A 95093-nucleotide genomic window follows, 5' to 3' on the forward strand; every position below is an offset into this window, starting at 1 on the left:
CTCGTAGGCCGAGCTGAGCTGGCGGATGGTCAGGATCTCGGCTTCCGGTGCGACACCGGAGAATCCGTCCTCCAGGCTGGGCTGAGCGGCGATGATCCCGGCCACGAAGGTGCCGTGACCGTCGCAGTCGACGGTGCCGTCGGTGGTGGAGACGTAGTCGCCGCCCGCCTGGAGCGCGGGCAGGCGCCAGTGCCTGTTCACGCCGGTATCGATGACGGCGACCTTCTGACCAGCGCCGCGGCTGAACTGCCACGCCTCGGCCAAATCGAGAATCCGCTGCGCCAGTGGGGGATCGCGGGGCACTCCGCCCTGGAGGGTTGGTTCGGCGCAGACCTTGGCCTGTTCGGTCTCGTCCGGTGGCCGAGCGCTGGCGGCCAGGCCGAGCACGGCGCCGAGCGCGCCGTCGTCGATCTGGGGCGGCGCGATTCCCATTGCGGGCGTGGGTGTTCCGGTGGCGAGCGCGAGCACCGCCAGCACCGTCACCGCCCGCAGCAGCCGCCGTAGGAGCGGTGCCATGTCAGATGTTCCGTGCGGCCGAGTAGATGTCCATGATCCACAGCACCAGCGGAATGATGGTGCAGATCAAGAGGTATTCGAAGATCTCACCGGTGCGGCGCATGGGCGGCGACATCTCGGTGTGCGGCCCGATCACACCGAAGGCCACCGCGGCCGTCGCGACGACGAGCAGCATGCCCGCGATCGGCAGCAGCCAGTTCTCCTCGCCGAGCGCGGCACCGATGCCGAGCGCGATCAACGCGAGCGTGCCACCGGCGATCAGCGTGCACGCCTGCACCAGGTCGGCGAAGGCGCGCCCGCGCAGGCACAGGATGATCGAGACCACCACGCCGAGGGTGATGCCCTGCCAGCGGGCCGCGCCGAGCGGATCCGCGGCGAGCACCACGCCGATCACGGCGGCGACGGTGCAGCCGATGATCATGCCTGTCTGGTATTCGTTGGCCGCGCGGGCTCGATGCTCGAGGCCGGCGGCCGAGGGTAGCGCGGTGGCTCCGATGGCGCCGATGTCCTTGACGGTGGGACGAGGTTCGTGGTCGGCGGGGTCGATGGCAGCGCCGGCGGTCGGCACCGGCGGCACCGGCAGCCGTGCGGCCGCCACGGCCAGGCGCGGCACAAGGGTGATCACGATGAGCGCACCGACAAGCACGCCCGCGGCGATCTTGGCCAGCGCGGGGTCCCAGATCATCCGCACCATCGCGGCAATGCCGCCGAACAGCGCGAGGGTGATGACCGTGGTGAACATGGTCGCCCCGACCCTGGCCAGGCTGTAGAGGACCGCGGCGGCGGTCAGCGTCGCGACGCAGGCGAACATCGCATGCGGACTGCCGAACGCGTTGGGCACGAACAGCGCGGTGCCGGCGAAGATCAGCAGCAGCGCGTACAGCGACAGCATGATCGCGGGCAAGGACGCTTCGGCCTGATACCGGCGGGCGACGAGCACGGCCGCGCCACCGGCGATCAGTCCGGTGCCGAGGCCGATGAAACCCACTGCGGCACCGGCGCCGTCGAGCTTGGCCACCGCGAGCAGGTAGATCCCGGCCAGCACCGCGATCAGGCCCATGGACAGACCGAGCCAGCGCGCCGACAGCGGCGACCAGTGCCGGAACGAGGTCGCGGTCAGCTTGGCGACGGCGTCGATCACGTCGTCGAAGAGCGCAGGCGGCTCCTTCGCGGTCACCGAGCGCAATACCAGCAACTCACCGTCGAAAACCTCGGCCTCGGTGAGCGATTGGTTTGCCGGGATGGGGTCGCGGCCGATCCTGGCCAGCGTCCAATGCTGCGTTTGCAGCGGTGCCCCGTCCTCGTGCTCGGTGAGATCGGGGTTGCGCGATTCGATCAGCTCCACCACATCGGTGATGAACGCCGCGATCGGAACTGTGGCAGGCAAACCCAAGTCCAGCTGGGTATTGCCGCCGATCACCGAGACTCGGCACAACTCCGGATCAACGGCAGCCACAGAGCTGCTAGACGGATCGGTCACAGCTCGGATGACTCCTTACCTAGAACACACTTCAACGCCGTGCAACGTACTCAACTTAACGGAGAAGTCCCTCCCTCGCAGTGCCCTTCCCACCCCGCCGACTCCGTCGGCTAGCCATCCCCCAGCGGCTATGCTTGGCGAAGAACAGCACATCCGCTCGTTTTTAGGGGCAAACCCACATGACCGGCAACCGCCAGGCACAACGCGCATTCGACGCTGGTGTCTTGTCCTTGGGCATTGTGATCGACGGACAGGAATCTGCCCGCGATCTGGAATACGCTCGGCTGGCCTTCCAGCGCGCCACCGAATGGGATCCCGGTATGTGCGACGCGTGGCTCGGGCGCGCGGCCGCGGGTGAGCACACCCGCGAGGTGATCTTCAACCTCTTCAAGACCAGCACCTCGACGCTGTTTCGCGAGCAGCGCAGGCTCGGCCTGCAACCGCGGGTGCTCGCCGGCCGCTTCACCGTGGGGCAGTACATCGATTACCCGCTGGCCAGCTATACCGAGATCTGGCTGGCGCAGGCCGCGCAACTGATCGCCGATGGCGACTACGACGAAGCCGAGAAGGTCCTCGACGAACTGGCGAAACACCGCTCCGCGCAGGTCTCCTCGGCGGATCGCGAGATCGACGACCGGATCTGCGCCTACGTCCGCGGCGTGCTGCACTTCACCACGCAGCGCTGGCCCGATGTAATGACCGTGCTTGCCGGTTCGGCGGAATGGGACGATCCCTACCTGGCCGCGGGCGCCCACGTCATGGTCGGCACCGCCTGTGCCCAGCTGGGTTTGTTCGGCGAGGCCATCCGCCGCATGGAAGCGGCTGAGCAGGGCCCGATTCCGGCCGCGGCCACCACCGCCCGCTTCTGCCGCGGACTCGCGCTGCGCGAGACCGGCGAGGAGGAGAAGGCGCAAGCGCTGTTCGAGAAGGTGTTCTCCGAAGCACCGGGTTTCGAGGCCAACACCATGGCCATGCGCGACCGCAAGTACCGGATCACGGTGACCACCAAGGAGGTCATCGACGCGCGCACCAACAAGTGGGATCCGGCCTCGGCGCCGACGCTGGAACAGATGGGCCAGGAGGAGCGCGACGACAAGGCCAAGCTGATCCTGGAGAAGGCGCGCGCCGAACTCGACGAGCAGATCGGTCTGGCCGGCGTCAAAATGCAGGTTGCGAAGTTGCAGGCAACCGCTCAGCTAGCGCGGATCCGTGCCGAAAAAGGAATGGCGAGCGGATCCCGTGGCCAACATCTGGCATTCACCGGACCGCCGGGTACCGGTAAGACCACCGTTGCCCGCGTGGTGGCAAAAATTTACTGTGGCTTAGGAATTCTCAAGACCGACAAGTTGATCGAAGCCAAACGTTCCGATTTCGTCGGCCAGCATTTGGGCAGTACCGCGATCAAGACCAACAAGTTGATCGATAGCGCGATGGACGGTGTGCTGTTCATCGACGAGGCCTACACGCTGATTCAAACCGGCCTGTCCGGCGGTGACGCATTTGGTCGCGAAGCCGTCGACACACTGCTCGCGCGAATGGAGAACGACCGCGATCGCCTGGTGGTGATCATCGCCGGATACGACGGCGAGATCGACCGTTTCCTGGCCTCGAACGACGGTCTGGCGTCCCGCTTCGCCAAGCGGGTGAAGTTCGATTCCTACTCGCCGGAGGAGCTCGGCGAGATCGGTCGTTTCATTGCGCGGAAACGGGATTCGGAACTGTCCGACGACGCACAGGCGCTGCTGGTCGCCGCCTGCGGTGACCTCTACCGCAAGGAAGCGACCGATCAGAGCGGTGAGATCCGGCGCGGCATCGACATGGCCGGCAACGGCCGGTTCATCCGCAACGTGATCGAGGCGGCCGAGGAGGAGCGCGAGTTCCGGCTGGCCAACGACATCAACCTGGATCTGAGCGCGGTGGACGAATCGGTGCTGATGCGGATCGAGGCGGACGATATGCGCAACGCGCTGGACAACGTGCTGGCCACGCTGCGCTGACATCCGGCCACAGCGGTACGGCCGCGAGTCGGCCGTACCGCTGTGCGGGGCAGGTCAGTTGGTTGTCGGCAGGATGTCGTAGCTGACGAGCGCTTCCTCGCGCGAGAGCGTCGGCCCCGGCACCAGCTGGCCGATGATCGGCCACGGCGCGGGCCGCGGCTTGTCGGCGAGGCCGAGCAGAGTGGCCGTCTCCTGATCCGGGATGCCGTAGCGAATCCCGTTGTCGGAGATGTAGAACAGGCTGCCCATGCGGACGCTGTCCGGCGACATGCCGGTCACCTGGAGGTACTCCCCCGAGTTCGGCGGGATGTAGGCATGGTCGATGCGGTCGCCGGTGCCGTCGCCGGTCGCCAGATCCACCACCTTGGCCGACTTCGGCAGCGGCAGTTCACGTCCGGCCAACAGCGTGATCGTGGCGACCGGATCGTAGGCCTTCTTGGCCCACTGCATGCAGCTGACCTTGTTCTCCTCGGGAGTGAGGATGGTCGGGACCGGCCCGGGAAACTTGTCCACCGGCAGTGGGCTCACCACTGGCACCCCGACCACCCGGTCCGGCGGCACCGAGATGATCTCGTTCATCTCCTGGGAGTTCGCGTTGCGGATCACCTCGGCGGCGAACGGCGTCAGCCGCTGCACGCCGTCGGCGAGCACCACGTACAGCTCTTCGGAGTCGACCCGCTGCACGCGGATCACGCCGCCGATCGGCACGCCCTGCAAGCGACCTGGGCCGGGGTCGCCGAGCCGATCGATCTTCGGCGGGACGATCGCGGGGACCTGGGTGGCGGAATTGAGCATGCCCGCGCTGACCGGACGCGGGTTGTACTCCCGCAGGCCGAGCGAGCGCGAGATCACCGAATCGTTCGGATCCACTTCGGCGCGTTTGCCGTCGAACATCAGGAACGTCTTGCCGCCGCGGGTCACCAGCAGCGCCTCGTCGTCGCGCAGCGGGCGCGCGGTGTTCGGCTCGCTCGAGTCGAGCGCGCCCGCGATGACCGTGGACTGGGCTCCGGGGGAGCGCGCGGCGCTGCCCGCCGCGGACAGTTCCACCGCATCGCACAGGCTCCAGATGGAGTCCGGCGAGGCCGCGCCGGGCAGGGTGGCCGGAACGCCGGGTATGCCCACCATCGGGCCGCGTGGCATGGTCAGCTTGGATTCCTTGACGGAGGTGGGTTTTTCGTTGCTCGCCGTGATCAGCCGGGCGGAAGCCAGGTTCAGTGCCGGATGCAGCGTGCCGTCCACGATCACGTAGAGCGCACCGGTCTCCTTGCCCATCACGATGGTCGCGTCGCCGATCGAGCCCACCGGGCGCAGGAACGCCAGGATCGCGGCGCCTGCGACCACCAGGATGCCGAGCACAGCGCCGACCACCAGCGAGCGGAACTGCGAGCGCATCGGATCGTGCAGCATCCGCACATCGCGCCGAATCAGCGCGTGCTCGTACCTTTTCAGCAGAAATCGGTAACCGTTGACTTGTGCCTTGGTAGTCAACTGTGCGGGCACGAAACGCCTCCGAACTGACCCGGGTACAACGGACCGGGCATTTCACCCGGCACGCTTACAGTACCCATCAACACCGCCTGCTGCCTTCCCGGTAGCGAAGCCGAACGAGTTCGGTCCATTATGTCCGCATGGGTTCCACCACAACCGACGGCGGAAATCGCGACACCGCGCCGCGGAGTTCCCCTGCCCCGTCGGCTGAATCTGCCCCGACTCCCCTGCACTCCTCGTACTTCTGGCTGTTCCGAATTCTGCCGCTGCGCTGGGTGATTCCGGTGGCGCTCGTCGCCGTCGCCGCCTCGCTGGTCGCGGTGATCTTCGATGCCTCGGTGTGGGTCGTGGCCGGCGTATGTGCCGGTGTGCTCGTGCTCGGGCTGACACCACTGCCGCGCCGCAAGTCGCCGGCGGCCTGGCTGGACGAGGAAATCACCTTCCGTTGGCGCGCGTTTCGCAATCGTTGGGCAACTGTCGATCAGGCGCCGTTCGACGTACCGCTCCCCGAGGGCGGCACCTATGGAATGCGCTGGGACGGCTCGCGATTGCTCGTCATGCTGCGCGTGGAGGCGCATCCGCGCACGGTGACGCTGCTGAGCCCGCAGTCGCTGATCTCCGACGACATGATGCCGCTGCCCGAGATCGCGCACTGCCTGGACCAGTTCGACATCGAGCTGGCCTCCATCGACGTGATCAGCACCGGAGCACGCACCGCGGGGCCCGGCCGCGTCTCGCAGCTCTACGAGCAGATTCTGGGCAGGCTGCCCGCGGTGGCGCACCGCACGGTGTGGGTGGTGCTGCGGCTGGACCCGCTGGCCAATGCCCCCGCGGTGGCGCGGCGCGGCGGCGGCGCCACCGGCACGCTGCGCACGGCCATCATCGCGACCCAGCGGGTGGCGAACCGACTTGCCGCCCAAGGCATCTCCACGGTCGTGCTGTCGGCGGCCGAGATCACCGCCGCGATCAACCAGCTCACCAGGCACACGCCACTGGAGGAGTTCACCGAGACACCGCACAGCGTGGAACGCGACGGCATTCACTACACCACCTACCGGATGGCGCCGGAAGCTCTCGGGCCGCAAGGCTTCGCCGCGGTGTGGTCGACGCCGACGCTGGCGACCACCGTCACCATCCGTCTGCAGCGGGCCGCGGCACAGTCACCGCGCGACCTTGCCGCCAAACCAGGTGCCGCGGGCATCGAGGTGACCGCGTTGGTGCGTTTCGACACCAGGGACAAACCCGCCGTGGTCAAGGCCGACGGCCTGGTTCCCTTGCCGGGCAGCCAGTTCCGCGCCCTGCTGTACACGCTGCCGATCGCCCGCCGCGGCCGCCAGTTCAGCCCGGAAACCTATCTGGGCAAGCCGGATTCGCTGCTCACACTGCCGATGCCGATCGCAGGGTGCGGGCAGCTGATCGGCGCCGACACCTCCGGACAAGGCGTGGCGCTGCCCCTGGTCGGACACCAGGTCCGGCGGGTGGAGGTGATCGGATCGCTGCTGGTCGCCCAGCAGATGATCCTGCGCGCCATCGCGCTCGGCGCCTCGGTCGTGGTGCACACCAACCGTCACGACGCGTGGCGGCAGATGGCCGCCGACGTGGGTGTGCCCCAGTCCCTGACCATCGCGGCCTGGTCCGCGGCCGGGCAGCAGGCCAGCGCGCACCGCTCCGCCACCGTGATCGTCTACGACGGCATTCCGCCGACGGGGCACCACTCCGACGCCACCACCGTGCTGCTCCGCAATGCCCCGGCGACAATGGACGACCACTTCGACCCCGACGTCACCCTCGCCGAGGACCCGGAGACCGCCAACCTCGTCACGGTGCGCACGGCAGGTGTGACCACGCGCGTGCACATGGTGGCGACACCGGACGAAATGCAGTACCTGCACACGGCTTTGGCCCTCGCCCGCTAGCCGAGCACACCGGAAAGCCCCGGCCATCCGCGAGGGTGACCGGGGCTTTCTCGTTGCGAACCCGGATCAGAAGGAGTTGTAGACCTTCTTGTCAGCGGCGAACGCGTTGTTGAACGCGCCGTCGATGGCGTTGCGCAGGGCCTGCATCTTGGTGTGGGTGTCGTTGAGCTCCTCGAGCAGGGAGTTGGCCTTCACGGTGAAGGACTCCAGCGCCTCGTTCTCTTCCCAAGCCCTGGAGACCAGCTTGTCCCTCGCGGCGACGAAGGCGTCCTTGTAGCCGTCGAGATCCGTGTAGTACTGGTCCATTTCGCTGATCAGCTGGTCGTGTACCTGCTTGGTGTACTTCATGGCGCTCTCCTTTCGAGCGGTGGTGTCAGATCAGGTTGGTGAGGGCGTCCACGTTCTCCGGATCGACGTTCCCGAGGGTCGTGTTGCCCTCGGAGATGGTCTGGTTCAGCTCGTCGATCTTGGTGTTGATGCGGGTGGTCTCCTCCTGCCAAGCCGTGGAGGCCTTCTGGCCGGCGACGGCGGCGTCACCCTCCCAGCCCGAGCGGGCCGCGTCGAAGGTTTCCTGCACGGCCGAGATGGTCTTCTTGATGCCCTCGACGGCCTGCATGTATTCATCGACGACCGCAGCAGCTTCGGCCTCGGTAAAACTTGTCTGTCCGGACATTGTTCACCTCATCATGTCGGTGTGATTTTTGTGTTCCGCTGCGCAGAGGCCGCGGTAGTTCGGTCGGTTCGTGAGTTCCGATGCGTTGACTAGGGCATCCACCTTCCTCCGGGCAGGGTTTCGATCAGCGCCGAGATCGCCTGGGCGATCCGGTGATCGGTTCCCGGGGTGAAGGTCGACCAGACCCGCAGGTCCGGCGCAGCGCCGGGACTGGCGGCGATCCGACCACGCGAGGTGTCGTACACCGCTACCGCTCCGGACGTTCTGGTGGTCACGCCGTCGTCGTAGGCATAGGCGACGATCTCGGCGTGCGCGTGGCAGCTGGACATTGCCAGCCCGAACTCGATGGCATCGCGTTCGGCCACACCGCGGGCGTAGAAGATATCGGAGTAATCGCTGGATCTCGTTGCTTCGTCGAGTCTTTCGCGCAGTTCCTCGACCGGCGCGCTGATGCTCGGGATGTCGGCGGCCGATGCGCGGCCGAGCGCTTCGAGCACCGGCCGGGCCAGCGCTTGGCCGCCGCCGTCGCACCAGATGGTGCGCACGTCGAAGGTGTCGCCGGTGCGGGTGGCCAGCGCGTGCTGAGCTCCCTTGCGCGCCACGCAGACCTGTCGGGTCCCCGACTCGGTGTAGATCCGGGCCGCGAGCTCGCGATCCGGGTTGGCAAGGACGAACAGCGCGTCGGTCAGGTCGGCGTCGACATCGTCGTAGGTGTCGACCAAGCCGGCCGCGCGCAGGTCGGCGATCGCCTGGTCGCGCGCCGCCTGCCAGGCATCGACCGAATCCTGCTGCGGTCCGACCCCGAGCACCAGCGGCAGGGTCTGCACGCCGAGCAGGTCGGACACCGCGAGCAGCCCATCGTTGGTCATCGTCGTCATGCCGCCCCCGATGCCGTTGCCCTCGGCGCGGGTTCGGCGGCGCCGCCGATCACCGCTGGGGCAGCGGCGAATCCGGCGTCGACCTCGAACGGCTTGTCCGGCTGCGCGGAAGCCGCGCCTGCCCGCAGCGTACGGTCGTCGTCCTGCATGGCCGCGGCGGGCGCCATCGCGGCCGGAACGCCCATGCGGCTCGTCGACGACGAATCGCCCGCCACCGGAGCCGTTTCCACGGGCAGCGGCGTCGGCTCGGCGGTGGCGGCCACGGCCTGCGTGGTGTACGCCGCCTTCGCCCGCGGCGGCGGTGTTGCCTTGGCGAACGCCGCGGCGAACGAGGCGGGCAAGGCGGTCGCGGGCACGGCCGTTGGACGCGCCTCGGCCACGGCCTGCTCGGCTTCCAGCGCGGCACTGTTGGCGATGACCGGTGGCGTGGTCTGCGTCCACGGCGTCTCCAGCGGCTTGGTCGCCTCTTCGTAGACGCGCATGACCCTGGCCGCGTTGACCTTGGCCAGATCCTGTTCGGCGTCGATATCGGCGGCCGCGCCGACCAGGGGCGCACCCAGCCCGGCGCCGATCGCCTCCACCGACTTCTTCGCCTCTTCCAGTGCGGCGATCTCGGCGACGTGCGGCATGGCCAGCCGGGCCACCTCGTAGGCCAGCGCTTGCGAGCCGGTCTTGGCGGCGTTCTGGGCCGCGGAACCGGCCGCCTCCAGCAGCCACTCCCGCAATTTGGTTATCCGGTCCAGGATCTCCGGGCTCGTCTCCGAACGCCAGGATTCGCCGATGGCCTTGACGATCTGATCGTATTCGGGCACCGCGGCGCCGAAACTCACGCCGAGACGGGTCCAGGCCTGGGCCGCTTCGGCCATCGGCACCGTGCCGGGACCGGTAGTCAGATCCTTGGCGAGTTTCTCCGTTGGCCTGGCCTCCCAGACCACGCCGGTGAAACCAGGGATCGGCGGTTCGACCATCTGTCCCCCGCTTCGCGTTAGGCCGACGCCCCGAGACCAGCGGCGTTCTCGGTATCCATCACCACGAGCGACTGCGACTGCGAGCGCAGCGCGGCGGCCAGTTTGCGTAGTTCGAGAACGCCGGCGGTCGCGGCTTCGTCGTAGGAGGCGGCAACACCGCGCAGCGTCTGCGCGGCACGCTGTGAAACTTCGTCCAGCCCAGCGGCTTCCACGGCCAGTGCCGGCGTGTTGGCCTTCAGATCGGCTTCCAGCCGGTCCGCGAGGGCGTCCAGCGCGGTGGCGGACTTGATAGCCCCGGCGCGATCGAATTCCATGACGTCCTCCTATCAGAGGGTGAGTGCCTGGTCCGGCGGTTCGTTGAGTCCATCTGCGTTGGCCGCGCCGACCACCGGCAGCGAGGCGCCTTCGATATCGCCGACCATCTCGTTGCCGTGCGAGGCGGACACCAGTTCGCCGCGCAAGCCGTTCGTGGCGTCCTCCGCGCCGCGGGCCATGCCTGCGGCCGCCATCGGCGACATCGGCATCATGCCGCCAGGCGAGCTCGCCGCCGTGGTGCTGCTGCGGGCCGCCGAACTGGCGCCCGCCTGCATCGCCGAGGCCGGATTGCCGACGCCGTTCGCGCCCGCCGCGCCCAGATTGCCCGCCGTGCGGCCGTCGACCCAGGGGCTGAGCTGGCGCGCCGCGGCGGCCACGGCGCCGCCGCCACCACCGAGACCGCCGATTCCGGCGCCGCCGCCGGACTTGGCATCGCTCTTGTTCAGCGCCGCATGCTCGGCCTTGTCCTTTTCCAGCGCCGGGTTGGTGGAGGCCGCCGGGTTCAACGTCTTGTGCAGCGAGACAGCCGATTCCACGCCGGACTTCACCGTGTTGGTCAGGGTGGGGATCATCTGCATCAGCATGCTCAGCATCTGCATCTGGTCCATGCCCTTGGGGGCATCGGTGACCGGCACCTTCTGGCCCGTTGCCATCATCTCCGCGCTGTGCACGGTCATCTCGGCGCGCGTCTTCGCCACCGTCGCCGTGGCCTCTGCCATCGTCTCGACGGTGGCGGCGACCAGGAAGGCCTGGCCGCCGGGGGTCGAGAGAAACGGCGCGGAGGCAGCGAGCTGCGCCATGTACTTGGCGATGATGGCCGCCATCGTCGCGCCGCCGATGAAGACCGAGGTCGCGGCGGAGGCGACACCCGCCGACTCCTGCGCGGCCTGGGTGGCGATCTTGGCGCCGTCCTTCTGCGCCTCTTTGCCCTTTTCCTCGGCGGCGGCCGCGGCCTGACTCTGCCACAGCTGCATCGCCATCGTGAGCGCCGTGCTGCCCAGCTGCACCACCGTCGAGACGACGCTGGAGACCTGATTCAGCACCTCGGTCGGATCGACGACGGGCGCGGCAGTCGCGGCGGCCTGCGCGGCCGGGTCACCGTCGGCAGCGGGTGCGACGGCCGGTGTGGGAGCGGGGAATTGGCCGGTGCCGAAGGTGGCGGCCAGATCGGTCAGCGGCTTGGCCAGCAGGGAGAGGTCGATCACCGGCAGCGGCGGCAGTCCGGGAATCGGTGGCAGCAGCGGGATTTCGGGCAGCTGGGGCAGGCCCATGTCCTTCAGGACATCGTTCACCGGCCGGTCCAACATCGGACCTACCGCGCTCTGGCGCAGCATGTCCAACACCGACTGATCGACCAGCTCCGCCATCAGGCTCGACCGACCGCGTCGATATCGGAGCCCGAGAGCCCGTCCGTCACTTGGTATTCGGTGGCGGCCTGCTGACAGGTCAGCGCCGTCATGCCGTGCACATAGGCCAGCTCGGCGACCGAGGTGAGATGGTTGGCCTGCGCCACCGCGAAGGAGGCGAGGAAGTCCTGGCCGATCAAACCGAACACCGGGATGGCCGCGGCCATGGTGGCCGCCTGGTTCACCGAACCGGCGCTCGCCACGCTGGCGGCCATCGCCGCGGCCGTGTCCGCGTAGGCCCGAATCGCGTCAGGTTCGGCGGCCACATGTGGCCAGGGATTGATGTCAAGACCGTTAGGCATCGGAAACACCCTCTGCGCGAAAATGATTGGAACGTCCAGGCCAAATGTACCGGATCACCGGAGGGGTCACGCAGTAAATATTCGGGTGGAACATCTTAAGGGAAAGTAAATCTTTGGTGCCGCACTAGGTTTGAGCTGCGGACTCTTCATTGAACTCGGTGATGAGGGCACCCATCCTCGCCATGGCTTCGGCCGCCGCGCGGTGGGCCGTGGAAACCACCACCTGCTCGAATTCGCCGGGTGACATTCGCGACACCGCACTGGTGAATCGCAAGTCCCGCAGAGCTCCACTGCCGTCGACCTCGACGGTGACCGCGCCGTCCTCCGACGACTCCCGCGCGCGCACCTTCGCCATCTCGTCACCGAGATCGCGCAACCGGTTCAGCGCCCGCTGCGCCCGCGCCTCGATCTCGTCCATCACCGGGTTACTCATCAAACTTCCCTCAACCAGCTCTGCGGCTCTTCGTCGTACTCTTCTTCCTCGACCCACTCCTGCGCCGCGACATCCTCCGGCTTGGGCAGCCCGGTCAGCGCGAGCTCTTGGTTGGTCAGCCCGGCCGCCTGCAACTCCTCCCGCCGCGCCAGCCCGGCCCGGTTCGCCGCCTGCTTGCACAATCGCATGATCTGATTCGCCAGCTCGTCCGGATTCCGCCGCAGCTCGTCCGCTTCCACCGAAATGGCAAGCGGCAAGCCCTGTTCGGTGGTCCGCACCGAAATGGTGCCACTGATGTTCGCCGCCGTGGACATCGCATCAACCCCTCGTCGCTTGCCGCTCAGTGTATGTCCGCACTCGGGATACCCCGAATCAGTTACGGAGCGAGAGTCTCTCGTCCTTGATGGTCTGGACGATCTTCGCGATCTCCTTGTTGATCATGATCGCGAACTTCTTCTCGTCGACGGGCTGCGCGACCGGCGGCAGATCCGGAGCGATCACATATCTGCCGTCATCGGGCAGATCCCGCCATTTGAGCTCGAGGGTGAGCCGTCCGCGCGGACCGTACACCGAATAACCCTGACTCACGCGCACCACCCCGCGCGACGCCGCGGACGTCTTTTCGAACCGTTCCCCGGACATCGAGGTGGAGCCGCCGTAGGGGTCGTCCCACAGGCCGGAGCTACTCGTATCGACCATCTCTTCGCTCTTGGGCACCGGCAATTCGATACTGCCCTGTTTTCCCGGTCCGACTTTCGGCAGTTCGGCCACCACCGCGTCGGCGAGCGCCAGCGGCTCGCATTCGGTGACGGTGAAGCCGGCGGCGTGCTCGAAGGTCTTGCCGGTCACCTGCTTCAGCACGTACCCGCGGTCGCCACGCCGGACCGCGAGCATCCGGATCCAGCCTTCCGCGCGCTCGTACTCCCGCTCGTCGAATCCGCGCACTTCCAAAGCGATATCCGGTTGCAACACGGCCTCGGAAATCTCGTCGAGCACCCGATCGTCCGTGCCCCGCCACCGATCCCGAACAAGGTACAACGCGCGTTCGTATTCATCGGTGGTCCGCATTTCACAGATGTAGGTGAACGGACGCGGGAGAATGGTGCCCTCGGACCGGGACCACAGGGCCATGAACTCGGTGTCGGTGAATTTCCAAGTGCGACTCACTGTTCGACCACCGGCCTGACCACCTTCGGCGCCTCACCGAGCAGCTCGTCCATATGCGAGTCGGACTCGAGGTAGGCGGGGCGCTTGTAGTTCTGCTGGCCTTGACCGGCGCCCTGTCCGGCCGCACCGGCGGGGCCGGGGGAACCGGGCATCGCCTGCGGGGCCGCCCCGGCTCGGCCGAGCGCGCCGAGACCCGTTCCCGCGGCGGTCACCGCCGTGGCGGCGCCCGCGCGAGGGAACAGCTTCGCGGCTTCGGTCAGACCCATTCCCTTTGCCATGGCGCCGGGGCCAGGCCCGGGGCCGCCGCCGAGTTTCGCCGCCAAGTCGCCCGGCTTCGGTATGCCGTTGGTCAACGCGTTCTGTGCGGCTTGCTGCGCCGCCGCCAGCGCCTCGCTCGCACCCTTCTGGCCACTCTGGAGTGCTTGCTGCGCAGCTTGCTGCGCGGCCTGCAACCCTTGCTGGGCGGCTTGCTGTGCGGCCGACGCGGCTTCCCGCGCAGCGGCTTGCGTCTGCTGCTGCTTCTGGTAGGCCGCTTGCTGCGCGGCCGCGTCCTTGGCGCGCTGCTCGGCCTCGGCCTGCCTGCGCTCGTTCTGGGCCCGCTGCGCCTGCTCGTAGGCCTCTTGTTCCCTCGCGCGCCGGGCCGCGTCTCTGCGCTGTTGCTCGGCGAACTCCGCGGCCTTCCGCTGCTCGTTCGCCGCGTTCGCCTGCGCCTTCTTCTGCTCCGCGCTCAGACCGGGACCGGGGCCGGGGCCCGCCTTGAGGTTGGCGGGACCGGGGCCTGGGCCGGGGCCCGGACCGGGACCTGCGGTCTGGCGCGGCAGCGCCTGCCTTTCTTCCTCGGAGAGTTTGCCGTCGTTGTTCGTGTCCCCCGGGATCTTTTCCTTGTCGTCGATCTTGCCGTCTTTGTTCTTGTCCCGGGGGTCGTAGATCGGCGGGACGCCCTCGAACGCTTGGGTCGGGTATACGAGTTTCGGAATGCTCCTGGCCGTGAACTCGACACCCCGCACGTAGGATTCGCCGAACATCTGCTGCCGGTCGGTCAGGTAGTACGTGGGGTCTTCCTCTTCCGTCGCGTAGGGCGGAGCCCAATAGTGGGTATCCACCAAAAACTGCGAGGTGTATTCGAGGAGCGCGTTGTGCTGCATGGCGGTCGTGGCCAGCGGCTCGAGGGAGAGCCGATAGTTGTCGAGGGCTTTTCTCATCGCCTCGGCGCCTTCGCCCTGCCAGACTGTCTCGTCCCCCGCGGCCGGGTTCAGGTATTGCGCAACCTTGTTGCCGAAGGCCGTACCCCACTCGGTGATTTTCTCGCCGATATGTTTCCAATTCGCGGCGTCATCGGCAACCATATCGGCGACGACGCCGCCCTCCAGGTAGTTCCGGTTCGCATGAAGGGTCGCCCACGATTTACCTTGGGTTTCCCCGATACCCGTGGTGATGGGCGTCGAGCCCTTCATGTCCGGCTGCTTCCGGTTGTCCTTGATATGAAAATCACTCGTGTAGTCGCTGGGCGCTTTTTCACCGTAACGACATTCACCATCGTGATGGCCCGTGCAACCTTTGCGATGTCCATGATCGCCCTCGCGCTGAGTCAGCGCCCCCGGCGCATTTCCATCGGCGTAGTGCGTTTCTTGGAGATCGGTATGGATCGCGTCCAGCTGACGGGTGAGGCTCTCGACGTTGTCGCCTTCGGCCTTGGCCATGTTCTTACCCGCCGCGACGACAGAATCGAGCATGTCGTCGAGGATCTTGTGGTGCGCGCCGAGGATGCGATACATCTCCTGGCCCTGCTTACCGAATTCCCTGGCGAGCGCCGGACCCGAGGATATGGCGGGCGTGGACAAGTCGACCATGGAGGAAAGCGAGGTGGCGTTGCCCCGCAGGGAGAAGAACTTCCACTGCAAATCCGAGATCGCCTGCCCCACCTCGAGCGCCGCCTGCGGATCGAACTTGATCCAACCCGCGTCGCCAGAACGGTTCTTGATGTCCGGCCAGGGGTTGTTGGGCAGCGGCAGCTCCGGGATCGCAGGCCCTGTGCTCCCGCCGTCGTCTTCCCTAGGTGGCATGCCTCGTACTCCTCGACTATCTCCGAAACTCCGGGACCGTCACGTGCGTCCGTGTGCCGTCTGGCATCCATCTTGTCACGGATACGCCGTCGAAACATCTCCGCACGACCGTAAGACCCAGTGACGCAAGGCGTCCGGATGTTCGCACATTATCGCTTGCCCGTTGTTATCCGAACATGGTGGCGGGCAAGGAAAGCCCTAAGGAACGGTTAGGAAATATGCGGGTAGTGGACGCGGTCGTCGTCGGACAACTCGGTGATGCGGAGTTCGCCCGCTCCCCCGCAGATCGGGCAGGCCCGTGAACCCTGGCAGGTGGGACAGCGATGGCGGCCGGTGGCGGTTGGCGCCTTGGTCCAGCCGGCGCCGTGGCAGGTGGGGCACAGGCCGTGGCCGTCGCATTCGTAGCAGAGGACGGCGCCTGCGCTGACGGTGTCCGGAGTAACAGCAGGGCCGGGTCGGGCCGGGGGTGGATCCGGTTGGTAGAGCTGGATATTGGGGGTTTCACCGAGCAGGACGATCCCGCCGTAGCCGTCCTCGATGCGGGCTTGCAGTCGGTAGCCCTCGCGATCGCCGCGGACGACGACGACGGTCGGGGCCTGCGGATCGCGCTGGATCTGGACGGCCCAGCCCGCGGTGTGCAGCACCTGGGCGGCGCGGTCGGCGCGGGAGGGATCCGGTGGGCCGGACAGGTTGGCGACGGCCTCGAATCGGTGGCGGGGCGGATCGGCCCAGTCCACCTGGCTCGGATGCTTCGGGATGACCACGTACGGCGCCGACCCGGGCAGGATCTGGGCGGCGAACCAGCGCATCTGACCGCGGAGGAACTCGGCGGAGCGGTCCAGCCACTCGCGCACGCCCTCGATCTCCGCCATTACCGTGCACCACCTTCGAAGTTCGCCGTTGCCGGACGGTAACCGGCGGGCCTGTACACGATCACCATACGGTCGGTCGGCTGCGGCGGCGAGTACTTGGCCATGGCGTCCGGGTTGAGCACGTTGCTTGCGCCGGTGTCGATGGTGAACAGGTATTCGTCGCTGCCGTCGCCCGCGAACTCGGTGTGCTCGGTCACCTCGAAGGCGGCCGCGAGCGAGGGCGGCAGCACGCGGCTGATGGCGAGCATGAGCTTGTCGCCCTGGATATGCCCGCGGTCGCCGGGTTCGCCACCCTCCACCAGTTCCGACTTCATGTCCCACTGGATTTCGATGTGCGCGCCGGGCACCAGGGTGTGCGGCAATTGCCGGGCGAGGGTGTCGTAGTCGGTGTCGCCGTAGTGGGCGCTGACGTTGTTGATGTAGTAGCGCGCCACGCCGCCGTTGCCACCGACATTGAGCACCGCGCCGTGCAGCAGGAAGTCGGCCCACACCATGAGCGAACCAGGGCGGGTCAGCGGACCGGCGTCCAGGATGCCGAGATTGCGGCGGCGCTGGCCCGCGTCGGCGTAATCCATGGGCAGTTCGGTTTGCAGGATGAGGCCGCGACCGGAGGTGTCCTGCGCGGGCGTCAGTTCGACCGCGAACCCACCGCGCCCGACACCCACGTCCACGGTATGGCCGCCCTCGACCGCCGCGGGCACCGACGGGCGCGGCACGAACCGCACCGGGTGGCTCTGCTGGGCGGGCAGTCGATATTGCGCGCGCGGACGCGAGAGCACGTCGACCGAGGACCTGCCGTTGGCCTCGTCGTGGATCACCACGACGTACTCGATGTCCAGCCCGGCCGCTTCGGCGCCGCGGTTGGCTCGGTCCATGGCGTGGAAGAAGTCGAGTATGGACATGGTCGCCCCGTTCGGGCTGGTGGCCAGGGTCGGGAACTGCACAAGCCCGGTCGTCCGATCGAGCACGCCGCCGACCCGGTCCGGCATCTGGGTGTAGGCGCGGGCCGCCTGCCGCATCCGCTCGAAATCGATGAACCGGTTGATCTGCTGCATGTGGCCCGGGGTGTTCTGCACATCGGTGATCGCGGCCTCCAGCGCCGACCGTCGCCACTCCGGGGGCATCGGATCGTTGAAAGCGCGCTTGAGCGGAGCCAGGGCGGCGACCAGGTCGTCGGCGCTGAACAGTTCGGCCGCTTCGAGCTGTTTGCGAATGGCGCTGACGTCGGGGTTGGCGAAGATCGGCTCGAAAAGGCGGCGGCAATACTCCTCGCGCATCCGGGCGTTGAGCGAAAGCCCCTCCGCCATCAGCACTTCGGAGGCATGCTCACCGGTAAGGAAGCGGGCGAGGCTGCCGAGGTGGGTGAGCGCGGCCTCGTGGAACGCCGGGTCGGTCAGTGTCTTCCCGAAGACGGGCCGGGAGGCGACGGCACCACCGTATTCCAGCCCGATCCGGCGTGAGAGCTCAGAATCGTGCGCGGCGAGCGCTTCCGCCGCCGGACCGACCGGGTCCACGTCCATGCCCAAATGTGCGATCAGGTCGTCGAAGTCGGCCCGGATCTCCGGGGTCAGCTTGCCGCGCGCGGGATCGAAGATCGACTGATCCAGCTGGGTGGCAAGCACTTTCAGTTCCGCGAAGCGCGGACCGGGGTGCTGGAATTCGGGGTCGGTCAGCTGCCGGATCCGGGTGAGCACGTTCGCGACGGCCCGTGGCACGTCCCTGGTGCGCAGCCCGTCGGACAGGATGATGTCGAACGCGGCGCCGCCGGGACGCAGCTGGAAACTGCCGGCCTCGTCGCCGATGGTGCTGTCGACCCGCACGTGGACGGTGCGGCCGTCGGGCAGCATGAAGTGGCCGTCGCGGTGCCAGCCGATCTCGGGGGGCACGATCGCGCGGAGCATGTTCTGCACCGCTTGGCGGGCCAGCTCGGTGGTCAGCGCGCCGTCGTCGGCGGTGCGGCCGTTGCCGTCGAAGTTGCCTACGCCCTCGATGATTTCGCCGAAGCCGTCCGGCAGGACGACGGTCTCCGGTTGCGACGGCTCCAGGTACTCCGGCCCGTCGTCATCGGGCTCGGAATCGAGGTACTCCGGCCCCTCGACCTCCCCGCCCGGCACGACCGCCTCCGGCAACGACGAATCCGCACCGAGATACTCCGGCCCCTCGACCTCCCCGCCCGGCACGACCGCCTCCGGCAACGACGAATCCGCACCGAGATACTCCGGCCCCCCGGCCTCCCCGCCGGGCACGACCGCCTCCGGCAACGACGAATCCGCACCGAGATACTCCGGCCCCTCGGTACTCGCCGCGCTGGGCAGGATCTGGGTCGGCGGCACCGGATTCGAGCCGCCGAAACTCGATTCGCTCGACTCGGTGGACGGGCCGGACACCTGCTGAGAGGAGGGTTCGGGCTCGACGGTGCCCGGCAGCTCGACACCGGGCATGGTCTGCGCCTGATCGCGCCGCTCGGCGGGTGCGACGCTGGTGTCGATCATTGTCGGTGGGTGTGGCACCGCCGGGGTGGCCGGGGAGGGAATCGCGGTGATCGTCTCGGCGCCCGCCATCAGCTCGGCGGCCGGGTCGATGCCGAGCTTGTGCGCGATCCTGGCCACATAGGTGGCCACGGTGTGCTCGGAAATTCCCAGCGCCTCGGCGATTTCGGCGTTCGACCGACCGGCGAGGCGCTGGGTGCGCACCTCGGTTTCCCGTTGGCTCAACCCGCCGTGCCCCTCGCCGGACGACGGCCGGAGGGCGACCTCGGCATCCATCGACAGGATGCCCGCCCGCAGCGCCGTCGCCACCATGCCGGCCCGGCTGTTGATGCCCAGGATGCGGCCGATCCGGACCAGGTGGTTCTTCACCACGGACTCGGTGGTGTCTATGGCAAGCCCGACCTCTTTGTTCGACCAGCCGTCGGCGACAAGCGCCAGCACCTCGAGCTGGATGGCATCAAGCGCGTCCGGCCCGAGCCCGCCTTCGATCTTCGCGGCGACATCCGGCTCGGAGAACGGCACCAGGCCTCGGCGCACGCCGATGGCCGCCAGCGCGGCCCGATCGCCGGTGCCGAGCTTGTTGGCGATGCCGGTCAGGTGGGTGTGCACGGTGGCGTCGGCCATCGCGAGCCGCTGCGCGATCTGCTTGTTGGTCAGACCCTCGGCCACCAGCACCAGCACTTCGGTTTCCCTGGCGGTGAGGTCGATGTGGGTGATCAGCTGATCCGGATGGGCCGCCGGGTCGGCGGCGTGCTCGGTGCTCGACAGCAGCGCTTTTCCATTGGCGCCGTATGCGATCGCGGCGAGCTTGCGGGAGCCGGGGGTCACGGTGCCCGGCACGTACTCGTGCCACGCGCCGTTGTCGATATTGGGATCGCTGACCATGACCTTGTCGTGGTCCAGCCGCATCATCGACAGGTGCGCGACCTTCATGCCGCCGATCGAGTACTCCTCGGCCAGCAGCATCGCGGTCGCCGGATCGTCGGGGTCGGTCAGCCGGGCAAAGGCCGCGTCCCTGGAATCGATCGGCCGCATCCGGCCGTGCGCGTAGTCCTCCTCCACCTCGAGCGCTGTCCAGCCGGACAGCTTCGACTCGGCGGGGACGGTGACATCGAGCCCGACCTCGGCGGCGGTGCGCATGGTCTGACGGACGCAATCCTCGGCAGGCGCTTCCGACTCCGGCTGTGGCGCCACCGGTTGCGGGCTGGCGAAGTCCGAGCCGCCGTCGATGCTGTGCGAGGCCGCGCGGGGCCCGCTCTGCGATGGCTGCGCCGACGGCGGCGTGCCGCGGCCGCTCGACTGCCGCCCGAGAACGTGATCGGTGAAGCGCTGTAGCAGACCCTTCTTCGGCCCGCCCGCGGATTCCGTTGCGCGACTTTCGGTCTCGGCCTGCGGCTCTGTTGCCGACCCGGGCTTTACCGCGGTGTCCCCGGCCGCAGCGGGCGCAGGAGTGCGCGCGGCGATCAGCGACGGCGAGACCAGCGGCGCGATCCGGGCCGACCCGTCCTGGAGCAAGCGGGCGAGATACTCGGTGAGCTGCAGCGGGCTGGTCCCGGCCATGCCCTGGAAATACTGGGACAGCACGTCCGCCGGATGACCGGAATGGGTCGGCGGCGCGACCCGCCAACCGCCCGCGCCATCGGCTTGCAGCCGGACCACGAAGTGCGCCGCCGGGATCGGCAGCACCTTCTCGACCACCTTGCCCGGGGGACGGGCGGATTCGCTGTGATCGCGGATCGGGAGCGGAATCCTGCGGGTGACCAACTGGTGGGTGACCGCGGCCGGATGCGGCTCGGTGATCGACGGATCCGCTTGCACCATGCGGAAACCCACGTGCTCGAAGCCGTATGCCAGCGTGCCGGTTCCGTCGTCACGGGCGGCGATGAAGGCCTCCGGCCCGAGCAACTCCAGCCACTGCTGGACACCGAGATCGAAGGTGAACGACGGATCCAGCTCGGCCCGCAGCCGGTAACGCAGATAGCGACTCAGCATCTGCGGCGCGACCTCGTCGTGCCCCGGCGCGCGGAACATGCCTTCGGCCTCGTGCGGCAGCGTCTCCGCCACCACGAGCTCGCCGTCGGGTCCGCGGGTGACCGACAGGTATTCGAGCTCGTGCGAGCCCCGCCACAGCACGCCATCCCAGTCCGGCTGCTCGAGCTCCAGGTCGCGCAGCAGGTCCACGTGCTCCCCTGGTTCGGCGAGGACGAGCAGACGTGCCTTGGCACTGCCCGGATGCGGCGGGAGCAGCGCCAGCCGGTCCGCGAGCGGACCCGCGTCCACCACCCTTCGCGCGCCGGGGTTTTCGGCCAGCACGCGAGCCATTTCCCGGCCGAACACCGCGGCGTCGATCGCGGGCGCCGCCGACTTCAGCTCGACGGCGATGGCCGCTTCGATCGCGGCATCCAGTGCGTCGAGCGTGAGGTGGGCGCCCGGAGTCTCCTCCGTATCCCACGGCAGGCGTCGGTTCAGGTCCGCACTGGCGAAGCGGGCCAGGTCGAGCGCGATCTGCGCATCGGCGAGACCGGCATCGGCCAGGTACCTCTTCATCGCCGCGAGTCGCGCCGCGGTGGTGTCCTCGGCGGCCAGATACGTCTGCTCGGCCGGACCGCGCGGTACGAACACGCCCGCGGCGCGCTGCCGCATCAGCTCTTCGACCGCCTCGACGAAGCGGGCGGCGCGCTTGTCCAGCTGGGCGTCCGTGAGCTCTGCGGCGGCCTCGGGCTCCGCGACAGACTGGGAAGCGGCCGCGACGGACGGAATACCGTGTGCGCGATCCCATTCCGCGCCGAAGAATTCCGCCAGATCGACGCCGTCGATCAACGGCCCGTCGGTGGCCAGCTGCTCGCGGATCGTGCGTGCCGCGAACCGGTAGGCCACCGCGTGCATCGCCGCCTTCGGCACCTGGCTGTCGTCGCGGAGATCCGGGTAGTCCGACTCCACCGTGTAGACGTTGCGCAGCACATTCTGGGCGCGGTCGTAGGCGGCGTGGAAGGCCCGAGCCAGCGGACCACTGCTGTAGAGGCCATACCCGCTCACCTCGCGCCGGTGCTGGAAACGGCGGGCTTCGGCTTCGGCGCGCAGATCCTGCATCGCCGCCACATAGCGGCCTCGGCTCTCGGTCAGCAGAACCAAGGGGTCACCGCCTGCCGAACGCGCCGCATCCGCCAGGTAGGCGGCGATGACCAACTGGTCACCGTTGGATATCGGACCGCCGCCGAACGGCAGGACGAGAGTATTGGTGGTGGCGTCGTATCCCGCTTCGCGCGCCAAATTCTCGCGGCCCATGGATGATTCGGTCGCCTCGAAACCGAACCGGATCCGGACATTCAGACGTTCCAGCGTCCGCATGGCCCACCGGCCGGTCTCCGTGGTCTGCAATTCGGCACGGACGGTGAGCATTTCGCTGTTCGCCGTCCGATCCAGCGATGGCAGCATCGACCGATCGGCGATCGCCAGGTCGTCCACCGGAACCTCCACCCGCTGGCCCGGGCGTCCGTTGATGGCGGCTATCCCGTTCTGAATCCCCGCGAAGCGCGCCCGCGCCCGCTGCCACAGCTCGGTGAGTTCGACAAGCGCACCGACCTGCTGCCGGGAATGCGTGGCCCACATGCGAATCTCGGCGCCGCGGAAGTGGTCGTACATGGCGTCGATCACGAAGCGCAACCGCGCCACTAGGTCGGTGGTGTCGGGCATTTCGTCGACGCGGGCGGGCGTCATCGCGTTCATCTGGCTCAGGACGCGATCCCATGCGGTCTCGAGAGCGTCGATCTCCCGCTGCACGGCCGCGCCTTCGCGCATCAGACGCTGCCTGGCCCGCACCTGCTCCACCGACAGGTCGAGGCCGCGGCTCATGCCCTGCCTGCTCTGCCACTGTTCCTCGAGGGTTTCGCGCAGATCCGTTGCCGCGAACTCCGCGCTCGCCAGCAGCGCGTCGACCCCGGCCGCCCGCCGCACCCGGCTCGCCAGCGCGTCGTCGGTGCCCGGCGCCACCGGAGCCGCCGCGCAGGCGGCGTGATACCGGGCGAACAGGCCCCGCCGGAACGCCAGATCGGCCGGATCGGCTCCGGGCAGGTCGGTCCGGGCGAAACCGGCTTCCTGGACCTGCGAATCGAATTCGGCCTGCCAGGCGATCGCCGTGGCTTCCGCGCGCAGCCACGGCCGCACGAACGCGTCCCGATCCATATTGCGGATCAGCATCGGCTCGGTCTCCACCGCGTCGGCGGCGACAGCCTGCATCCGCGCCGCGTGCGCGAGCACCTGCTCGGCCACGGCGATCAAACCGCGTCCGGTGGTGTCGATGGTGATCGCGCGGACCCGGCCGTGGAAATGATCCCGGTCGCCGAACTCCACGTGGGCCTCGGCGCTGTGCAGGACCGCCATGGCTTCCTGGCCGATGGCGGTGCGGAACAACAACTCCCAGACCGGGTGGGTGGTGCGGTCCGGCTCGCCTGCGACCGGCGGTCCCAGCAGCGGGTCCGGTGGTGCCGCCCGGAGCCGCACCCGCGTGGTCCGCGGCTCGTCCGCGAAGGGGTCGTCCGGATCCGGTTGCGCGGGCCCCTGATCCGACGGGCTCTTGCCGATGCGCAGGATCCCGTCGGGCAGCGGGGTGGTGCGGTCGCCGACATTCTGGACGACCTGGCCCTCGCGCCACACGACCGCCCGCGTGCTTGCGGTCTCCGCGCGGGAGCTACCGGTCAGCTCGGCCAGCGAAACCCGGTCGCCCCCGGCGGTCCGGAACCAGGCCAAGCCATCGGCGTCCGGGCGGCCCTCGTAGGTGACGCGCTGTCCGTCGACCTCGAAAACGTTGTCGCCCAGGTATTTCACCGTGTAGGCGTGCGCACCGATTCCGGTCCGCTTGTCGGCGGTGTGGCGCTGGTCGAGCACCCAGGCCATCGCCCCCTTGCCCGCCCGGTGGATGAGGCCCTCGATCAGGTTCGCGTGCGCTTCGTGCGCCCCCGCGGTATCGAACCCTTCCGGCCGAGCCCCCCGCAGCAGGTCTCGCACGTCCCGCCACTGCCGCCCGAACCGGCTCCGCGTCCGCGCATCCGGCAGGTCGGCCACATCTCCCTGGTCCGCGACGACCCGGCCCAGCGACCGATCGACACAATCGGCGAGCGGTAGCGCGTCGGTCGCCGTGTCCGACGGAACAGGCTGTGCGGCAACGACGTCCGGATCACCGAACACGTGCCCGCCGTCGGACAGCGGCTTCTCGGCCGAAACCGCCGCGCCATCGATCGGTTTCGCGGTCACCCGCGGATCGTGTGCGGCGCCATCCCAGCCGCGAAGTCCCTTGGCGACCTGCGCCATCCCCTCGCCCGTGAACGCCGCCGCCGCGGTGGCACCGACGACGCCGCCGGTCGCCGCGGCGGCCGCAGCCTTCCAGTCGACGGCACCGGCCATCCCGGAACCTGGGGCTCCGGCGGCACCCCGGTCGCCCTCGGCAGTGGGCCCCTGCCCCGGGAGATTCGCAGCCGTCGCGGCACCGGCAACCGCGCCAGCCCCAGCGGCAGCCGCAGCATCCCGATCGACCTCGGCGGTGGTCTGCTGACCCGGAAGATTCGAAACCATCGCGGCACCGGCAACCGCGCCAGCCCCAGCGGCAGCCGCGGCATCCCAGTCGACGCCAGCGGTGCGCGTGAGGTCCAACCGGATCGGCGGCACCTTGCCCGTGCCCTTCGCCAGGTCGTCGTCATAGTGGACAGGCTGGTCGGACAGCGCGTCGGTGGGCGTGTGCGCCGGTAGGGGCAGGTTCGACAGGACATCGGCCACGGCGCGCAGGGTCCGCGCCGACTCGGGGTGCGGCATCAGTTCGGCGAGGGCGCGCAGGCGTTCCGGCGCGACCAGGCCTGCGATTCGTCCGGTGTCGGCCGCCGCGTCGAATGGCGAACCGCAGGCTTGCCACAGGGTGTGCTCGTGCAGGGTCAGTTCCAGGGTGCCCGCGTGATCGCCCTCGTTGGGCACCCGGACCGGCAGCAGGATCTCCGCGTGTTCGCCCTGCGGCAGCATCAGCCGGAAGGCCTCCCACAGGGTCCGCAGGTTCGCGTCCGCCGCGAAGGCTTGCGGATTGGTCTGCGCCCAGTCGGTCAGCATGGTGGTGACGATCTGGTTGATGCCCGACGGCGGCGAAAGCTCGACAATGCCGTGTGCGTCGAAGCCGCGCGCCATGATCAGCCACTTGAGCGCGTAGGCGGCTTCGGCGTAGGCGGCGCGGGCCTTGGTCGGGTCGACAGCAGGCGCGGATTCGGGACCGACGGCCTCGGCGACAGGAGCTTCGGCCGGAACCAGCACCGCGGTGAGAATCGTGTTGCCGCGCACCGCGAATCGACCGTGCATCTCGGTCAGCGGCAGTCGGTCCTTGCCGGTGGCCTCGACCATCACCCGCACGTGGAAGGTGCCTGCCTCGATATCGAAGCTGACGAGCGAGTTCGTGAAAACGTGTCGCAGGCGCAGGCTTTGGTCCCCGGTCAGGGTGTACCAGGCCTTGAAGATGCTCTCCTTGGCGGAGAAGAGCACCTTGTCCCAGGCCACACCGGAATCCGGCAGGCAGTCCAATTGCTCTTGCACCCAGAGCAATTCCTCGACGCGGCCCGCCCTGAACATCGTCCCCCGGACCGATCGATTGTTCTCGGCGTCGATGCCCACCGACCGGAACCGCGCCGAATCGCCGACGACCGCGGCGTAATAGGTGTGCTTGGTGGCCGGGTCGATCGTCTTGTTGGTGAGGCTGCCCACCAGGCCGTCCGGGAACACCGGCTCGCCGAGCGGTCCGCGCCCCACCGGCACATCGTGGTGACCACGGTCGGCCATCGCGCGCCGGGCCGCGGTCCGCGTGTTGGCTTTCTCTCGCACCAAGAACGGCGGCGACTTCTCGTCGAGGAGGATGGCGGCTTCCTCCGGCAGCAAGGTCGCGGTCGGATCGTCGCCGACGATCTCGCTGGTGGACAGCTCCGGCAGCAACCCACCGATGAGCGAGCCCACGGATTCCCCGTCGACGAGCACGCCCGCGACGGGAACGGGCCCGGTCGCGTATGCGCGGTTCTTGCTTGCGTCGACGCCGAGGTCGGCGGCGTCGAAGATGTCCTTCGGCGTGAGGCCCGGCAGGATCTCGGTGACGCCGACGTGCAGGCCCATGCCGCGGTAGGCCGCGTCACCCGGGTGCTTCGGGTGCTCGATCAGGTCCAGCCCGTGCTCGGCGGTGTAGGCCGCGACCCTGGCCTCGATGTCGGCGAGGATGCCGGTCAGCGTTTCCTGATCGATGCCGATGACGACGGCGGACAGTTCGTCACCGCCGGTGCGCATCGGCACGACCGCGCCGCCCGCCGCGTCGAGGGCGTAACGGAACGCCTCGGCGATGCCGCGGAAGTGGACGTTGGCGGCCGCGGCCCGGTTGTTCATCGCCGCGTTGAGGCCGCTGAGGTTGGCGATATCGGCGGACAGGTAGAACGCGGGCGCCCCGGTTTCGGCGACGAACCGCTGTGCGCGCAGCACCTCGGCGGTCTTCACGCCGGAGAGCCGGGCGTCGTAGAAGTCGGTGACCTCGTCACGGGCGACCGGGCGATACATCGCCTCCGCCACGAGTTCGGGGGTCAACTCACCAAGCGCGTGCAAACCCTCCGCGAAGGCGAAGCGGCGCAGCTCGTCCGGCGACGGGTATCCGGCGAGCGCGGCGAGGTTGCGGTTCAGTCCGCCGAGGGCGAGTCCTCGCGGCGCCGCTTCAGGTCCGCTCGCAATTCCGCTTTGGCCGCCGCTCGCTTGTCCGCCAGTTCGCGTTCCAGCTCCCGGATCCGGCGCGCCCGCTGTTCCGGTGTCAGCCCGGTCAGCCCCAGTCGCTCGTCGCGGCTCTCCTGCGACATCGGTCCTCCCGTTCTTGCTGTCGTCGACGCCGAGGTCGGCCGCGTCGAAGATGTCCTTGGCGGTCAGGCCGGGCACGATCTCGGTGAACCCGACATGCAGGCCGACACCGCGATAGGCCGGGTCGCCCGGATGCTTCGGGTGCTCGATCTCGCTGAGCCCCTGCTGCCGAGCATAGGCAGTGACGCGCCGATTCACCTCGGCGACGATCTCGGTCAGTGTCCGCTCGTCGATGCCGAGCACGATCGCGCCGACCTCGTCACCGCCGGTGCGCATCGGGATCACCACGCCGCCGGAGTCCTCCAGCGCGGTGCGGAACGCGGTGGCGATGCCGCGGTAGTGCGCGTTCGCCGCCTCGGCCTGGTTGTTGCAGAACGCGTTGAGGCCGCTCAGGTTGGCCACGTCCGCCGAGACGAAGAACGCGGAAGCGCCGGTGTACGCGACGAAGTTCTGCGCCCGAAGCACCTCCGCCGTCTTCAGTCCCGACACCCGCGCGTCGTAGAACTCGGTGACCGCGTCCCGGCCGACCCGCTCGTACAGCGCCTCGGCCACCGCCTCCGGCGAGGAGAGGTCCGTTTCGCGAACCTTCTGTTCGAATTCGGCGCGGTGCACGTCGTCCGGGGAGGGGTAGGACTTGGCCATCCCCTCCGGGGACCGCATCGAATCCGTCTCGGCAGCAACGATATTCGTGGTCGCTTCACTATCGGAGTCGGCTACCGGATCGGTCCCGGGCTGCCAATCGAGCTGAAGTAGCCTCCGGTAGAGGACATTTTGCGCTGTGGTCGCCGCTACGGGGTCGAGCCGGACGGCGGCGTAAGCCTCGGCATAGGTTTCGTAAACGTCCAGGGAGCCGTCTGCCTGGAAGGAGTAGCCGGTGAGCTCGACTTGTAGCCACAGCTTGAAGAGCGTGGCGAAGGTCGGGCCCGCCACGTCATGCTGGACGCCCCAGCCCGCCAAGTGCTCGCGGAATGCCGCTTCCAAGTCGTCCTGCGCTTGCGCCCAGTCCGCGTCGAGAGCCGCCACGGAAGCGGTTCGCCCGCCCGCGGCATGCATCGCGTGCCCGAGCTCGTGGGTGGTCACGATCCGCACCGCCGAGTAATAGGCCGGACCGACCGAGAAACGATGGGCAGCGTTTCGCCGGATCCGCCGGTGGAGCAGTTCCGGGTTGATGGCGAAGCGCTCGTTCAACACGAGAACCACTGCGGAGGAACGCATCCCGGGGACCTGGCGGCCCACAGCATGCGTGTGGGCGAGCACCTGATCTCCGAGCGGAGCGATGTCGAGCGCGACGACGTCGAGCGCCGGGTGGGCGCGCAGTTCGTCACGAACGGTCTGCAAGTAGTCCCGGTAGGTGTAGAAGTCGACATCGGGGATGACCGCGCTCGGTGCGCAGATATTGGTTTCGGCCGTGAACGCTGCGGCCTCTGCGAGCACCGCCCGGCGCTGCTCGGCGGACGCGGGATCGACGGGCGCGGAGGCGTCGTACGGAGTGCGGCGGTGCCATGCGGCGGCCTCGCGCTGGAGCAGCTCGAACAGCGTGCGCTGGCCGTCGGTGGCCGGTGTGCCATCCTTCGCTTCGCGCTCGACGGCCTGGAACGAAACCGCCAGGGCGTCCGCCGGCTCCAGGGCACCGTCCCGCTGATCGAATAGTGCCCCTCCGAACTGCTCGTACAACCACTTCCCGAACGGTGCGGTGGCCCGATGGTCGGTGTCGTGCCGCTGCCGCAAGGTGGCCATCATGTGCGCTTCGGCTCGCCATCGCCCGGCGTACACCATCGCTTGACCGAAGGCACGAACGGTAGCCCAATATGTCTCGCTCGGCGAAAGTTCCGGGCCTTCGTGCTTCCGGTGCAAGGTGACCCGTCTCGTGAACACCTGCTGATCGAGCCCGGGTTCGACCGCGATGGGCGCTTCGCGGTCGCCGCCGTGCCATGAAATCGCGACCTCGCGCAGATCGATCTCCGGGTGCGCTGTGAGCATGTCGTGCACCGCATGCACGAACTCCCGCGCCCGGTCCAAGTCGTTGTCGACAACCGGGCTCAGGGACGGGAGGACCTTCACGTCGGGATGATGCTCCTGCAACGCCACCGCGAGGTCGATGAGACTGTTGGCCTTACTGATATCCCATCGCCGCGGGGCGCGGTTGTTCGCATCGGCGAAGTCGGGTGCCGAGTCGAAGTTCACCGGGGGCAGAGCGGCGCCGAATCCGCGGAGCCCACCCCCGAGAAGTCCAGAAGGGTTCAAAGCGGCCCCGAAAGCGGCCCCGATGGACCCCACAAGACCGCCGAAGCCGGACCCTGGCGCCTTCGGCTGGTTCCCAGGATCGTCCAGTGACTCCGGTCCCTCCACCATGGCGGAGGTTTCGGACAGCGTCGAGGTCGACGGATCGGTGGGGTCGACGGACTGGTCGCCGGTTGTGGGTTCGGGGGCGACCTCGTCGGTGTCGGTTTCCGGAGTGGCAGGCGTATCACCCTGTGGCGCAGTGGGATCGGTCGGTTCGGCCGGATCGGTGCCGGGATCGGGGTCGATGCCGGAATCCGGGTCGCTGTCGGCCATCGAGCGGATGAACCAGATCGACTTGCCGCGGCCGTTCGCGAGCGGCGCGTAGTCCCAGGCGTCGGTCTGAGTGTGCAGGATCTGGATGCCGCGACCGCGTTCGTCGTAGGCCGCGGCGTCCTGCTTCTCGGCTTCGGTCCGCTCGGGCGCCGCCGGTGCTTCGTTGTCGCCGGCTTCGGCGGCGGCCAGCGCGTCCAGATCGAGATTCGCGATGGCGTCCTCGTCGACACCATCCAGGAACGCGTCGAGGTCGTCGCCCCGCAAAAGCTCCGGCTTCGCGCCGCCATCCCCGGCCTCCAGCGCATCCAAATCCAGATTCGCGATGGCATCCTCGTCCACACCATCCAAGAACGCGTCGAGGTCATCACCCTGCAAAAGCTCCGGCTTCGCGCCGCCATCCCCGGCCTCCAGCGCATCCAAATCCAGATTCGCGATGGCATCCTCATCGACACCATCCAAGAACGCATCGAGATCGTCACCCTGCAACAGCTCCGCCTCGGCGGCCCGCTTCGCGGCCGCCTCCTCCGCCAGGCGGCGCTCCTCCGCCGCCGCCACCCGTTCCTCCATCAGGTTGGCGTTCTCGCGGATCGGGCCACTCGGCGGGTGGCTCGCGACATTGTCGATGCTTTGCACCACGAGTTGACCGGCACCGGGCAGTACGCGCAGCGTGACCCGCACGGGGCCGGTGCTGTGCTCCAGGGAGTTCGCGACCGCCTCGCTCGTCGCCACCCACACCATCTGGAGGTGCACGGGTGCGTCGGCGCTCCAACCGATGGCCGCGAGCTGATCCCGCAGCCAGCGCCTCGCGATTCCGGCAGGACGGACGCGCTCGCTCCTGGCGTGGTCGTGTTCGTAGAGATCGTCGGGACGTTCGGTATCCGTGACCTCCTCGCCCACGGTCGTTTCCGCGTAGTGCCCGGGGTGCCCCTCGAACACCGCACCGGACTGGGCGAGCCACGGCAGGATCACCGATTCGTGCATTTCGACGAACGCGTCGGCGAGCCGAATCGGATCCGAACCCGGTTGGAAGGCCGGGTCTTTGGTGTCGACACCGGCGTAACCAAGATCTAGGTCCCGGTACCGCATCGAGGTGCCGTCCGCGCTACGGGTGAATTCCAGGGTGACCCCGCCCGTTCCGCCGCGCGCGAGATCGAGCGCCAACGTCACCGACAGCGTGTCGACCGGCCCGTCGGCGGTCTCCAGATGCCGCATGTTCACGCTCTCGACCCGCGTCGCGAAATGCGTTCCGGAGCCGGCCAACTGGGCCGCCTGCCCGCCCTCGCCGTCGAGGAGGTCGCCGACCGAGATGGTCGGGGTGCCAGCTGCCGACTCCGGATCCATCTGGGCGATGAGCGCACCGGTCCGGGTCTCCGGATCGACGGGATGATCGGCGTTGGGCTGCAGCGGTTTTCCGTCGACGCCGTACCGGATCGCGGTCGTCGACACCACATCCGGGGTGAATTCGTTCCAGCGGTACGGGCGCCAAGCGCCGTTGTCGACGTTCGGGTCGCTCATCATGAGCCTGCCGCCTTCGCGGACCATGTTCCCGTTCTCGTCGACATTGGCCACGAGGACCATGTGGGCGACGTTGTCGTACCCGTAGGTCACGACGACCAGCGACGCGGTCATCGGATTCGCCGGGTCGGCCAGCTGGTGGGCGATCGTGTCCCGGTCCGGGTACACCCGCAGGCGGCCGCGCCCGTAGAACTCCGCCTCGTCGGCGCTGCGCCCGGCGAGTCCGGCGTTGTCGTCGGGCGGGTCGACATCCAGGCCCAGGTCGTCGTGGCCGGTGCGCAGCGCCACGTCGACACAGTTGCCGATATGCCCGTCGTACCAGGTGCCGCCCCACGGCTGGGCCGGTGACGGATCCAAGCGGTACAGCTCCTGCGGGTTCAGCTCATTCGAGATCAGCTCCGCGTTGCCGCGGCCCATGTCCTCCTCGAGCTCGATGATCCGGCCGCTCGCCGGATCCATCGGCATCCGCACGTTCGTGGAGTCCTGCGCCGTAGGATCCGACAGACCGGGCCGGTGCTCGTCGAAGGTGACCTCGTCGATCCGGCCCGCGGCGATCCGGCCGAAGTTGCGCAGCGCCTCGGTGGGATTCCCGGTGCGGGGGTCGTAGTCGAAGTAGCTGCTGAGCACCGCCGACTCGTGGAGACGGTATTCCTCGGCGGAGGAGATCTCCGCGGCCACCCGTTTGGCGCCGAAGGCCGCCGTCGCCGGATCCATGCCGGTGCCGTATCCGGTGTACCGGCCATTGGCGCCGGGAACGTCGGCGCCGAGCCAGGTCTCCTTGTCCCGGGAAGTTGCCGCGACATAGACATTTTCGGGATCGATGCCGGTTTCGGCGGCGTGCGTCAGCGGGAGGCCCGAGGAGCCTACGATCACCAGATCGGTGACCTGGTCATCCGCGCCAGGGAGCGTCGACCACGCGGTGGCGACGATGAGCGAGCCCGCGCCGTCCAGGGCGAAGACGTGCATGTCCGGTGCCGGCGTGCTGCCCTGCGCGCGAACGGCGTTGATCGCCGCGAGATCCCGGGCGAGCAGCTGTCCGTCGGCGGTCACCGAGTCGCCGTAGCCGCGCCAGGCGATGACCGCGTACTCGCGGTCGGCATCCGCGAGGACAGCGGAGTCGAACAGCTGCGTCGCGTGAATCAGATTGTCCGGCACCGTGGTAGCCGTCACGTGCACGGTGTCCGGAGCCGAGACCATGGTGGACACCGAATCGGCGGTCTCGAGGTCGCCGAAGGTGACGACGCTGCGCACCTGTCCGTCCAGCGACGGCGCGTACGTCCGCAGGTTCACCGTGGGCGAGCCGGGGATATCGGCGCTGTTCGCTTCCATCTCCCGCAGGTCGAAATGCAGCTCCGACAACGCCTTCCGCAGTTTGGCGGCGCCGGGCGACAGATTCTCGCCCAAGGCCAGCAGCACGCGTCGGTCGTTGTCCATCAGGTCCCGGTTGACCTGAGCCCGCACCGGGTCGGGAATGCCGTCGGCCTGGCCGATCTTGCGCGGCGCCAGTTCGATCAGCGCCGCCCGCTCGGAGGGGTCCAGTGCGTCCCACCACTGCCGATTACGGGTTGCGAGATCGCCGGATTCGCCGAGCAGATCGGTGTAGTGCTCGGCGTGCAGCAGGATGCTCGCATCGGCGTCGGCACCCAAGCGAGACAGCGCGTTTCGGACCAGCGCCTGCTGGTCGGGTGTGCCCTCGGGCGGTGTCCACAGGGTGGGCGGAGCGCGGTCACCGTTCGCGTCCGGGTCGGTCACGCCGATCGCGAACTCCGGGTGCGCGGCCGGGTCGGCCGGGAATTCGCTGATGGGGCGCAACGGATTTCCGGCGCGATCGAAGGCGATGCCCGACATCGCCACCACGTCCGCCCCGGCCTCACCCCGCACGAACGGCCGCCAAGCGCCGTTGTTGTCGTTCAGGTCCCGCACCATGATCTGGCCGCCCCGGTTGGCCATCACATAGGCGTGCGCGCCGACACCGTTCGCGTCGGCGGCGGCATAGTGATCGACCATGATCGCGATCGACAGCGGATCGTCCGGATCCGCCAGGCGCGCGGCCACCTCGTTCCGGCTGCCGAACGGCTGCAACCGTCCCTTCGCACGCGCTTCCAGCTGCGTACCGGTGCGCCCACCCAGCCCGGGCTCATCGGTGAACGATTGCGCGACAGCGCTGCCGGTTTCCGAGATCACCGTGTCGACAGCGTCATCCGCGCAGCGCTGCTGCGTTTCCGGTTCGGCGGACCGCTCCGGAACAATCTGCGGGGCACCACTTTCCGGATCCACGAAGCCATGCTCACCGTCGGTGACCGACGGGTCGGCCGCGCCGCGCGGCACTCCCATGGCCGTGGGCCGCGTCGCTTGTTCGCCTGCCACGACGGTGGACGGCGGCACGTTCAGGTCCGCGCGGCCGGCGGCGGAGCCCGGCACGGCACCCTCGATCCGCAACTCGGCGACGATGCTGCGCACCGTCCCGCGCTGCAGGATCTCCAGTTCCGCCTGGGACATTCCCATCTGGGTCGCGACCTGCACGATCCGCTTGCCGTCGAGATAGCGCAGCTGGGCGAAGGTCTGGCCGGGATCGCCGAGTCGGCCGATCGCCACCGTCAAGGCGTCGCGGTTGTTCCGCTGGGCCGCCCGCACGATGTCCAGCGCCGCGCCGGTGGGCAGGAACACCCCGGTCGACAGGATGTCGTGCAGGGCGAGTACGGCTTCGCGGCGTGCCTGGGCGAGCGGCCTCGGCCCCATTTCGGTGCGAAGCTCCTCGAAGGACGCACCCTCCAGATACCTGCGGGTGGCGAACGTCCCCGCACGCGTGGGCAACTGCTGGATTGCCCGTTCCAACATCGCGCGCTGGTGCCGGGCGTGCGCGGACAGGTAGGCGTCCAGCACCTCCGAATCGGGGTTCCCGGTCAGCAGCAACTCGCCCAGTAGCTTGATGATCGGCCCGAGCCGCCGCTCGACCTCGACGCCGGTGGCGCCGACCTCGGACCCGATCGCGTCGGTCGAAAGCGCACCCTCCAGCACGAGCAGCGTGATCTGCCGATCGACCGGACCCAGCGTGCTCGGACCGAGCACCAGCCGCGAAACCATGTCCGGCTGGTCATGGTAAACCTGCCGGACGAAGGACAGGTCGGTCGCCGCCTCGGCGATCCACTGCGCCAAGTCGGTGACGGCCGCGCTGTTGGTCCGCAACACGGAAGCGACGTCGACGCCGACGCGTTCGGCCACTTCCGCATACGGCGCCTGGTCGATCACCCGCAGGCGCACGATCTCCTGCTGCTCCGAATCCAGTCGCATGATCAGGACCTCGACCAAATCCGGCTCGGCACCAAGCGCGGCCTCGACGAGCGCGAGCGCGTCCGTGATGTCCACCGCTTCCTGGAGCGCCGAATTCGCCTCGGGCGCTGACGGCGCCTGGTCGGGAGCCGTCGTGTCCGGCGCGGGAACCGGGGTGGTGCCGTCCATGACCGCGGGCGCCGATGGCGCCGACTCGGTGACCGGCTGGGCCGCCGCCGCAGGATGCTGTGGTGGCGCGGGCGAGACCGGAGCCGAGGATTCCAGCTCGGCCAGCGCCGCGGTGCGGCGGTTGGTGTCGTCGGCGGCGTCAACCAACGCGTCGAGTTCCAAGAAGCGCTCGGCGACCTCGGCGCTGTCCGCGTCGGCCTGGTTCATCAGGAATCGCTCGACGCGGGTCGAATCCACCTGCCCGACAGCGATACCGAGCAGTTCGGCCAGAGTCGCGGCGGCTTCATCGCGCTCGGTGCGCAACTGCGTGAGTACCCGCGAGTCCGGGCCGAGCTCGGCGGGATCGACCTCCAGTGTCTCGGCCAGATCGTCTCGGTTGGCCCTGGTCCGCTCGAGCTCGGCGCGCGCCCGCTCCGGATCGCTGGGCAGCGCTCGCGCGGTGTCGACGGAAGCCGTTGGCGCCGACTCGGCTACCGGTGCCGCGACGACGTCGGCACCGGGAATCCCAGCGAGCAGCGTGTCGGTGTCGGTGGCCCAGGCGATATTCGACGCGGTCAGCCAGTCGGACATCTGCCGATGCAGCTGGTGCAGTGCGGCGCCGGTCCGCAGCGGTTCGGAACCGAGATCGACGTCGGTGAGGCGGGCTCCGGCCGGGGTGAGCGACACCGTAACCCGACCGGGTTCACCGCGCACCGGATGCAGGTGCAGCCGCACGTCCACCCCGCCGGCGGTGGTCGTGACATCGGCGACGTTCACCCAGAAGCCGTTGCCGTAACCGGCGAACAGCGATGTCGCGGTGGCCGCGTCGCCGACCAGCAACGCGTCGACGGTCGGCCCGTTCGCACCGGTCCAGACCGCGCCCTGGTTCTCCTGGTTGAAATCGACGCCGGACAGGTCGACGCCCAACCTCGTCAGCTCGTACCGCAGCTGCGCGGTGAACTTCGGATCGGCGTTGGCGTTGGAGAACGCCTGGGTGTACGGCTCGATGCTGATCACCCGGCCGTCGACGATATGCCAGATGCCGAAGCCCGCCGGTCCGGCGCCGGGATCGCCGAGGGTGCGGAACAGTTCGTAATGCGTGGCGGCGCTCGCGGTCCTGATCTCGCCTGGCGTGGCGCCGATGATGAACCGGTCACCGGTCGCGTGGCTGTTGTACAGCTGACCGGTCTCCGCGTCGATGAACCGCCCGTCCGCGTCGACCGCCAGCCGGGTGTACACCACGCTCGCGACCGACGGCAGAACCTCCTCGAAATCGGTGTTCAGTTCGGCGATCTCGTAGGTCGGGCGGCTGGGCGCGGTGGCGGCGAGGGTGGCGTCCACCTGTGCCGGGGGCGGCGCGGCATCGGACCGCGTGGTCTCGGCGTTCCCGAGCAGGCCGTTGTAGAGGTCGGCGGCTTCCAGGACCCCGGCGTGGGTCAGCCAGTCGGTGTACAGCTCGAGCGTCTCGGGGGCGGTGTCCGGGTCGCCGGACAGGTCCCGTTGCTCCAGAACGGTTTCCAGCTCGGAGACCGGGGTGTTCAGCGCCCGTGCGAGCGCGTCGGCGAGGCGAGCGCATTCGGTGCGCAGCTCGGCCAGTCGCCGCGAATCCGCGGTCAACTCAGCAGGATCGACCGACAGCATCTCAGCCATGTCGGACAGGTTTTCGCGGGCGGCCACCAGCTGGCCATCCCGGTCCGGTTCGGCTGCCGGGCTCGGCGGGAGCATCTCGGCACACAGGTCCACGAACGCGGCCAGCTCGGACGATCCGGTCGCCGCGGCGGCGCGTCGCAGCTCGACCACGGAATCGCCGGAACTCCGTGCCGAGAAGTCGACCAGCTCGGCGACCGCCAGCAGCTCCGCCAGTTCCTGCTGCAAATGGGTATTCGTGTCTTGCAGACGCTGTCCGACCGTCGGGTCGAGCACCCCGGTGCGGAGCCCCTCGACCTGGAGTTCCTGAGTCGCGTTGTCCCACTGCATCCGGAGGCCGATCCATCGCCGCAACTCCGGCAACCGCCCTGCGTCCACCGCCCGCTGCCACGCCGCCGCATCCATGGCTCGCAGTTGTTCCTGCACCACATCCACGGCCTGCCGCAACAGCCCGGGCCGCTGCATCAGCTCCGGTTCCACACCGAGCATTGCCGCCAATTCCGCGGTTGATGCTGCCGGTGCCGGATCCGCGTGCTGCTCGGACGCATTCGTGTTCAGTTGCTGCTGGCCATCCGTCGGCGCGACAGGTGGTGCGCCCTTCATGCCGTCCCAGTAGACGCCACCCAGGACAAGCTCACCGAGGTGCGGGTTGTCACCAGCGATGCGCACCAGTCGGCTCGGCGTCGGATAACCGCTGGCCGGACCCGCGAGGTCGCGCTGAAGTTGTCGCAGGAGCAGCTGATCACGCGCCGTAGCGGTTTCGAGCAGCACCTCGATGCGTGCGGTCAGGAGGCCAACGGCCTGTTGCAGCAGCAGCGGGTTCCACTCGTAGCCGACACGAGCCCAGAAGATTCCACCGTCCGGTTCGCTTGCCGTCACCAGGACGCGGTCGGCTTGGTTGTGCAGGTACGCGGCATCCACCGCCTCGACGAAGGCCCTACCGAACCCTCGCCCCTGATACACCTCATCGAGATGCAGGTCGACGTGGTGCACGGTCACGGAGCCGTCGGACTCGAATCTGTAGGCCTCGGTCAACCCGCCGATCTCGTTGCCGGACTCGTCCACGACAGTCGCATGCACTTGAATGCCGTCAGCCAGGCGCCGCACCTCGAGGTCGGCCAGACTGTACGGGCCGTACTGCCGGGCAAGGCCACTCAGCATGCCCGCCAGCTCCACAGCACTCGCACCGTCGGCGGCGGCATCGAGCACATCGCGTAGCGAGGGCAGTGTCGGCTCTTGCGGGCTCGGCCGCGGCCCATCGGCCTCGGTGCCGCCATCGTCCCAACGCACACCCCAGTGCGCGAGCCATGAGGTGAATCGTTGGTGGAAAGCGTTCAAGACCGCGCCGGTCCGCTCCGGCTCCTGGCCCAGTTGGACATCGGTGTACCGGCCGGTCATAGTGCCGCCGTCCGAGGTGACGGTCACCGTGATCCGCCCCGGCTCGCCGCGGACCGGGTGCAGGTCCAAGGTCATCTCGAACCCGCCGGGCACCGGTGACGCGGAATGTACCGACACCCAGAAGAAGTCGCCGTAGCCGCCGAACAGGCGACTCGGCTCGTGCTGGACCATATAGGTGACGTCGGCCAGGGATGGAATCGCGGCGCCATCCGCCCAGACCACGCCTTGGTTCTCCAGCACCGTGGAGCCGCCCGGGTAGTTCCAGAAGGGCACCGTCCGCAGATCCACACCCATTCGGTGCAGCTCGAATCGAAGCTGCGCCACGAATTTCGGATCGTAGTTCGACTCGTGGAACACCAAGCTGAACGGCACGATCGAGACGAGCCGTCCGTCGACGATCTCGGCGACGCCGTAACCGCCGACGCCCTGCCCGGGATCCTCGTACGAGTCGTACGCATCCGAGTGCGTACCGTCCGGTGTAGTGCGGAAATCGCCGGGAGCAGTGCCGATCACGAACGGATCGCCGCCCTCGCTGCGCGTGTTGTACAGCCGATTGTCCGGCCCACGGAACAGGCCGTCGGAGTCGACGGTGAGCGCCACGACCGTCGCATCGCCGATCGCGTCGTGTTCGCTCGGCAGCGCCCTCTCGTACTCGGGCTTGCTCGGCGCGTCGATATCGGAGCCTCGGACGGGCGGTTCCGACTGCCGGTCGTCGGCGAGCGAGTTCGGGGTACTCGCGTCCTCCGTCGAGTGTTCTCCGACAGTCGTTTCCGCACCGCCGCCGAGATGCCCTGTGAAGACGACGCCCGCCGCCGTCAGCCAGGGCAGTACCACCGATTCGTGCGCGTCGGCCAGCGCGGTGGCGGCCCGCATCTGCCCTGCGCCAGGGTTCGGGTCCAGTTCGCCGAGATCTATCTCCGAGTACCGTGCCGTGACCCTGTTGCCGTCCACCGCGAGCAGCAGCGTCACCGTGCCGCGCCGACCACCCTGCGTGGTGAGCGCCAGAGATATCGAAAGGCCCTCGTCGGTCGTGCTGATCGCGGCGGGTCGCATGGCGAAGCCGGCCCTGTCGGCACGCAAGGCCGTGAGCGCCGAGACGCCCGCCTGTTCCAGCACCGCCCGCGGTGTCTTCGCGCCGAAGTAGACGTCGTCGGCGGGCGGTGCGGCGTTCGGGTCCGCGAACCGCGGGGACAGCAGGATGGCCTGGCCGCCCTTGTACACCGTGGCCCAGAGTGCGACGGTTTGGTCGGTGCTGCCGCCGGTGAGGTGGGCCAGCGATACCTCGGTGGTGGTGGCGGCGCCGCCGCTGGTGAGCTGAGGGGTGCCGGTGGGGGCCGGTACATGGAACCATTCGCGGCCGTCGGGGTCGACCCGGTTCAGGATGACGGGTTTCCCGTTGAGTTCGAAAGTGTGTGTGCCGTCGGCGTTCTTACCGATGTAGGTGAGGGCGGCGACGTGGCCCATGGCGCCGTGGCGGTCGGCGGTGGCGCGCTGTTCGAAGAGTTTGGCGGTGGTGCCGGGGCCGGAGTCGAGCAGGCCGCGGATGAGGCGGGCGTGGGCGGTGGAGTCGGCGTCTGCGACGAAGCCCTGCACCGGTGCGCCGTTGAGCTCGGGGACGATATCGCTCCACAGCACACCCGCCAGCGACGGCTCGAGCAGATCGGCGTCGGTGACGGTGCTGCCCTGCGCCTGGTTGACGAACCGCGCGGCGACCCGCACGCAGTCGTTGTCGTGCTGGTCGAGGTAGTACCGGGTACGCGGGAAGGCGCCGTCGCCGTCGACTTCGACGGTGACCGACAGCACCTGCTCGCCTGCCCTGCCGGTGACGCGCGCCGAGACGTGCACGCCGCCGCGGGCCAGATCGTGGTCGTTGGTCGTGAAAGACCGGGTGGCGCGGTGGACGATGTCCTTCACCTCGGCCAGCGCCTGGTCGACCTTGGCCTCGGGCCAGCCGCCCATGATGGCGCGCAGCCTGCTGTCCACCCCGTCCAGGCCCTGCACGCCGTAGTAGAGCGGGAGCGAGAACTGGCGGGTGCGCGCCGGATCGTTGACGTTCGGGTCCAGCCCGGAGGTGAAGTCGAGCGGGTCGGCGCGGCGGCCGGTGAGGCGCTGCCAGAGCGTGCGCTTGCCGGGCAGATGCGGACGGTTGGCGTCCCAGTCGTATCCCGCCGCCTTGGCGGCCGCGTGCGCCTGATGCCCGGTCGCCTTCGGATTGCGCGCCAGGAACTCCGCTTCGAACAGCGCGCCCTCGAGGGCGATGATGTCCTCGCGCACCGGGTGTCCATCGATCAACCGGTTCCACATGCGGACGACGTCGGCGATCCGGTTGACCTCGGAATTGCGCAGCAGGTAGTCGCGCGCCCGGTTCAGGTTCCGCACCACCTCGTCGGGGGTGCGGGTGGTGCCCGCGTGATCACGCAGCCAGGTCGAGCCGTCGGACCGCTTGGGCATGTGCGTGCCCTTGGGGTCGCGCACCCACGCCTTGCCAGGACCGCGCACCCAGCGCTTGGGGTCGCCGCCGGAGTAGGCGTCGGGGTTCGAGAGCGCGTTGTCGGCGATCCGCGCGAGCAGGCTGTCGTGCTCGTGCACGCGATTGTGTTCGAAGTCCGCGTAGGCGGCGTCGGTCTCCTGCTGAATCCGCTGGCGCGCGAGGTCGTTTGCGCGCCAGTCGGCGGCCAGGCTTTCCGGGATGTCTACGCTCTCGCCGGTGAACGGATAGACCACCGTGCCGTCCAGCCGCCGCTGCTCGGAGTTCAGCGCGACCGGCGCCAGGTCGTCGCGGTGCAGCGACTGCGGGTCGGGCTGGCCGTCGTCGAACCAGGCGTAGGTGCGGGTGCCACGCACCACCGGGACCAGGTGGATCCACTTGCCGTCGCGCACGGCCGGAATCCATTGCGTCACACCGGCCATGGCCTGAGCGACATGCGGATGCCGGTTCACGAAGTCCACCGACAGCGGCAGTTGGATCGACTGTCCGTGCGCGGTGTCGGCGGGCAGCCACTGGGTGGTGCGCAGGATGGTCTGGCCGATCCACGGACGGTTCTGGATGAAGTTCTTCGCCCACGGATGGGTCGGAATCCGTTGGAGGATGCCGATGATCAGGATGCGGGCGTGGAACAGGTTGAGGCCGACATCCGAACTCCACGCGTTCACGCCCTCGGGGACGTTGTAGATCGTCGGTGAGAACGGCGGATTCTGCGGGAACAGGAACCCTGGAACCTCACCGGCCTCGAACTCGTGCAGCCCGGCCATGATCTTGTCGAAGGTCGGCACCATCGACACCTTGAACAGGAACGGCGGCTGCGGGTCGGTCCACTTCTCCTTCTCCCACTTACGCGGGTGCTTGGCCGGATCCCAGGAACCGGCACGCGCGGTGAGTTCGGCGTCGGTGGACGGCAAGGCCACCGACTGCTGGTAGGCGCCGTCGGCGTCGACTTCGATCCGACGGAACCGCACGTTCACCGGGATGACCGACGAATTCGCCATGCTCAGTCGCAGATTCAGGTCGGTCTGCGGCGGCAGCGCCGCGTGCAGGGCTTGGCGGTAGCTGTTGACATCGGTGTCGGTGCCGACGACAACCGTCTCGGTGTCGATCGCCGTCGGGCTGAGCGACGGCCGGACACCGACGCGCTCGGAGACCGGCAGCATCCCGAGGTCGTTCAGCGCGTCGAGCGCGGCCCGCCGCTCGGCGATCCGCTTGTCGAGGTATTCGGTGAGCTGGTTCTGTTCGGCTTCCAGCTGCCGGATCTGGTCGATCAGTGCGCGCAGCTGCTGGACCTGCTGGGCGCCCGGCTCCAGCGGACCCTGGTAGTCAGGGTTCAGCTGGTTGTCGTCGACGATCTGGAAGACCTCGGCCAGGGCGTTGCGCGACCTGGTGCCCGCCAGGATCTCCTGGGTGAGCGCGGCGCGCAGCTCGATCAGCGGACCCGGTGGGGTCTTCTCGTGCAGCACCGTCTGCGTGGCTTCCAGCTGCGCGAGCGCGTGCACCGCGTCCCGCAGTTTCAGCCGCAGCACGGCCAGATCGGCCTGCTTGGCGCGCGAAGATGCCCGGGTGTCGACAGGTTCCGCTTCCAGATCGCGGATGGCCTGCCGCAGCGTCCGCACCGCGGTCTGGCCGCGGGCGATCTGCTGATCGAGAGTGCGGTCGAGCTGCTGGGCGTGGTCGACCCGATCGCGGAGCTCGAACGCCGCGGTGAGGTTGTCGACCAGCTCCAGATCCCTACGGAACTGGGCACTTTCGGTCTCGCCGCCCAGTTCGCCGTCCAGCTGCGCCTGCAAGGCGGCGACCTGCGTCCCCAGCTCCGCGAGCCGCGCCCGCGTCTGCGCCTCGGTCTGGTTCAGCGCGTCCTCGTGCGCCCGCACCGCGGCGACGCGGGCCGCTTCGGCCTCCGCCTTGGCGAGTTCCGCTGTCTCGGTGAACTGTTCGGCTTGCGTCGACAGAACCTGCGCGTCCCCGGGACGACCAGCCTCGATCGCCTCCAGCGACTGCGCTACCAAGCGCATGGATTCCGCGCGCGCCGCGGTCTCGCGGGCCAGGGCGTCGGACATCTCGGCGCGCAACGCGGCGATCCGCGCGGGCGGCGGCGCGTGCGCGGGCGGTTGCCGGTGCGCGGGGACCGGCGAGTTCTGGTCCGGCGTCTGGCCGATTCGCAGCTCGGCGTCGGGCTGCGCGGCAGTGCGATCGCCGACGTTCTCGACGACTTCGCCCTCGTGCCAGACCACCGCCCAGGTGCTGCCGGTTTCCTCAGGCGTGCCATGGGTCAGGTCCAGCAGCGTGACGGTGTCACCAGCCCGAGTGGTGAACCAGGCAACGCCGTGATCGTCGGTGCGCTGGTAGGTGACCGGGACGCCGTCCACCTCGAAGTTGTTCTCGCCCAAATACTTCACCGTGTAGGAGTGCGCGCCCACGCCGTGGCGATCCTCGGTCGTGCGCTGATCGAGCACCCAGGCGATCGACCCGGGCCCGGCGCGATGCATCAGACCGTCGATCAGGTTGGCGTGCGCCGACATGCCGGGGTGATCGAAGCCCTCGGCCACGGCGCCGTGCAAGCTCGCCTGCGCATCGGACCACGAGGTGCCCGACAGGTTGTCGGGATCCAGGGCGGGCACGGTGACGACGTTCGGCCGCTCCGGCGTGTTCTGGTCGTCGGCCACCCGCGTCATCGAATCCACGAAGCAGGTGTTGATGCCGGTGTTGTACTCGCTGAGCGCCGGGTTCACGAGTACCCGCAGCGCGGGGTAGTCCCGGCCGAGCAGCGGCAGCAGGAAACCACCGAGGCGCATGGCGATATTGGAGCCCGAGCTGTGGCCCTTCGTCGGAATCTCGCGCTCGTCGAAGGACTGCTGGAGCTGTTCGATCGGTTCGACAGCCTGGCCGTCCGGCTTGATCCCGACGAAGCCGGGGCACACGCCGTTGCGGGTGTCGCGGCGAATCTCCATGGTTTCGCCGGTGATTCGCACCTTGGTGATCTTCTGGTTCGGGATGTCGAACTCGATGGCGAACTGCGGTGGGTTCCGCGGCGCGGTGAACTTGCCCAGAGTGCTGAAGGTGACACCGGCCATCACGCTGAACTGGCTGGTGAACTGGAACAAGGCGTGCTGAATGCTCGCCCACGACCAGCCCGCGATCACGTCCGCGTGCTCGGACAGACTCGTCAGGAACCCGCGCAACACCAGCGCGATGCTCTCCATGTTGGTCGCCGCGCTGAGCACCGTCTTGTCGCCCTGCGCGTTGTACACACCGACCGAATGCGCGGGCAGATCCAGCTCTTCGCGCCGATTCGGCGGGATCGCCTCCAGCAGCGGTTTGCGGTCGGCGGACCGTTCCTCCTTGATCGCGGCGAGCTCCGCCCACACCGGATCGGACATCAGCGGCCAGGTCGCGGTCAGATGCTCGACCGCGGCCTGCATGAACGCGTGCATTCCGGAATCGCGCGGGTAGCCGTCCTGGCCGACCATCACGTAGTCGTCGCGCAGGGTGGAGGCGTAGTAGTCCGGCTCGGTGGCCGTGTAGTCGCCACGCACCGCGACGGCGATTCGCTCCGGATGCGCCATCATCTGCTGCAACGCGGTCTGGGTCAGCTTGTATTGCAGCACACCGGAGGCGATCGACCGCTCCAGCGAATACCGCAGGTACGCGAGCTCTTGCGGTGGGAAGACGTCCCGGATGAGTCGCTGCGGCCCGTTCACCTTCTCCGGCGCGTTCGACACCAGGAACCGCTCGCCGATCTCGGCGATGATCTCCCGCGCCCGGCTCGGATCCGCCAGCACCGCCGACTGTCCCTCGACCATCAGCTCACGGATCACCGACACCGCGGTACGTGGCATCTCCGAGGACAGAATCCACCCCTCCGGTGGCGCCTGCCGCTCGGGTTCAGCCGGAGCCTCGTCGTTGTCCTGCGCGGTGTCGGACTGCTCCGTGTCCCGCGAATCACCGGCTCGGTCGGCCGGATTCGAGCCGATGTAGGCGTTGTCGCCGGGGCGTGGGGCGTTCACGTCGCCGGTGTCGAGGACGATCGCCTGCTTGTTCCGGTAGGCGGTGGCCCACAGGGCGACCGTGCCCTCGCGAGTGCCGCCCGCGAGATCGGCAAGAGAGACCTGCTGGGGCCTGCCGCTGGGCAGGGCCGTCGCCGGGGCGTCGAAGTATTCGCGGCCGTTCTCGACCCGGTTCAGCGTGACCCGCTCGCCGTTGAGTTCGAAGACGTGCCTGCCGTTTTCCTCGCCGACGTAGTGCAGCGACATGGCGTGGCCGATGGCGCCGTGCCGGTCCGGGGTGCCGCGCTGTTCGATGACGAAGGCGGTGGTGCCGGGGCCCGCGTCGATCAGGCCCTGAACCAGGCGGGCGTGGCCGCTGACCTGGGCGGTGGTGGCGAAACCCTGGAGCGGCGCGCCGTTGAGCGCCGGGACCAGGTCACCGAACCGCACACCGGCCAGCGTCGAGGGCGCAAGCAGATCCGCATCGGTGACGACACCGCCCTGAGCGGCGTTGACGTGCTCGCCCGCCAGCTGCACGCAGTTGTTGTCGTGCTCGTCGAGCAGGTAGCGCTGCGGGCCGAGGGTGCCGTCGCCGTCGGAGACGATCCTCACCTCGAGCACGCCGAGGCCGGGTTCGCCGATCACCCGCGCCGAAACGTGCACGCCGCCGCGGGCGATGCCGTGATCACCGTGGTGGGACTGCGTCGCAAGGGCGACGAGATCGGTCACCTCGTCCAGTGCCGTCTCGACCTTCGCGGCGGGCCAACCGGACATGATGGCGGCCAACTGATCTCGGATATGGCCGAGCCCCTGCACGCCGTAGTACAGCGTGCTGCCGAACCGGCGGGTGCGCGCCGGATCGTTGGCCATCGGGTCGATCTCGGAGGTGAACCCGAGCGGTGTCGGGCGCGCACCGGTCAGGCGTTGCCAGAGGGTGCGCTTGCGCGGGTGCCTCGGGCGCTGATCCCAGTCGTAGCCAGCGGCTTTCGCCGCCGCCGTCGCCTGCTGCACGGTGGCGCCGGGGTTTTGCGCGAGGAACTCGATCGAGGCGAGCGCGGCCTCGATCCCGACGATGTCCTCGCGCACCGCCTGGTTGGACAGCAACCGCTGCCACATGGCGGCGATGTCGTTGTTCTGCGGGATCTCGGTGTTGCGCAACAGGTAGTCGCGCACCTGGCGCAGCGTCTCGATGACGTCGTCGCGGGAACGCGGGTTGCCCGCATGGTCTTTGAGCCACGTCGAGCCGTCGCCGTGCTTCGGCATGGTCGAACCGTCGGGGTCGCGCACCCAGGCATTGCCCTTGCCGCGCACCCAGCGCTTCGGGTCGCCGCCGGAGTAACGATCCGGATCAGCGAGGGCGTGGTCGGCGATCCGCGCCAAGTTGCTGTCGGCCTCGAAGACCCGGTTGTGCTCGAATCCCTCGTAGGCGGCCTCGGTCCGTTCCCTGAGCTCGGCCCGCTCGGCTTCGTTGTCGGCCCAGCGCTGCCGCAGCGCCTCTGGAATCTCGACGCTCTCGCCGGTGTAGGGCAGCGCGTGCGAGCCATCGAGGCGCGCCTGCTCCGAATTTCGTTGCGGCGTGGCGAGTTCCGGGTTGGACAGCGGCTGCGGATCGGGCTGGCTGGTGTCCAGCCAACCGTAGGTGCGAGTGCCGCGCACCATCGGAACCAGCTGGATCCAACGACCGTCGCGCACCGCCGGAATCCATTGCGCCACATCGGCCATGGCCCAGGCCAACGCCGGATGCCGCTTGGCGAAGTCGGCCGAGAGCGGCAGTTCGATCGACTTGCCGTGCGCGGTGTTCGCGGGCAGCCACCGGGTTGCCGACAGGACGAACTTGCCGATCCATGGCCGGTTTTGGATGAGATTCTTCGTCCACGGATGGCCCGGAATCCGGTCCAGGACGCCCAGCGCGAGGATGCGCAGGTGGAACAGGTTGAGGCCGACGTCCGAGGTCCATGCGTTCACGCCCTCGGGCACGGCGTAGATCGTCTTCGAGAACGGCAAGGTCTGTGGGAACAGGAACGCCGGAACCTCACCCGGCTCGAACTCGTGCAACCCCGCCATGATCTTGTCGAAGGTCGGCACCATCGACACCTTGAACAAGAACGGCGGCTGCGGCTCGGTCCACTTCTCCTTCTCCCACTTACGCGGGTGCTTGCGCGGCTCCCAGGCGCCCGCGCGCTGGGTCAGCTCGGCATCGGTGGACGGCAGATCGACGGTGCTCGCGTAGTGGCCGTGCGCGTCGCGCTCTACCCGAGTGAACCGCACGGTCAGCGGCGTGGTGTCCGACTTCGCCATGCCAAGCAGCAGATTCAGATCGGTTCGCGCCGACAGTGTCGCTTGCAGCGCCTGCCGGTAGCCGTTGACGTCGGTGTCGGCGCCGACGACCACGATCTCGCTGTCCCCGAACAGTCCGGTGGGCTGCGCGGCGGGCCGCACGCCGACCCGCTCCGAGATCGGCAGCAGGCCGAGGTCGTTCATCGCGTCCAGCGCGGCGGGCCGCACGCCGACCCGCTCCGAGATCGGCAGCAGGCCGAGGTCGTTCATCGCGTCCAGCGCGGCCTGCCGCTCGGCGAGCTTGCTCCGTTGCGTCTCCGCGTCGGCGAGCTGCTTGGCGACCTCGCGCAACTGCTGCACGAGCTCGGCCCCGGGTTCCCGCGGTCCCGGGTACCGCGGGTTCAGGTGGTCGATATCGCTGATCTGGAAGACCTGGGCGAGCGCGGCCCGCGCGTTGGTCGCGGAGATGATCTCCGTGGTCAGGCCGGACTTCAGCAGGGTCAGATCGCCCGGCGGCAGCTTTTGCCGCAGCAGTTCCAGCGCACTCTCCACCTCGCTGAGCGCGTGTGTCGCCTGCCGCAGTTTCGCGCGGGCGGCGGCCAGATCCTGGTTCCTGGCCTGCTCCGCTTCCGGGGTGTCGACGGTGTCGGCCTCGAGCTGCGCGATACCGGCACGCAGCTTGTGCCGCAACGCTTTACCGCGTTCGATCTGCTCTTCCAGCGTCCGCTGGACCCGCTCGGCGGTCTCGATGCGGTCCCGCAGCTGGAACGCGGCCTCGAGGTTGTCCACGAGGTCGATATCGGAGCGGAATCGCGCGATCTCGGCGTCGCCGCCCAGCTGAGCGGCCAGCTGAGCCTCGAGTGCGTCGATCCGGGCTTGCAGGTCGCTGCCTTGCTGCGTGATCGAGCTCTGCCACACCTCGACCGCCGCGGCGCGCGCGGCCTCGGCCGCACCGGTTCGCGCGACGCGCTGCTCGATCTCGGCGGCCAAGCTACCAGCCAGCTCGCGATCCCCGGCGTTCTGCGCGGCCACGGCCTGCCGCCGCAGGTCCGCGATCTCGGCGCGCAGGTCGGCTTCGCCCGCCACCGCGGCGGCCATCTCGGCGCGCAACCGGGCCACCTCGGTCGCCGGGCTCGGCGGCGCGTTGGCCGGTGGCTGCCGATGCGCGGGCACCGGGGCGTTCGGGTCCGGCGTCTGGCCGATGGCGAGATCGGCGGCGGGTGGTGCGGCGGTGAGGTCGCCGAAGTTCGCCACCTGCCGCCCGGCCTTCCATGCCACGGCCCAGGTGGCTTTTGTCTCGTAGCGGCTACCGCCGGTGAGATCGGCCAGCGAGACCCGGGTGCCGTCCGGGGCGACGAACCATTCCAGGTTGCTGCGCTTGGAGCCGACCTCGTCATAGGTGACGCGGCGGCCGTCGATCTCGAACTGATTGCCGCCCAGGTACTTCACGGTGTAGGAGTGCGCGCCGACACCGTGCGCGTCGGGGGTCCAGCGCTCGTCCAGCACCCAGGCCATGGCGCCGGGGCCGCCCTGGTCGCGCAGCGCCTGGATCAGTTTGGCGTGGCCGCGGGCGTCGCTGTTGTCGAAACCGCCCGGCTGGGCGCCGCGCAGCAGCGGCTGCACGTCCCGCCAGTGGCGGCCGGACAGGTTGTTCGGCAACGGGATCGGGACATCGACGATGTCGCCCTGGTCCGCGAGGACACGGCTGAGCGAATCGGAGACACAGGTGTTGATTGCGGCGGGACCGGCGGGATCGATCTCGCTGGTGTAGTAGGTCACCAGTGCTGTCAGCGCGTCGATCTCGGCAGCGGTCCGGCGCACCTCGGCCCGCAGCCGCTGGTGCAGCGCGGTCAATGTGCCGGAATCGCGGACGAACAGGTCGGCGAACTTCTCGGTCTTGAACTTGCCGAAGGCCGCCTTGTACTGCGCGTCGGTGGTGTTGTAGATGTCGGCGCCGTGCAGCCGCACCCAATCCTGGTCCGGCACCGGCACTCCCGGCACGGCGGTGGGACCGGCCAGTCGCAGCTGCGCGAGCAGCAGATCGACGTCCGCGATGAGCGAGGCCAGGTGCGCGGGGGCGTCGGCCAGGTTGATCGGGGCGATGTCGTCGGCCACCCGCGGATCCCGGGTGAACAGTTCCTGGTCGGCTTCCAGCTTCGTCAGGAGCGCGTCGATCTCCTTGGCCAGCTTGGGTTTGGCGGTCTTCAGCGCCTCCAGTGTCGCCTTCGGGTCGGTCGCCAGGTCGGCTCGGCTGAGCTCCAGCTTGTTCAGTGCGGTGTCGAGCTGGTGGTAGGCGTCGAGGGCGTGCAGGGTGCTCGCGTACTCGACCAGTGCCTCGATCTGAGCGGCGCGCACCTCGTTGTCGAAACGCAGCCGCTCCAGGGTGGCGTCGATCTGGCTCGGAGTCAGATCGACGCGGCCGATCGGCAGGCGGCCGACCAATTCCGTGATGGCGGCCTCGATTTCGCCGCGCGACATTCGGGACATGTCCAGCGCCGGGCCGCTCGGCTCCGCCTGCGCCGGATCGGTGACCGTCTGCCAGGGGCCGCCCTGGTAGCGAACCATCGTGACGGTCAGGTTCCGGCCGTCGAAGTCTTCCGAGATATGCCGCACCGCAGGGGAATCCACCGCCGAGGTGGCGACCCGCCAGGTGCCGCCGACCTCGCGCGGCCACGCGACGCGGTACTCGACCTCGAGGGTGCCCGCGTTGATCAGCTCGACCAGTTCGGAATTCGCCGGGTCGGCGAGTGCCTTCGCCAGTGCCGCGTCGTGATTCATGGCGTTGTCGATGACGACCAACTTCATCGGCGACCCGACAAGCCCGATGCCAGGATGATCGGCCGGATCGATCAGGAAGCCGCCGCTGACTCGAATCCATTCGCTGCCCGCGATATCCGCCATCACCTCGGCGTGCTGGCCGAAATTGTCGTCGGCGTCGAGCACCTGCTCGGCCTGCCGATGGAACGCGGTGACCGCGTCCTGGAGGTCGGTGAGCCGGGTCCGCAACTCCGTCAGCACATTCGGGCTCTCGGGGTCGATGCCGAGAATGTGCGCGCGGTGGTGCAGCTCGGTGCGGATGTGGTGGCGGCGCAGGGCTTCCTCGAAGAACCTGCGGCCCGCGGGCGTGTCGCGGTGCGACAGGTCCCACCACTGACGGCCGCCTTGCATGTTGTTGTTGACGCCGGTCCAGCCCATGACGGTCGCGCGACCGTTACTGGCCGCATCGACCTCGCGCCCGTATCGCTCCAGCGGGCTCGGACGGTTGATGACCGCGGCGGGAAGCAGATGCGACAGGTCGATATCGGGCAGGAAGGGGATGTCCGCGTTCTCCGCGTCGTACCGGGCAAGCGCCGCCTCGAACGCCTTGGCCGAAACCGCTTCGCGGGTCAGCAGATATCGCGCCTGCGCTACGGCGGCACGCACCGACTCCGGGCTCAGGTCCGGCAGTTCGATGCCGAGCGGGCCCGCGAGCGCCAGCAGCGCCCGCGCCCGCGCGTCCAGCTCCTGCGCGGCCTGCTGGACCTCCCGACCCCATTCGGCGAGCTCGTCGTGAGCCAACGCCGAAGGATCGTGTTCGGCGTCGGCGGGTACCGGCAGCTCGAGCGATGCGTCGACGCCGGGCGCGGGCGGAGCCGCCGAAAGTGCCGGTGGCACAGCGGGTCCCGCGAGGAAGCGATCGGCGAGTCCGAGACGGCGGAGTTCGGCCTCGCTCTCGCGGATCTTCCGCGGGTCGGCGTCCTCGCGGGCGTAGTCGTAGACATCGCCGGTGCGCGAGACGGGCCCGTGCGATTCCGCGGAAGTGATCTGATTGAGCAGGAAGGCCTTGATCTTCGGCCAGTTGCGCTTGAGGTTGACCACCTCGCGGGCGGTGAACGCGGGGTTGGCCTCGAAGTTGCCCCAGAAGTCGCTGTCGGCCAGTTGGCCGAAATTCTGCACCGTGAACGACTGGCCGAGCGGCACGATCTCCGACGGCGGATGCTGCGGGTTGACCACACCCTGCCGGTCCCGCAGGGTCTGGAGCACACCAGGATCGGCCCCTGCGGCCTTGGCGATCGCGGCGGTGCGCACCTCCGGTGCGGGCAGGCGGGTGGCCGGTTCGACCCGCCAGCCGCCGGAACCGTCCGGTGTCAGCCGAACCGGGATTCGTTCGCCGCCGACCTCCAGGTCGATCCGCACCGGGCCGCCCGGTGTCCGGCCCGCTCGCAGCACCTGGGTGACATCGGCCAGATCCGCGACCGCCGTGGCGCGGGCCAGCGTTTCCGACCGCAGCCGCTCCAGGGTCTCTGTCAGGTTCGCAGGCGCCAGGCCGTTGTTCGGTATCGCGAGCAGGTCGGCCCAGACCTCGACGATCTTGCCGATCTCGGTCCGCTGGTCCGGGTCGAGCGCGAGGTCGCGTCGGCCCATGGCGGTGGCCAGTGCTTCGATCGCGCCCGCGCGCAACAGGATTCGATAGCGCTCCTGCGCGATGGTGCTCGCGAGATTCGCCGGATCGCGCTGCTGGGTCGTGAGATTCAGCTGGTCCGCGAGCGACTGCTGAGCCTGCGCCATGGTGAGCGGGCGCGGCGGGTCGGAGGGATCGGGCGGCGAGACCAGCGGGCCCGCGACGGCATCCGGGTTGGTGAGCGGAATCGGCGGCGCGGGCTGGGTTTCCGGCGGCTGCCCGATCGACCGCTGGAACGCCTCGGCCGCGTCGCGCTGGGCGAGGAACTCGGCATCGGACGGGTCGGACGGGTAGCGCCAGTAGTGCTCGCCGGGGAACTGCTCGTCCGCCGTGAGGGTGTCGAAGTTCGTCGGGAACAGCATGTGCTGGTCGGCAAGGCCGTCCGGCGAAGCGTCCAGGAAGCGCCGAGCCAGCGCCATCTGTGCCATGTCCTGAAGGGCGGACTGCGGATCCGGTAGTACACCGAGCGTTTCCGCGAGTCCGAGGCGTCCGGCGAGGTCTCGCGCGTAGGCCAGGTGCGCAGCGGAAGGCTCGGCCCCGGACTCCGGTTCCGTACGCAGGCTCGGTGTTTCGCCGAAGAACCTGGCCGCCTGATGGACCGGGTCCTCGGGCCGCCGCGGCGCGGGCGGATCCTGGCCGAAGCGCAGCTCGGCCTCCGGCATCGGCCCCTCGTCGCCGAGGCCGGGGACGTGCGCGTCGTTCTGGAAGATGCTCGCCCAAGTGGCGGCGGTCTCCGCCGGTGTGCCACCGGTCAATTCGGCCAGCGACAGCGGATCGGTGCCGCCATCGGGTCCGAGGTCGAACAGCTGTTCCTGGCCGTTGGCATCGATATCCGCAAGCAGAACCCGCCGGCCGTCCACGTCGAAGACGTCGCGGCCCAGGTAGGTCACGGTGTAGACGTGGCCGCCGACGCCGTAGTCGTCGACGGTGGTCCGCTGGTCGATCACCACCGCCGAGGCGCCCGGGCCCTGCGCACGCAAGGTGGTCAGCAGGCGGGCATGCGCGCCGCCCTCCTCCCCCGGCAGGAACGGCTCGGGCTGTGCGGCGCGGAAGTGGTCCGACAGATCGGCCCACGGCACACCGCCGATCCGGCCGGGGTCGACGGCGAACCCGCCGAGCACGTTCGGGTGCCGCACGGCAAGCTGATCGAAAGCCCTTGGTACACAGTGGTTGATCGGTGTTCCGCCGGTGGGCAGACGGTAGTACGTCTCGGCCAGCGCGGCCAGGGCGGCGAGATCGGTGGCGTCCCGGCGCACATCGGCCCGCAACTCCGCCAGCGCCTCGGCGATCTGCTCCGGCGTGCGCAGCGCGGCCGCGTCGAGCCTGCCCGCACGGAAGTTCTTGTAGATCGACTCCAGCTCGGCCGGGGTCGCGGTATCCAGATCGACGCCGAGCAGGTGCATCCAGTCGGCGTCCGGGTCCGGGATGCCGGGTACCTCGCCGGGCAGCGTCTGGCCGTGCCTGGCCAGCGCAAGGAAGTCCGCGAGATCGTCGACGAGCAATCCCACCTGGTCGTGGGTGCCGTGCCGCATCGGCAGGCCGCCGGGCCGCAGCCGATCTCGCGCGTCGTAGAGGTTCGGATCGAAATCGACCAGGTCGGGGTCCCGGCTCAGCAGCTTGGCCAGCGCGTCGAGCTTCGCCGCCCGTTCGGGATGCCGCTGCTTCAGCTCCTCGATCGCGTCGAGCGGGCGCCCGCGCAGCTCGGACCGGTTCACCCTGGCTTCGTGCAGCGCGCGCTCGAAGGCGTTGAAGCGGGCCACATCCGCGTGCAACCGGGCCAGATCGGCCATGGCCTCGATCCGCACCGCGCGCAGCCGGTTCGCGGCGCGCGCCGCGTCGAGGGTGTCCTCGACTCGGTCCGGGGCCAGATCGGCCAGCTGCACGCCCTGCCGGGCCGCCGCGTCCTCGACGCGGGCCACCAGCTCCGCGGTCGACAGCGTGGCGGGGTCGGGCACCGGAATTTCGTTGTCCGGCAGCGTGAGCGCGCTTTGGCCGGGGACGACGCGCCACGGGCTTTCGTCGTTGTCGCGGACCATGGTGAGCTCGAGCCCGAGACCGTCAACGGCGCCGGAGAAATGCCTGACCTGCGGCGCGTCCACCTCGGCCACATGGATGACACCGGTGCGGTCCGCCCAGGCGACCCGGTACTCGAGCTCCAGCTCGCCCTGGGTCAGCATCTGCGCGATATCGGTATTGCGCGGGTCGGCGAGCGCGTTGGCCAGCTGCTGGTCGTGATCGCCGCCGTCGTTGATCACCACCAGGCGCTGCGGATCGCCGTCCAACAGGCCGATACCCGGCGCATTGTCCGGATCGAGCAGGTCGCCGCCCTGATCGAGCAACCACCGGTGCCCCGCGGCGGCCGACATCTCCTCGGCGATCCTGGCGAACTCGGTGTCGGCATCGGTGTAGGCGGCCGCGAGTTGCGCGAATCGCGTTGCCTCTCGCGCCAATTCGGCGGCGCGATCGTGCAGCGCGGTCAGCGCGCGTGCGACATCGGCCGGGCTGTGCTTTGCCGGATCGACATCGAGCAGGTTGGCCCAGGTGCCCAGTTCGGCGCGCACTTGTTCGCGCTGCATCGCCTCCCGGAAAGCCTCGCGGGCCTCCGCGCTCGGGTTGCCCTCCGGATCCCACCAGAGCTTCAGCCGCGTCGGATTGTTGTTGACGCCACTGGCTTCGGAGTCCGCACCGGGCAGACCGGCCGCACGGGACTGCTCGCGCATATAGCGCTCGAGCGGATCGGGGCGCGTGTCGTTGGTCGGCAGATAGCGCAGGCGCTCGTTCTCGTTGTGGAACCGCGTGGCCGCCTGCGCGTACGCGGCGGCCGCCGCGGCCTGCCGCATCGCGCGGTAGTTCGCCTCGCCGACCGCGGCGCGGACCGCATCGGGGCTGAGGTCGGTCAGCGACAGCGACAGCGCGTCCGCGCCCTCGTAGAGCGCGATACCGGCGGCATTGCGGGCGGCGATGACGTCGCCGAGTTCCGCGCCTCGGCGAGCCAGATCCGGATCGGGCGCCGGGCCTTGCGGTTCCGCGTCCGGAACCGGCGGCACCACGTCCGCATCGATACCGGCGCGCTGGTCGGGCGCGACCGGATCCGCCGCCCGCGGAGCACCGATCCGGGGACTGGCCGAGTAGTTGCCGGTGATCAGGGCCCAGAAGGCCTCGCGGCCCTTCCACAGCTTCGACGCCTGCAACGCGAAGAACGCCGGATCCCAGTTGAATCCGCTGACTTCGGCCGCCGCGTCGCCGGACAGCAACTCGATCTCCGCGCCGAACGCGTTGTAGAGATCGCTGTTGTTCTCCGAACCGAGCGCGTACTGGATCGGCCTGCCGGTGCCGTGGCTGCCGAGGTGGGTGCGCAGGAACTTCATCGCCCGCTTCCACCGGGTCTGCGGTTGCGCAGTGGGATCGCTCGACGAGTCCGGCTCCGGCACCGGCGGCGGCGCAAGCGGCTCGGCGGGCCGCACCCGCCATCCGCCGGAACCGTCCGCGGTCAGCAGCACCGGCACCCGCTGACCGTCCACCACCACCGTGTACCTGCGGGTCTCGCCCTCGGCCACCTGGGTGGCCCGGCCCTTGACCGCGTGCACCTCCTGGGCGACATCGGCCAGATCGTTCAGTGCGACGGCACGGGCGAGCACGTTGTCGCGCAGCCGCTCCAGCGTCGTGTCGACCTGCCCCTCAGCCAGGTCGCTTTCCGAGAGCTGGAGCAGATTCGCCCACTGGTCGACGATCTTGGTGAGATCCGCCCGCTGGTTCGGGTCTACGGCGGCATCCAGCCGGGCCTTGGCGTACGCGAGCGACTCGACAGCGCCCGCCAGCAACATCGTCCGATACCGCTGTTCCGCAATGGTTTCCGCGAGATTCGCCCGGGTCACCTGATCGGCGTTCATGCCGAGCTGACGCAGCAGCTGCGCCTGCGCCGACTCCGGCGCGAGCGGATGCGGGGCCCGGGAATCTGGCCGGGCGGGCGCGGGCCCCAGCGCGGGTGCGATCGCGTCCGGCACCGCGATCGGCATGGTGGGAGCCGGGGTGGCGGGATCGACAACCGGCAGGGCGTGGGCTTCGTCGCGCTGCGCGGCGAAATTCGGGTCGCTCGGATCCGGCGAGTAGTTCCAGTACCGCTCGCCCAGATGCTGCTCATCGATGCTCAAAGGAGCGAAATCGGCCGAGCCCATGAGCTCGTTCATGCGTCCCGTCACCGGGGTCGGGTCGAGGAATCCACGCGCCCAAGCCATTTGAGCCAGATCCGCGAGAATCCGGCGCGCGTCCGCGAAGCCCGACAGCGAGTCGCCGAGGCCGAGTGCCTGCGAGAGGCGGGTCAGGCGGTCGCGGTCGGCGTCGGTCAGCGGGGGCAGGTTGCCGGTGGGCGCCGGGCTGGTCGCGCGGGCCGGGACGGTCTGCGGATCGGGCGCCGGTTCGGAGGTCTGCTGCGCCTCGGGGTCGGGCTGCGAATCCGGGTCGGGCGTTTGCCGCGCCTCGGAATCAGGCTGCGCGCCTGGATCCGGAGCCTGCTGCGCGTTCGGATCGGGCTGTGCACCCGGGTCCGGGGTCTGCTGCGAATCCGGCTCCGGCGCGGGCTGGTTGGCGGCGCTCTCTTCGTCGCGCCTACGCTGCTCCTCCTGCTGGCGCTGTTCGTCCAGGAAGCGCCGGAGGTCGCGCATCGGATCCCGGCGACCCTGCCCATCGCCGACCCGCGGCAGGTTCCGATCGTCGTCGTCATGGTCCTGGGTGGCGGCACCCAACGCGAGCGGGCGCACCACCAGCGGGCGCACGGAGTCGCCGTTCGCGTCGTAGACCATGACCCAGGTCTTCTTCGCGTCCGGCAGACTGTCGGGGTCGAACTCGACCGGACCGTCCGGATGCTTGTACGGGTCGTCGACCATGATCTTGCCGGTCTCGGCGTCGTAGTACATGACGTACGCGTGCGCCCCGACACCGTGCTCATCGACCGTGTGGTTCTGGTCGATGACGATGGCCGTCGCCTTGCCCTTCATGAAGCCGAGCGCCTCGGCGATCGCCTTGTGCGGCGACTTGCGCTTGCCGACCTTGACCTCGGTCACCTGGGAATCGGCGTGCTCTTCGAGCCGGCGCATGGACACACCGTCCAAGCCGACGTCGGTCAGCACGGTGATGTCCGGGTTACCGGTACGCTGGCGCGCCCCGTACAGCGCCTGCTCGGAGCACCCGTTCTTGCGCGGCGGGGGCCGATCGGTGTCCAGGAACGACTCGTTGTCGGGCGCTTGGAATTCGGTGCTGCCCGCGGCGATGTTCTCCAGCCGGTACATGCGGTCGACCGGCACGCCGTTGTTCGGCGGCTTCGGACCGTCCGGGGCGTCGAACTGGCGGAACAGGCCGGTGGCGCGATCCTGGATGTGCACTCGAACGTCGTCGCCGAAGTGCTTCTTCCTGATCATCGGATCGTCTGCTTGGCCGGAGAAGCCGATGAGCACGACGTCGTCGACCAAACGCGCCAAACGCCCCTTGTGGCCGGACGATTCGACGACGTCGACGCCGTAGCCGCGCGCGATGATCTTGTTCGAGACCGCGATCTCGGGTTGCCCCTGCGCCACCCGCCCTTCGTTGAGGGCTGCACGCGTCGCGCTGAAGGCGGCCAGATCCTGGGCGAGCAGCTTGCCACCCTGGCGGGCATGCCAGGTGGTCATGGACTGGGCCTTGTTCGGCGTGCCATAACCGACCCACGCGATCGATGCCGCCGACTCGCCGGGGCTCAGTCGACCGGCGGTCGCCCGGTACTGGGCGGCCATCTCGTTCACGGTGCCGCCGATGTTGGCCAGCGACGCGTCACGGCCGGGGACGTGCCAGGACAACAGGGTCGCGGTGTCGACGTCGCCCATGGCGATGGCCGCCCGGCCGCTGCCGTTGAACGCGGTGGAGTCGAAGGCCATGACGTAGACCGGCGTATTCGGCGCGACGGTTCGGGCCACCGCCTGCGCCGTCGCGATCGCCTCTCGGGTGCGCAGCAGGTTGACCAGCTGCGTGTGCGAGGCGGAGTCCAGTTTGCTCTGCCGAATCAGGCTGTCGAGCTCGTTCTGGACGCGTTTGACAGTCTTCGCGGCCTCGGTGCGCGCCTGGTCGATCCGCTGTCTGGCTTCGGCCCGTTCTCGCGCGGCCTGACGGCGTGCCGCCGCCCTCTCCGCCCAGCGGCTGTCCGGATCCACCTGGGTACGGGCCCTCGGCTGCTCGGCTTTCGCCTTCGCCAAGGCAGCCGCGGCCTGCTCTTGCTCGGCGAGCAGACTCGCCAACCGCGCCTGTTGGGTTTCGGTCAACCCGCTGCGGGCGATCAGATCCTGCGTCTCCCGGACGATCCGTATCCGGTTGGCGATGTCGACATCCGGGGCGGGAATGCCCGGCACATTGTTGCCGAAGCCGGCCGGATGCACCCGGAGCAGGACGAGCTGCTGCTCCGGCGTGATCGAGTTCCACCGCTCGGAGTTCTTGCGCGCCAACGCATCCGCCTCGGCACGGGTGGCCTTGGGGTCGAGCTGGAAATCGGCGGGCTTCGGCTTGCCCGGCATGCTGTCGAGGATGTCGGCGGCCTGCTGCTTCTCCGCGTCGGTCGCTGGGCTGGCGTCGGGCACCCGGCGCGGGCGAGCGTTCTCGTCGGTGTCGGGGTTCGGATCGGACGAATCGTCCGGCTGGTTCTGGGTTTCCGGGTCGGTATCGGTGTCGGTGTCGGGGTCCGTGCTGGTGTTCGGATCGGTGCTGGGGCGTGCCGGAGCCGGGGCCGCAGGGGTGGGCGGCGGAGGCGGTAGAACCAGCGCGGAATCCTCGTCGACATCCGGGCGTGCCGCCGGATCGTCGTCGCTCTCCGGACGCGCGGGCGCATCCTCGTCGGTGTCGTCCTGTGTCGCAGCGTCCTCGTCGCTGTCCGGCTGCACCGCCGGGTCTTGATCGCTCTCGGGACGCGCGGGCGCGTCCTCGTCGGCGTCGTTTTGTGTCGTCGGATCCAGGGTGCTGTCGGTCCGCGCCTGGACCTGCGGGTCGCTCTCCGGTGCGACCTGCACCTGGCTGTCGACGTCGCCGTCCGAGTCTGCAGTGGTGTTTCGTTGCGGCGCTTCGGTATCCGAGATCTGCGTCTGCACCGGACTGGCCGGGGCGGCGCCGGGGGTCGCGGCCTGAGCGGCCGAGCCCGCCCGCGCCGCGGGCGTCGACTGGGCGTCGGTGGTCGGGGCGACGGTGGACGTGCCGTCGTTGAAACCGGCAACGGAGGTGTCTCCGGCGCGCGGCACACCCGGCAGGTTGGGCGTCGACGGCCGCCCGGCGCCCTGCTGGCCGGTGGCGGTGCTCGACTGACCCGCTGTCGGAGACGTGGAGGTGGACCCCGGCGCGGACGACGAACTGCCCGGCGCCGCGCTGGACGCACCCGCGCTCGCGGACGCTCCCGGAGCCGACGTGCTCGCACCCGGCGCCGCCGATCCCGGCGCGGCCGCACCCGGCGCCGTCGTTCCTGCCCCGTTGGTGGCGCCGTTCGACGCGGTGTTCAGGCTGGAGTTGGAATCGCCCGAAATGCCTGCGCCGGCACCGAAAGAGTCGCCCACCGGCGAACCGGTGAGGTTGTCGACCGCGCCGGGATCGGTGACCGGGCTGACCTGCGCGGCCCCAGCACCGGGATCACCCGCACCCGCACCCGGGTCCGAAGCGCCCGATCCAGCACCGGGATCCGACGCCACCGAGTTGGGATTGTCTGCCGCCGAGCTCGAGTCACCCGCCTGCGGAGCCGCACTGCTCTGGCTCCCACCGGAATTCGACGAGTTGCCCTCGCCCGCACCGGCTCCCGAGCTCTGCTGCCCCGTTTGCTGACCCGTCTGCGGAGCGGCGCCGTTCTGCTGTTGGTTGCCGGCACCCGAGTCGGCGGCCCCGGCCTGCGGCGCGTTCGCGCCTTGCCCGACCTGCGGTGCGGAGGTATTGCCCGCACTGGCCGCGTTCGTGCCCGGACTGTTGTTCCCGGCCCCGTTCTGGTTCCCGGCACCATTCTGATTTCCGCTGCCGTTCTGGTTTCCCGCGCTCGAATTGTCGCCGGTGGCAGTTGGATTGGTCGGATCGGTCCCATTGGTCGGCTCCCCCGGCGGCGCGGTACCGTCCGGCGGGGTCACGTTGAAGTTCCCGCCGCCGACGTTGGGCGCACCCAAATACTGACGGTTGCCGCGGAAACTCGACGCGGCGGACGGGATCGCACCGGAAAGGCCGCCACCGACGAACGCGTGCGGAGTGAACTCACCGGTCAGCGCCCATGCGGTGCCCGCGCCGGCGAGACCAGCGCCGATACCGACCAGCCCACCGCCCATGGCGCGGGTCCACCGGTTGTCGCTCGACATCATCCGGTTGAGCGCCGGAACATGGCCCAGGCCATAACCGGCGCCGCCGCCCGCCGCGCCCGCCGCGAACGAGACACCCACGTTCTTCAGGTAGCCGCCCCAGTCGAAGGGCTGCGACTTCAGGCCCTCTGCCTTGAGGATGTTGTGGATAGCGGCTTCCTCGATGGTGGTCTGGACAACCTCGACCAAGCCCTCCTGAATCATCTCGTAGACGACTTTGGCGATGACGGTCCGCGCCGCCTCGGAGAGGAAGCGCTGACCGATGATTCGGGCGATCGCGCTCTCCAGAATCCGGCCGATCACCCCGAAGGCGGCACGGGTGGCCGCGATCGCACCGGCCTGGAGGCCGGGCGCGGCCGGGCCCGCGGCCAGCGACCAGGCCAGCTCTATGACCAGCCAGCCGAGCGCGAAGATCGCGCTCAAATGGTTGGCGTGGACCTCACCGGTGAAGTCGTCGACCGCGGTGGCCAGCTGGTCGAAGGACTCGCCCATCAGCTCGATGGAGCCGTGCTTCGGGTCCTGGCCGTGGATTACGCTCTGAAGCGAATCGAAGATCTTCTCGCCGCCGCTGCCGAGCGGGTAGGACACGCGGACGGATTGGCTTGCGGTATCGGCCTCGGCGATGGCCTGCTCGAGGATCTCCCGACCGACCTCGCGCAGCACATCCGAGATCCCGTCCAGATCATTGGGATCGATGTGGGTGATCTCCGCACCCGCCACCCACCCGACCCAAGCTAGCTCGTCGGGAATATGCCAGTAACCCATCTAAACCGCGCGCACGTCACCAAACCGAGTCGGTGACGCCCTTTCCGGTTTCGGGCTTGTCCTCGAGGGTCTCCACATCGGTGAACACCAGCTCCGCGTCCGCGCGCTCGGCGGCGCCCGGCGGCGCGACGGAAACCGGTGGCTCCATAGGGATCTCGCTCTGGAAGTCGGGCATACCCGGGATCACGTCGGAGAGCTTGGGCAGCCGCGCCCGCTCCTCCGCCACGGGCGCCATGACCTGCTTACTCTGATCGAACACGTCCTGGGCAGCCTGCTGGGCCAGCCGCGTGACGGCTTTGGCGATGTCCTCGTAGCTGTATTCGTCGATGCCACTGCCGAATTTGGTTTGGATGACCACCCCGTTGGCGTTCACCGTCACCGAGATCTGCCGGTCCCTTGTGCTCGCGGTGGCGGTGAGCTTGACCCGCCGCTGCTGCATCTCGGCGATCTCGCGGATACGGCTGCGGAATTCGTCCATCACATCGGCGATCTCGGCATCGCGTCTGGCCATCTAGTTCTCACCAACTCCACAAACTCTCACGGCGGTCCGTGTGGACCGCCCGCCAACCATCAGCAACCGTTCCGGCTCAGATGTTCTCGAACTGCTCTCGACGCTTCTGCTCCTCGCGTTCGGCATTCGTCGCGTTCTGGAACTGGCCGTCGGAGAGCTTGCCCCAGGACTTGGCCATGGTCCGTGTGCCCTCGACAGCGCCCTCGAGCTGGTACTTGAGGCCCTTCGGGTCATCCATGAACTTCTTGCCGAAGACCGGGTCGGAGCTGACGATCGAGATCAGCGAATCCAACTGTGCCTGCACGCGATCGGCGAGGGCGTCCATGCGGTCGCGCACCTTGCCGGTGTCGGTGCCCGCGATGCGCTGCTTTTCCACAAAACTCTCGACGTCCACGGGGCACCTCTCTTCTCACAAGGCCCGTACCAGCCACAAAGCGGCTGGTACGCAGATCTTTCCGACCATTCTGGCACCTCGGCCGACACGGCGGGCCGATTCACCGGGGTGAGAAGCTAAAGAACCCGTTAGGAATTCGCCATCGATCCGTTCCCTGTTGTTAACCCGCAACGGGCAGGCAACAGGTCAGGCGTCGACCATCCCGTTGCGCTCCTGGAAGCGCTGCTCGAACTCCGCGATGTAGCGCGAGGGTGCGATCGAGGACGAGGACTGCTCCAGCACACCGTCATCGGCGATGTAGAACAGCGCACGGCCGATGGCGATCTCACCCGGCGCGGTCGGCACGTAGACCATCCAGCCGCAGCTGATGCGGTCGGCGCGCAGCTGGTCCAGCGGATAGCCGGTGGTGTCGAGATCGCGCTCGAGAATGTAGCGGCGGACCTGATCGATGGCCTCGTCCTCGGGCATCGGATCCGGCAGCGTGGTGGCCACGCCCGCCATGGTGAGCTGGTAGAAGGCGCTGTCGATATCGAAGTCGCCCTCGTCACCGAAGACGCTGATCAGCGTATCCCTCGTCACCACACCGGCTTCCGCGGCCGAGACCAGCGTGGCGACGGCGGCGACCTGGCCGTCGGTGGGTTCGGCGGCGACCAGGCCCGCGATCACGTTGGTCACCGTCTGCGCGGTCCAGATACCGGGCACGGCCTCGGCGAGCTGATCGGCCGTCGGCGACTCGCCGCGGTACCAGCGACCGCCCTCCCACCAGTAGCAGAACGACAGCAAACCGCTGGCGGCCCGAGGATTCAGTACGGGGTTCGCCACCCAGGACGGAGCACCGGCGTAGTACGCGGGCAGCTGCGCGCCCTGGTTGTACGCCGCGTCCAAGGCGGGCGCGTTCCAGACACCACCGGAGAGCACGGCCCGGCCACCGGGCAGCATGTACAGCGTCGAGCCGCCCCGCTTGGCGCCCTCGAACCAGCCGAGCGCGGGCAGAATACGCGGCCCCCACTCGGAACCGACGGCGACGAACGCGGCCGCCAGCACCGCCCAGCGGGCCCACAGCGTGGGCAGCGCCGGGAAATCGCGCTCCGAGATCGTCCCGCGCACACCGGCTTCCCGATCCGTGCGCGCCAAGGCGGCGGCCTGCGCCGGGGTACGGGACTGGCGGTCGCCGTGACTCACGTACGCGGCCAGCCACACCGGCAGCCGCTCCCGCGGATTGGCTTCCAAGTCGGCCTGATACACCGCGGCCGGGAACAGGTGATCGTCCGGGAAAGGCTCGTCACCGTAGTCGTAGTCGATATCCAGCCGGCCCGCGGGCGTCAGCTGCAACAGCAGCCGCCACCACGGGCCGTCGCCCATGGCGGCGGAAACCTCGCGGTGCCTGCGCACCAGCTCCAGCACCGCCTCCGACGGCTGGATACGAACCGAACGCTCCTGATCGTCGCTGAACACGATCTGCGCGACCTCGGCGACCGCGGTGAAAGCGAACACCGCGTCCAGCTTGGACCAGCCCTGCGGGGCGTCGGTGGCCAGTTCGCGGGCCAGATTGTGGCCGATCTCGCGGGCCTGCTCGGCCGGGTCCACGGTTTCGGGCTCCGGCTCCGGCGCGGGATCACCCAGCGAGAACTCCACATCGGGTTCGTCGCTGCTCTCCTCGAACGCCCGCTGGAACTCCTGGCCGAACTCCGCGTCGGCGCGCTGCTCGGGTGTGCGATTCGGCTGCTGATCGCCGGGGACCTGGTTGTCGCCGACCTCGTCGTTCGGGCCTTCTTGGCTGGTCACGGTGCAGCTATCTCCTCATCCACGCACCCGTAACCGGAATCTCGACGAGCGTCCGGTCACAGGCTAGAGCCGAATTGCTGTCCTTCATCCTGGCACAGGATGTCGAAGGGCGACCCGGCAAGCCGAAACCCTCACCCCTCGACAGGATTCGCGGACCCGCCGTGGCGGACCTCGGCCGACCCTCGTAGGGCAGGACGAGGCCGCGGAGCTGCCTGCGGACCGGGGTGCCGGTCATCGGTTCCTTCGAAGGAAGCAGCTGGGAATGAATTTTCGCGCACCCGGCGGTCGTTCGTCTCGCTCATGAGCGGTGACTTCCCTAAGAATCTGTCAAGGTCTCGGGTGTGCCGGTCCCCCGCACCCGATACCCCTGCGGACGGAACCTCCGATTTGCGAGGATCTGGACGTGAGACTTGCGATAGTCGAAGACGACCCCGGAGTCGGCGACGCCCTCGTCGCGGCGCTGCGTGCCAAGGACTATCAGGCCGATCACCTCCGGCGCGGCGCCGATCTCCTGCTCACCCACGACCGCTACGACGCCGTCATCCTCGATCTCGGCCTCCCCGACATGGACGGCCTGGAGGTGTTGCGCAAACTCCGCGAGGTCAGCTCGGTGCCGGTGCTGATCCTCACCGCGCGCAGCGGCGAACGCGCCGTCATCCGTGGTCTGCGCGCCGGAGCCGACGACTACCTGACGAAGCCGCCGCGGGTCGGCGAGCTGGTGGCGCGCCTGGAAACCGTCACCCGCCGCGCCGGTACCCCCGCCGCCCCCGCCCCGCTGGTGGTGGTGACCGGCGACGTCCGCGTCGACTTGCAAGCACGCACCGTCGAGGTCGCGGGCGCCCCGATCACGCTCACCCACAAGGAATTCGAACTGGTGCGCGTTCTCTTGGAGCGTCCGGGGTCCGCCGTCAGCCGGCAGCAACTCATGGACCGCATCTGGGGCGACGCCTTCGCCGCCATCTCCCGCGCCCTCGACGTCCACATGGCCGCGCTGCGCGCCAAACTCCAGCGCCCCCACCTCATCACCACCATTCGCGGCTACGGGTACCGATGGGAAACGGAACCCCCTGATCCCTGACGGCTTGTTCTTCGCGGAACGTGCGGGTCAGGCGGCGAAGATGCGGGAGCGCCGGTCCGGATCGCAGAGGACATCCCGGATCAGCAGCCCGAAGTCGAGGTCAGGAACGACCGCGCGATAGTGCACGTCGCAGGCGACGACACCGGAGTCGACGAGGACGAAGCGGTTCGTCCGGTCGTCGACCTGCTGCCAGTAGACGCCGATCGGCTGGGCGTCCACATCGATCACGCGGTCACCGGCCCGCAGCAGTAGCCGACCGGCTTCCCGGTAGAAGACCACCGACAGGTCACCGACGAAGCCGTACAGTCCGGACACCGAACCGCCGCCCGACCCCCCACCGCGCAGCGCGCCGGTCCGCGGATCGAAGTCCGCGAACTCACCGACACCCGCATGCGAGCGCACCACAAGACCGGTCGCCGCGCGCTGACCACTCTCGGCAGGGCCGCTGCCGAAACCGGCTCGCGGAAACGCCCGCGAGGACCATGACCGGCCCGCCGACGCGGGCGGAACCGCAGGCGGCAGCATCGGCGCCGCAGGCGAATACCCGCTCGCCCCACCCGAGAGCCCATTCCCGCCCGCCAGCGGTTCCCCGACCGATCGTGGATCGGGCAACGTCGACGCACCGAGTTCGCCAGGCCGCGGCACCCAGCCCGGCGATGGATCCGGCAATGTCGGCATACCGGGCACCGACGGATCGTTAGGTGACGACACCCCACCCTGCGACGGATCAGGCAACGTCGGCATACCCGGCAGGCCAGTACCACCAGGCGGCCGCATCCAACCCTGCGACGGATCGGGCGATGTCGGAATACCCGGCCCCGGCGGATCACCGGGCCTGGTCGGCGTCGCGGGCAACGCCGGATCACCCGGCGACGTCGGCCAACCCGACGCAGGCGGGAACTCCGGAGCTGTCGGCGAAACCGGCAGCTCCGGCCGGTCCGGAAGCCTTGGCGGTTGCGGCGACACCGGAGACTCCGGCGGCTGCGGCGGCACAGGCGGTACCGACGGCGTGCCCGGTACCGGCGGACCACCGGGCCTGGTAGGCGGCTCAGGCGACCCCGGATCACCCAGCGGCGTCGGCCAACCCGACGCAGGCGAGAACTCCGGAGCTGTCGGCAAATCCGGCAACTCCGGCCGGTCCGGAAGCCTCGGCGGTTGCGGCGACACCGGAGACTGCGGAGGTGCCGGCCGATCCGGCAACTCCGGCGGGTCCGGAAGCCTTGGCGGTTGCGGAGACTCCGGCGGAACCGGCGTTTGCGGCGACACCGGAGGCTCCGGGTGAACCGGCACCTGCGGCGGCACAGGCGACTGTGGCGGACCCGGCGGCTGCGGCGGCGCAGACGGCATGCCCGGCACCGACGGATCGGCGGGCATGGTCGGCGGCGCGGGCAACGCCGGATCACCCGGCGACGTCGGCCAACCCGGCGCAGGCGGGAACTCCGGAGGCCTCGGCGAACTCGGGGCAGGCGGAAGTTGCGGCTGGTTCGGCGGCTGAGGCGAAACCGGAGACTCCGGCGGCACGGGCGGAACCGTCGGCATGCCCGGTGCCGGCGGATCGACGGGCTTGGTCGGCGGCGCGGGCAACGCCGGATCACCCGGCGACGTCGGCCAACCCGACGCAGGCGGGAATTGCGGAGGTACCGGCAAATCCGGCAACTCCGGCGGGTCCGGAAGCCTTGGCGGTTGTAGCTGAACCGGAGGCTCCGGCGGAACTGGCGCCTGCGGCGGTACCGACGGCATGCCCGGCAGCGACGGACCACCGGGCCCGGTCGGCGGCGCGGGCAACCCCGGACCACCCGGCGGCGTCGGCCAACCCGGCGCAGGCGGGAACTCCGGAGGCCTCGGCCAATCCGGCGCAGGCGGAAGTTGCGGAGGCTTTGGCGGTTGCGGCCAAGCCGGAGGCTCCGGCGGAACGGGCGGCTTCGGCAACACAGGAGGCACCGGTGGCCGCGGCGATACAGGCGGTACCGGTGGCTGCGGCGGCACAGGAGGTACCGGTGGCTGCGGCACAGGCGGATCACCGGGCCTGGTCGGCGGCTCGGGCAACGCCGGATCACCCGGCGGCGTCGGCCAACCCGGCGCAGGCGGGAACTCGGGAGGCCTCGGCCAATCCGGCGCAGGCGGAAGTTGCGGAGGCTTTGGCGGTTGCGGCGAAGCCGGAGGCTCCGGCGGAGCCGGTGGGACCGGAGGCTTCGGCGCAGGAGGCACCGGTGGCCGCGGCGGCACCGGTGGCTGCGGCCGAGCAGGCGGCTCTGGCGGCTTCGGCGGAACCGATGGCTGGGGCGGCACAGGAGGTGCCGGCGGCTTCGGCGGCACCGGTGGTTGCGGCGGCACAGGAGGCACCGGAGGCTGCGGCGCCGGTGGTTGCGGCAACGGCGGTACGGGTGGGAACGGCGCTACGGGCGTTGGCATCCGGGGGTCGCGCTCCTCCTCCGCGCCACTTCCTGCCGCGAGACCGGCTGCCGCACCACCGTCGAGCCGCGGACGCCGCTCGTCTTCCTCCGAACGCCGCTCCCCCTCGACCGGCCGACCTTCGCCGCTCTCCGAACGAACGTCGCCCGGAGCCTGCGCCCCGCCCTCGGACCGCGACGGCTCCCCGCCGCCTTCCGAATCGACCCGCTCCTCGCGCCGCGACTGGACTTCGCTACTCCCCGATCGCTCGCCACCTTCGGCCTGCGCCACACCCGCCGACCGCGACTGTCCGCTCTCGCTTTTCGGCCGAGCCGAACCCTCGGGCCGCGACAGGTCTTCACCGGCGTCCGCCTCGGCCCTGGCCTCCGGCTGCGCTGGGCCCTCGCTGCCCTCCGGCCGCGCCAAGCCATCGCCGCCCTCGGGCCGAGCGCTCCGCTCACCATCCATAGATTGCGGCACACCTGCATCCGCCGAACCGCCTTCAAGTGCTGTAGGCGGCTGTCCGCCAACGCCGTTGCGATCGGGCACATCCGAATGCGCCTGGCCCTCACCGGCTTCCGAGTCGGACCGACTCTCAGGTCGCGACTTTGCCCGTGGATCGGTCGGCCCGACCTCCGACGACGCAACATCTTTCGGCATCGACCCGCCGCCGCCCTGATCGGACTCCGGCGCGCGACCACCGGGCCAATGCGCCGTCCGCGGATCAACCGGTCGGACCTCCGACGCTTCCGGTGACCGCTCGTCGACAACCACGTCCGCGTTCGTATCCGGCCCGCCCGGCCAGTGGACGGTCCGGGGATCGACAGCGCCACGGGAGTTTTCGCCGTCGCCTTGCGAACGCGTAGTTCCGGGATCGACCGGCCCAGAACTTGGCGACGCTTCCGGTGAATGCTCGCCTGTGCCGAGTTCGGAACCCGACGCCGACTCCGGTGCGCCGGGCCAGTGCACAGTTCGCGGGTCGACGGCGTGCGGCTGCTCTCCACCGGGCTGGTTCGACGGTGCGGCTTCGTTCGGCCGGGCGGGCGCGGAGTCGCCGCCGTCGGTGCGGCGCGGCGGGAGGGCGTACCGGGAGTGTTCCGGCTCGCGGGAGGGCGGAGCGTACTTGGCGCCTTTCGCCCACTCGGTGAACGGTGGACGGTTCGAGTTCCAGTCGAAGCCGATGCGGACGGCGTGTTCGTTGGCCAGGTTCCAGAACGCGGTCGGGTTTCGAATCAGGAAGTTCGATTCCGCCAGCGCGTCCTGCAACATCAGGATGTCGGCGTCGTTCGGGTCGCCGTCGATCAGGCGCTGCCACGCCAGCGCCACGTCGACGACCGCGTCGAGCCGCTGTCGCACGACCACGCCGGTGCGCCAATCGGTGCGCAGGTACTCGGCGTTCATCAGGTGGTGCTTGATCTGCGCGATCTCCGCACGCGTGAACGCGGGCGCCGAATCGTCAAGGCGGTCGGCGACCTTGCCCGCCAGCTCCTTTCGGTCCACATCGGTGCCGCGTGTCAGCTCTTCGTAGACGAAATGCACCAGTCGCTCTGCGTCACCGGTCTTTTCGTCGCGAAGGTGCCCGGTGATCTCGTCGACCGCCGCGCTGAGGTCCGGCCCTGGGTCACCCGGACGACGCGTGGTCGGCAGGCCCTCGATGTGGTCCTCGATGAGTCCGTCGACCAGCGCGACGAGTTCGGCCGCCCGCACCGCGCGCCCGGCCCCTTCGACGGCGGGGTTGCGCGCGAGCCGGTCGGTGATCCTGTCGATATCGCTGTGGTCGCCGCGGAACCGCTCGTATTCCAGTTCGGCGCGTCGCTGCACCAGCGCCCACGCCCGCTGCTCGGCCGTCTGGCTCGCCTGATACCAGCGCTCGTTCTCCGGCAGCGCGAACAGGTCCCGGACGTTCCACTCCCGCGCCATCGGCTGCACTTCGGCGGACTTCTTCCGGAAGAACGGGTGTCCCTTGAAGCCCGGGCGGATCCGACCCGGGTTGTTCTTGTCGGCGTACCAGGTGAATCCGGACAGCTTCGCCGTCTCCAGGATCAACCGCATCGTGTGATAGAAGAGGCCGGAGAACGGCACCTCGTACGTCGGCCCGGTCTCGATCGGCTGGCCACCGGGAATCGCGGGCAGCAGGTCCTTGTTGACGCCGGGTCCGTTGTCGGTGAACGGGTCTTCCAGCGCCGCCTGGAACGGATTCACCGCCCAACCGCTGACCCCCTCGGGGAGGTCGCGCGGGTGGAAGGTCTTGGGCACGGTGCCACCGTCGCGGTTGGTCCGCCAGGTCGGACGGTCGGGGCGCACCTCGTGCGGCCTGCCCGCGGCGTCGAACCAGCGGACCAGCAGCACACCGGCGTCGAGCGGCCGAGGCCCGGTGATCTCGAGGAACTCGCGTCGCGGTCCGGCCATGCGCCGATACCGGACCGGTTCGCCACGGTCGGCGATGATCTCGTGGAACTCGACCGTCGCGTCGCGGCGTGTCATCGCGTGCGCGACCGACGCGTTCTCCCGCAGCGCGCGGGCCAGCGCCGCGTCGTGCAGGGCGCGCGGATTGTCGAGTCCGCCGCGCGGGGCGACGACGATGATCCGCGGTTGGTCACCCTCGACGAGACCGACGCGGGGCACGATCGGCCTTGCGCTGGCCGCATCGAGGAATTCCCGTCCCGCACCGGTCAATTCGGCGATCCTGGCCTGGATGCGATCGATCGCGTCTTCTGCGGCGTTGACCCGTTCCGCGGCCTCCCGCAGCAGATTCAGGTTGCGCGCCTGTTCGGAGACCCGGCTCGCCTCGATCGTCCTGCCCGCGGCTTCCGCGAGAGTCTCGTCGAGTTGCCCAGGGCCGAGCTCGTTCTCGTTCACCCGCAACCGGCGAGCCAGATCGTCGCGCATCCCGCGCCACGGTTCGACCGCGAGCACCTGGCGCGCGCGTTCACGTGCCAGCCGGTCGATCTCGGTGCGCGCCTCGTGCGACAGCGTCGGCTCGACGTCGGTGCCGGACCTGCCGAGTTCGCCGAGACGACGATCGATCTCGGCGACCCGCGCCGCCGCCCGTTCGTATTCCTCGGCCGCCCGCTGCAACTTGAACACCTGTGCGCGGCGGCGGGAGAGTTCGGCCTCGCCCACCAATTCCGGTGTCTGCGTGGACAAGTCCTCGCCGACGCCAGGGATGGTGCGCTCGCCGACCAGGGCGTTGCGCAGGTGCTCCAGAGTCGGCGCCAGGTCGGCGCCCAACGAATCGTCCGCTCCGCGCAGGGTCGGCAGGATGTCGGCGAACCGCGAGGCGCGGTCATTGCGCTTGGCGCGCCAGAACTCTCGCTCGGCGACGGCGGCGGCGCGTTCACGGACCAGGGCTTCGTATTCGTCCTGCGACGTTCCGTCGCGCAGAGCGGCGATCGCGTCATCGAGCCTGGCGATGTCGCTCTCGGCGTCGGCGAAGTGCTCGGCGGCCCGTTCCAGCGCGTCGATGGCGGCAAGCCGGGCGGGCATCTCGTCGACGCGCATCGTCTTGCCGCGCAGCTCGTCCATCGTCGAGACCAGTGCGTCTGGCGTGAGATCGACGTCGACGTCCACCGGCAGGTTCTGCGCCCGCATCCGCCGGATGTCGCGCCACTCCTCCCGGCGCGAGACGGCCTCGGCGCGCTCGGCCAGCAGTCGATCGAGCTCGGCCTGTTCCCTGGCGGACAACGACCGAGGGGCCGTCGGCGCCGAATCCGGCTGCGACGACGGCTCGGCGGGCACCAGACGCGCGCCACCCGAGGAATCGGAATCCGGAGTCGGCTCCGGCCGCGCCGACCTGCCCGCACCGTCGCCGTCCTCGTCGGGGCCCGAGTCGTCGTCGGTACTCGAATCGGACTGCTGTGCAGACTTTTCCGATCCATCGTCGTTCGGCTCACCCGGATCCGGCATCCCCACCGGAGGCTGCTGCGGCGGCTTCTTCCCGCCGCCGCCGGCATCGGGCTCGGACGGGAGCTGGGAGGGCGGCCGCGGGATGGCTCCCTCGGCGAGGGCGCGGCGCGCGTTCGCCACCAGGGTCTCGTGGATGACACGCGCCGGTTCGCTCGCGGCGTCGCCGTTCAGCTCGACCTCGGCGAAGCCCTCCGGGATCGCCTCACCCGGGTTGAACGCACCGTCGTCGTGGAAGCTGTAGCCGCTGAGCTGGCGAATCCAGGTGTGGTAGCCCTCGCCACCCGCGGCGAGGTGCGCGGCCGCGAACTCCTCTTCGTAGCGGCGACGCAGCACATCTTCGATCGTCGCGCGGGTTTGTTCGGACGACAGATAGTCGAGCACGTGGCCGATCTCGTGGACGACCGCGCTGTACGCGGGCCGGCGTTCCATGCTCGGGTGCTTGAACCCGGCGGCGACATCCATGCTCATCGCAGCCCAGAACAGCTGGGAACTGGTGGCGAGTTGATAGTCGAGAACGACTCGGGCGCCGCCGTTCTCGTGCTCCCACTGCGTCGCCGCGAAAGCGCTGCGGTGATTTTGCACCGTGAGGATGTCGAGGATCGCCACCGGCGTCCCCGGGTACTTCGTGAGCAGGTCGTCGATCGCCCTGGCGTACTCCCGGAGCACCTCGGGATCGAGGTGGGGCAGATCGAACCGGAGCACCTGCATGGCACGTCGCTCGCCGAACAGATCGACGCCGTGCCGTTCGCTCAGTACCCGGACGATCTCAGCGACATCGCGCCGCGACCACTCGTCCCGTGGCGGCTGGTCCGGCGGCTGGATCGCGCGAGGCGCAGGCTCGGAGTAGGGGTCGGGGTCCTGATCAGGGGGTGTCAGCCGCAGTGGAGGTACGCCAGGGTCCTCGCCCACCGGCTCCGGCGGGCTCAATCGCAGCGGCTGGGACTCCGAATCATCCGCGGGATCATTCGGCTCGGGCGCCGTCAGCGGCGGCACCTGTGGCGGCTTCTTCCCGCCACCACCCGCATCGGGCTCGGGCGGCGAGACGGCCGCGACCTCGTCGGTGGTCCGGGAATCAGGTTGGTGTACAGCGGATTCGGGTGCGCTGCTGGACACCGGTGCGTTGCCCGGAGAGCGATCACCGGCGGCCTCGGCCGGTGCGTCCGCTTCGGGGACGACGGTGGCGCGGATCAACCAGTGGCCGTCGTTGCCGAGGCTGCGGACGGTGTCGACGCGCATGTGCAGGCCGCGGCCGAGCATCATGACCGGGACCGGCATGCCCGACGGCAGGAAGCGGTTCATGAACAGGGCGGGTGTGCCCGCGGGGACGGTCAGTTCGAGGTGGAAGCGGCCGCCGTAGATCGGGGGTGTCTCGCCGAGCGCCAGCTGCGGGAATTCCGTGAGCTGGTGCAGGGAGCCGATCACGTCGCCGGACATGTCCAGCGAGTTCTCGGGACGGACGTAGGTCATCACCGCGGTGTCAGGTAGGCGGAAGCGGGCGAGGACGTCATCGAGAATGTCCACGGCCGCGGCCAATTCGGGCGTGAGCTCCGCGTCGCCGCGCAGCGCGGCCTCGATCGCGGCGCGGAACCCGCTGCCCTCGACGTTCAGCGACGCGATGCGCTCCAGCACGGCGCGCTCGTGCGGGGCGAGCGCGTCGACCACCGCGTCCCAGTTCTCGAACCCGTACCGCAGGCGCGCGCCGAACTGCGGGTTGTCGATCTCGTAGCGGTCCCCCGCGGTTTCGGGCCGACCGTCCTGCTCGGAGCCCTCGGCGCCACGCCGCAGATCGATAGTCGGGTCGTCGCCGATGGAGGTGGTCGGATCCTGGTTCGTGCCGCGCTCTTCGGCACTTTCCGGGTTCGGTAGCGGGACCGTCGGATCGTCGGGGCCGATCACACCCGACAACGGCACCGTCGGATCATCCGCACCGTCCGGACCAACCAACGGAACCGTCGGATCATCGGCACCAATCGCACCCGACAACGGCACCGTCGGATCGTCGACATCATCCGGACCCGGCAACGGAATCGTGGGATCGTCCGCACCGATCGGACTGCCGAGCGGCACCGTCGCCACATCGTCCGGTGACGGTGCCTGCGGTAGCTGTCCGGGCGACTGGCCCGGTGGCAGCGAGGGCGGGCTGCTCGGACCGGGGCCCGGCTGCAGCGGGTCGGGGCCGTCGTCGTCGGTGTCCGGGCGTGGCGGCAGCGGCGCGTCGGTGGGCAACGGGGCGGGCGCGTACCTGATGCCCTTGCGCCAGCCGGTCAGCGGCGGACGCACCGAATCCCAGTCGAAGCCGATGCGGATGGCGTACTGGTTGGCGTCGCGCCAGGACGCATAGTCGTTGGCGCGCAAGAAGTTCGACTCGGCCAAGGCGTCCTGCAACATCAGCACGTCTTCCGGCCGTGCCTCGTCGCCGATCAACCGCAGCCAGGCCTCGGCGACATCCGCGACCTCGTCGAGCCGCACGTGCGCTGGCGACCCGTCGACGGGCAGCGCCCGCCGATACACGGCCTCCATGTAGTGATGCTTGATCTGCGCGATCTGCTCGCGACTGAACGCCTTGACGGAGTTGTCCAGCCGCACCGCGACCTCGGCCGAGATCGCGGCCCGGTCCGGCTTCAGGCCGAGCAGCGCCTCGCGGATGTCGTCGACCAATCGGGCCGCGTCGCCGGGCTGTTCGCTGCGCAGGGTGCCGGTCAGGTCCGCGACGACGGCGCTGAGATCCGGGCCGGGATCGTCGGAGGTGCGCGTCGTCACCTCGATGCGCGCCGACATGTAGTCCTCGACGACACTCGCGATCCGATCCACGATCTCCGCCGCGCGCACCTCGCGCGCGGCGCCCTCGAACTCGGGCCGGGCGGCGAGATTGGCGGTGATGCGGTCGATATCACCATCGGACTTACGGAACAGCCGGTACTGCTCGCTGGCCCAGTCCTGCACCCGCTGCCACGCGCGCTGCTCGTCCGCCTGCTTCCGCTCGTACCCCACCAGCTCACCGGGGGCGTGCTCCCGCTCGGCGCGCTCGGGTTCGCGCGCCATCGGCTGGACGTCGGCGCCCTTCTTCCGGAACCAAGGGTGCCCCTTGAATCCGGGCGAGATCCGGCCGGGATGCGCGGAGTCGTTGTACCAGGTGAAACCGAACAACTTCGCCGGCTCCAAGGTCAACCGCATGAAGTGGTAGAAGACGTCCGCGAAGGGCAGCTCGTAGGTCGGGCCGGGGTAGGTCGGTGCTCCGCCGGGGATGGCGGGCAGCAGGCCCTTGTTGATGCCGGAGCCGTTGTCCACGAACGGATCCACCACCGCCGCCTGGAACGGATTCGTCGCCCAGCCGCTCACGCCCTCGGGCAGATCGCGCTCCTTGAACTCCTTCGGCGTCGTCGGACCCTTGCGGTTCGTCGTCCATTCCGGCCGCTCCGGGTTCACCTCGTGCCACGTCGACGAATCGCGCTCACCGGACTGCCAGCGCACCCGGCGCAGGACCGGGGCGTCGTCGGGGCCGAGTGTCATGTATTCGCGCGAGGGCGAACGCAGTCGCCTGGTGGTCACCGGCTGATCGAGTTCGGCGACGAGTTCGCGGTACTCGATCGTCGTCTCCCGCGCCAGCATCGCCCGCGCCACCCGCGAATCGCGCTGGATGGCGTCGAGCAGCGCCGCATCGTGATCGGCCCGTGGCGCGTCGAGCGTTCCGCGCGGCGCGATCACGATGATCCGCTGCGGGTCGCCGTCGACGAAGCCGACCCGCTCGGTGACCTGGCGCGCGCCCTCGGCGGCGAGGAAATCCCGTCCGGCACCGGCCAATTCGGCGATTCTGCCCTGGATGCGGGCGATGCGGTGGTCCGCCTCGTTCACGCGCGTCGCGGCTTCGCGCAGCAGATCGAGATTGCGGACGCGCTCGGCCAGCTGGTCTGCCCGGACCGTCCGGCCCGCCACTTCCTCCAGCGCGCTGTCCAGTGCGGCGGCGTCCGGGCCGAGATCGGATTCGTTCACCCGCAGGCGCGCGGCGATATCGGCGCGCATCTGCCGCCACGGCTTGGACTCGAGCACCTCGCGGGCGCGTTCCCCGGCCAGGCGGTCGACTTCGGCGCGCACCTGCCGCGACAGCGGTTGCGGCTCCCCGATGCCGACCCGGCCGAGCGCGGCGATCCGGCGATCCACTTCCGCGAGCGCCGCCTGTACCCGGTTGTACCGCAACGCGGCATCGTGCAGCTTGAAGATCTGCTCGCGGCGACGCGCGATTTCGCCGGGGTCGAGTTCCTCGCGGGCCACATACCCGGCCTCGTCGCCGGTGCCCGCGATGTTCCTTGTCCCGGCGACGCTCGCTTCCAGATGTTCCAGGGTGCGAGCCAGATTGGACTGGTTCAGCGCCTGCGCGGCATCACCGAACGGCAGCGGAAGATCGCTGAAACGCGAATACCTGTCGTCGCGCTTGGCACGCCAGAATTCGCGTTCCCTTGCCAGCACGGCGCGTTCGCGCATCAGCTGCCGGTACACGCCCTCCGGTGTGTTCGCCAGCTCGAGCTCGGCGATCTCCGCGTCGAGCTCCGCCACCACCGAATCCGCGTCATCGAACTGTCGCGCCGCCCGCGCGAGAGCATCGACGGTCGACGCGTCCGCGGGGTCGAGGGCCTCCGCGCGCATCCGCCGAATGTCGTCCCACTCCGCCCGCCGAGCCACGGCCTCGGCCCGCTCCGCCCGCAGCCGATCCAGAGCCTCCCGCGCCTCCGCAGGCATCGGATCCGTCTCGGGCACGGCAGGCAACTGCCCACCGATCCGCTCGGGCTGCACACCCGACTCGTCCGCAGGCACGCCGCGATGCTTCGGCTGGTGGGCGTCGGGTTCGGTAGCGGACTCGTCCGCTGGACGGCCGCGGTGCTTCGGCTCGTAGGTTTCCGCTTGGTGCTGTGCTTCGTCGGCTGGGCGACCCCGGTGCTTCGGCCGGTAGGGCTCGGGCTGCGACCCAGCGCCGTCGGAACCGCCGGAGGGGTCGTTGCCCAAACCACCCGAGGGGTCGTGACCCGGCTCCCCACCGCCAGGCCACACCCTGGTCCGCGGATCCTCGCGCTGTCCGAGATCGACCGTCGGATCATCGCTTCCGGCAACAGGATCAGACGACGCCTCCGGCTGCGCACCACCCGGCCACACCGTGGTCCGCGGGTCCTCCCGACCGAGATCGACTGTCGGATCATCGCTTCCGGCGACAGGATCAGACGACGCCTCCGGCTGCGCACCGCCGGGCCACACCGTGGTCCGCGGGTCGCCCTGCGGAGTGTGGCCGATCTGGCGGTGGGCGTCGCGGAGGGCGCGCTGGTAGCGCTCCTCGGCGCGTTGGCGGGGCGACTGGCGTTCGCCGGCGTCGCGCGGTTCCGGGGCAGGCGGGCGGTCGGGGGTGAAGTCGGTCCGCCGGTGGGTGATTCGGCCGTCGTCGAGGACGACGATCTCGATGTGGGTGACCACCACTCCCGGCCGCGCGAGCAGCGGACGCAGCAGCGGACGCTCGGTCTCGAGCTGGGCGCGCACGTCCCCGGGCGAATGCCAGCCAACCACGACGATGCGCGGCGGCTCACCGGCCACGACACCGACCGTGTCATCGATGCGTCCAGCACCCTCCTCGGCCAGCGCTTCGCGCTGCATGGCGCGGGCCAGCGCCTCGTCGAGGACCGCGACCTCGGACTCGGCGGCGAGGTAGCGCAGCGCGGCTTCGCGCAGCTCCGCGATGCGCGCGGCCTGCTCGGGATGCGCCCTCGTCAACCGGTCGACGGTGTTCGCGACCTGCTCCGGGGCCGGACCCAGCTGGTCCAGCGTGACCGGCAGGCCTACCATCGCCGCGTTCCTTGCGGCGTCCGCAGCAGCCAATTCCCGCACGGCAGCGGCATTCTCGGCCGCGAGCCGCTGGGTCACGCGACGGGCGATCTCGACATCGGGCCTGCGCCCCGGTTCCTCGGGATCGGGCGTCGGCGGCGCGAGCGGCCCCCGCGGTGGTTTCCGGCCGCCACCGTCGGCGGCGGGTTCCGGCCGGGTTGGCGCGCTCGAGCCCTCGCCCTGGTTCGCGACCGCACCGTGCGCGGCGAGCGGCAGCGCGGGCGGTTCGGTGGGACGGGTCGCGGCCAGCGCCGCGTCCACCCGCGCCAGCTCGGCGGCGGCGGCCTGCTGCCTGCGCGCGGCCGCGGCCAGATCGTCGAGCGCGGCGGCGCGCTCCTGCGGTTCCGCGGTGCGGTAGTGAGCCGTGGCCGCCTCGACTTCGGCACGCGCCGTGTCGAGCTGAGCGCCCGCGGCGCCGCGCTCGCCGAGCAGCCGCGCGATCTCCAGCGGCCGACGCGCCTGCCGATCCAGTTCCGCCGCCCGATCGTTGAGCGCGGCAAGCATGTCGAGATCGGCGGCCCGCCCGTGCACCTCGGCGCGCAGTTCGGCCTGCACCTTCGCCAGTTGCCGCGGGGTGAGCCGTTCCTTCTGGTCGATCTTGCCGTCGCGATAGATCTCGTAGACCTTCTCGAAACGCTTGGCCTTGGCCGCCTTTTCGGCATCGGTATCGGTCGGCTGAATCGGTTCGGGCAGATCGACGCCGACGGTCCTGGTGAAGTCCGGGTTCGGCGTCGGCCGAGGATCGGGCGCGGAGTTGTTCGCGCCGAGCATGCCGAATCCGTCGAGCACCCGTGCGCTGCGCAGCGCCTCGGCCAGCGATTCGAGATCGCCGATCATGTCCAGCAGATGCGCGACGGCCTTGGGGTGCACCGGGAATTCGACATCGGCCAGGCGGGGGTCCACCGCGTCCGCGCCGCGCGACACCGGGTCGAACGGGTCGAGCCGATTGATGGTGCGGTAGTACTCGGCGAGGGCATCGATCAGGTTCTCGCGCTCCGCGGGCCTGCGGGCGAGCTTGGCGATCGCCTTGTTCAGCCGCTTCGGATCGGTGCCGGTGCGGTCTGGGCGGTACTTCTTCTCGTCGTTGTTGTAATTGCGCGGGAAGAGGTCCCTCGGGAAACGGCCGCGCCGCCTGCCGATCCCGAGCCGATCGGCGAGCCGATCCCGCGCGGCGTCGACCACATCGGCATCGATGCCGCGCATGAGCGCCGCGTACTCGATGAGGTCCTCGACGGCCTGATGCCCACGGGCCGAGCCGATCTTGTCCAACACGAAGGCCTTGGCAAGCCGCTCCGGTGTCAACTCACCGGGCTCGAGCTTCAGCCGATCGGCCAGCTGCGCGCGAGCGTCGCCGATGGTGTGGAAGTCATCGATATCCCATGCGGTGCGGCCGTAGTCGATGAGCGCTTCGATCTGGCTGGCCCTGATCTTGTTCTCCGCGCGGATCTGTTCCATCCGATCGGACAGGCGCCGCGGGTCGTCGAGATCGGACTCGGGCACACCGAGCCGGTGCGCGAGTTCCTTGCGCGCGGCCTCGATCTCGTTGCGGGACAACCTCTCCAGATCAGGTTTCGGCCGCGGGCTCTCGCTCTCGGTCGTCGGCGCGATCTCGACGACCGGGCGCCACTGTCCGTCCTCGTCGAGCAGGAAGGTCATGTCGAGTCTGCGACCGTCCACCAGCTCGTCGACGTGCCGCACCCGCATGGGCTCGCTGTCGCTGACCAGAATGGTGCCGTCGGTGGCGATCTCGGCCACCCGGAACACCACGTCGACCTGGCCGTCGTTGACGACCTCGGCGATATTCGGATGTGCGCGCAGCGCCGAGGCGAGCACATGGGCGTGGTCGAGGTGACCGTCGACCACCATCAGCCGCAGCGGCCCGCCGTCGATGCCGGGCAGCAGCCCGAGGCCGTCGGCATCCGGAATCAGGAAACCGCCGTCGGAGACGATCGAGGAGCGCAGCGCCAGATCGGTCACGAGTCTGGTGAGTTCGTCGGCGTTACCGTCGACGCGCACGAATTCGTTTGCCAATTCCGCGAATCGGGCGATGTCGGCGGTGCGCGCGTGCACATTGGCGAGCGCGTCGGCGAGCGCGCCGCGCGGATGCGAGTCGAGATAGTGCAGGTCGACCTGCAGGAGCTGGGCCCAGACGGCGCGCTCGTCCTTGATCTGATCGCGGCGCAGCGCGTTGACGAAGTAGCCCGGTTTGCCCTGGTCGATGCCTGGCTGATCGGTGTAGCTGAGATCGCCCCAGTCGCGACCGGGCTCACCACCGTTGTTGACCCCCTGCCAGTCCAGCATCGTGGTCGGTCGGTCGTCGGCGTGCACGATCTCGCGCAGGAACCGCGTCATCGGGTCGTTGTCGAAGAAGCTGACTTCCTGGCTGAACGGGATGTGCCGGTTCTCCGCGTCGTAGCGCACGGCGGACTCGGCCAGCCCGGCGAGCGCACCGATCCGCCTGGCCTGCTGATACTGCAGGACCCGCACAGCTTGCAGCGCGGCCTCGCCGTCCAGGCCGGGACCGAGGCGAAGGCCCATGGCGCGGGCTGCGGCGACGAGGCGGTCCGCCAGTTCGCGACGCTGATCGACGGCCCCGGCCAGCTCGTTCAGCAGGTCGGCGAAGGCGCCGGTGGCCTCGGCCCCCGCGGTGGGAAGCTGCGGCTCGGGCTGGGGAAGTTCGTTGCGAACCTCCTGGGACTCGGGCGGATTCGCCTGCTGCGCCGCGTCGTCGCGGCGACGCATCTCATCGATGTCGACGCCGTGTTCCTTGCGCACCGCCTCGGGACTGGCATCGTCGACCCAGGGCCGGTATTCGGTGCCGTCCATATTGCGGATCGGCTGGAATTCGGCGGCGCGGTCGGGAACGCGGCTGGTCAGACGGTTGAGGATCGGGACGTACTCGCGCGCCTTCCACATCGTCACGCCCTCTTTGAGGATGCGCGCCGGGTTGAACTTGATCTGGAGGACCTCGCCCTGCGGACTGTCCTTGGTGAGCGGCAGGCCCGCCGAGTATCCGAGCACCGACTGACCGGCGCCGTCCACACTGGAGCCGGAGGGATACTTCGGGTTGTAGCCCTGAAAGCCCTTGCGGTAGACGGTGTTCGCGAGGAACTTCGACTTGGGCTTGTCGATGGAGCCGGGCGGCTTCTGCGCCGCGTGCGGAGCCTCGACCTCCTTCGGGTTCGTCGCCTGCGGCGCGGTCTCCGATTCCTGCGCTGGCGAATTCTCCTGGCGCAGCACTGGATTCCAGGCGCCCGCGCCATCGGCGGTCAGGTCGAGGCGGAAGGTCAGTCCCTCGAATTCGAACAGATGCTCGCGCCGGGCCGCCGGACGTCGCTCGCCCTCGTTCGGCTCATCCGGCGACGGCGCTGGAACGGGCGGCTTGTTCGGCGGCTTCCCCTGTCCGCCAGCGGCATTCGGTTCCATCGGGAACTCGGGCGCCTCGAATCCCGCGGGTCCACGGCGGTCGGGCCTGCCGTCGGGTCCGAGCTCGATGTCGTCGGCCTCGGTACCGTCCCGCTCGGCCCGATTCAGTGCCGATTCGACTCCGGCGCTCGCCTTGCGACCGAACGGCAGCCAGCGCTTCACGCGGCCGAACATGCCCTTGGGCGGCGAAGTCTCGCCGGGAGCGATCGGATTCGGATCCGCGCCCGACTGGGCATCGGCATCCGCCCGGGCGATCCGGTTCGAGTCGGTATCCGGCTGAGTATCGGCGATGGACTGCGCGGCCGGGCTCGGATCCGCATCCGGCTGGGTATCGGCGGGACGCGCGATCGGACCCGAAACCCCATCCGCCTCGGCATCGGCCAGCTGCGCGATCGGACCCGAAACCCCATCCGCCTCGGCATCGGCCGGCTGCGCGATCGGACCCGAAACCCCATCCGGCTCGGCATCGGTGGGACGCGCGATCGAACTCGAAACCCCATCCGGCTGGGCATCGGCGACGGACTGCGCGCCCGGACTCGGATCCGCATCCGGCTGGGTATCGGCGGGACGCGCAACCGGACCCGAAACCCCATCCGCCTCGGCATCGGCCGGCTGCACAACCGGACCCGAAACCCCATCCGGCTCGGCATCGGTGGGACGCGCGATCGAACTCGAAACCGAATTCGGCTGGGCGTCGGCCGCGGTGTCGGACCTGAAAACCGGCGATCCCCAATGGAGTCTGCCTCGTTCGCTGCGATCGGCCGAGCGCGCGATGTCGAAGGTGACCTCGGCGTGCTCGGCGCCCACCTTGTCGACGTATTTGCGGACGGCGGCGAGCCCGGCTTCCTCGGCGACCCGCGCGGGCGGGCGGGCCTCGGGATCGCGTGACCGCCTGCGCTCGGCTTTGCGATACGCCTTGTCGTAGGCGTCGGTGTAGGCGGTTTCGGCTGCGCCACGCGGGATGAATCGGCCTTCGGCCCGCAGCGCGGGGAACCGCCGGATCTCGTCGGCGAGAGTGCGGCTGAGCCGGTCCCGCGCCTCCGGGCTTTCCGGATCGGCCGGAGCCACACCGTCTTCGGCGGAGGTGAGGTCGGCGTCCAGACCGTGGGCACGATCCCACTCCGCACCGGCGTACTGGCTCGGCGACAGACCGTCGATGCGGCCGCCCAGCGCATCGAGATTCGCACGGACCGCGCGCAACCCGGCACGATACGAGGCCGCCCACAGCATGTCGTAGGTGATCGCGTCGTCCTTGTAGAGGATCGGCGCGACGATCTTCGCCGCGGCCGAGTACGCCTCCTCGAACGCCCATTCCAGATCGTCGACCAATCGCCCGCCCTCGCGCGATTGCTTCGTACCCGGACGGATAGGCCGTGTGTCATCGTCGAGATCCTTGAAGCCGCGATAGTTGTATTCCACCGCGTACGCTTCGGCCAGCCGGTCCAGGGTCGCGGCGATGTACTCGTCGCGATTCATCGTCAGCAGTTCCTGTCGCACGTCAACACCGAGCGCGCGCTGTTCGGCCGCGACCGCCGCGCGGATCAGCGCACCGATCTGCGTGGGCTGCGAATCGCCGACCTGGATCACCGCGGTGTTGGTGAGCGGCTCGTAACCGAGCGACAACGGTGCGTCGTCGTTGTTCGGGCGACGAACCGAAAGCGCCGGATCGTCGGTGAATCGAATGCCCACACCGTGGCGCACCAGCGTCCGATGGACCCAAGGCCCGATTCGATTCCTATGGCCGACAAGCTTTTCGATGAGCGAATCGAGGCGGCTGCGCGTCAACTGATCGAGACTGGATCCGTCGGAGTCGGCCGGATCCGATGACGTGGCGGGTCGATGTGCGTCGACCTCCGACTCGGGAGTATCCGCGCGCTCGGGCAGCACGAACACCGAACCCGAGTCGGAGACCTGAATGCTCGGCGTCGTCGTGCTGTCGACGGTCTCCGGCCGCGAGAGATCGCGGCCGACCACCTCGGCGATCTCACCCTCGAGCCGTGCCAGGTCCTCGTCCAACCGCGCGTGCCACCGCGACAGGTCGATGAGCACGGCTTCGGCGAGTTCTCGGTCGCCGAGGCCGAGTCGTCGGCTCCCGACGCGGCGCAATTCGGCGACGATCGCTTCCAGATCGGACCCGAGATCGACGGTGTCGGGAATCCGCAACCTCTGCCGAAGCCGCCCGGCGGCGCGATCGAAATCGAACCGAATCCGTGCCTGTTCCCGCCGGATGTCCGCGTGCTCGCGGAGCAGGCCCTCGACCCGACGCGCCGCGTCCGGAGTGGACGGCACATACTCGTCCATACCGTCTGGAATGACGTTGCGCTGCAAATCATCCCATTCCAGACCGGCGCTGTCCCGGATACTCCTGCCGCCGGGCGCGAAGTCCGGCGAGTCGAACAGATCGGTCGCCAGCAATCTCGCGATGCCCGCCTCGCGGCCGATCTCACGCAGCCGATCCTCGCTCAGGCCGCCGTCACCGCGCCGGGCCGCGTCGATGGCGGCGTCGTGCGCGGAAAGATACTGCTGCTCCAGCGCCATCCGATAGTCGCGGGCGGGCAACGACTCGGACGGATCCGCTTCCGGGGTACCGAAATCCTGGTGGAAGAGGGCCTGCCTGCCGAGCGCGTCCGCCTCGGCGCGCAGCCGAGCCTCGACATAGGCCTCGCGGTCCATTCCCCGGATACGCGACGGCAGTACCTCGAGCCGACCCGCACGCACCGCATCCGCCAACGCCGCCGCCCGCACCACCGCGGCCGCCTGCGCCTGCAGACCACGATCGCGCGCGCCGACGACGACATCCATCGTCAGTCCGTCGAAGGCATCGATACCGCCCGACTCACTACTGTCGAAACGCACGCCCGCACGCATGTCCGCCAGCAGTTCGATTGCCGCACGGCCGGTTTCGCTCGCGCCGAGCACACTCCACACCTCGGCGAACCCACGATCCGGCGACCCGACGAGCCACCGGCTCAGCCCGTCGGGTGCGGGGCGCGTGGCGACCGAAACCGGGGGCCGGGAATCAGCGGCACTCGCGGATGCTTCGTCTTCGATTCCGGGCGGGCCGTCGATTTCGCTGCCGAGCGCGTCCGCAGGCAGCGAGCCGTCGCCGATCTCGGCGGTTCCATCGGCGAGCTTCTTGGCGATCCTTTCCGCCAACCGATTCGGATCGGTATCGGTCATGGCGTGGAAGTACCTGGCCAACGCGTCGATGGCGGCGTCGCGCCCGGTCGGCGCCGGCAACCGCCAGGTGCCCTTGCCGTCGTTCTCCAGATAGATGTTCACCCGGACCGGGCCGACCTTCACCTGGGCGTTGGTGTACTGCGGGCTCGGCCACGGTTCGCGCACCCCATCGAGCGGCTGCGGAATCTGCCGCGTGTGCAGGCGGTAGGCCACCGCGGCGGGATCGGTCTCCGGCAATCGCGGATTGTTCTGCGCCGCACGGAATCCCACCGCGACCGCATCGGGTTGCAGGTCGACCGGCTTGGATACCCACCGATTCTCCATCCGGAAGGCGAACCTGGCCTCGTCCCTGAGGTAGAACGCCTCATCCCCGAGCCGGGTGATCCAGTCGTCGAATCCCTCGCGGACTTTGCCCTCGGCCCGGAACCGCAGGTACTCCGACAGGAAGGTGGCGACGGCGTCGGACAGCGAAGGCTTGCGGCGCGGCCCCTCGGCCACATCGCGGGAGAGTTCGACCGTGGACGGGTTGCCGCCGGGTCCCGGCTCGACCGCAACGTAACGAATGCGATGCCCGTCCCACAGGGCGTCGCGCAGCGCGGGATCGTTGCGGGCCACCTGGTCCAGCGCACCGAGGTGCTCGCCCTTCGGCGCGATCACCAGCAACTCGGGCGTGCTCGACTCCGGCTGGAACCGCAGCACATTCGGGCTCAGCCGCTCACCGTCGGGACGCGCTCGCAGTTCGTCGTCGACGACGCGGCGCACCAACTCGTGACTCACCGATTCGGTGGACGGCGCCGAATCCATCTCGGGGACAGCGACATTGCGTGGCGAACCCCAGTGCACACCGTCCTGTTCGGTCGAGTCGGCGAAACGGAGGACGTCGAAGGCGATCTCGGCACGCTGGGCGCCCACCTTCTCCACGTACTTGCGAACGGCGGCACGCCCCGCCTCTTCCGCGACCTTCTCCGGCGACGGCGCCTCGGGATCGCGTGCGAGCGCACGCTCGGCCTTGCGGTACGCCTCGTCGTAAGCCGCGGTGTACGCCGCCTCGGCCGGACCGAACGGAATGTAGCGGCCCTCGGCCCGCTTCTCCGGGAAACGCCGGATCTCCTCGGTGTAGGTGCGGGCCTGCCGGTCGAGCGCCTGCGGGCTGTCGTCGGCGACCGGCGCGCGCTCGGCCGCACCCTCCGGCGCGAGATCGGGTCGAAGGCCGTGCGCGCGGTCCCACTCCGCCCCGGCGTACTGAGCCGGAGTAAGCCCGTCGATGCGCGCTCCCGAGGCGTCTATGATCGCGCGGACCGCCCGTAGACCAGCGCGGTAGGCGGCGGCGTTCCGCATCTCTCGACCCACCCCGCTGTTCTTGCCGTACACCTGCTCGACGGTCTTCGTCGCCTCGGTGTACGCGTCGAGGAAGGCCCGTTCCAGCGGGTCGTCGATGCGCCGCTTGCCCTTGACCCGCCCCGAGCCGAAGTGGTACCCCTCGATTCCGGCATTGGCCGCCGCGACACGGCGGTACTGGAAGTCCATCGCGTACGCTTCGGCCCTGCGGTCCAGCCGGTCCGCGATATAGGCGTCTCGGTGCAGCGACAGCCTGTCCGGAACCCGGTCCGCGCCAAGGGCATCCAATTCGGCCGCGACCGCGGCGCGCACCAGCGCAGCCACTTGGGTCTGCGCGCCCCCGTAGTACGGGAGGACGACGGTGTTCGTCGCCCGGTCGTAGCCCGGCGTCCGCCCGACGCCTTCCTGCCGTTCGATGACGGCGGCCGGGTCATCGGTGAAGCGGATCCGCACACCGTGACGGTCGAGGGCGGCGGCCGCCCACTCACCGATCTGCCTGGCCCCCTTCGTCAGATCCGCGAGGAGCCTTTGGTTGCGGGAGGCGGCGAGGTTCGCCAGCCTGCCCGTCTCGGCGGTGTTGGGACCGACCGGCACGGTGCGCTGTCCGGACTCGGTGGTTTCCGGTGTGCTCGCGGCCGGTCGGCGCACGAATATCGCACCCGATTCGCCGAGCTGGATACCGGGACGTCGCATTTCATGGCCGCCGTCCCGGGTGGGTTGCGACAGGTCGCGACCAACGGCGTCGGCGATCTTGCCCTCGAGCCGTGCCCGCTCGCCGTCCAATCGGTCATGCCAGTCGGACAGCTCGGTGAGCAACGCGTCGGCGAGGGAACCGTCATCGACGACCGCTCGCTTGCGCGTGATGCTCCGCAGTTCGGCGATGATCGACGCCGGATCGGATCCGAGATCGAAGTCGTCGGGAATCCGCATGCGCCGCCTGCGCTGCTCGACCGTCTGATCGAAGGCGAACTGGACGAGTGCCTGCGCCCGCCGGACGTCCGCGTGCTCGCGGAGCAGGCTCTCGACCCGACGCGCCGCCTCCGGGGTGGACGGCACATACTCGTCCGTCCCTTCGGGAACAACCGTGCGCTGCAGGGCATCCCACTCGCCACCGGCGATGTCACCGAGACTCGCGCCGCCGTCGGTGAAGAACGGCGAGTCGAACAGGTCGGTCGCCAACAGCGCCGCGACGCCCGCCTCGCGAGCGATCGCCCGGAGTCGCTCCGCGTCCGTATCTCCGCCGGCCCGCCGGGCGGCGGCGAGGGCGGATTCGTACGCGGCCAGGTATCGCTGCTCCAACGCCTTCCGGTAGTCGCGGTCCGTCAGCGATTCGGACGGCGCGACTTCCGGAGTGCCGAAATCCCGGTGGAACAGGGCCTGTATGCCGAATGCGTCGGCCTCGGCGCGCAGCCGGGAGGCGATATAGGCGTCGCGGTCCATCGCCCGGATACGCGACGGCGTCACCTCGAGCCGCCCGGTGCGCACCGCGTCCGCCAACGCCGCCGCGCGCACGATCGCCGCGGCCTGCACCTGCTGGTCGCGATCGCGCGCACCGACGACGATGTCCATCGTCGCCCCGTCGAAGCTGTCGGCATCGGCCGACCGTCCGCCGTCGAAGCGCACGCCCGCACGCACGTCGGCGAGCACTTCCATTGCCGCACGGCCCGTTTCGCTGCCGCGGAGCACTTCCAAGACCTCGGCATACCGAGGATCCGGCGCGGCGGCGCGCCACGAGCTCAGTCCATCCGGCTCGGAGTGCGCGGCCACGGGGACCGAGGGAGAAGCGTCGGCAGCGTCGTCCGCGTCGGGGTCGGCGGGGTTCGCGCCGTCCTGGACGGGCTCGTTGCCGAGCGGCTCGGGTGTCCTGCTCGCACGCGCGTCACCCCAGTAGGCGCCGTCGGACTCGTCCGCGCGAGCGGCCCGCACGACGTCGACGATCAGTTCGGCGTTGTCGATTCCCACCTTGTCGACGTGGCGGCGGATCGCGAGTTCTCCGGCCTCCCTGGCGACCAACTCCGGTGGCCGCGACGACTTCTCACGTGCCAGTGCCCGTTCCGCCTTGCGGTACGCGCGGTCGTAGGCGTCGGAGTACGCCTCTTCCACCGGGCTGCGCGGTATGCCCGAGCCCTCGCCATCGGCGCGCAATTCCCGCACCAGTTCGACCTCAGCCACCAGCGCGTGGACGCGCCGCCTAGACGACGCGGATGCCTCCGTGTCGGCGAGCGGCACGGCCGCACCCGGGGCGATGCCGTGCGCGCGATACCACTGGTCGGAGAACCGCTGGGTGAAATTCCGCCCGTCGACCTCGGGCACCAGCTCGTCGAGGTTGTCGCGCACCGCCCGGACGGCGGCCCGATGAGAGGCGGCGTCGAGCAGCCGGTCCGTGATCGCCGGGTCGTCGCGATAGGCCCTGGCCAGAGCATCGCCTGCCCGATCGAACGCCCAGAGGTAGGTCTTCGCCAACGATCCGGCCATGGACCCGATCATGTTGTCATCGGTGAACTGGTGGTTCGCCGCGAATCCCAGCGCCGCGGCATCGGCCTGGTGATCAAGCATCAGGTCGATGTACTCCGTGCGCGACATGCCGAGCTGCGGTAGCGGCCCGTGCGGCGACGTGGCATGCAGCTCGGCGAGGCGGGCGGCGCGGATCAGCGCGATGGCCCGCTGGCGCGGATTGTCGCCTTCACGCAGCACCACCGTGTTCGTCGACGGGTCGTAGGACTCCTCCAGCCCCACCTCCACGTAGTCGCGGCTGGCTTGGTACGAACGCGGTTCGGAGGTGTAGAGCACCCGCACACCGTGGCGCCGCAGCGTCTGGGCCGCCCATCGACCGATGTCGTGGCGGTGATCACCGAGCAGCTCGGCGACCCGACCCGAGGCCTTCGCCACCAGATCCGCCAATTCCGTTCGCGCGGAGTCGTCTTCGGGACGAACCGCGGGCGCACCCGAATCGGCAGGTCGCGGCGGCAGGCCCACGTCCGTGTGATCATCGCCGACGAACACGACGCCGTCCGCGGCGACGTGGACCGTGATCGGCTCCCCGGCACCGAGATCGCGCCGCACCGCCGCGGCGAGATCGTCGCCGAGCGCGCGGCGCCGCTCGGTCAGATCGACGTGGCGTGCGGTCAGTTCGGCGAGGACGGCAGAGTCGGCCCTGGCGCCGAGCCCACGCGGACCGTCGGGGCCACGCAGCCGCGCCGACACGTCCTGCCGATCGAGCGGGCCTGAATTATCTCGCAGTCGAGCGACATCGCCCAGTCGCGCGGCCACGCGGTCCCAATCCGCCTCGACCCGTGCGAGTTCGCGTCCGACGGCCGCGCGCTTCCTGCCGATGTCCTCCAGCGTCCCCGCCGCGTCCCGCGTGGTCGGCGCGTATTCGCGCAGCCCGTCCGGTGCGGTGATGCGGTGCTGGGCGTCCCAGAACTCGGCCGCGGCCCTCCGGTGCGCGTGCGCGGGTCCGTCCGGTGCGTCGAATTCGCCACCCGCCAGCAGTGCGTCGACGCCCGCCTGCCGCGCTCGTTCGAGCAGTGCGGGATCGACCTCCGAATCCTGCTGTCGCGCGGCGATTTCGGCATCGAAGGCGGTCAGGTAGGTCGCCTCCAGCCGCTGCCGCGCGGCGGGGTCGGTGACCGGATTCGCGGCGGTGTCGTATCCGACCAGCTCGAGTTCGCGATGGAACTCGGCCTGCCTGCCCAGCGCCAGCGCCTCGGCGCGGACGCGCGCGGCGATGAAATCGGACCGATCCTGGGCGCGAACGCGCGAGGGCGTTACCTCGAGGAGACCGGTCCGCACGGCCTCGGCGAGCGTCGCTGCGCGAACGAGGGCGGCGGCCTGCGCGGGATGGCTGCGTTCCCGGGTCCCGACCGACACCTCCATCGTCCTGCCGTCGAACACATCGACCGATCCGTTCGCGTCGAAACGCACATCGATGTTCAGATCGCGCAGCGCTGCCGCCGCCGCACGACCGACGGCACTGAACTCGAGCACCCCTTGCACGTCGTTCGCAGCGGGAAGGCCGGGGCGCACCGTCCACGACTGCCCCAGTGTCCCAGTGGTTTCGGTCCGCGGATCGGCATCGTGCCGGAATTCCGGGCTGCCCGACGGCGGGGTGGCAGGCTGGTCGGCGGCGGCGATCTCGCCGTGCGATTCCCGCCATGCCCGCTCGTAGAACTCGGCGTTGGTCGTATCGGAGCCCGTTGGGCGGTGCGCCGCTACATGCGGGCGCAGCGCGTCGAAACCGGCTTGGTTCGCGATCCGGTCCAATTCGGCTGCGGGGCCACCGATCTCGTTCGCGGCTGCCTCGCGCGCCGCACGGTAGGCATCGAGGTAGACGTGATCGACGACGGTGAGCTCCACCGCGCCGCCCAACTGCACGGCCGCGACGATCTCCCAGATGCGGGCCGAGGTCTCCTCGTCGATCTTGCGGTCGACGTAATCCGTCAGCTCCGAACGCATCCGGTCACGGGCATCGACCGCGGCATCCTGGCGGCCCGCGAACTCGGCGTGTATCGCGCCGCTCACGATGGCGCGCATGTGCTCGCCGTCGGTGGCGCCCGCGTCGATGACCAGCACCTGCCGCGCGGGATAGAACCGCGTCGCGCCGCCGGAACTGTGCTCGATCGTGACACCGTGTCGCCGAAGGGTTTCCAGCGCCCACGCGCCGACCGCGCTGTCCGGCAATGCCGCCAGGATGGGCTCGAGCCGCTGTCTGGTCGCATCACCTGCCAGATCCGACTCGGCGACGACGGGGCCGGACGACTCGAACACCCGCGGATCGATCGCATCGACCCGGCGCGCTCGGACCTGGCCGAAGTCGTCGATGCCGAGCGACAGGTGCTCGAACTCGACGGGACCGCCGCGCAAGAGTTCACGCACGCGCGGATCGGCCGCCGCGGCATCGCGCAGGGCCTGATGCTGGTAGGGCTCCCCGGCTATGACGATCCGGTTCGGCCTGCCCGGAAGGTGGACGTAGTGGTCGCCGAGCGGACGCGCGTCCGGAGCGTAGGTGGCGAGCACCTCGCGGGCGGCCAAGGCGGTCAGCATGTCGACCTGCCGGTCGTAGGTCACCTGCGCGTTCTCGCGCCGCGGGACCAGATCGGCCAGGGACAGCAGATCGTGTTCGGTGCGGCGCAGGTCCGCCAGCCGCTCGGGGGTTGTCGCCGGATCGGCCATCTCGTCACGAACCGGACCGAGGCGATCGGCGATCTCCCGTGCCAACGAGTCCGCTGCCAGATGCGGACGGATGCCGTATCTTGCTGTACCGCTGTTGATTTCGTCGGACACCTCGACCAGATCGCGGTGCGCGCGGGCACGATCGGCCGCAGCGGTCCGCAGTGCCGCCGTCGCGGACTGTGCCGGTTCCGGCGCGATCTCGGCGTCGTAGAACTGGCCGTGGTCGGTACGGGAACGATCCCACTCGGCCCCGTAGTAGTCGGAGTAGTTCCTGCCGTTCGGCCAGACGTGGGTCTCGATTTCCGCGATCAGGGCCTCGGTCGCCCGTTCGTGGGCACGGCGCGCGAACTCGGCCTCACTCAGCGGCGTTCCGCCTTCCCCGAGCTGCGGCTGCGCGGCGTACGCGGCGTCGTAGGTGTCCTCGAGGTAGTGCCGGTCACCGAAATAGTCGCCAAGCCGCGGGTCGGCGCGGAACTGTCCGGCAAGCCTGATCCACTGCGCGACCGCCGCCGCCTCCTCGGCGATCATGGTGCGGATGAACGTCGCACGGTCCATACCGAGATGGCCCGACTCCCCGCGGATGTACCGCTCGGCGTGGACCGACTCGTGCGCCAGCGACAACGCTTGGCGCACATGATCGTTGCGGCCGGTGTACACGGTGGCCGTCAACGACTCGGCGGCGAACCCACCGCTGCGGCGGTCCGCTGCCGCCCGTTCGTATCGCACCCGTACCGACGCGTCGTCCAGCACCCGCAGCACATCGGCGCCGGTCTCGGTGCCCCGCAGCAACGCACGCACCTGATCGGAATGCGAATCGAGCGAACGGCCGATCCGGACAGCCAAGTCGGCGGCGGGGCTCGCGTCGGAGTCGGATCCGATGGGGTGCACCGGGTTTCCCTGCGGGTCGAGCAGGATCGCATAGGTGCCGCGCACTTCCCGCGACACGATGGGCGGGAACCGCTTCGTATAGTCCGCGCCAGGGTCCCGCACCATGACGATGCCGTCCGCGCCGTCCGGGTCGCTCTCGTGTCTGAGGACGTAGGCGTGCGCGCCGACGCCGTACTCGTCGACCGGGGCCGCGTACTCGTCGACCACCAGTGCGATCGAGCCCTCCGGCATGTCGAGGAGCTGCCGTTGGATCGCCTCGTGGTCGGCGAACTGGCGCAGCTGCCCGCCTGTCGCCTCCTGTACCTGGGCGGGCGACATGCCGGCGAGTCCGACCGAACCGTTCGGCGGCTCGATCGTCGTGCTGCCGGTCAGCCGCTTGATCAGGCGCAGCGCGAGTTCAGCGCAGCGGCCGCGGTTCGCCTCGTGCGCGGTGACAGCGTCGGGAGTCTGCGCGTCGTCGGCGTCCTGAGGTTCGTCGATGGCATCCGGCGAGTCGTCGTCGGAGTGCTCGACGAACTCCGCGTTTTCGACATGCTGGTGGACATCGGCATCGGGAAGGGCGCCGTCCACGGGAGCCGTGCCGTCGGCCACCACGCCGTTCGCTTCGTTCCAGTCCCTGGTGTAGACGCCGACATAGTCGGTGACTCCACCGTCGGAGGTCTGGAGGTAGGCACGGATGCCCGCCGCACCGAAGTCGAGCGCCGGGTCCCGCATGGGGTCGTCGAGGCGCCGCTGCCGCGAGAACCCGGTCATCCTATTCAGTGCCCGACGCGACATCCCGGGGCGTGCTGCGTCGCTAGCCCCTTCCAGATCGCCGATCGGAACGACGTGCCCGCGGGCCCGCAACTGCTTGACGAACTCGGCTTCCAGCGCGTGCGCGCGGCTCTCCTGCCGGAACATCGCGTCGACGTAGTCGCCGCGTGCCGTCGTCAACGGATGCGGTGACAATCCCTCCGCGGCATCGCGCAGGTGGGCGGCGGCATGCACCATATCGATGGCCTGCCGCACCTCCGACGTCCGGTAATCGAGAACGAGCGTCCTGCGCTCCGGGTAGTAGCGCGGCTCCGCGTCCAGTTCGTGTAGCACGCGAACGTTGTTGCGTCGCAACATGTCCTCGGCCCACACGCCGATATCGGTGCTCTCCAGCAGCTGCCGGACCCGCGTGATCCGATCCGCCGACTCCTCGCCGGCGGTATCACCCGGCATCCCCACCGGTACGGCGGGCTCGTCCTCGGAAGTCCCATCCAACGCTTCGTCGACGACGTCTGCCACCGCGTCGCGACCGAGCGGTGTCACCTCGACGTTCGCGTCCGGCCCCGGCTCGGTGACCTCGATCAACCGCAGGTCCAGATCGGGACGACCCAGCACGGACGCGAGTTCCTGGCGGCTCGCCAAAGCCTCGGCGAGCGCTGCGGCGTGCTCCCGTTCGAGCGCGACGACGACCACCCGCGGCGGCTCTCCGGCGACCAGCGCGACGTGCGGGGTGATCGTCTCGGCCCCGTCGAGTCCGGCCTCCTCGAGTTCGGACGCGAGCACATCCGCGGCCACGGCGGCATTCGCGGCGGTGTCGGCACGGTTGATCAACTCGCCTTGCAGGTGATACTGATCGCCGAGATCGGACAACAGCCGCAGCTTCAGTGCCCGCCCGAGCAGGTCGGCGCGCTGTCGCTCCAGCGCCGCGTCGGGCAGCATGTCCCGGCCGACATCGGCCCGATCCACACCGAGCCGTTCGGCAAGGGCGGCCAATTCCCGCTCGTTCGCCTCGCGCAGCCTCGGCAGCGTCTCCGCGCGCAGTTCCTGGTCGATGGCATCGATGGTGTCGATGCCGAGACTGCTTGCGAGATCGTTGATCTGGCCTGCCAAGTCCATCCGGCGTCGTTGGGCGACGACCCGCCGCGTCGCGTTCTCGGAGACCTCCGCCTCGACCTCGAGCGAACTCCACGCGTGGACATCGGAACCGCCGAGCATGACGGTGTCCCACCCGGCGCCGTAGTACTCGAGGTAGTTGTTGCCGTCCGCCCACCGATAGGTGGCGATGTAGTCCGCGATGGCGGCCGCGCCCGCTTCCCGTGCGCGGGTGCGGATCTCCTCGTCGGTGAGGCCGAGGTCGTCGCGCGCCGCCTGCGCGGCTCTGGCGTCGTAGGCGGCGAGGTAGCGCTCGGCGGGCCGGTAGTCCGCGTCGACCGTGTAACCGAGCCCGCGTAGCTCGCGGGCGAACTCGAACTCGCGTCCGGCCGCGAGGGCTTCCTCGCGGACCATCGACGCGATGTACTCCTCCCTGCCCAGCAGACGAATCCGGTTGGTCCGGTTGCTGGTTTCGCCTTCCCACGCCATCTGCGCGTGCACGCCCTCGTGCACCAGCGTCAGCGCCTGGCTGATGAGATCCCGTTCACTGATCCGGATTTCGGCGACGACAGCTTCCGAGTCGTAGGTGCCATCGGCGAATTCGCTGGTCATCTGGTGCATGAAGTCGACAGAGATCTCGCCGTCGCCGAGAATCGCGAGGATCTCCCTGCCCACGCTGGTCAGCTCCAGCAGCGAGGTGACCCGATCGGAGTGTTCGCCGAGCGAAAGACCGATGCGCATCGGCAGATCCACGGTCGGAAGCTGTCCGGAACCGTCGATCGCGAGCGGGTGGACCGGAACGCCGCGGTCGTCGAACAGGATCATGTGGGTCGAGCCGATATCGGAAGGCAAGCGCGGCGGGAAACCGCGCACGGCGCCCGTCCCCGCGTCGTACACCACGACGCCGTTCCTCTCACGCCTGAGCACGTAGGCATGAGCACCGACACCGTGTTCATCCACCGGACGGGTATAGGCATCGACCACCAAGGCCGAAGACCCCTCCGGCATGTCGAGCAGCGCCCGCTCGATCTCCGCGTGATCGGTCACCGCGCGCAACTGTCCACCGGCCGCGTCCTGCACCTCGGACGCGGTCATTCCGCCGAGCCCGACGGCCTCGGACGGCAGCCTGATCACCGAACTGCCGGTCAACGCCTTGATCAACCGCAACGACAGCTCCGCGCACCGACCGCGATTGCGCTCGGCCGCCGCACGCGACACGGACTCCGGCGAGCGAGCGGCGGCATCCGCGTCATCTCGCTGCGGCGGCGCCTCGGCCAGCTGGGCGATGGTGGCCGCGAGATCACGGGTTTCCGCGCGCAGCCTTGCCAGCGTGTCCGCGACGCCGCGATCGGTGGCGAGATCGACCGCGGGCACCTCGAGCGCACCGGCCCAATGGGCGAGTTCCGCGGCGCTCAGGTCCAGGTCGGCGGAGTCGATCGGGGATCGGATCGCGAGGGCGAGAGCCTCGATCGCGCCCGCGCGCAACAGTGTTCGGACCCGCTGCTCGGCAATCGCTTCCGTGAGCCGCGCTTCGAGCGATGCGTCGAGAGGCACGTTCATCTGACGGAGCAGCCACGCCTGCGCCATCTCGGGCGACAAAGGTTGCGGGACAAACATATCCGGCGGCGGTGGTGCGAGATCAGGTCGCGATCCCGGATCCGAAGCCATTTGCGGCGACGGCGCGGCCCGCCGCGCCAGATCGGCGAGCGCTCGCAACGGATCCGAGCTGTCCGAGAGCGAATCACCCAGTCCGAGACTGCCGGACAGCTCGTCGAGGTATGCGCGCTCGGGGTCGGTCAGCGGATCCGGGCTCTGCCGCTCGGGTGTCCGCGATTCGTCGAGGTGGCGTCGCAGCGCGGCCATCGGGTCGGCCGGATCGCTCGTGCCCACTCGCGGCGGCATCCGCCGGTCGAGATCGTCGTTCCGCGCGCCGCTTCCGGCCGCGAGTCCAGGCCCGCGCCGGTCGCCGAGCGGACGCGTGGCGATGCCGTTCTTGTCGTAGAAGATGCCCCAGGTGGCCTTCGCGTTCGGAACGTCGGTGGGATCGAACTCGAACGGATCCGGTTGCCGCAGCGGGTCGTACACCATGACCTTCTCGGCGTCGGCGTCCCAGTACATGGTGAACGCGTGCGCGCCCGGTTGGCCGTTGGGGACGCTGCCCCGCTGCTGATTGATGACGATCACAGCGGACCTGCCGCGCATGTAGCGCAGCGCATCGGCGATCGCGTGCTGCCCCGTCCGCCTGCGGCCGGTCCCCAGCAGGTTCAACGCGGCGAGACGCCCGCGCCGCCACAACGGCGTCAGCTGAGCATCGGCATTGCGCTCGATGTCGCGCCAGTCCATGCCTTCCGGGCCGACGCTGTCCGGCGCCGGAACGGTGATGGCGGGGTTGCCGGTGACCTCGGCCGCCTTCCACAGCGCCTGCACACCGCACCCGCCCCCGGTCAGCTCGGGGCGCGGTGAATCCGGTTGGGACGGACCGATATCCGGCTGATGCGGAGCGGTTCCGGCCTGACCGGCCTCGATGTCGGACACCCGGTACATGGCGTCGACCGGCACTCCCGCAGGCGGCCGCGCCCCCTCGGGATCAGGCGCGTTCCACCGCTGGTGGAGCCCGTTGGTCTCATGGGGCACGAACACCCGCACGCCGTCGCCGAAGTGCTTCGACGGAAGAATCGGATCGCCAGGCATGCCGACCAGCGCGATATCGCCGACCAGCCCCGACAACCCGCCCTTGCGGCCCGCGGCCGCCGCGACGTCGACGCCGTAGCCGTCCGCGATGATCCGGACGGCCGGCTTGTTCCCGGTCACCGCCCTTGTCGCGTCGAAGATCGCGAGATCGCGCCGCAGCAGCTCCGCCGCTTTCTTCGCCCGCCAGTTCACCATGGCCGATGCCCGACCCGGTGTGTTGTAACCGAGCCAGGCGATGGATGCCAGCGAGTCGCCCGCGCGCAGGCGGCCCGCGGCCGCGGCGTGGCCGGCGGCCGTCTCCTCGAGGACCGCGCCGAGATCCGCCACGCTCGCGTCCCTGCCCGGCACATGCACCGACACCTGCGTCGCCGCGTCCGGATTGCCGAACGCGACCAGCGCCCTGCCCTTTCCACCGAAAGCACCCGGATCGTAGGCGAGCACGCGCACCGGCAGGTTCGGATCGATCCGAGCGGCTCGCACCTGCGCCCGCCGCAAGTCCGCGACCGTGCGCCGCAACTCGCGCAGTCGCTGGCGTTCCTGGCGGTCGAGGGTGTCGCGTGCGCTGAGATCCGCGATGTCCCTGGCGATTCGCAACCGGTTGGCGGTGTCGGCCGAATGCGAATCGATGCCGGGCGCGTTGCCGATCACGTCCGGGTACGCACGGATCAGCGTGGCCCGTTCGGCATCGGTCAGCGCGTTCCACCGCCGGGCGTTCTCGTCCGCCCGTGCCGCGGCAACGTCGTCGGTGGCGGGATTGGCGTCGGAATCGCCGAGCAGCAGATCCTGAGCGCGCAGACCCGGCTCCATCCGGTTCAGGATGGCGTCGGCCTCGTCGATCTCGGCGCGGGTCGCCTCGCTGCTGTCCTCGGGGAGGACACGGCGTGGGTCGCGGGTGCCGGTATCCGGGTCGGAGTCGGGGGCTGCGGCGGGATCCGTGTCGGCGTCGGGGTTCGCGGCGGGATCCG

23 protein-coding genes (1 of these 23 cut by a window edge) are annotated in these 95093 nt (G+C 69.5%); 3 read left to right on the forward strand and 20 right to left on the reverse strand.

From position 1 onward, the window contains the following. Together mycP and eccD are read right to left on the reverse strand one after the other, a co-directional pair. Positions 1-516: the 5' portion of a type VII secretion-associated serine protease mycosin gene (gene mycP, locus NAM01S_RS14375; RefSeq protein WP_067785073.1), read on the reverse strand. The gene continues 909 nt to the left of window position 1, outside the view; 516 of the gene's 1425 nt are visible here — the first part of the coding sequence; its start codon is at positions 514-516; its stop codon lies beyond the left edge, outside the window. A gap of 1 nt (position 517) precedes the next feature. Continuing rightward, on the reverse strand, positions 518-1972 hold the full coding sequence (gene eccD / locus NAM01S_RS14380) for a type VII secretion integral membrane protein EccD (RefSeq protein WP_253798673.1): 1455 nt from the start codon (positions 1970-1972) through the stop codon (positions 518-520). Between the two features lie 203 nt (positions 1973-2175). Between eccD and eccA the strand changes: the two genes are divergently transcribed. Then, positions 2176-3993: a type VII secretion AAA-ATPase EccA gene (gene eccA / locus NAM01S_RS14385; RefSeq protein WP_067785078.1), complete on the forward strand. Its 1818-nt coding sequence runs from the start codon at positions 2176-2178 to the stop codon at positions 3991-3993. Between the two features lie 54 nt (positions 3994-4047). On the opposite strand, the gene eccB is transcribed toward eccA, so the two are convergent. Further along, on the reverse strand, positions 4048-5493 hold the full coding sequence (gene eccB / locus NAM01S_RS14390) for a type VII secretion protein EccB (protein WP_067785081.1): 1446 nt from the start codon (positions 5491-5493) through the stop codon (positions 4048-4050). A 128-nt stretch (positions 5494-5621) separates the two neighbouring features. Here eccB and eccE point away from each other — a divergent pair, with 128 nt between their 5' ends. Next, entirely contained in the window at positions 5622-7397 is a 1776-nt protein-coding gene (eccE, locus tag NAM01S_RS14395; protein ID WP_084482934.1) for a type VII secretion protein EccE, read from the forward strand. Between the two features lie 66 nt (positions 7398-7463). Here the strand turns inward: eccE and NAM01S_RS14400 are convergent, their stop codons facing one another. The 16 genes from NAM01S_RS14400 to NAM01S_RS14475 all read right to left on the reverse strand — a co-directional run bounded on the left by NAM01S_RS14400 (position 7464) and on the right by NAM01S_RS14475 (position 62351). Next, the gene (locus tag NAM01S_RS14400) at positions 7464-7745 is read right to left on the reverse strand and encodes a hypothetical protein (RefSeq protein WP_067785084.1); all 282 of its coding nucleotides are present in this window, start codon (positions 7743-7745) and stop codon (positions 7464-7466) included. Between the two features lie 25 nt (positions 7746-7770). Next, positions 7771-8070, reverse strand: a complete 300-nt coding sequence (locus NAM01S_RS14405; RefSeq protein WP_084482935.1) for a WXG100 family type VII secretion target — start codon at positions 8068-8070, stop codon at positions 7771-7773. A gap of 89 nt (positions 8071-8159) precedes the next feature. Next, positions 8160-8939: an ESX secretion-associated protein EspG gene (locus NAM01S_RS14410; protein WP_307188680.1), complete on the reverse strand. Its 780-nt coding sequence runs from the start codon at positions 8937-8939 to the stop codon at positions 8160-8162. Between the two features lie 5 nt (positions 8940-8944). Further along, positions 8945-9916 carry a PPE domain-containing protein gene (locus NAM01S_RS14415; RefSeq protein ID WP_067785090.1) on the reverse strand — a complete coding sequence of 324 codons (972 nt, stop codon included), beginning with the start codon at positions 9914-9916 and terminating at the stop codon, positions 8945-8947. Positions 9917-9933: 17 nt separating this feature from the next. Beyond that, positions 9934-10230: a PE domain-containing protein gene (locus tag NAM01S_RS14420; RefSeq protein WP_067785091.1), complete on the reverse strand. Its 297-nt coding sequence runs from the start codon at positions 10228-10230 to the stop codon at positions 9934-9936. Between the two features lie 12 nt (positions 10231-10242). Further along, positions 10243-11598, reverse strand: a complete 1356-nt coding sequence (locus tag NAM01S_RS14425) for a hypothetical protein (protein ID WP_067785094.1) — start codon at positions 11596-11598, stop codon at positions 10243-10245. Next, a complete protein-coding gene (locus NAM01S_RS14430; protein ID WP_067785097.1) occupies positions 11598-11939 on the reverse strand; it encodes a type VII secretion target in 342 nt (113 codons plus the stop codon). The genes NAM01S_RS14425 and NAM01S_RS14430 overlap by 1 nt, the downstream gene beginning before the upstream one ends. Before the next feature lie 124 nt (positions 11940-12063). Further along, positions 12064-12372: a YbaB/EbfC family nucleoid-associated protein gene (locus tag NAM01S_RS14435; RefSeq protein ID WP_253798671.1), complete on the reverse strand. Its 309-nt coding sequence runs from the start codon at positions 12370-12372 to the stop codon at positions 12064-12066. Then, the gene (locus NAM01S_RS14440) at positions 12372-12686 is read right to left on the reverse strand and encodes a hypothetical protein (protein WP_067785103.1); all 315 of its coding nucleotides are present in this window, start codon (positions 12684-12686) and stop codon (positions 12372-12374) included. The genes NAM01S_RS14435 and NAM01S_RS14440 overlap by 1 nt, the downstream gene beginning before the upstream one ends. Before the next feature lie 58 nt (positions 12687-12744). Beyond that, positions 12745-13539: an ESX secretion-associated protein EspG gene (locus NAM01S_RS14445; protein WP_067785106.1), complete on the reverse strand. Its 795-nt coding sequence runs from the start codon at positions 13537-13539 to the stop codon at positions 12745-12747. Beyond that, positions 13536-15602 (reverse strand): hypothetical protein, encoded by a 2067-nt coding sequence (locus NAM01S_RS14450; protein WP_067785109.1) that lies wholly within the window; start codon positions 15600-15602, stop codon positions 13536-13538. The genes NAM01S_RS14445 and NAM01S_RS14450 overlap by 4 nt, the downstream gene beginning before the upstream one ends. A gap of 209 nt (positions 15603-15811) precedes the next feature. Then, the gene (locus NAM01S_RS14455) at positions 15812-16474 is read right to left on the reverse strand and encodes a DnaJ-like cysteine-rich domain-containing protein (protein WP_067785112.1); all 663 of its coding nucleotides are present in this window, start codon (positions 16472-16474) and stop codon (positions 15812-15814) included. Next, positions 16474-59661 (reverse strand): LuxR C-terminal-related transcriptional regulator, encoded by a 43188-nt coding sequence (locus tag NAM01S_RS14460; protein ID WP_067785118.1) that lies wholly within the window; start codon positions 59659-59661, stop codon positions 16474-16476. The genes NAM01S_RS14455 and NAM01S_RS14460 overlap by 1 nt, the downstream gene beginning before the upstream one ends. 16 nt (positions 59662-59677) lie before the next feature. After that, positions 59678-60172: a YbaB/EbfC family nucleoid-associated protein gene (locus NAM01S_RS14465; protein ID WP_067785120.1), complete on the reverse strand. Its 495-nt coding sequence runs from the start codon at positions 60170-60172 to the stop codon at positions 59678-59680. A gap of 76 nt (positions 60173-60248) precedes the next feature. Beyond that, a complete protein-coding gene (locus NAM01S_RS14470) occupies positions 60249-60566 on the reverse strand; it encodes a hypothetical protein (RefSeq protein ID WP_143861526.1) in 318 nt (105 codons plus the stop codon). 186 nt (positions 60567-60752) lie between these two features. After that, a complete protein-coding gene (locus NAM01S_RS14475) occupies positions 60753-62351 on the reverse strand; it encodes a hypothetical protein (protein ID WP_253798667.1) in 1599 nt (532 codons plus the stop codon). Between the two features lie 403 nt (positions 62352-62754). On the opposite strand from NAM01S_RS14475, the gene NAM01S_RS14480 reads away from it, so the two are divergent. Continuing rightward, positions 62755-63429, forward strand: coding sequence for a response regulator transcription factor (locus NAM01S_RS14480; RefSeq protein WP_067785124.1), 675 nt, complete (start codon positions 62755-62757; stop codon positions 63427-63429). Between the two features lie 27 nt (positions 63430-63456). Here NAM01S_RS14480 and NAM01S_RS14485 read toward each other — a convergent pair whose 3' ends face one another. Next, complete coding sequence (locus tag NAM01S_RS14485) at positions 63457-94935, reverse strand: alpha/beta hydrolase (protein ID WP_218018401.1); 31479 nt, start codon at positions 94933-94935, stop codon at positions 63457-63459. Positions 94936-95093 lie beyond the last annotated feature (158 nt).

This window comes from Nocardia amikacinitolerans NBRC 108937, assembly GCF_001612615.1.
GTDB lineage: Bacteria > Actinomycetota > Actinomycetes > Mycobacteriales > Mycobacteriaceae > Nocardia > Nocardia amikacinitolerans.

Coding starts and splice junctions, on each gene's coding strand:
- eccA (WP_067785078.1), top strand. CDS start 2,176: ATGACCGGCAACCGCCAGGCACAACGCGCATTCGACGCTGGTGTCTTG.
- eccE (WP_084482934.1), top strand. CDS start 5,622: ATGGGTTCCACCACAACCGACGGCGGAAATCGCGACACCGCGCCGCGG.
- NAM01S_RS14400 (WP_067785084.1), bottom strand. CDS start 7,745: ATGAAGTACACCAAGCAGGTACACGACCAGCTGATCAGCGAAATGGAC.
- NAM01S_RS14405 (WP_084482935.1), bottom strand. CDS start 8,070: ATGTCCGGACAGACAAGTTTTACCGAGGCCGAAGCTGCTGCGGTCGTC.
- NAM01S_RS14410 (WP_307188680.1), bottom strand. CDS start 8,939: ATGACCAACGATGGGCTGCTCGCGGTGTCCGACCTGCTCGGCGTGCAG.
- NAM01S_RS14415 (WP_067785090.1), bottom strand. CDS start 9,916: ATGGTCGAACCGCCGATCCCTGGTTTCACCGGCGTGGTCTGGGAGGCC.
- NAM01S_RS14420 (WP_067785091.1), bottom strand. CDS start 10,230: ATGGAATTCGATCGCGCCGGGGCTATCAAGTCCGCCACCGCGCTGGAC.
- NAM01S_RS14425 (WP_067785094.1), bottom strand. CDS start 11,598: ATGGCGGAGCTGGTCGATCAGTCGGTGTTGGACATGCTGCGCCAGAGC.
- NAM01S_RS14430 (WP_067785097.1), bottom strand. CDS start 11,939: ATGCCTAACGGTCTTGACATCAATCCCTGGCCACATGTGGCCGCCGAA.
- NAM01S_RS14435 (WP_253798671.1), bottom strand. CDS start 12,372: ATGAGTAACCCGGTGATGGACGAGATCGAGGCGCGGGCGCAGCGGGCG.
- NAM01S_RS14440 (WP_067785103.1), bottom strand. CDS start 12,686: ATGTCCACGGCGGCGAACATCAGTGGCACCATTTCGGTGCGGACCACC.
- NAM01S_RS14450 (WP_067785109.1), bottom strand. CDS start 15,602: ATGCCACCTAGGGAAGACGACGGCGGGAGCACAGGGCCTGCGATCCCG.
- NAM01S_RS14455 (WP_067785112.1), bottom strand. CDS start 16,474: ATGGCGGAGATCGAGGGCGTGCGCGAGTGGCTGGACCGCTCCGCCGAG.
- NAM01S_RS14460 (WP_067785118.1), bottom strand. CDS start 59,661: ATGGGTTACTGGCATATTCCCGACGAGCTAGCTTGGGTCGGGTGGGTG.
- NAM01S_RS14465 (WP_067785120.1), bottom strand. CDS start 60,172: ATGGCCAGACGCGATGCCGAGATCGCCGATGTGATGGACGAATTCCGC.
- NAM01S_RS14485 (WP_218018401.1), bottom strand. CDS start 94,935: ATGGAGCCGGGTCTGCGCGCTCAGGATCTGCTGCTCGGCGATTCCGAC.